This is a genomic window from Caballeronia sp. DA-9, from assembly GCF_051615025.1.
Lineage (GTDB): Bacteria > Pseudomonadota > Gammaproteobacteria > Burkholderiales > Burkholderiaceae > Caballeronia > Caballeronia sordidicola.
Map to the genome: position 1 here is coordinate 342448 of NZ_CP195131.1, position 113953 is coordinate 456400.

At 59.6% G+C, this 113953-nt stretch carries 103 protein-coding genes and 2 pseudogenes (1 of these 105 cut by a window edge); 49 read left to right on the top strand and 56 right to left on the bottom strand.

What is annotated here, in order from left to right:
• From ACRWA7_RS01545 to ACRWA7_RS01565, 5 genes are all read left to right on the top strand, one after another.
• Positions 1 to 764 carry the 3' portion of an FAD-dependent oxidoreductase gene (locus ACRWA7_RS01545; protein WP_438390772.1) on the top strand. It extends 631 nt beyond the left edge of the window, so 764 of the gene's 1395 nt are visible here — the last part of the coding sequence; its start codon lies beyond the left edge, outside the window; its stop codon occupies positions 762 to 764.
• On the top strand, positions 757 to 1908 hold the full coding sequence (locus tag ACRWA7_RS01550) for an NAD(P)/FAD-dependent oxidoreductase (protein ID WP_438390773.1): 1152 nt from the start codon (positions 757 to 759) through the stop codon (positions 1906 to 1908). The genes ACRWA7_RS01545 and ACRWA7_RS01550 overlap by 8 nt, the downstream gene beginning before the upstream one ends.
• Before the next feature lie 42 nt (positions 1909 to 1950).
• Entirely contained in the window at positions 1951 to 2307 is a 357-nt protein-coding gene (locus tag ACRWA7_RS01555) for a RidA family protein (protein ID WP_438390774.1), read from the top strand.
• 112 nt (positions 2308 to 2419) lie between these two features.
• Positions 2420 to 3472 (top strand): phytoene/squalene synthase family protein, encoded by a 1053-nt coding sequence (locus tag ACRWA7_RS01560; RefSeq protein WP_438390775.1) that lies wholly within the window; start codon positions 2420 to 2422, stop codon positions 3470 to 3472.
• A 125-nt stretch (positions 3473 to 3597) separates the two neighbouring features.
• Positions 3598 to 4287, top strand: coding sequence for a YceH family protein (locus ACRWA7_RS01565; RefSeq protein WP_060856435.1), 690 nt, complete (start codon positions 3598 to 3600; stop codon positions 4285 to 4287).
• Between the two features lie 62 nt (positions 4288 to 4349).
• On the opposite strand, the pseudogene ACRWA7_RS01570 reads toward ACRWA7_RS01565, so the two are convergent.
• Together ACRWA7_RS01570 and ACRWA7_RS01575 are read right to left on the bottom strand one after the other, a co-directional pair.
• A pseudogene (locus ACRWA7_RS01570) lies at positions 4350 to 5460 on the bottom strand (ImpA family type VI secretion system protein).
• Between the two features lie 15 nt (positions 5461 to 5475).
• Positions 5476 to 5727 (bottom strand): annotated as a pseudogene (locus ACRWA7_RS01575) (type VI secretion system baseplate subunit TssG); the annotation flags it as partial.
• A gap of 1202 nt (positions 5728 to 6929) precedes the next feature.
• On the opposite strand from ACRWA7_RS01575, the gene ACRWA7_RS01580 reads away from it, so the two are divergent.
• Positions 6930 to 8516, top strand: coding sequence for a hypothetical protein (locus ACRWA7_RS01580; RefSeq protein ID WP_438390776.1), 1587 nt, complete (start codon positions 6930 to 6932; stop codon positions 8514 to 8516).
• 521 nt (positions 8517 to 9037) lie between these two features.
• Here the strand turns inward: ACRWA7_RS01580 and ACRWA7_RS01585 are convergent.
• Together ACRWA7_RS01585 and ACRWA7_RS01590 are read right to left on the bottom strand one after the other, a co-directional pair.
• A complete protein-coding gene (locus tag ACRWA7_RS01585) occupies positions 9038 to 9913 on the bottom strand; it encodes an ATP-grasp fold amidoligase family protein (RefSeq protein WP_438391027.1) in 876 nt (291 codons plus the stop codon).
• A gap of 142 nt (positions 9914 to 10055) precedes the next feature.
• Complete coding sequence (locus tag ACRWA7_RS01590) at positions 10056 to 11132, bottom strand: helix-turn-helix domain-containing protein (protein ID WP_438390777.1); 1077 nt, start codon at positions 11130 to 11132, stop codon at positions 10056 to 10058.
• Positions 11133 to 12052: 920 nt separating this feature from the next.
• Between ACRWA7_RS01590 and ACRWA7_RS01595 the strand changes: the two genes are divergently transcribed.
• The 8 genes from ACRWA7_RS01595 to ACRWA7_RS01630 all read left to right on the top strand — a co-directional run bounded on the left by ACRWA7_RS01595 (position 12053) and on the right by ACRWA7_RS01630 (position 21935).
• Positions 12053 to 12787, top strand: coding sequence for a Crp/Fnr family transcriptional regulator (locus tag ACRWA7_RS01595; RefSeq protein ID WP_438391028.1), 735 nt, complete (start codon positions 12053 to 12055; stop codon positions 12785 to 12787).
• Between the two features lie 130 nt (positions 12788 to 12917).
• The gene (locus ACRWA7_RS01600) at positions 12918 to 13097 is read left to right on the top strand and encodes a hypothetical protein (protein ID WP_438390778.1); all 180 of its coding nucleotides are present in this window, start codon (positions 12918 to 12920) and stop codon (positions 13095 to 13097) included.
• A gap of 152 nt (positions 13098 to 13249) precedes the next feature.
• Positions 13250 to 15568, top strand: a complete 2319-nt coding sequence (locus tag ACRWA7_RS01605) for a polysaccharide biosynthesis tyrosine autokinase (RefSeq protein WP_244164083.1) — start codon at positions 13250 to 13252, stop codon at positions 15566 to 15568.
• Positions 15569 to 15630: 62 nt separating this feature from the next.
• Complete coding sequence (locus tag ACRWA7_RS01610; RefSeq protein ID WP_438390779.1) at positions 15631 to 16755, top strand: glycosyltransferase family 4 protein; 1125 nt, start codon at positions 15631 to 15633, stop codon at positions 16753 to 16755.
• A 30-nt stretch (positions 16756 to 16785) separates the two neighbouring features.
• Positions 16786 to 18219: a hypothetical protein gene (locus ACRWA7_RS01615; protein ID WP_438390780.1), complete on the top strand. Its 1434-nt coding sequence runs from the start codon at positions 16786 to 16788 to the stop codon at positions 18217 to 18219.
• Between the two features lie 38 nt (positions 18220 to 18257).
• Positions 18258 to 19268 (top strand): glycosyltransferase family 2 protein, encoded by a 1011-nt coding sequence (locus tag ACRWA7_RS01620; protein WP_060856428.1) that lies wholly within the window; start codon positions 18258 to 18260, stop codon positions 19266 to 19268.
• Positions 19269 to 19289: 21 nt separating this feature from the next.
• Positions 19290 to 20600, top strand: coding sequence for a lipopolysaccharide biosynthesis protein (locus ACRWA7_RS01625; RefSeq protein ID WP_060856427.1), 1311 nt, complete (start codon positions 19290 to 19292; stop codon positions 20598 to 20600).
• Positions 20601 to 20747: 147 nt separating this feature from the next.
• On the top strand, positions 20748 to 21935 hold the full coding sequence (locus ACRWA7_RS01630) for a glycosyltransferase family 4 protein (protein WP_060856426.1): 1188 nt from the start codon (positions 20748 to 20750) through the stop codon (positions 21933 to 21935).
• A 34-nt stretch (positions 21936 to 21969) separates the two neighbouring features.
• Here ACRWA7_RS01630 and ACRWA7_RS01635 read toward each other — a convergent pair whose 3' ends face one another.
• Positions 21970 to 22524, bottom strand: coding sequence for a phosphatase PAP2 family protein (locus ACRWA7_RS01635; RefSeq protein ID WP_438390781.1), 555 nt, complete (start codon positions 22522 to 22524; stop codon positions 21970 to 21972).
• Positions 22525 to 22664: 140 nt separating this feature from the next.
• A complete protein-coding gene (locus ACRWA7_RS01640; protein ID WP_060856424.1) occupies positions 22665 to 23873 on the bottom strand; it encodes an O-antigen ligase family protein in 1209 nt (402 codons plus the stop codon).
• A gap of 1185 nt (positions 23874 to 25058) precedes the next feature.
• Between ACRWA7_RS01640 and ACRWA7_RS01645 the strand changes: the two genes are divergently transcribed.
• Together ACRWA7_RS01645 and ACRWA7_RS01650 are read left to right on the top strand one after the other, a co-directional pair.
• On the top strand, positions 25059 to 26573 hold the full coding sequence (locus ACRWA7_RS01645; RefSeq protein ID WP_082850513.1) for a mannose-1-phosphate guanylyltransferase/mannose-6-phosphate isomerase: 1515 nt from the start codon (positions 25059 to 25061) through the stop codon (positions 26571 to 26573).
• Positions 26574 to 26604: 31 nt separating this feature from the next.
• A complete protein-coding gene (locus tag ACRWA7_RS01650) occupies positions 26605 to 27981 on the top strand; it encodes an undecaprenyl-phosphate glucose phosphotransferase (protein WP_438390782.1) in 1377 nt (458 codons plus the stop codon).
• A 45-nt stretch (positions 27982 to 28026) separates the two neighbouring features.
• On the opposite strand, the gene ACRWA7_RS01655 is transcribed toward ACRWA7_RS01650, so the two are convergent.
• The 6 genes from ACRWA7_RS01655 to ACRWA7_RS01680 form a co-directional block, all read right to left on the bottom strand.
• Positions 28027 to 29616 (bottom strand): hypothetical protein, encoded by a 1590-nt coding sequence (locus tag ACRWA7_RS01655; protein WP_438390783.1) that lies wholly within the window; start codon positions 29614 to 29616, stop codon positions 28027 to 28029.
• Between the two features lie 78 nt (positions 29617 to 29694).
• The gene (locus ACRWA7_RS01660) at positions 29695 to 32871 is read right to left on the bottom strand and encodes an EAL domain-containing protein (RefSeq protein ID WP_438390784.1); all 3177 of its coding nucleotides are present in this window, start codon (positions 32869 to 32871) and stop codon (positions 29695 to 29697) included.
• A 262-nt stretch (positions 32872 to 33133) separates the two neighbouring features.
• Complete coding sequence (gene speG / locus ACRWA7_RS01665; protein WP_438390785.1) at positions 33134 to 33700, bottom strand: spermidine N1-acetyltransferase; 567 nt, start codon at positions 33698 to 33700, stop codon at positions 33134 to 33136.
• A 66-nt stretch (positions 33701 to 33766) separates the two neighbouring features.
• The gene (locus ACRWA7_RS01670) at positions 33767 to 34321 is read right to left on the bottom strand and encodes a hypothetical protein (protein ID WP_438391029.1); all 555 of its coding nucleotides are present in this window, start codon (positions 34319 to 34321) and stop codon (positions 33767 to 33769) included.
• Between the two features lie 70 nt (positions 34322 to 34391).
• Positions 34392 to 35786 carry a selenium-binding family protein gene (locus ACRWA7_RS01675; RefSeq protein WP_438390786.1) on the bottom strand — a complete coding sequence of 465 codons (1395 nt, stop codon included), beginning with the start codon at positions 35784 to 35786 and terminating at the stop codon, positions 34392 to 34394.
• A 110-nt stretch (positions 35787 to 35896) separates the two neighbouring features.
• Positions 35897 to 36787: a LysR family transcriptional regulator gene (locus ACRWA7_RS01680; RefSeq protein WP_438390787.1), complete on the bottom strand. Its 891-nt coding sequence runs from the start codon at positions 36785 to 36787 to the stop codon at positions 35897 to 35899.
• Positions 36788 to 36911: 124 nt separating this feature from the next.
• Between ACRWA7_RS01680 and ACRWA7_RS01685 the strand changes: the two genes are divergently transcribed.
• Complete coding sequence (locus ACRWA7_RS01685) at positions 36912 to 37655, top strand: SDR family oxidoreductase (protein ID WP_438390788.1); 744 nt, start codon at positions 36912 to 36914, stop codon at positions 37653 to 37655.
• 31 nt (positions 37656 to 37686) lie between these two features.
• Positions 37687 to 38220 (top strand): hypothetical protein, encoded by a 534-nt coding sequence (locus ACRWA7_RS01690; RefSeq protein WP_438390789.1) that lies wholly within the window; start codon positions 37687 to 37689, stop codon positions 38218 to 38220.
• Positions 38221 to 38228: 8 nt separating this feature from the next.
• Here the strand turns inward: ACRWA7_RS01690 and ACRWA7_RS01695 are convergent, their stop codons facing one another.
• Positions 38229 to 39773 (bottom strand): methyl-accepting chemotaxis protein, encoded by a 1545-nt coding sequence (locus ACRWA7_RS01695; protein WP_060856548.1) that lies wholly within the window; start codon positions 39771 to 39773, stop codon positions 38229 to 38231.
• A gap of 459 nt (positions 39774 to 40232) precedes the next feature.
• On the opposite strand from ACRWA7_RS01695, the gene ACRWA7_RS01700 reads away from it, so the two are divergent.
• Together ACRWA7_RS01700 and ACRWA7_RS01705 are read left to right on the top strand one after the other, a co-directional pair.
• Positions 40233 to 41198 carry a DMT family transporter gene (locus tag ACRWA7_RS01700; RefSeq protein ID WP_438390790.1) on the top strand — a complete coding sequence of 322 codons (966 nt, stop codon included), beginning with the start codon at positions 40233 to 40235 and terminating at the stop codon, positions 41196 to 41198.
• A 44-nt stretch (positions 41199 to 41242) separates the two neighbouring features.
• Positions 41243 to 41461, top strand: coding sequence for a hypothetical protein (locus ACRWA7_RS01705; RefSeq protein ID WP_438390791.1), 219 nt, complete (start codon positions 41243 to 41245; stop codon positions 41459 to 41461).
• 9 nt (positions 41462 to 41470) lie between these two features.
• Here the strand turns inward: ACRWA7_RS01705 and ACRWA7_RS01710 are convergent, their stop codons facing one another.
• Genes ACRWA7_RS01710 through ACRWA7_RS01720 form a run of 3 tightly spaced genes read right to left on the bottom strand, consistent with a single transcriptional unit; the run spans position 41471 to position 45685 of the window.
• Positions 41471 to 42937 carry an efflux transporter outer membrane subunit gene (locus ACRWA7_RS01710; protein ID WP_438390792.1) on the bottom strand — a complete coding sequence of 489 codons (1467 nt, stop codon included), beginning with the start codon at positions 42935 to 42937 and terminating at the stop codon, positions 41471 to 41473.
• 23 nt (positions 42938 to 42960) lie between these two features.
• Complete coding sequence (locus ACRWA7_RS01715) at positions 42961 to 44553, bottom strand: MDR family MFS transporter (protein ID WP_438390793.1); 1593 nt, start codon at positions 44551 to 44553, stop codon at positions 42961 to 42963.
• Positions 44546 to 45685: an HlyD family secretion protein gene (locus ACRWA7_RS01720; RefSeq protein ID WP_060856416.1), complete on the bottom strand. Its 1140-nt coding sequence runs from the start codon at positions 45683 to 45685 to the stop codon at positions 44546 to 44548. The genes ACRWA7_RS01715 and ACRWA7_RS01720 overlap by 8 nt, the downstream gene beginning before the upstream one ends.
• A 98-nt stretch (positions 45686 to 45783) precedes the next feature.
• Here ACRWA7_RS01720 and ACRWA7_RS01725 point away from each other — a divergent pair, with 98 nt between their 5' ends.
• On the top strand, positions 45784 to 46632 hold the full coding sequence (locus ACRWA7_RS01725) for a CerR family C-terminal domain-containing protein (protein WP_438390794.1): 849 nt from the start codon (positions 45784 to 45786) through the stop codon (positions 46630 to 46632).
• Between the two features lie 19 nt (positions 46633 to 46651).
• Here the strand turns inward: ACRWA7_RS01725 and ACRWA7_RS01730 are convergent, their stop codons facing one another.
• The 4 genes from ACRWA7_RS01730 to ACRWA7_RS01745 form a co-directional block, all read right to left on the bottom strand.
• Complete coding sequence (locus tag ACRWA7_RS01730; RefSeq protein WP_438390795.1) at positions 46652 to 47707, bottom strand: class I SAM-dependent methyltransferase; 1056 nt, start codon at positions 47705 to 47707, stop codon at positions 46652 to 46654.
• A 45-nt stretch (positions 47708 to 47752) separates the two neighbouring features.
• Entirely contained in the window at positions 47753 to 47965 is a 213-nt protein-coding gene (locus tag ACRWA7_RS01735; RefSeq protein ID WP_060856413.1) for a DUF1059 domain-containing protein, read from the bottom strand.
• A gap of 228 nt (positions 47966 to 48193) precedes the next feature.
• Positions 48194 to 49468 carry an MFS transporter gene (locus tag ACRWA7_RS01740; RefSeq protein WP_438390796.1) on the bottom strand — a complete coding sequence of 425 codons (1275 nt, stop codon included), beginning with the start codon at positions 49466 to 49468 and terminating at the stop codon, positions 48194 to 48196.
• A 23-nt stretch (positions 49469 to 49491) separates the two neighbouring features.
• Positions 49492 to 50676: a M20 aminoacylase family protein gene (locus ACRWA7_RS01745; protein ID WP_438390797.1), complete on the bottom strand. Its 1185-nt coding sequence runs from the start codon at positions 50674 to 50676 to the stop codon at positions 49492 to 49494.
• A 98-nt stretch (positions 50677 to 50774) separates the two neighbouring features.
• Between ACRWA7_RS01745 and ACRWA7_RS01750 the strand changes: the two genes are divergently transcribed.
• Positions 50775 to 51755, top strand: a complete 981-nt coding sequence (locus ACRWA7_RS01750) for a LysR family transcriptional regulator (RefSeq protein ID WP_438390798.1) — start codon at positions 50775 to 50777, stop codon at positions 51753 to 51755.
• A 20-nt stretch (positions 51756 to 51775) separates the two neighbouring features.
• Here ACRWA7_RS01750 and ACRWA7_RS01755 read toward each other — a convergent pair whose 3' ends face one another.
• The 3 genes from ACRWA7_RS01755 to ACRWA7_RS01765 form a co-directional block, all read right to left on the bottom strand.
• On the bottom strand, positions 51776 to 52180 hold the full coding sequence (locus ACRWA7_RS01755) for a carboxymuconolactone decarboxylase family protein (RefSeq protein ID WP_438390799.1): 405 nt from the start codon (positions 52178 to 52180) through the stop codon (positions 51776 to 51778).
• On the bottom strand, positions 52104 to 52550 hold the full coding sequence (locus tag ACRWA7_RS01760; protein ID WP_438390800.1) for a MerR family transcriptional regulator: 447 nt from the start codon (positions 52548 to 52550) through the stop codon (positions 52104 to 52106). The genes ACRWA7_RS01755 and ACRWA7_RS01760 overlap by 77 nt, the downstream gene beginning before the upstream one ends.
• Positions 52551 to 52647: 97 nt before the next feature.
• A complete protein-coding gene (locus ACRWA7_RS01765; RefSeq protein WP_438390801.1) occupies positions 52648 to 53535 on the bottom strand; it encodes a LysR family transcriptional regulator in 888 nt (295 codons plus the stop codon).
• 125 nt (positions 53536 to 53660) lie between these two features.
• Here ACRWA7_RS01765 and ACRWA7_RS01770 point away from each other — a divergent pair, with 125 nt between their 5' ends.
• Positions 53661 to 54731: an NAD(P)H-dependent flavin oxidoreductase gene (locus ACRWA7_RS01770; RefSeq protein WP_438390802.1), complete on the top strand. Its 1071-nt coding sequence runs from the start codon at positions 53661 to 53663 to the stop codon at positions 54729 to 54731.
• Between the two features lie 3 nt (positions 54732 to 54734).
• Here the strand turns inward: ACRWA7_RS01770 and ACRWA7_RS01775 are convergent, their stop codons facing one another.
• A complete protein-coding gene (locus ACRWA7_RS01775; protein WP_438390803.1) occupies positions 54735 to 56132 on the bottom strand; it encodes a PLP-dependent aminotransferase family protein in 1398 nt (465 codons plus the stop codon).
• Between the two features lie 110 nt (positions 56133 to 56242).
• On the opposite strand from ACRWA7_RS01775, the gene ACRWA7_RS01780 reads away from it, so the two are divergent.
• Entirely contained in the window at positions 56243 to 57139 is an 897-nt protein-coding gene (locus ACRWA7_RS01780) for a DMT family transporter (protein WP_438390804.1), read from the top strand.
• 702 nt (positions 57140 to 57841) lie between these two features.
• Complete coding sequence (locus ACRWA7_RS01785; RefSeq protein ID WP_060856403.1) at positions 57842 to 58132, top strand: H-NS histone family protein; 291 nt, start codon at positions 57842 to 57844, stop codon at positions 58130 to 58132.
• Between the two features lie 116 nt (positions 58133 to 58248).
• On the opposite strand, the gene ACRWA7_RS01790 is transcribed toward ACRWA7_RS01785, so the two are convergent.
• A complete protein-coding gene (locus ACRWA7_RS01790; protein ID WP_438390805.1) occupies positions 58249 to 58956 on the bottom strand; it encodes a hypothetical protein in 708 nt (235 codons plus the stop codon).
• Between the two features lie 122 nt (positions 58957 to 59078).
• Positions 59079 to 59672, bottom strand: coding sequence for a nitroreductase family protein (locus ACRWA7_RS01795; protein WP_438390806.1), 594 nt, complete (start codon positions 59670 to 59672; stop codon positions 59079 to 59081).
• Between the two features lie 141 nt (positions 59673 to 59813).
• Between ACRWA7_RS01795 and ACRWA7_RS01800 the strand changes: the two genes are divergently transcribed.
• Together ACRWA7_RS01800 and ACRWA7_RS01805 are read left to right on the top strand one after the other, a co-directional pair.
• A complete protein-coding gene (locus ACRWA7_RS01800; protein WP_438390807.1) occupies positions 59814 to 60470 on the top strand; it encodes a 4'-phosphopantetheinyl transferase family protein in 657 nt (218 codons plus the stop codon).
• A gap of 54 nt (positions 60471 to 60524) precedes the next feature.
• The gene (locus ACRWA7_RS01805) at positions 60525 to 61016 is read left to right on the top strand and encodes a GAF domain-containing protein (protein ID WP_438390808.1); all 492 of its coding nucleotides are present in this window, start codon (positions 60525 to 60527) and stop codon (positions 61014 to 61016) included.
• A gap of 17 nt (positions 61017 to 61033) precedes the next feature.
• Here ACRWA7_RS01805 and ACRWA7_RS01810 read toward each other — a convergent pair whose 3' ends face one another.
• The 10 genes from ACRWA7_RS01810 to ACRWA7_RS01855 all read right to left on the bottom strand — a co-directional run bounded on the left by ACRWA7_RS01810 (position 61034) and on the right by ACRWA7_RS01855 (position 70674).
• Positions 61034 to 62083 (bottom strand): HoxN/HupN/NixA family nickel/cobalt transporter, encoded by a 1050-nt coding sequence (locus ACRWA7_RS01810; protein WP_438390809.1) that lies wholly within the window; start codon positions 62081 to 62083, stop codon positions 61034 to 61036.
• Between the two features lie 148 nt (positions 62084 to 62231).
• Entirely contained in the window at positions 62232 to 63527 is a 1296-nt protein-coding gene (locus ACRWA7_RS01815; protein ID WP_438390810.1) for an L-fuconate dehydratase, read from the bottom strand.
• 168 nt (positions 63528 to 63695) lie between these two features.
• Positions 63696 to 64037: a 4Fe-4S binding protein gene (locus ACRWA7_RS01820; protein ID WP_438390811.1), complete on the bottom strand. Its 342-nt coding sequence runs from the start codon at positions 64035 to 64037 to the stop codon at positions 63696 to 63698.
• Positions 64034 to 64351, bottom strand: coding sequence for a hypothetical protein (locus tag ACRWA7_RS01825; RefSeq protein WP_060856395.1), 318 nt, complete (start codon positions 64349 to 64351; stop codon positions 64034 to 64036). Before ACRWA7_RS01825 ends, ACRWA7_RS01820 begins: the two co-directional genes overlap by 4 nt.
• Before the next feature lie 11 nt (positions 64352 to 64362).
• Positions 64363 to 64938 (bottom strand): RNA polymerase sigma factor, encoded by a 576-nt coding sequence (locus ACRWA7_RS01830; RefSeq protein ID WP_438390812.1) that lies wholly within the window; start codon positions 64936 to 64938, stop codon positions 64363 to 64365.
• 158 nt (positions 64939 to 65096) lie between these two features.
• Positions 65097 to 65462, bottom strand: coding sequence for a response regulator (locus tag ACRWA7_RS01835; RefSeq protein ID WP_060856393.1), 366 nt, complete (start codon positions 65460 to 65462; stop codon positions 65097 to 65099).
• Positions 65463 to 65517: 55 nt separating this feature from the next.
• Entirely contained in the window at positions 65518 to 66060 is a 543-nt protein-coding gene (locus ACRWA7_RS01840; RefSeq protein WP_438390813.1) for a hypothetical protein, read from the bottom strand.
• Positions 66061 to 66075: 15 nt separating this feature from the next.
• Positions 66076 to 66798: a methyl-accepting chemotaxis protein gene (locus ACRWA7_RS01845; protein ID WP_060856391.1), complete on the bottom strand. Its 723-nt coding sequence runs from the start codon at positions 66796 to 66798 to the stop codon at positions 66076 to 66078.
• 22 nt (positions 66799 to 66820) lie between these two features.
• Entirely contained in the window at positions 66821 to 69187 is a 2367-nt protein-coding gene (locus ACRWA7_RS01850) for an ATP-binding protein (RefSeq protein WP_438390814.1), read from the bottom strand.
• Between the two features lie 518 nt (positions 69188 to 69705).
• A complete protein-coding gene (locus tag ACRWA7_RS01855; RefSeq protein ID WP_438390815.1) occupies positions 69706 to 70674 on the bottom strand; it encodes an NAD-dependent epimerase/dehydratase family protein in 969 nt (322 codons plus the stop codon).
• 92 nt (positions 70675 to 70766) lie between these two features.
• On the opposite strand from ACRWA7_RS01855, the gene ACRWA7_RS01860 reads away from it, so the two are divergent.
• On the top strand, positions 70767 to 71663 hold the full coding sequence (locus tag ACRWA7_RS01860; RefSeq protein ID WP_060856388.1) for a LysR family transcriptional regulator: 897 nt from the start codon (positions 70767 to 70769) through the stop codon (positions 71661 to 71663).
• Positions 71664 to 71677: 14 nt separating this feature from the next.
• Here the strand turns inward: ACRWA7_RS01860 and ACRWA7_RS01865 are convergent, their stop codons facing one another.
• The 5 genes from ACRWA7_RS01865 to ACRWA7_RS01885 all read right to left on the bottom strand — a co-directional run bounded on the left by ACRWA7_RS01865 (position 71678) and on the right by ACRWA7_RS01885 (position 77280).
• Positions 71678 to 72436, bottom strand: coding sequence for a hypothetical protein (locus ACRWA7_RS01865; RefSeq protein ID WP_438390816.1), 759 nt, complete (start codon positions 72434 to 72436; stop codon positions 71678 to 71680).
• Between the two features lie 159 nt (positions 72437 to 72595).
• Complete coding sequence (locus ACRWA7_RS01870; protein ID WP_438390817.1) at positions 72596 to 73834, bottom strand: O-antigen ligase family protein; 1239 nt, start codon at positions 73832 to 73834, stop codon at positions 72596 to 72598.
• 557 nt (positions 73835 to 74391) lie between these two features.
• Positions 74392 to 75258 carry a cytochrome c oxidase assembly protein gene (locus ACRWA7_RS01875; RefSeq protein WP_060856385.1) on the bottom strand — a complete coding sequence of 289 codons (867 nt, stop codon included), beginning with the start codon at positions 75256 to 75258 and terminating at the stop codon, positions 74392 to 74394.
• A gap of 331 nt (positions 75259 to 75589) precedes the next feature.
• The gene (gene mctP / locus ACRWA7_RS01880) at positions 75590 to 77077 is read right to left on the bottom strand and encodes a monocarboxylate uptake permease MctP (protein WP_060856384.1); all 1488 of its coding nucleotides are present in this window, start codon (positions 77075 to 77077) and stop codon (positions 75590 to 75592) included.
• A complete protein-coding gene (locus ACRWA7_RS01885; RefSeq protein ID WP_060856383.1) occupies positions 77077 to 77280 on the bottom strand; it encodes a DUF3311 domain-containing protein in 204 nt (67 codons plus the stop codon). Before ACRWA7_RS01885 ends, mctP begins: the two co-directional genes overlap by 1 nt.
• 285 nt (positions 77281 to 77565) lie before the next feature.
• On the opposite strand from ACRWA7_RS01885, the gene ACRWA7_RS01890 reads away from it, so the two are divergent.
• The 6 genes from ACRWA7_RS01890 to ACRWA7_RS01915 all read left to right on the top strand — a co-directional run bounded on the left by ACRWA7_RS01890 (position 77566) and on the right by ACRWA7_RS01915 (position 83329).
• Positions 77566 to 78981, top strand: coding sequence for a cache domain-containing protein (locus ACRWA7_RS01890; RefSeq protein WP_060856382.1), 1416 nt, complete (start codon positions 77566 to 77568; stop codon positions 78979 to 78981).
• Entirely contained in the window at positions 78978 to 79628 is a 651-nt protein-coding gene (locus ACRWA7_RS01895) for a response regulator (RefSeq protein ID WP_438390819.1), read from the top strand. The genes ACRWA7_RS01890 and ACRWA7_RS01895 overlap by 4 nt, the downstream gene beginning before the upstream one ends.
• A gap of 80 nt (positions 79629 to 79708) precedes the next feature.
• A complete protein-coding gene (locus ACRWA7_RS01900; protein ID WP_438390821.1) occupies positions 79709 to 80368 on the top strand; it encodes a M24 family metallopeptidase in 660 nt (219 codons plus the stop codon).
• Positions 80369 to 80431: 63 nt separating this feature from the next.
• Entirely contained in the window at positions 80432 to 81361 is a 930-nt protein-coding gene (locus tag ACRWA7_RS01905; protein WP_438390822.1) for a LysR family transcriptional regulator, read from the top strand.
• A 203-nt stretch (positions 81362 to 81564) separates the two neighbouring features.
• Positions 81565 to 82767 carry an NAD-dependent formate dehydrogenase gene (locus ACRWA7_RS01910; RefSeq protein WP_060856379.1) on the top strand — a complete coding sequence of 401 codons (1203 nt, stop codon included), beginning with the start codon at positions 81565 to 81567 and terminating at the stop codon, positions 82765 to 82767.
• Positions 82768 to 82825: 58 nt separating this feature from the next.
• A complete protein-coding gene (locus ACRWA7_RS01915; RefSeq protein WP_438390823.1) occupies positions 82826 to 83329 on the top strand; it encodes an HPP family protein in 504 nt (167 codons plus the stop codon).
• A gap of 68 nt (positions 83330 to 83397) precedes the next feature.
• Here ACRWA7_RS01915 and ACRWA7_RS01920 read toward each other — a convergent pair whose 3' ends face one another.
• Both ACRWA7_RS01920 and ACRWA7_RS01925 read right to left on the bottom strand, forming a co-directional pair.
• A complete protein-coding gene (locus tag ACRWA7_RS01920) occupies positions 83398 to 84186 on the bottom strand; it encodes an aldolase (RefSeq protein WP_438390824.1) in 789 nt (262 codons plus the stop codon).
• A gap of 90 nt (positions 84187 to 84276) precedes the next feature.
• A complete protein-coding gene (locus tag ACRWA7_RS01925; RefSeq protein WP_438390825.1) occupies positions 84277 to 85194 on the bottom strand; it encodes a LysR family transcriptional regulator in 918 nt (305 codons plus the stop codon).
• A gap of 142 nt (positions 85195 to 85336) precedes the next feature.
• On the opposite strand from ACRWA7_RS01925, the gene ACRWA7_RS01930 reads away from it, so the two are divergent.
• Complete coding sequence (locus tag ACRWA7_RS01930; RefSeq protein ID WP_438390826.1) at positions 85337 to 86257, top strand: DMT family transporter; 921 nt, start codon at positions 85337 to 85339, stop codon at positions 86255 to 86257.
• A gap of 4 nt (positions 86258 to 86261) precedes the next feature.
• Here the strand turns inward: ACRWA7_RS01930 and ACRWA7_RS01935 are convergent, their stop codons facing one another.
• On the bottom strand, positions 86262 to 87146 hold the full coding sequence (locus ACRWA7_RS01935) for a LysR family transcriptional regulator (protein WP_060856374.1): 885 nt from the start codon (positions 87144 to 87146) through the stop codon (positions 86262 to 86264).
• 123 nt (positions 87147 to 87269) lie between these two features.
• Here ACRWA7_RS01935 and ACRWA7_RS01940 point away from each other — a divergent pair, with 123 nt between their 5' ends.
• From ACRWA7_RS01940 to ACRWA7_RS01960, 5 genes are read left to right on the top strand one after another with little or no spacing between them, the layout of a single operon-like run.
• Positions 87270 to 88118, top strand: a complete 849-nt coding sequence (locus ACRWA7_RS01940; protein WP_438390827.1) for a transporter substrate-binding domain-containing protein — start codon at positions 87270 to 87272, stop codon at positions 88116 to 88118.
• A gap of 13 nt (positions 88119 to 88131) precedes the next feature.
• Positions 88132 to 88815, top strand: a complete 684-nt coding sequence (locus tag ACRWA7_RS01945; RefSeq protein ID WP_060856372.1) for an amino acid ABC transporter permease — start codon at positions 88132 to 88134, stop codon at positions 88813 to 88815.
• Positions 88805 to 89467, top strand: coding sequence for an amino acid ABC transporter permease (locus ACRWA7_RS01950; RefSeq protein ID WP_438390828.1), 663 nt, complete (start codon positions 88805 to 88807; stop codon positions 89465 to 89467). The genes ACRWA7_RS01945 and ACRWA7_RS01950 overlap by 11 nt, the downstream gene beginning before the upstream one ends.
• A gap of 52 nt (positions 89468 to 89519) precedes the next feature.
• Complete coding sequence (locus ACRWA7_RS01955; protein ID WP_438390830.1) at positions 89520 to 90485, top strand: agmatinase; 966 nt, start codon at positions 89520 to 89522, stop codon at positions 90483 to 90485.
• A 45-nt stretch (positions 90486 to 90530) separates the two neighbouring features.
• Complete coding sequence (locus ACRWA7_RS01960; protein WP_060856369.1) at positions 90531 to 90938, top strand: RidA family protein; 408 nt, start codon at positions 90531 to 90533, stop codon at positions 90936 to 90938.
• Positions 90939 to 91013: 75 nt separating this feature from the next.
• Here the strand turns inward: ACRWA7_RS01960 and ACRWA7_RS01965 are convergent, their stop codons facing one another.
• The 4 genes from ACRWA7_RS01965 to ACRWA7_RS01980 form a co-directional block, all read right to left on the bottom strand.
• Positions 91014 to 91883: a DMT family transporter gene (locus ACRWA7_RS01965; protein ID WP_438390831.1), complete on the bottom strand. Its 870-nt coding sequence runs from the start codon at positions 91881 to 91883 to the stop codon at positions 91014 to 91016.
• 436 nt (positions 91884 to 92319) lie between these two features.
• Complete coding sequence (locus ACRWA7_RS01970) at positions 92320 to 93573, bottom strand: MFS transporter (protein WP_438390832.1); 1254 nt, start codon at positions 93571 to 93573, stop codon at positions 92320 to 92322.
• 49 nt (positions 93574 to 93622) lie between these two features.
• Positions 93623 to 94438: a siderophore-interacting protein gene (locus ACRWA7_RS01975; RefSeq protein ID WP_438390833.1), complete on the bottom strand. Its 816-nt coding sequence runs from the start codon at positions 94436 to 94438 to the stop codon at positions 93623 to 93625.
• 41 nt (positions 94439 to 94479) lie between these two features.
• Complete coding sequence (locus ACRWA7_RS01980) at positions 94480 to 95184, bottom strand: PadR family transcriptional regulator (RefSeq protein ID WP_438390834.1); 705 nt, start codon at positions 95182 to 95184, stop codon at positions 94480 to 94482.
• A gap of 229 nt (positions 95185 to 95413) precedes the next feature.
• Between ACRWA7_RS01980 and ACRWA7_RS01985 the strand changes: the two genes are divergently transcribed.
• Entirely contained in the window at positions 95414 to 96403 is a 990-nt protein-coding gene (locus ACRWA7_RS01985; RefSeq protein WP_438390835.1) for an ABC transporter substrate-binding protein, read from the top strand.
• Between the two features lie 56 nt (positions 96404 to 96459).
• On the opposite strand, the gene ACRWA7_RS01990 is transcribed toward ACRWA7_RS01985, so the two are convergent.
• The gene (locus tag ACRWA7_RS01990; RefSeq protein ID WP_438390836.1) at positions 96460 to 97269 is read right to left on the bottom strand and encodes a class II aldolase/adducin family protein; all 810 of its coding nucleotides are present in this window, start codon (positions 97267 to 97269) and stop codon (positions 96460 to 96462) included.
• A gap of 525 nt (positions 97270 to 97794) precedes the next feature.
• Between ACRWA7_RS01990 and ACRWA7_RS01995 the strand changes: the two genes are divergently transcribed.
• Positions 97795 to 98145 carry a DOPA 4,5-dioxygenase family protein gene (locus tag ACRWA7_RS01995; RefSeq protein ID WP_060857542.1) on the top strand — a complete coding sequence of 117 codons (351 nt, stop codon included), beginning with the start codon at positions 97795 to 97797 and terminating at the stop codon, positions 98143 to 98145.
• Here the strand turns inward: ACRWA7_RS01995 and ACRWA7_RS02000 are convergent.
• Both ACRWA7_RS02000 and ACRWA7_RS02005 read right to left on the bottom strand, forming a co-directional pair.
• Complete coding sequence (locus tag ACRWA7_RS02000; protein WP_438390837.1) at positions 98142 to 98369, bottom strand: helix-turn-helix domain-containing protein; 228 nt, start codon at positions 98367 to 98369, stop codon at positions 98142 to 98144. The genes ACRWA7_RS01995 and ACRWA7_RS02000 overlap by 4 nt on opposite strands.
• Before the next feature lie 82 nt (positions 98370 to 98451).
• Positions 98452 to 99474 (bottom strand): LacI family DNA-binding transcriptional regulator, encoded by a 1023-nt coding sequence (locus tag ACRWA7_RS02005; RefSeq protein WP_438390838.1) that lies wholly within the window; start codon positions 99472 to 99474, stop codon positions 98452 to 98454.
• Positions 99475 to 99754: 280 nt separating this feature from the next.
• Here ACRWA7_RS02005 and ACRWA7_RS02010 point away from each other — a divergent pair, with 280 nt between their 5' ends.
• From ACRWA7_RS02010 to ACRWA7_RS02035, 6 genes are all read left to right on the top strand, one after another.
• Entirely contained in the window at positions 99755 to 100897 is a 1143-nt protein-coding gene (locus ACRWA7_RS02010) for an ABC transporter ATP-binding protein (RefSeq protein ID WP_060857539.1), read from the top strand.
• A gap of 11 nt (positions 100898 to 100908) precedes the next feature.
• Complete coding sequence (locus tag ACRWA7_RS02015) at positions 100909 to 102852, top strand: beta-galactosidase (protein WP_438390839.1); 1944 nt, start codon at positions 100909 to 100911, stop codon at positions 102850 to 102852.
• 58 nt (positions 102853 to 102910) lie between these two features.
• A complete protein-coding gene (locus ACRWA7_RS02020; protein WP_438390840.1) occupies positions 102911 to 104167 on the top strand; it encodes an ABC transporter substrate-binding protein in 1257 nt (418 codons plus the stop codon).
• Positions 104168 to 104273: 106 nt separating this feature from the next.
• The gene (locus ACRWA7_RS02025; RefSeq protein ID WP_438391030.1) at positions 104274 to 105131 is read left to right on the top strand and encodes a carbohydrate ABC transporter permease; all 858 of its coding nucleotides are present in this window, start codon (positions 104274 to 104276) and stop codon (positions 105129 to 105131) included.
• Positions 105132 to 105157: 26 nt separating this feature from the next.
• On the top strand, positions 105158 to 106009 hold the full coding sequence (locus ACRWA7_RS02030; protein ID WP_060857535.1) for a carbohydrate ABC transporter permease: 852 nt from the start codon (positions 105158 to 105160) through the stop codon (positions 106007 to 106009).
• Positions 106010 to 106248: 239 nt separating this feature from the next.
• Positions 106249 to 106767, top strand: a complete 519-nt coding sequence (locus ACRWA7_RS02035) for a DUF6622 family protein (protein WP_060857534.1) — start codon at positions 106249 to 106251, stop codon at positions 106765 to 106767.
• Positions 106768 to 106794: 27 nt separating this feature from the next.
• Here the strand turns inward: ACRWA7_RS02035 and ACRWA7_RS02040 are convergent, their stop codons facing one another.
• Complete coding sequence (locus ACRWA7_RS02040) at positions 106795 to 106983, bottom strand: hypothetical protein (RefSeq protein ID WP_157766673.1); 189 nt, start codon at positions 106981 to 106983, stop codon at positions 106795 to 106797.
• 384 nt (positions 106984 to 107367) lie between these two features.
• Between ACRWA7_RS02040 and ACRWA7_RS02045 the strand changes: the two genes are divergently transcribed.
• A complete protein-coding gene (locus ACRWA7_RS02045) occupies positions 107368 to 107637 on the top strand; it encodes a hypothetical protein (RefSeq protein ID WP_060857532.1) in 270 nt (89 codons plus the stop codon).
• Positions 107638 to 107719: 82 nt separating this feature from the next.
• Here the strand turns inward: ACRWA7_RS02045 and ACRWA7_RS02050 are convergent, their stop codons facing one another.
• From ACRWA7_RS02050 to ACRWA7_RS02065, 4 genes are all read right to left on the bottom strand, one after another.
• Entirely contained in the window at positions 107720 to 110533 is a 2814-nt protein-coding gene (locus ACRWA7_RS02050) for an Hsp70 family protein (protein ID WP_438390841.1), read from the bottom strand.
• Between the two features lie 6 nt (positions 110534 to 110539).
• Positions 110540 to 112387 carry an Hsp70 family protein gene (locus ACRWA7_RS02055; protein WP_438390842.1) on the bottom strand — a complete coding sequence of 616 codons (1848 nt, stop codon included), beginning with the start codon at positions 112385 to 112387 and terminating at the stop codon, positions 110540 to 110542.
• On the bottom strand, positions 112384 to 112956 hold the full coding sequence (locus tag ACRWA7_RS02060) for a DUF2760 domain-containing protein (RefSeq protein ID WP_438390844.1): 573 nt from the start codon (positions 112954 to 112956) through the stop codon (positions 112384 to 112386). Before ACRWA7_RS02060 ends, ACRWA7_RS02055 begins: the two co-directional genes overlap by 4 nt.
• A gap of 370 nt (positions 112957 to 113326) precedes the next feature.
• Positions 113327 to 113725, bottom strand: coding sequence for a VOC family protein (locus tag ACRWA7_RS02065; RefSeq protein ID WP_438390845.1), 399 nt, complete (start codon positions 113723 to 113725; stop codon positions 113327 to 113329).
• Positions 113726 to 113953: the final 228 nt, after the last annotated feature.

Here is a 113953-nt window from a genome sequence, read left to right on the forward strand (position 1 = left end):
TGATGCGCACGCTGCGCGACGCAGGCGTGCCAATGCACGAAGCCGCCGACGATCTGCGCGTGGAAGGCGTGATTGGCGAAGACGGCGCGGAGCGCGCCAATGCGCTGAGTTTTTCCGTGCGGGGCGTGTCGCATCGGATCGAGGCAAAGGTGATCCTGCTGCATCAGGGCGTGGTGCCCAACACGCAGTTCTCGCTGTCGCTGCGAGCATCGCACAAATGGGACGGCGCGCAACTCTGCTTCACCCCGACAACCGATCAATGGGGCGAACTCGATGTCCCCGGTATCTTCGTGGCGGGCGACGGCGGGGGTATCGGCGGCGCGCAGGCGGCGCAAATGCAGGGGGAACTGACCGCGCTCGCGATTGCCGCGCAACTCGGCGCGATCGATGCAAAGACCCGAGATCAAAGCGCCGCGCCGCGTTTTCGCCGGCTGGCCGAGGTGATGCGGATTCGTCCGTTCCTCGACAGCCTGTATCGTCCCCGCGATGAAAACCGCGTGCCCAAAGACGAAGTGATCGTGTGCCGTTGCGAAGAAGTGACAGCGGGCCAGTTGCGTCAATTCGTGGAACTGGGTTGTCTTGGACCGAACCAGGCCAAGTCGTTCGGCCGATGCGGCATGGGTCCGTGTCAGGGACGCATGTGCGGCCTGACGGTCACCGAAGTCATCGCCGACGCACGCAGTGTCGCGCCGGAAACGGTCGGCTACTACCGCATCCGCCCGCCAATCAAACCGCTCACGCTCGGAGAACTCGCCGGTGAATAAGCCTGCAGCCAACGAGTCGGACGTGCTCGTGATCGGCGGCGGCCTGCACGGATCGAGCAGCGCGTTCCATCTCGCGCGCCGTGGCGTGAGCGTGACCGTACTGGAAGCCGACTACATTGGACGGCATGCGTCCGGTGTGAATGCGGGCGGCGTGCGCACGCTTGGCCGTCCCGTGCCCGAGATCCCGTTGGCGCTGATGTCGCGTGAAATCTGGCACAACATCGTGGAAACTGTTGGCGACGACGCGGGTTTCGTTGCATCGGGGCAATTGAAGATTGCGGAAACCGAAGCCGAACTCGATGAATGCCGCGAACGTGTCGCGCTGCTTGAATCGCACGGTTTCACGCATGAAAAGATCATCGATCGCGAGACCTTGCGTGAACTCGAACCGGCGATCACGCCGCACGTGACCGGGGGTATCTGGGTGGAAGGCGATGGCTACGCGCTGCCGTTTCGCGCCACGACCGCGTTCCGGATTGCAGCGCAGCGTCACGGTGCGGTGTTTCATGAAGGCACGCCCGTTACGCGCATCGAACAGGTTGGCGAACGCTGGATTGCGCATACGCCGCGCGGCGTTTTCTCCGCGGCGCAACTTGTTGTCACCGCAGGCGCGTGGGCGGGCGAGCTTGCGGCGCAAGCCGGCGAGCCGGTTCCGGTTCATCCGGAAGGGCTGATGCTGATGGTCACGCATCGCGTGGCGCCCTTCTGCCGCGCGACGCTCGGCGCAACGGGCAGGCCATTGTCGTTCAAGCAATTCGATAACGGCACGGTCGTGATCGGCGGAAAGCTGATCGGCATCGCGGATTTGCCGGGGCGTCATGGCGAAGTCGATTTCGGACGGCTGGTAAAGAGCGCGAATACCGTGGTGGACCTGTTTCCGCATCTGCGCCACCTCGGCATCAACCGCGCGTGGGCGGGCGTGGAGGCGTTCACCGATGATTTCCTGCCGGTGATCTCGCGCAGCAAACGCGCGTCGAACCTGACTTATTCGTTTGGATATTGCGGCAGCGGGTTCCAGCTTGGACCGGGCTGCGGCAAGCTGGTGTCCGAACTCGTGCTCGATGGCGTGGCGTCGCTGCCGCTCGATGCGTTTGCCATCGACCGGTTCCAGGCGTTGAATGGCGCTCCTGTAGCTGCGAGTTGAACTACGTTAATTGAAGCCATTTTTAATCTCTAAAGGAATCGTATGACCGATATCGTCAGGCTTGAATCGAATCAACGCATGAGCCGTGTTGTGAAAGCAGCGGGGCTGGTGTTTATCGGCGGCCAGACGTCGAACGACCGCGCGCCCGATGTAAAGCTGCAAACGCAGCAGGTGCTGGCGAAGATCGATGGATATCTCGCGCAGGCGGGTATCGACAAGACGCGGTTGATCTCCGCGCAAATCTGGCTTGCCGACATTGCCCGCGACTTCGCCGGCATGAACGAAGTATGGGACGCGTGGGTTGCGCCGGGTTGCGCGCCAACGCGGGCGACAGTCGAGTCGAAGCTGGCCGCGCCCGAGTTGCTGGTCGAGATCACGGTGACCGCGCTCGGCGAATAACGCTTGCAGGACGGACGGTGAAGTCGCCGTGAACGCGCAAGGAAGAGGGCTGCGCGGAACGCGGATACAATTCGGCAGCACGATTTGTCCAACACCGACCAGATTCCATCCAATGCGTAATCCCACCCGGGCCGTACTTCTCGGTCCGCTTCTGAAGGGCGTTTCGCGGTCCTTCTATCTCACGCTGCGCGTGCTGCCTGCCGGCATGCGCGATCCGGTCGGGCTCGCCTATCTGCTGGCCCGGGCGGCGGACACGATTGCGGATACCTCGCTGATTCCCCCGGCGCAGCGGCTCGAATTGCTGCTGTCGCTGCGAAACCTGGTGAACGGCGCACCCGACGACGGCACGTTCACACGCCGTCTCACGCAGGAAGTGGCAGGTCAGCAAAGCCTCTCCGATGAAAAAGTCCTGCTTGAATCGACGGGCGCCGCATTGACCGTGCTGTCCCAGTTGAGTGATCCGGACCGGGACGCGGTGCGCGGGATTGTATCGACGCTCACGCAGGGCATGGAATTCGATCTGCGCACGTTCCCCGATGAATCGTCGGGACGCATCAAGGCGCTGAACACGCTGGAAGAACTCGATACATATACGTACCTGGTCGCGGGATGTGTTGGCGAGTTCTGGACGAGGATGACTTACGCGCACATGCCGGGCACGTTGAAAGGGCCGTCCGAAATCATGCTGTCGCGCGGTGTTCGTTTCGGAAAAGCGTTGCAGATGACCAACGTATTGCGTGACTGCAGCAAGGACTTGCGCATTGGCAGGTGTTATCTACCGTTGCCCATGCTGGGTCAATATGGTCTGACGCCACAAGACCTGCTTGAACCGGGCAGCTCGCGTCGTGCGCAGCCGCTTCTGTTCGAGCTTTTGCGCCTGACGCTGAATCACTATCGCGCGGCCGTCGACTATGCGCTCGCCATTCCTGCATTGTCGATCCGGCTGAGGCTTTCGTGCTTGTGGCCGGTGCTGATCGGACTCGAAACGCTGGTGCTGCTCGTCAACAACGACGACTGGCTCGATCCGGCCAGGATCTCCAAGATCACACGCAACAAGGTGTACAGGATCGTTGCAGGTTCGACGCTGCTCGTGCCATCGGATCGATTGCTGCGTGTGTGGATAAATCGGCTGGTCGCGCGTATTGAAACGCGGTTGAACGCCTGAGGGCGGCCGGTATTCTCGTGATCCGGCGGGGCGGATATCATAGGGGTTGTCGTTTATACACGGCGATCCTCTGCCCGGTCCGCGCCGGGTCCGAATTCAAGTAGTCGCACCTGGTTCCGTCACGCATGAACTCCACTCCCGATGCCCCTTCGCGTCCCGCGATGCGTTCCCTGACACCTCTGGAGGCGCGCGTGCTGGGCGTGCTTGTCGAGAAGCAGCACACGGTGCCGGATGCTTATCCGCTGTCGGTGAACGCGCTGACGCTTGGTTGCAACCAGAAAACCGCGCGGTCGCCGGTGATGAACGTTACCGAAGCCGATGTGCTGACGGCCATTGATGAACTCAAGCGCCTGAGCCTCGTGTTCGAAGGCAGCAGCAGCCGCGTGCCGCGTTTCGAGCACAACATCACGCGTTCGTTGGGCATTCCGAGCCAGGCGGCCGCGTTGCTTACCACATTGATTCTGCGCGGGCCGCAGACGCCGGCTGAATTGCGTTTGAACGCTGCGCGCCTGCACAGTTTCGCGGATATTTCGTCGGTCGAGGCGTTTCTCGATGAACTCGCGGGGCGCGAACCGCCGCGCGTGATCAAGCTGCCGCGTACGCCGGGCGAACGTGAAAGCCGCTGGGCGCATTTGCTGTGCGGTGAGGTTACGGTCAGCGAGGTATCGACGAGCGCAATGGTCGACGATCCCGTTTCTTATAACGACTTCGAACTGCTGAAGGCGGAACAGAAGCGGTTAAGCGATGAAGTGGCAAGGTTGCGGGTGCTGGTTGAACGGATGGCGGGGGAGCTTGGGATTGAGGTGGGGGAGTGAGATTGGTTGGGGCTTCTCGGACGGCTGCTTTTTGCATGTAAGCGCGACATGTTCATCGATATCTACAATTGCGTCTCGGCTTCGCTATCCCATTGCGCGAGTAGATCAGCCGGGATAGCCCGGACAGTTTGTGCATACCGCGCGCCCACAAACTGTTCCGCGCGCTTGAGCAAAACCGGAATCGGGCTACTGGGTTCGTTGACTTCAAACCACGCCCGCGCCTGGCGAATGCTCTCCAGCGCCATTTGTCGATTGGTCATTGAGGTGCGCGAGACCCGCATGGACGGCGCAACTTCAACGCTCTCCGCTTGCGATGCAACTGCATCGCTGACCGGAGGGTTTTCGAGCGTTGCTACCAAAGGCTCAGTCAAGGACATTTCTTGATCGATGGTGTCCAGTTCGATGTCGCTATCGTCAATTCCAACATTCGCCGGACCCGCAAAAAGCCCCAATACCTTGCTCAGCGCCGATAAATCCGGCGAGAACGTGCCGAGGTTGTTCTCGCACCATGCGGTGATTGCAGCAAGACTGGAGCAAGCCTGGTCGAACCCAACAAGACTCGACGGATCGCGTTCACGCAGCGCCTCAAGCTGTTGCGTAACCGAATCCTGAGACAAGGCATCGACCGGACGCGGTCTTGCAAACGCGCGCTCGACATCGCGCACTTGCAGCCGAGCCACCGACGCCTTTCCAAACGTCACTTCCCGAAGGTCCGATAACAAGCCATCGGTATCGGTCAACGCCTGTAGCGCGTTTGCGCGAATCTCCAGCGCGGCCTCGCGATCCGAATCCACCGCCAGTTGCGGGTGAACCGTATCGGGATACGTTTCAAGCAAGCGCGCAAGTAGTCCTACCTTCGCGAAAGCCCATGGCGCCGGCCAGTCGTGTGCGGCATCGCGTGAACAACACGGCTATTCGTATGTCCTTCGTGCGAAGCATCAGTCTGCGGCAATCGCGATCGATATCACCCCAGTTGACGGTTTCAGCCGAGCCCACGAAATTGCCGTACTGCGCATCGGGCTGCGCCGTCGATTTCGCTGACATGACCACATACTCAGGGTCGTACTCAAGATCGGGACCACACGGGGCGTCAGTGGAGATGGGCGCGAGCCAGTCGTGACTCACCGCCTCGTTCGGCCGCGCCTTGGCGGTCGCTTGTTTCTTCGCGTTCATATCGAGATCCGTTTGCTAGTGTGTCGTCGCGGAATGCTGCTCGGGCTCGAAGCGCATGCCGGTAATCGGATCGCCCGTTGGAGAGCGTCCGAGCCATCCAGACCAGCCCAGCCGTTCAGGGCCGCCAATAGTCGCGGGCGTCGCGCTCAGCGATTTAATGCGCAACTCAAGCTCCCAGACAAATTCGTAGCCGATAAACGCGCGCACCCATTCGACCAGCAACGGCAAATCTGCACCTTGCGGCGTGAAGCGCAAGTACTCGTTTAGCCGTGACCACGAGGGTAACGATCAACTGTTTCCGGAGTCTTTTCAGGATGGATTTTTCGTGACTGGAATTATTGTTCTGCATGGCGAATGAATCACGACTGATGGATGAACGGAATCAGAAATTAGCACGAAGGTCGAGCGTAGCTAAGTCAGATTAAAGCTATGGTTTCGAGCATTGGCGTGGGAAGCAAATGCATGCACGAGCAATTGCTCGCGCTCATGGACCGCCGAATGCGGTATCGATCGGATAACGAGGCTGGGAATTCAATAAAAAGAGGACAAAAATTGAATTGGAAAGCAGCGAATTGACGGAAAGCGGGATGTAAAAGCAGCGCAAGGTGAAGGTGGCGGAGTAACAGTGAATTCGGAAATTAATTCGCTATGAGTAGTTCGGAAAATCGGTTTAAATTACCGAAACGATTACGCCTTATCCAGATCTGGTAAGACTTAACTGTTCCCGCGTGTTTCTTTTGGGAAACGGATCGCAAGCCAAGTGCGCGCGTCGCGCTATTTGTCTGTTTAATATCCGACAGATATAAACATCATACGAATAATTTTTTACCGAATTCGGCGGATAAATCGTATTTGTTTATTTGTCGGCCTAGTAGTTAATTCCGAAAACATTGATAAGGGTCGGATAAGTATAAATTTTTCCGAAATCATCTTATTTTATGTTGCGGTTCTTGAGCAAATACTTTTGCGCCGCAACAAGCCATAGGAAAAATTTCGCTATTTAACTGAATATTACTTATTCGTTTGTGTGCTACCGCACATTCCGGGTACTATTTACCCTAGTGGTCAGGTGAGAAGGTAGACTTTGCCGAATCGCTCAAGTTAGCGGCATTCTCGGTCAAACGTTTGCGTGATGGACGATAAAGCGACTGCTTTGACAGCCGCGATACAGGGTCGGGGTTCGCGTCAGCGTTTCCTAATATACGTCGAAGGCGAGTGGTTGCGTCGGCAACCGCCGGGAAGGGTGTGCCTTCGTAGTCGTGTCCCCAAGTCGCAAGTTGTCCAAATCGTTTAGAGCGCCATTCGGTACTGAGCACGGAATGGGTCAAATGAGTCTCGGGTTAGTTAGACATACGAAGTAAGTAAAGCGCCTTGGTTGCTTGGTCTCCCAAAAGCGTTTCGTGTGTCAAAAACTAAAAAATATCTGCTTATTTTCTGTCGGGCTTTTCTCGACAGTGGACAAACTCGCCATGATAAAACGACGTCAATTTCTCGGTTGCCTCACCGCTTTCGGCGGTAGCTATCTTCTGACCGCCTGCGGCGGTGGTTCGAGCGACGGGATCGGCAGTGCTGCCGGTGCTGTTGCGAACAACGCTACGAACGGTGCCGCAGTTGGAAACGCAGTTGCCAATGCCGCGAGCCCGGCATCCGCCAACGGCACGAGCCTGCCTTCCGCTTCTTCGATCATCGACAACTCGGGCAATGTCTGGACCCTCTCGGGAGGTGTGGTGTACAGGAACGGTGCGGTTGCAGGCGTCAACTACAACGTTGCCCTGGCGCTCTGGTATAGCGGCACCGTTTATCACGAGAACACCGCGGGCCAGTTCTATTCGTGGAACGGATCGGGATGGTCGGCATGTCTTGATCCGCGCACGGCCGGCATCTCGGCCGATGGCGCAACCATCCCCTCGGGCTCGGTCCTCATCGATAAACTGGGCCGCAAGTGGACAGTCTCCGGTGGAGTCATCTACAGGGATGGCGCTGTCGTTGGTATCAACTACAACGTAGCCTTGCTTCTCTGGTACGGCGGCATAATGTGGCACAAGAACACCAGCGGCCAGTTCTATGCGTGGACCGACGCGGCTGGCTGGCTTGCATCTACCGATCCGCGCACCCCTGTTGCCGCTACCGCTGGCAGCTTCTTCGGTGTGAACGGCCACTGGGACTTCACCTATACCCCGGCCCAGATCGTCTCGATTCTGACCAGCATGGGATGCAAGAGCTACCGAGTCGGGTGCACCAATGATCCGCAGCAACTCGCCGCCGTGACCAAACTGGCGGCAGCGTTTCAGGCGGCTGGTATGACACTGTTGGTGCTGATCAATCAGGGTATGACGGACGCCAACGGCAACGTTCTGAGCAGCGAGAGTGTTGCCTACAACCAGGGTTACATGGTCGCATCGGCGGTTGCGAATGCACTCAAGCAGTACGGCGTCACCATGTACGAATGCGGCAACGAACTGACCCGCCAGAATTCCACCATCATGAACTTCACGGAAGCGGGGACCAAGGCCGTCGACTTCAACAATGCCAACTGGCCTTCCATGCGTGGCGTGATGCGCGGCATGATCGACGGTGTCAAGTCGGTCCAGCCGAACGCGAAGTGTGGCATCAACTTTTGCGTGGCGGACGTGGGTGCGTCGGATGCGTTATGGGAAGGCATGCAACCCGACGGAAGCCGTGGTTATCCGCAGGTTCGCTGGGACATCACTACGTGGCACAACTACGAAGTGTATGGCGACATCTTCAATATCGGCACGGACGGCGCAGGGCCTGGCATCGATCTGCCCACGTACTGCAAGGCGCGTTACGGCGTTCCGTTCATGATCACCGAGTGGAACACAGGCCCTGAGCAAACCCAGGCTTATCGGGCGAACTACATCACGACGCAATTGGGCAATTTCTATAACGCCAGAAAGACGCACAACATTCAGTCCGTGATGTACTACGTGCTCGATAGCGGGAACAGCACCTATGGGATCATGATCAACGGTGCACCGCTTAGCGCGCCTTACGCCGCGTTCACCGGCTTTACGGCGTCGCATGCCGACGTATAGAAATAGTCCACAAGGTTGGTGATCGTTAGGTCCACGAGAGCCGGGATAGCGCAGCGCTATCCCGGCTCTTGCCGTTATGAATGGTCAAGACGCCGTGTGCAATCGGTTGCATAGATGTGCGAACTATATTGACGCAATACCATCTAATTTTGGCTCACACGCTTTTATCTGACTGTCCTGGCCTCTGGGCCAGGCCTGGATTGCGAGAGCATCAAACCCCAATCATCCGATGTTCCGCAGTAAAGTAGCAGCTTGTGAATCGCGCCGGAATTGCGACCTCCTGCATTCCATTTCGTGCGCGCGGCCACTTGCACTATCCATTACGCAATGAGCACGCAGATGAAGCCGATCAAATTCGTCGATGCCAAATCGTTGTTCGGCATGACCGTCATGATTTTCTTGCTGGTCATAACGGCTGTGTGGCTCAGTCTAGGCGGGATTTTGACCAGGAAAGGCAGGGAGTGTTTCAGGAAGATTTTTGGCGAAAGATAACCGGCGCGGAACGCTGAGCGTCCCCTCGCTTAGGCCAGCAGCCGTCCCCATTCATAGTCGATGCCGTCCGGGGTAAACGGTAGAACACCTGCGCCCGGAGTGAACGTCAGTTCACCAAAGTAGATCTCGTTGTCTGGTGCGTACAGATCCACGCGAACGTAGTCGAAGTCTTCCGCCAGAACGGCGGCGGTATCCAGTATCGCCTTGAGATTCTCGGGCGCGGGCGCCGGTGTTTCGCTACGTTTGTAATAGCCGATGGCGATATCGAGGTGGTTCCAGTGAATGTCATACACGTCACCGTGCGTGTTGTTCCCGAACCGGTCCGAGATCACCAGAATGTACATGACCGGCCGTCCGGTGTTTCCGCCGAAACAATGCAATTTGTAGTCGGCGGGGATCTGGCCATTCTTGTCGAGCAGGAGTTTTTCAAAGAAGATCCGCCGCTCGATCTTCCGGTAATGCCGCTCGCGGCCAACATGATAAAAATCGGTGGCGAGCCATCGTTCGGCAAGCGCCTGCAATTTCTCGAACGATGTTTGCGACTTGTCCCGCACCACTTCCACGAAGCTGCTGCCATGATTCGCCTTCATGACGAACGAGGTCGGCAGGGCATCGAAGACAGCTGGGGTAAAGCTGTCCGGCGCCGCTATCAGTGGAACCAGATGCGCCTCGCCGAGCTTGTTCTTCACATAGTCGCGAACGGTCAGTTTGTCGGTCAGTCCTGCATAGCGCGGATCAGGTGCAAGACTACGTTGCAGTATCTTCTCGTTGAATGTGGCCGGCTGAAGCAGCCTTGGAAAGCGGCCCATGAATTTCCGGTGCATCAGAGTCAGAAACAGGACGTCGGGCAACATCGACTTCGCGCCTTCCTTGATCTTCCTCCCAAACGAGGCTGACGCTTGCATTGCTGCGGGCTTCCTGAGCGGCTGCTCCGCCGCCGCCTTGAAGGCCGCTGAATTCGGAGCGGCAATCTCCTTTAGCGGTAGCGCTGAAGAACTGCCCGGGTTCGGAGCGGCATGCCACTCGCCGAGCTGCCCTGTCCTGGTTTTACGCATGTTTTCCATCCACGCTCAACGCGACTGGCCTGCGTTCCAATGATGCAGCGTCCCGCTGAGGGAAATTGACTATTGGCTCTTTGGCCCCAGTCGCATCGATCGACTGCGCGCCTGTCCGGATCTGCCCGCGCGTCCGGAAATGCATGGGCGAAACACCGAAACGTTGTCTGAATAGTCGTCCTAACCGGTTGCCGTCACCCATGCCACACCGTCTTGCGATCTTGTCGATAGGAAGATCGGTATCCATCAGCAACGTGCACACGATTTCAAAGCGTGTCCGTATCAGGTATTCCAGTGGCGTTACTCCGAACTCAGACTTGAAGCGCCGAAGATAATTGCGTTTGCTCATGGCGGCCGATTCGGCCGCCTGCGCAACTGAAATCGGCTTGCTGTAGTTTTCCTTGATCCAGCGGGCTGATTCGTGAATCTTCTCTGTTGTCGTGCGCGCGTTCAGATCGTCGAGGTCTGGTTTCGTGCGCTGTATGGCATGAGGTTGCAGCACGCGGGCAATCCTTCGCGCGGTGTCGGCGCTCAGGTCACGTTCAATTTGCGCAAGCGCCATATCCGCGGGTGTCGTAGCGGTAGACCAGTCTGCGACCGGTGCGTCCTTGAACCAAAAGATCGGCACCGGGGATCGTGCCAGGTTCTTTGGATCAAAGACGGAGTTGGCGCCCGGCTGACTGCGCAGGGATGCGTCGTGGGTGGGGCGTGACATCCATGACAGAAGGCGGTCGTCAGGACCTCCTGAGGTGTCTGCGTCGCGGCAGGCCACGAAAAATGCATGGAAATCGATCAATGCATACGTCTCGAGCTTCTGCGTCCAGATCGAGATGCTGGACGAGCTTGTGACGAAGCCGCCCGTGTCCGACAGTACTGACAGACGATAGGGAGGTTCTCCGCCACCGGCCTGTTCGAACTCGTTAGCCAGCCGAAAAGCCTCGCCGATCGCTCCGGCGTTCGCCACGGAGCATTCGTTCGAAACCAGCAGTCCGATGTGCCGCTTATTAACTTTGGATTCATCCCGGTGATGTAGGTCGCCAGGCCGATAAAAGTCCGTCAGAGTGTCCACTATTTAATCCTCCAAAGCTGCATGCGTGACTTTGTGCAGCACAGCGTAGGTCTCCGCAATAACCAATTGACGAATTGGCGGAGTCGACCTAATGAATGGCGCATACGTCGGCATGATTAAGAAATAATTACTCTTGATCAAAGGCAACTGCTTAAACATTAACCATATGTGGAAATAATTTCCGGTCCATATTATTAATATAAAAACAGAAACAGACAGGGGAAAAGCGTCAAAGGCTTTTGTTTAAACCTATACAGAACAATGCCTTAGATGATTTCGTTCCTGCATGACATGATGTGTCCGGCTTCTATAGAATGTAGTAGAAGACCAGAAAAAGAGGAAAGTTTCGATAGATATAATATCTGTTACACATATTGCAGATCGCAACAATTCTTTCTTTCCCTAGGATTCCCGTAAAGGGTTCAACATAATCGGCCAATAGTTCTTGATTTTAAGCCTTGACCGATTTCATTCGATTTCCCCGGTCTATGCTTCAACGCAACATGAAAAGGAAATCGGGTTTTCATTCCTCAGAAGATTACGGGAAGTTAAACGCTGCTTTTTCGAAACACGCTTGCGGCGCCTGGAACAGCCTCCAGCATGCAGTGCGCCGCGGCGAGTCCATAAATCCAACCTGATACACGTCGAGAGCTGCGAGAAAACCAGGCAGTAATTTTGACGATTCGGGGTCTGCGTTTTTATCAATCGGAACTGTTGTCCGCGATCCGGGTTTAGCCGCTCGCCGCGTATGACGTATTCATCCCGATGCCTTCATGAGCAACGTGTCGCATTGGCGCAGAACCTGCGAAAGCATGAAAACGTGAGCTGGCAGTAAGCAGTTCTCCATGTTCTCAGGCGCAGCGATGGACGGCTTGCTTGCGGGCTGCGCACCGTTGACGGGAAACAACAGGGCACTCTACATGCTAAGAGCCGAGGACGAAGGGCACACGAACCATCTGCTTGACGCGTTGCCTGTTCATGAATGGCAGGCACTGCAGCCGCTTCTTGAGGCCGTTCAACTTCGAGAAGGCCAGGTGCTGTGCGAGAGCGGGCAGGCAATCGAGCACGTCTACTTTCCCGTGACGGCGGTCGTGTCGTTGATCCACCGCATGGTGGAAGGATCGTCGAATGAAATTGCCGCGGTCGGTGCAGAAGGAATGATAGGCGTACCCGTTCTGACTGGCGGAAAGACGATGCCGATGTGTGTCCAGGTGCAGTTCGAAGGGACGGCGTACCGGATGAAAGCAGCGGTCCTGCAGCAGCGGTTCGCCACTTCAGACGAACTGCGGCGATTGTTGTTGCTATACATGCAGGCATTGCTCGTACAGGTTGCACAAACGGTGATCTGCAACCGGTACCACTCGGTCTACGAACAATTGTGCCGATGGCTGTTGATCGAGACAGACCGTATGCCGGGAAACGAAGTACAGGTGAGCCATCAATTGATCGCCGAGATGCTCGGTGTGCGGCGCGAAGGCGTAAGCGCGGCGGTAAGCAAGCTGCAGGATGCGGGCGTGATCCATACCGGCCGGTGCTGCATTACGGTTCGCGACCGCGAAGCATTGCGAGCCGAAGCGTGCGTGTGCTACGGCATCGTGGCACGCGAGTTCAGCAGGCTGCTACCGCGCGTGCCGGCGAGAGAGATGGTTGCTTGAGGGTGGCTCGTTTTAGCGTGCGGCCAGCGTCGAGTTGCGAAAGGCCGGGAATGCTTTGTGCAGGCTGCAATATCTCTCGAATTTCGATCAGGTTATTGAACATTTTGGAGTACATATCGTGGAAGGGTCTATGAAATGTCTCGAAAATATCCGGATGTCGATCACGAGAGCGGATGCGCGCGTGGTGCAGGCGCCGGCTGTGATCGTGGCCGATCGCGAGGTACTGCTCGCCACTTCAGACACCGTTCTGGGACACTCGCCTAAGCCGCTCCGGGAGAGCCATCGGGATACACGCTCAGCGTTTCCCTAGGCAATTACTTTTGTGGATAAAGCCGGCTGGCCGCTGGAAATCGTCAGCCGTTCACCACCATTCAGCGGGCCGCGAAGTCGTGCGGCAATATCCGGCAGCGGCACCCTCGCCGCACGGTCGCGACATACATTGAACATCGAAGGAATACGCCGGTGGATTACTACCCTTCAAATTCGCTATCACCGTCCGCAGATCACGAGCGCGGGCAGCTCAGCGCCAAGGACATGATCAACCTGATGCGGGATCACATCTGGGAGATCCTGGTCGCGACGGTTGTTGTCGTCGCGTTGGCGGTGGCCTACATCTTCATTGCGCCTCCGATCTACTCTGCCGACGTGCTCATCCGTGTGGACCCGCCAGAGCAGAACCAGTTGGGTATCGCGCTGCAGAATCAGGAAACGTTGCCGCCGCCCGCGCCCGCTCCGAGCGAAGAAATGGCCGTGATGCGCAGCCGCTCCGTGCTTGAGCCCGTGATCGAAAAATACCGGTTCGACGTCTCGGTCACGCCGCACATGTTCCCGCTTCTCGGCGACATCGCGGAAAAATTTGCGACGCCGGGCGAACCGTCGAAGCCGTGGCTCGGGCTCAAGTCCTTTGCCTGGGGTGGCGAGCGTGTGCAGGTGGGCAGCCTCGATGTTCCGCAGAACCTGGAAGAAGAGAAGCTCAAGCTCATCGCGCTCGATGGCGGCCGGTATGAACTGCGCGGCCCATCGAATGAACTGCTGGTCAGCGGCATGGTGGGAGTTCCCGCAAGCGCGAACGGCGTCTCGATCGTGTTGAAGCAACTGGATGCGCGTCCCGGTACGTCGTTTGAAGTGATTCGCTGGAATGACCTCGACGCCGTCAAGCGCTTCGCCAATACCGTGAAAGTCAGCGACAAGGTCAAGGACTCCGGCCTGATAGAAATCGAATACACGGACAAGAGCCCCGCAAAGGCGACCGAGGTCACCAACGCGCTTGCCGAGCAATATCTCGCAACGGCGATTGCGAGCCGGCAATCCAACGACACAAAGACGCTCGCGTTCATCAATGGAGAACTCCCGCGTCTGCTGGCCGACTTGCGCAAGGCTGAAGAGGCGTTGAAGAGCTACCGGTCGACATCCAACTCGATGCAACCTACGGCAGAAGCGCAGTCGTTCCTTCAGGGCGGTATCGATTTCGATCGCCAGATCGCTTCGCTTCAATTGCAACGCACGCAATTATTGGAGCGCTTCACGCCGACTAGCCGCTGGGTGCAGAACATCGATACGCAACTCGCCCAACTGAACAAGGCAAAGGGTGAATTCGACGGACGTTTTCGCAGCATGCCGACCTCCGAGCGCGAAAGCGTCGACCTGATCCGCGCGCAGAAGGTCGCTGAAACAATCTACCTTGGCATGGTCCAGAAGGCCGAACAACTGACCGTGCGGCGCGCGAGTACCTCGGGCGGCGCGCATGTGGTCGACTCCGCCGTGCGGCCGCATCGTCCGGTCAAGCCGAATCGCCCCGTGGTACTCGGCGGCGGCGTGGTGCTCGGATTGCTCACCGGCGTGTTCCTCGTCTTCATGCGCCGCCACGTGATGATCGGCGTGACGGACCCTCGCTATGTTGAGCGCCGTCTGAGTGTGCCGGTCCTCGGCGAGGTCCTGTTCAGCCAGCAACAGATGCGGCTCGATCCCAGCAGTGCGGGCGTGCCCAAGAAGGCGCTGCCACCTGTCCTGAAACCTGGGCTGCCGTTTCCGCGTGCTGAGCCGGTAGGAGACTTCAGCGACGCCGGCACGCTGGATGGCGTTGGCAGCAGGGTGCTTGCCGCGCGCTTTCCGCACGACCCGTCTGTCGAGGCGCTGCGTGCAGTGCGCACCGCGCTGACGCGCGATCTCGCTCATGCACCGAACAACATCGTGATGGTCACCGGTCCCACGCCATCGGCGGGAAAGAGCTTCGTCGCGGCGAATCTCGCGGTGCTGCATGCTGAGACCGGCGCACGGGTTCTTCTCATCGACGCAGACATGCGCCGTGGCCACCTTGCGTCGTTCTTCAAGCAGCGCAACCGGGGCGGCCTGTCGGAAGTCCTGTCCAACCGCATGCCGGTGCGTAATGCGCTGCGCCACGTGGGCGTGGAAGGTGTGTCGTTCATTTCATGCGGCACGCGTCCGGCCAACCCGGCAGCCCTGCTCATGCAGCAGGGGTTCAGGGACCTGCTGGACCGGCTCGGCAAGCAGTTCGATCTCGTGATCGTGGACACGCCCCCGTTCCTCGCGGTGACCGATGCCTCGATCATTGCCAGCGAAGCGGGTTCGTCGCTGCTGGTGCTGCGCTCGGGCATGCAAAGCGAGGAAGAGATCGCCGATACGGTCAGGAAGCTCGCGCGTGCCGAAGGGCGGATCGCGGGTGCGGTTTTCAACGGAATACCGCTTCGCCGAAGCAACCGCGGCTATGGCTATGCCACGAACTATGCGAGCGACCACGGTGACGTAGAGACGGTTCACTGAGTTCGCTGCTTCATCAGCGCGCCCACGCCGGGAGCGCGCTACATCGTTCAAGGGAAAGTGCAATGGCCATAGCAATCAATGGGAAGTTCACGTCGCAAAGAATCACCGGCGTACAGCGTGTTGCTTTTGAATTGACACGGGCAATGCAGATGCGTGGAACGCCGGGCAAGGAGCTTGAAGTGTTCGTGCCGCAGGACGCAGTGGCCCCTGGCTCGCTGCTCAAGCGCCAGCGGCGTTTTCCATGGTTCCGCGGGAATCTCTGGGAACAGATCACGCTGCCAATCGCATCGAGAAGAACAACGCTCGTCAACCTGTGCAATACGAATCCGCTCTTCAAGCGCAGGCAGATCGTGATGGTTCACGACATGGCCGTCTTCGACGTGCCCGAAGCGTTCTCCAAGAAATTCCTGCTCTGGTACAAGCTGCGGTTTTCGATACTGCCGCGCCTCGAACCGCTGATCCTGACCATCTCGACCTTCTCGCAAGAGCGGATCTGTCATCACATGAAGATCGACAAGTCGCGTGTGGTCGTCCTGCCTCCCGGCGCGGATCATCTCGACCGCATTGCTTCCGACCCGGCGGTCATCGACCGTTTGCGGTTAACGAAGGATTCGTATTGCGTGATCGTGGGCAGCCTCGACCCGCGCAAGAACCTTCAGCGCGCGCTCGAAGCCATCAAGCAGCTTGGGCATTTGCCGAACCTGAAGTTCGTGATTGCCGGCGGCAAGAACTCGCGCGTGTTCAAGGCGGCGAGCAGCGCCGCGCTCGACGCGGCGGCCGAGGACCAGCGGATCATATGGGCTGGCTTCGTATCCGACGGCGAATTGAAGGCGCTTTATGAAAGCGCCGCATGCCTGATTTTTCCATCGCTGTACGAAGGATTCGGATTGCCGCCGCTCGAGGCCATGTATTGCGGTTGTCCGGTGATTGCGTCCACGCATGCGTCGATTCCCGAAGCCTGCGGGCAAGCGGTCATGTATTGCGATGCAACCTCCGCCGACGACATTGCGCAGAAGGTGTCGCTCATGATGAGCGACAGCCAGTTGCGCCAGCATTATCGCGAGATTGGCTTGCTGCACGCGCGCGAATTCCGCTGGGATCGCGCGGCGCGTGACTTGCTTGCGATCCTGCAGGACGAAGCTAACCGGCGTCCGTTCAACCTCTCGCCGCGTACGTCCGCAGGCTAAGCCCAATGAGTCCGTCTCCGGAGTGGGCCCATGTTTAAGCAGCGCCACAGCCATGCAAGGCGACGTGCGTTGCAGACGCTCGCGGCGCTGGCGAGCGTGCCCTTCCACGCGGTGGCTGCGACGGCCGTTGCTGTTCCCCGTTCGGGCGATACCGGCACGCGCCGCATGACGCAGTTGATCGGAAGCAATGGCTGGGCGGGCGCGCCGGCGGACATCGCCATGTGGCATCAGATGGGCATCTCCTGGGGGCGCGATGTAGCGGGTCCGGGTCAGCCCGATTCGCCCCGCGATGCAATGCGCATCGACAGAACCGGTCCGAGTTACGACAGCAACCTGCCGCCGGTGCTGCTCAGCAACAACCGCAACGGCTTTCGCTCGCTGTTGCTGCTCGCTTATACGCCGGGGTGGAACGCCACGGTTGCAGACGATTCCAAATCCGCACCGGTCGATGTCAACGCGTGGACGCAGTACGTCGATGCGGTGGTCCGGAAGTATTCGGCACCGCCTTACAACGTGCGCTATTTCCAGATCTGGAACGAGGCGGCGGGGCGCTTGTCGGGCGGTCTGCAACAGGCGACGTTCTGGCATGGTCCGGCAGCGGGCGGGAAGGATGGCGTGTATGACCGCGCCATGCAGGACTACGTCGAGCGTATTCATATTCCCGCGGCGCGGATCATACGCAAGTACCGCTGCTACATCGTGTATGGCGGCTGGCCGGATCAGGGCGGTGTAGATACCTACATCAAGTGGCTTGAATACAGGAGCCCCGTAGTCAATGCACGCATGATCGACTGGGTCGATTATCTAGACATTCATTACATGAAAGTTGCGGAGCTCGATCCTTTATACGAGCGATACGTGCGAAACGGCCCCGCGCGCGGAATCTGGCAGACCGAGATCGGCGACCGCTACATGGAAGACCCGCACTATCTGGCGCGGTACTTCTTTGACTTCGCGGTATGGGCGCTCGACCGAAACTGGGATGACCCGGACAAGTACGTATCGATGGTCTTTCACTGGGATGGCGTCGAGGCTTTCCGTCTGACGCAACGCGGAAACCCACGGAAATACACGGTCTCGGGGCGGGCATTGGTTGTGTTGAACCGGATCGTGCCGGGTGCGCTTGCGCCTGTACCCGTGCCGCTGAAGTTTGGCCCGGATGTTGCCGGCGGCGCGCTGTATTCAGACAAGGACCTCGTCTTTCAGGTGGCCGCGCCGGCGGGTTGGCGCACGGTGTCGGTGCCGGGGCTCAAGGCGCCGGTGGCGCGCCAGCCGGACGTAAGGTTTATCGATGCCCTGACTGGGCAAGCCGCACCTGCAAGCGACGTCGCCCTCGACTGGGACGGCGGCGCTCTGAATATCCGTTTCAAGGTTCCCGCAAACGTCAATGGAGCACCAAGGAAGCCGCCGGAAGTGCCGGTACATCTGGCGTATATCGTCGTCAGTTCGAGACAGGCAGCATGACTTTGCCCATCGAAATAAATAGCCCGTACAGAGGCATCATGAAACAAGTGACCGTTGTCATCTGCAATTACAACTACGAGCGCTTTCTTGCACAGGCGATCGGGTCGGCGCTGGGCCAGGACTATCCGGCAACACGCGTGGTGGTCATCGACGACGGCTCGACCGATGGATCGCGCGCGCTCATCGAAAGTTATGGATCGCGCGTCGAGGCGGTGTTCAAGGAGAACGGCGGTCAGGTCTCCGCTTATAACTGCGCGGTCGAAATCATCGATACCGACTACGCCATCCTGCTCGATTCCGACGACCTGCTCTATCCGTCGGCGGTGTCGGAAGTTGTGCGCGCTTTCAATGAGGGCGAGTACACGAAGGTGCAATTCCGCCTGGATGTGATCGGTTCCGAAGGGGAGCTCACGGGTACGCACGTGCCGCACTCGGAGCCGCCTGCGGACTGCGGCAGCTTGCTTAGGCGCGGCTGGTTGTATCCGTCGCCGCCGGCGTCGGGCAATGCTTATCGGGTCAGCGCGCTGCGCAAGATATTTCCCGTTCCGCAATCGAGCGTCAACCGCTATGGCGCGGACTTCTATGCCATCTATGGCGTGGCGTTGCTTGGACCGGTCGCGACGATTTCCAGATCATTAGGCGCTTACCGCGTGCATAACACGAGCGCGCCTAGCGTGTCGTTCGCAAATTCTGAAAGCCTGACCAAGGCGCCCAAGGCACTCAACATGCGCTGGATGACGCTCAAGGAAATCGCGCGCTCGCGTCTTGATGTGGAATTGCCGAGCTCCTTTCATGACTTCTCTCACGAGAAGGCGCATTTCTGTTCGGGCGTATACCACGCACCGTTAGCTGCGCGCTGGCATTGGATGACGCGCGAGTCCCACAGCTACCTGCATTCGATCGTCGCGAACCCGTTTTGGGGCGTCAAGAAAAAAGTTGGCACGCTGGTGTTGTCGAGCCTCTGCCTTTTACCGTATGCGCCTTTGTCGGACTACGCGGTGCGATATATCGCGAACCCGCTGGCCCGCCGTCGCGTGGCTGCACGCTAACGCAGCTTAAGAGAGAGCGGAATGGACAAGAAAGAAAACGCCAAGATTCTAGTGTTTGTCTACGGCGGATACGTGATGAGGTATCTGTACCTCATTGTGGTCATCCCCTTTTATGGACGGGTGCTCGGCGTAACCGAATATGGCCGCGTGCTGGCGGCCATGTCGCTCATGAATGTGATCTGGATGCTTTCGAGCTACGGATTCACGATTGTCGGCATGCGCGATGTTGCAAAGTCGCATGAAGCAAGTCACCACAATGACGTCTTCTCGCTGCATTCGAGCGCGCGCGTCTTCACATGTGCAATAGGCATTGTCATTGGCGTGGTCGCCACGCTGTGTTCTCCAACCCTGTCCGAGCGTCCCGCGATGGGACTGCTGGCAACGGCGCTTGGCATAGTGTCCGCGCTTAATTTGGGCTGGCTGTTCCAGGGACGCCAGCGCTTTCGTACACCGATCATTCTCGAGGTTGTCGGCTTTGCGCTGAGCCTCGTGCTGATTCTCTCAATAGTGAGAGGTCCCGCGGATTCGGTTTGGGTTGTTGCAAGTCTGCTGATCGCCGGCGCGATCTCCGCAGCAATCTCGTATGCCTTGACGTTTGCGCATATCGGGTTGCCGAGGTTCCGGCTCAACGGCATTGTGCCGCTCATTCGCGGCTCGACCATGTTGTTTTGCTACTCCACGGGTTCAGCGGTGCTGACGGCTTCGTCGACCTATTTGCTTACGCTGCTGTCCACGCCGCCCCAGGTCGGTTACTTCGGCGCGGCCGAACGCTTCGCCACGATCGGCCTGAGCCTGATGGGTCCCGCCGCGCAAGTCTTTATTCCGACCATCTCGCGGCAACTCTCACAAGGCGACAACGACGGCGCTCGCATCACCAGCCGCCGTGGCGCAACCCTGCTGATGGGATACGGGCTGCTTGCAATGTGCGGCGCGCTCACCTTGTCGCCTTTCATCCTGCCCTTGATCCTCGGCGCGGCGTTCACTCCCAGCGCGCACGTGCTGCAGTGTCTCGCAGTCATGTTTCCTTTCGCGGCCTTCAACCAGTTCGTCGCGTTCTATGTATTCGTGCCGCGCAAGAAGGATCACCTGCTTGCAATCGCAGGATTGGCTTCCGGACTTGCCAACCTTGCGGCCGCGCTGTTTCTCGCACCGCATTACGGCGCTATCGGTATGGCGTTTGCGCGCGTGATTGGAGAAGCCACGCTTTCCGCAATGCTCATGGGCCTGATGGTTCGTTCGGACATGACGGCGCTGCTGCCGGGTTCGGCCCGCGCGCTTTCAGCGTTCCGAACCGCCTTTGGTCCGCGCACGCAGGTCAGCGGCAAGGAATGAGTCACAGGTTCGAATCCGTCGTCGTCGCGTTTCGGTTTGCGCCCGGCGTAAAGCTCCACAGGGCGCCTTCTTCGTCACGCTTTGCATGACCCGGAAACAACGGCGCATCCAGAGGCGCTTGCGGCCTTAAACGTACAGGAGGTAGAAGTGAAAGTTGCTATTGTTCACGACTGGCTGGTGGTGTCGGGTGGCGCTGAAAAAGTGCTCCAGCACATCATTGAATGCTATCCGCAAGCCGATGTTTTTGCGCTTGTCGATTTCCTGGAGGACCGCGCCTGCCTGAGAGGCAAGACGGTCAAGACATCGTTTATCCAGAAGCTGCCATTTGCCAAAAAGCGGTATCGCGGATATCTGCCGCTGATGCCGCTTGCCATCGAGCAACTCGACCTGTCCGGCTACGACCTCGTTATTTCGAGTTCGCACGCCGTGGCCAAAGGGGTGCTGACCGGTCCGGACCAGATGCATGTCAGCTATGTGCATTCGCCCATTCGCTATGCATGGGATTTGCAGCATCAGTACTTGCGCGAATCAGGCTTGGCCAATGGCATGAAGTCGGTGATGGCGCGCGTGCTGCTGCATTACATTCGCGGTTGGGACGCGCGTTCGGCCAATGGCGTGGACTATCTCCTGGCGAACTCGCAGTTCATTGCACGACGCATCAAGAAGGCTTATCAGCGTGATGCAACGGTGCTTTATCCACCTGTCGATTTCAAGGGCATGACCTTGTGCACGGAGAAAGACGACTTCTACGTGACAGCGTCCCGCATGGTGCCTTATAAGCGCATCGACTTGATCGTGAAAGCGTTCTCGCAGACGCCCGAGCGCAAGCTGGTCGTGATTGGCGACGGTCCCGAGATGAAACGCATTCGGGCCATCGCGGGGGAGAATGTCACGATCCTCGGCTATCAGTCGTTCGAAGTCCTGCTCGACCACTTGCGCCGTGCACGTGCGTTTGTGTTTGCCGCGGAAGAAGACTTTGGTATTTCGATTGTCGAGGCGCAAGCGTGCGGCACGCCGGTCATTGCATTCGGCAAGGGCGGGGCGCTTGAATCCGTCATTGGTCTTCCGCGGGAGCGGCCAACCGGCGTGTTCTTCCGTGAACAGACAACGGAGTCCCTGTTGGCCGCCGTCAGCCAGTTCGAAACCCATGCGAGTCTGTTCGATCCGCGGCAATGCAGAAGGAATGCGGAGCAATTCTCGGCGGAGAACTTCAAGGCGAAGCTCGTGGATTTTATCGATGCGAAGCTGCCGCGTGCCCGTCCCGACGTGCCGTTCCTCTATCCGGTAAAAGACATCGAGCCGGTCGAAGAACATTCGCTGGCGGACTACGGATAGACCGGCGTTCGCGCTTGTTGGTCAAGTCGCGCGATCAGAAAAACCGCGCGATGTTGGCTGCAAAGCGATTATGAAGTCCGGCCGAGTGAGCATCGATCAGGCGTTCGAAAGGCGCCGTATGTCCGTAGGTCAACATTGAGACGAACAACAGGATTGCCGTCGCGCCGACGGGACTAAAGCGCTGCGTTTGCATGCGCCACGCGCTTCGCAAGACCACTGTCGCCACCACCGCGCCGAGCGCCCAGCCGATCACGACTTCCGATAACGAATGCGATTGGTCATGAACTCGCGCGAGTCCGGTGAATACGCCGAGCAGCAAGCCCGCGACAATGCCAAGAACGGGCGGCAGACGCCAGCTTCTTAGCAGCAAGGCGAAGGTCACGGTCCATACGGACGTTGACAGCATTGCGTGTCCGCTGATGACGCGAAAATCCGCAGCGGGAAACGAGACGTCCCAACCCGCGTACAGTATCTTGGTTACGCCAACCAGCGCCATGCCGAGTGCGAGCGCCAGCGCCCAGCGAAAGGCCAGCCGCATGTCCGACTTCGCGATCCACACTGCACAGATGAATGCAGCGGGCAGCGTCATGGCGGCATCGCCGATGTTAGTGAACACAGGCCACATAAAATCAAATCGTCCTTGTATTTGCCGGCGTCAAGCCGAAGCAAAGGTAGCTGCTTCCGGCCGTCTTTTACAGTGGAGACGGCCGGCAACCGGATAGTGCGCAATTACATTGAATATCGTGCTGGCGGACGCCAGGCCAGCAGCAACGACACCACGAGCGAAAGGATCAGCACGTTCGACGGCGACACCAGCCGGTGCTCCGTCGCGGCCATGACGAGCAAACAAATAGCCGACAACTCGACGAATCTGAAGCCGGTGAAATTCACGCCTCGCGCAGCAATGGCCGAAGCCGCAGCGCCGTCCTTGGCCCATTGGATGAGTCGCCAGTAGAACGCCAGCATGAGCGTAAGCCCGACTATGCCAGTTTCCGCGAGGAAATTCAGATACGAGTTGTGAGCATGTGAATCACTATGTTCGACTGTGATTCCCGACGGAATGCCGAACAGTCCGAAGTACGAGGTCACGGTGTGAATCTGGTCGTCGAACGAACCAAAACCCAGGCCGATGATCGGGCTCTGCTCGAAATACTTGAGGGCGCGTGGCCACAGCCATTCATAGCGGATGTTGAGGTTCGCGACCTTGGCGTCGGCATTTGCGATAGTGAATGTGTAGCCCATGTAATTGACCGTGGGATCGGTGTTATGGATCGCCATGGCAATCGAACCGGCCAGAAGGCCCACCATAAGCGTGGCGAGACACCAGCGCTTGCGCCCGAAAAACAGATACGGCAGAACCGCCACGGCGCCCAGCAACGACCCCCGGCTATATGTGGAAAACAGCATCAGCAGGTTGAACCCAAGCATTGCCAGAAGCAGCTTGCTGCGTTGTTGCAGGTAGCAGGCGAGGCCAAGGCAAAACAACATGGCAAGGAATCCCCCCGCCGCATTGCGAGCAATGAAGTAACTGCCAAAGCTCAGGTCCGGGTTTGTGAAAATGCCCAGCAGGCCGCTTTGCGCGATGTAGTACAGGTAGAGCGGAATATTCAGCACTATCGCGAACGTGTAGAACGTGCGCAAGACCTTGTTCAGATCCCAGCGATGAACATACAGGCAGCCCGCGAGGATGGGTGCATAGGAAATAAAGAAGTTGCCATCCCGCCGGTAGAACTCGAATGTGACGAGAGAGCCTGGGTCGTACAGCATTGTCGAGATCACGGCGAGCGCCGTGAACGCGAGCAGCGGCGTCATGAACCGCGGATAGCTCCTGCCAAAAAAGCGCCAGCCGCACAGGAATATGGGCAGCAACCCCACCGCGCTGATTGGCACGAGGTTGGTGACGGTAAGAAATAACGCCAGCAGCGTTATGTAAGCCATTGCGGGTCCCTTTGTGTAGACGGCGCACGGCCGTTCATTGACGGCCGTTCAAGCCAAGGTCGTCAAGCGATGTGAAGAACACGCGATGCAAGTCGTGCGCTCGTGCTGAATTTTACTGGTGCCAGGTGCCGTGTGGGGCAGATCAATTTAAACGTGGGGTCTTGGCGGACTCTGTTTGAGACGCCAGGCGCGCATACGTTCGATTCATCGGCGCGCGGCGGCGTATTAAACAGATGTTTTGGCGAAGGAGAGCGATTGTCGCCTGCGCGAATGATATACGCACGCATTGCTCGCGGTTTTCAGTCCGGCGATTTTTAGCAATAGATTCGCGTGGTGAAAATAGAAACTTTGCTGTTTCGACTTTATATAATGCTACTAAACGTAATATTCGACAGGTAAATCAGAGAGTATTCCATTAACACCCTGTCACATTATCAGCAATGCTGACGTGTTCGCGCTGCCTGGCAAAAACAGGCTTGAAGATGCGCTAAGCAAGACCATGGATCCCGCGCCAAAATCTCATCGCTTTGCGCCAGGAAAACCCTAATGCCATTTAGTCTGCATATGATCCTGTTCATCGAGCACGCTTTTTCAAACGCTGTTTTCTTAGGCTAGCCGATGCGAGAGGATGGTTGATGTCTGGTCCCGCCAACCTTTACGTTCTACTCTGTCCTGTTTTGCAAACTCAGTCGTCCCGGTTTTCTTCTTCTCTGCAGGGCTTTATTGCGCAACGCCAGGGGCTGCCAGCTAGCCGTTTTGCATCGCAGTCTTCGAGCAACGTCTTGGTCAACTGTCAGGAAAGTCTGAGCGAGCGAATGGACTTGGGAATGACGCCCGGCCTCGCGCTCCTTCTTTAAACCTTAAGCGCGGCCTTGGTTGGTCAATCCGCGCTGCCAAAAATTCGGGCGCAGCCGGCGCATTGTCAGGTGCTGGTTCGCGTACCTTTCGCGCTCCTTTAGACATTAGAGCGAGCGCGTCCAGTCGACAACAACGGCACGATCCAACTTGATCAAGCCAGGAGACGCATGACCTGCCGATTCGCATTTTCCAATGCGCGACGGCAAGTCTCCGCACCGCAGCGAATTCGCGGATCACGCGGAAATTATTTACGCATTTTCATCGCGCCGAAATAGTTGGCACGCAGAGAAACGCCCATCAACGGGCTCAAGCACGAGGAATCTGAAAATGGACAAGCTGAAGTTGGGTATCGACGATGCCGCTGGCGCAACGGTTGTCGAAGGCACGGCAATGGATTGCCGCCGTCTCATACAAGTGATTCTTGCGGGCGGTTCGGGCACGCGTTTGTGGCCTGTGTCGCGTGAACATTTTCCGAAGCAACTGATTGGCGTAGTTGGCGACGAGTCGTTGTTGCAAGCCACCGTGACGCGTATGAAAGGCTTCCCGGCAGGTTGGGAAGTCGCGGCCGATCCGGTTATCGTGTGTGGCGAGGATCACCGGTTTGCGACCGCCGAGCAGGTTCGTTCCATTGGCGTGACGGCGCGAATCGTTGTTGAGCCCGCACGCCGCGACACAGCGCCAGCGCTTACGCTTGCCGCGCTGGCGGCGTGTGCCGACGGCGAGGATGCAATCCTCGTCGCAATGCCGGCGGATCACGCCATAGCGGACCTTGCAGCGCTTCACAGCGCTATCGATATTGCCGCACGTCACGCGCAAGCGGGCGAGATCGCAACGCTCGGCATTCCGCCAACACGCCCTGACACCGGCTTCGGTTACATCCGCCTTGGCGCGCCGCTCGATCACGGTGCGCACATGATCGAGCGCTTTGTCGAGAAGCCCGCCGCCGAGCTTGCCGGGCAATATGTTGCATCGGGCAACTACTGGTGGAACAGCGGCATCTTCATCGTGCGTGCGTCGGTGTGGCTCGCGGCACTCGAACAGCTTCAGCCGGAAATGCATGCCGCATGCGCGGCGTCGTTCAAGCAGGCAACCCGTTCCGACGAATACTTCCGCCCCAACGCAAGCGCGTTCGCCACGTCGCCGTCGGACTCCATCGACTATGCCGTGATGGAGCATCTTGGCAAGCCGGGCTCGCCGTTCAAGGGCGTGGTCGTGCCGCTCGAAGCGGGCTGGTCCGATCTCGGTTCGTGGGACGCCGTGTGCGACGCGATGGAGAAGGACGAAGACGGCAACGTGGGAAGCGGCCGCGTGCTGTTCGAAGGTGCGACTGCAAGTTATGCGCGTTCGGAAGGCGGCAGGCTGGTGGCATGCGTGGGCACCAACAACCTGATCGTGGTCGAAACCGACGACGCCGTGCTCGTGGCTGATCGCTCGCGCGTGCAGGACATCAAAGGCCTTGTGTCGCGCATCAAGCTGGCGAAGTCGCCGGAAGCCGACATGCACAGGAAGGTGCGCCGTCCGTGGGGCTTCTACGATTCCATCGACAATGGTCCGCGTTTTCAGGTCAAACGCATCGTGGTGAATCCGGGCGCGCGCCTGTCGCTGCAGATGCATCATCATCGCGCCGAGCATTGGGTCGTAGTGAGCGGAACCGCGCTCGTAACGCGTGGCGAAGAAGAAATTCTCCTGAGCGAAAACGAATCGGTCTATATCCCGCTGGGCGTGAAGCACCGGCTTGAAAACCCGGGCCGCGTGCCGCTCGAAATCATTGAAGTGCAATCGGGCACTTACCTTGGCGAAGACGACATCGTCAGATTTGACGACAAGTATGGCCGTAGTTAAGCCAGAAACAGATTCGTTCGGGGAGAAGAACATGCGCGGAATAAGCAAGCTACTGGCGAGGCTGTTCGACGTTTCGATGATCGTCGGCGGTGCGCTCGTCGCGTCGCAGATTCGTTTCGACGACGTCTCGCAACGTAGTTTCTATCTGGCATTCGTGGCTTTCGCCGCCGCGTTTTCGCTTGCCGTGTTTCCGGCGTTTGGCGTGTACGAGTCATGGCGGGGGCGCTCGAAGAGCGCGCTTGCCGGACAGGTCGCACTGAGCTGGCTGATCGTGCAGGTGTGTGCAATGGCCCTGATGTTCTCGCTGCATCGCATCGACTTTGTCTCGCGGCTCTGGTTCGCTTACTGGACCGAGATAGCGGGTGCCGCAATGATCGCGGGGCGCATGGTGACGCATACCGTGCTGGGACGGGTTCGCCATGCCGGGTTGAACCTGTCGCAGGTCGCGGTCGCCGGTATTGGCGATCATTGCGATGCGATCATTCGGAAGATCGATACGGCACCGGCCGCCGGGTTTCGCGCAACGGCCGCATACAACGTGCAGGCAGCCACGAAGACGAACACCCGCGTGCCGGTGTTCGAAGACCACGAAGCGTTCGCCAATTATGTCCGCACGCAGAACGTGGCGGAGGTCTGGCTCGCGTTGCCGCTCACCGAAGAGCGCACGATACTGAAGCTTGTCGATGAGTTTCGCAACGACCTCGTCAACATCCGTTTCATGCCCGACGTGCGCGCGCTTTCGTTATTCGAAGGCAGCGTGACGAGTCTTCTAGGTGTGCCGACGATCAACCTTGCTGCCTCGCCGCTGCCGCCGAATGCGCTGATGCAAAAGGAAATCTTCGACCGGATCTTCGCAGCGGGGGCTTTGCTCGCTGTGTCGCCGATCATGATTGCGTGCGCTATCGCCGTGAAGCTCAGTTCGCCCGGTCCGGTGTTCTTCACGCAACGCCGCAAGGGCGCCGATGGCCAGGTCTTCAACATCTACAAGTTCCGCTCCATGCGCCAGCATGTGCAGAAAGAAGGTGTTCTGGAGCAGGCCACGCGCGGCGATCCGCGCATTACGCGCGTCGGTGCTTTCCTGCGGCGCACGAGCCTGGATGAGCTGCCGCAGTTCTTCAACGTGCTGCGCGGCGACATGTCGGTGGTGGGACCGCGGCCGCATGCGCTCGAGCACGACGATCTCTATCAGAAAGTCGTGTCGGGTTATATCCATCGCTACCGGATCAAGCCGGGCATCACAGGCTGGGCTCAGGTCAACGGCTTTCGCGGCGAAACGGATCGCATCGAAAAGATGGAAGGACGCGTGGCGCACGATCTGTATTACCTCGGGAACTGGTCTTTCGGCCTCGACATGAAGATCATCGCGGCAACGGTGTTCAAGGGCCTGCGCCACTCGAACGCTTATTGACGGACATGCTTGAAAGAGGGGCCGCGCGGCGGTCCCTCTTTCTCTTCAGGACCAGGGCCGGACTACCATGCGCAGCGCGCCTTTGATTCCTGGCGTGCCGACGCTGGCGAACGGAATAGTAATATCCGGCGGCGTTCCCTGCGTGAAGTCGATTGCGGTTGTCTGGGTCGTGCTGTTGGCCCAGCCATACTCGACCGTCCACGGACCGGCGGGCGCACCGGCGGGCGGCGGCGTGACTCGCACGATTGCGTTCCCCTGAAACAGGTCCGCACCTTCGAAATGTCCGTCGGGCCAGAAGCGCTTGTTGATTTCATAGTCGGGGACCTTGGCGGCGAAGATCATCGCGTACGAAAGTGTTGACGAACTACGGTCAACCCGCGACTTCTTTGCAAGAAATACGCTTCCCAGATAGACCTTTTTTGCGTTCGCGTTGGGGCCGGTCAATTGCGCATGCGACCGAACGGCGGGCGAGTCTTCCACGGACTTTCGCCGCGTGAGGAACCAGCGCTTGCCTTTTGGCGACGCGCAGATTTCGAACTGATACAGCGCGGTGACATCGGACGCCTGTGACACGAGCGCATCCGGCAGGGTGACACTGTCTATGTCGGCCCAGATATCGACACGGACGTCGCCGAACAAGAACCTCACCAGATTCTGGTAAGCCTCCTCCGAATTGACAATGCCAAAATATCCGGAGTGCGAACGAAATGCATAGTTGGTTGCGACTTGCTTCGTTGCCATGTTGTCGTCGACACCCCAAAGGGATGCATTGTCGACGCGCACGAGTCCGTCGCTGCCGTCGCCAACAAACGCGCGGACAACGCCTTGCAACACCTCGTAGTCGCCGCGATTCGTCCCGACCATGCAAAAGATCCGGTCCGAAGGCATGGCGCTTTGCGGAATAAGGTCGACGCGGCCGTTGAACTGGGGCGATATCTGCTGCAGGTTCAGGTAGGTCGTCATCTCCGCGCGGTTGAACGTGTTCTGCTGTTCAAGGGTCAGCCATGACGGGACGTTGATGCCGAGGACGTCAATGCCGTTGTGCGGCGTGGCGAAGGTAAAGAACTTGTCCGCGGCTTCGCGCATCTCTTGGAACCCGCTGCTTGTGTTGTGCAGGAACGCGCGCGCCACGAGGCCGCCCATGGAGTGGGCGACAAGGTAATACTTGAAGTCCTTGTCCGTCATGGGCGGGCTGCCGTCGGCCGGCCGATGCTGCAGCACAAGCGCCTTCACCCTCAGTAGCAGGTCGTTCAGGCCTTGGGCATAGACCTCGACCTTTCGGGACTTGCCGTCGCCCAGCAGCGCCGAGCCGTCGTCGTAATAGCGGTAGATGATGATCGATGAAGCCGGGATTCCGGGGATCGTATTCCCCGCGTCGTCACGCGGCGGCGACCAGTCGGGGTCCATGATGTCGTATCCGTCCTGATAGACATGCTGGTATTGATACTCAGACGCAAGCCTGACAAGTGGCGACTCGAACACGAATTTCGCGGGATGCCTGTCCGTCGAGCCTGTGGCGCGGTATAGCGTGGACCCTACGTTGAAGCCGCAGAAAGGGTCCGCGGCCGTATCGTTTCGTTCCGACACGGTCATGGCGTAACCGCGAATGTAGATGATGGGATATCGATTGGGCATGACGTCTCCGTGTTCGTTTTCACGTGTAAGACGGTCGACGTAGTGCCTTTTTAAAATCGTCAAGCGCAGAAGGATGCGTCAGGCAAGCGCCTGTTCGTTGGCCCATGCCGAAAGGAGCGACGGCGCCATGGGTTGCGCAAACAGGAATCCCTGGAGTTCGTCGCAGCCTATGCCGCGCAGGATCTGCGCCTCGCGTTCGGTCTCCACACCTTCCGCCACGACCTTCAATCCAAGCTCATGACCCAGTTCTATGATCGATTTGATCACCGCGAGGTCGCCAGCGGTATCGAGCATGTCATGCACGAACGCACGGTCTATCTTGATCCGGTCAAGCGGGAAACGATTCAGATAGCTCAGGCTCGAATAGCCCGTGCCGAAGTCGTCGAGCGAGAGTTTTACGCCCAGCGCGCGGAGCCCGGTAATGGCGTCGAGATAGTTTTCAGCGCTGTCCATCAGCACCGTTTCCGTGATCTCCAGTTCGAGCAGCCCGGGGTCCACGCGGTGCGCAGCGAGCGCGTGACGCACGGTTTCGACCACGTTGGTATCGCGTAACTGGATGGCCGAGAGATTGATCGACACTTTCACGTTCATCGATTCTTCGTCGCGCCATTGCGCGATCTGGCGGCACGCTTCGCCAATCACCCACGCGCCAATGGGGATGATCAATCCCGTTTCCTCGGCAATGTGAATGAACTGCGCCGGCTCAACCAGTCCAAGCTCGGGACTGGTCCATCGCAGCAATCCTTCTACACCTGCAAGCGCGCCGGTCTGCGCGTCGAGACAAGGCTGGAACGCGAGCCGCAATTCATGAAGCTCGATAGCCGAGCGCAGGCACGTCTCGATCGACAGGCGCAGCCGCGTGCGCTCTGCCATGTCGGGCGAGAAGAACCGCACGAGATTGCGGCCGTCGGCCTTGGCTTGATACATGGCGGCGTCGGCGTTCTGCATGAGCGTGCTGATGTCGTGTCCGTCGGCGGGGTACATCGCCACGCCGATACTGCTCGACACCTGCAGCGTCAGTCCGCCGATCTGATGGGGCTCGCGCAAAAGCGGAATGAGCCTTTCGTCGATGATCTGCGCGGCTTCCGCCGTGCTGCATACGCCGCTGAGCGCAACGGTGAACTCGTCGCCGCCCAGCCGGCTGACTATGTCGCCGGAGCGGACCGCGGCCAGCAGCCGGCGTGACACGGAGCGCAGCAAGCCGTCGCCAACATGATGGCCGAGCGAATCGTTGATGTTCTTGAAGCGGTCAAGATCGATAAACAGCACCGCCGCGCAATCGCCGCTGCGCTCGGACTTGTGCAGTTCGTTATCGAGCCGCTTTGAGAAAAGCGCGCGGTTCGGCAGTTCGGTAAGCACGTCGTGTTCGGCGAGAAACTGGATGCGTGCTTCGCTGCGCTTGCGCTCGGTGACGTCGATCAGCGTGCAGATGTAATGCGAGACGTTGCCGCGTTTGTCGCGCACGGCGCTCACGATCAGCCACGCCGGATATTCACCGCCATGCGGGCGGCGGACCTGCGCCTCGCCATGCCAGTTGCTTGCGCGGCCGACCGCCGCGGCGACGCTCGATACTTCATTCACGCTTGCCAGGCCAATTGAAATGAAATCGGGCTGTTTGCGCAGTACATCGTCGGCGCCGTAGCCTGTCGCGCGATAAAACGAGGGATTCGCCGTGAGCAGCCGGTAGTCGGCGTCGAGGATAAGAATGGCTTCCGACGACGCCTCGAATACCTTCGCCCACAGCTCCAGGCGCTGCTCCATGAGCTTGATCTGGTCGATCGGCGTGAAGGCCGTGAGGACCGCGTCCTGTCCCTGAAAGACCAGCCGACGCGCCGACAGCATGGCCCATGTAGGTTCATCGGTTGCGCGCCAGCGGACTTCGAACTGGTCGACAGCGCCGCGATCGGACAATTGCTGGAAAAAGCGCGCGCGTACTGCGGAATCCAGTCCCCGCGCCCACGGGTCGGTGCCCCCGTGATTCAGCCAGAAAAGCGCGGGCTTGTTGGCGTGAAGAATCTCGTGGCCGGGAATCGCGGTCACGACCATGGGCACCGGCGTGGCTTCGACCAGTGCGTGCTGCGCTTCCGACGCACGCGCGGTCGCGGCCAGTTCCTTTTGTATGTCGCGTTCGTGATCGAGTTGTTCGAGCATCTCGTTGAAACCGATCACGAGTTGGCCGATTTCATCCTGACTGGGCCAGCTTGCGCGCAACGAGTGGTCGCCAGTGCGGCGAACGGTGTCCATGACGCGTGCGAGCTGGCGCAGCGGCCGCGAGATCTGTTGCGCGACGAAAAAGACCATCACCAGAATGCCGCACAGGAGAAACAGCGCGGTGCCCAGATGCAGCCACATGCGCGAAAACAGGCCGCTTACACGGGCGCGCAAGAGGCTGGTGAGTTCCGCGCCTGTCTCGCGCCACGAGTCGCGCGCGCTCTCCACCACGGCCTGCTGCGCCTCGTCAGCGGTCTTCAGGAGCGCCGGGTCAACGGATGCCCCAAGGTCCACGGTTGCACGCGCGACTTCGCGATAGGCCTCGATCGCTTCCAGCATCTTGCCGGCCGAAGGCGCGAGCAATACTTTCAGTCCATGGTTGGCGGCGGTTGCTTCGGCGAAATCCGATTTGAGTCCTTGCAGCACGGCGTCTAGCTGGCCTTCGAGCACGAGATAGCGCGTGCGCATCTGCTCGGCTTTCAGCGGCGTTGCGGGCGTGTCGCGCAACTGCACGCCAATGCCATTGATGGATTCGAGCAGCGCGGGATAACGCAGTACCGAGAGCGACATCGCGTAATAGCTGTCGAGGTCGGGGTCCAGAATGAGGTTCGACTGGTTGCCCACGCGGGTAATGAGTTCGCGGCAGGCGGTGAGGGCGTCGGTGACGGCTACGGACGTGGGCCGAGCCTCTCCGGCAAGCGCTTTCAGCGTGTCGCGCACGTGGTCGTTGAGCGCGGCGCTCTGCATGTTCGCGCCGTATTGCTGCTCGGCGGCCGCGAGACGTTCGGCGTCCTGTTGCAGCGTGGCCGGCGGCACGTGCTTGCCCGCGCCGATCAGGGTGACATCGATCAGCGCGTCGCGCACGGTATGAAGGTAGGCATTGCCGACGATCTCCTTGTCGGAGAAATCGATGGCGATGTACTTCTCGTGAATCAGGATGCCGCTGATGAAAACGACCGCGCTCAAGTCGAGCAGGTAGATAAGCAGGAGTTTTCGGCCGACTCGCAGGCGAGCCAGCATCCGGAAGAACAGGTTCCGCTTCATGGTGTGCAGCCGTGTCGGATCATGGATCATGCAACGTGAGGCAACGCGCCATGATCAACAGACGTTGAAGGCCTGGTTGCCGCTAGACGACAGCTCGAACAGAAGCGCGTCTGGACGTGATAATGCCACGCCTGTTAAAGGCGATATCGGCCTTTGAAGCAGTTACTTTAGCGTTTGCTTAAAATTCACTTTCGCGGTGCACAAATTCTTTGCGATGGTGCGTCGCGCGTTGCTTAAACGCTATTGCGGCTTGATTCCCAGTTTATTTCCCGGCCAGTGTTTCAGCCTGCTTTTCAGGCTCTCCCTGCTTGAGAAACTCGTGCTGGAAAATGCACATCCGGTAAGCGTTGTGATACTTGCCGTTGCCAAAAAATTCCTCGATCAGTTCCGCCTCCCGCCTGAACCCGCATTTCTCATAGACATGAATGGCGGCCGTATTCGAAACATCCACGATCAGATACAGTTTGCGCATGTTGAGCACGGAAAAGGCGTAGTCGGTTGCGAGCAGCGTGGCGCTTGTTGCATATCCCTGGCCTTGCGCGCTGGGTGCAATGATGATCTGAAATTCACCGCGCCTGTGGATGTAGTCGAGTTCGATCAATTCGGCGAGGCCGATGGGTTCGCCGGTCTTATTGACGGCAACAAAGCGGCGTTCGCGCAGGTCATGCACGTGACGATCATAAAGCTGCGAGAGTTCCGAGAAGGTTTCGTAAGGCTCCTCAAACCAGTAGCGCATGATCTTGGCGTTGTTGTTCAGTCCGTGTACGAAGTGGAGGTCGGTGCGCTCGAGCGGCCGCAGCATGAGCTGATTGTTTTCTTCGATAATCATGATGCACTCCTTGAACAGTGGGTCTTCAAAAGCACGGTGAATATAACCCGCCCGTCCAATGCCTTATCACGCGGTCGCGATCAGCAACAGGCCCGTGCCGGCCAGTCCTGCGGTCCAGAGCGAGTCGAAGTTGATCCAGCCGCGTCGCAACACGCCCACGCCGAGCCAGTCATACACAAGCAGCGCTATCGCGCCGGTCACGAGCAACGTGGCCAGCGTATGCAGGCCGACCGCGGCAAGTGAAACGAGCACGGGTCCGGAGGAATGAGCCGGCATTGCGCCGCATAGCGGAATCAGGACGGGAACCAGCATCAGTCCCGCGCCGTGCGCGGTCGCCATCAGGAACGACCATAGAACGAGCCCGGCGAACCCCGTGGTCATGCCGACACGCACGCGGTGCCGGTGGCCGTATCGAAGATGATAGGCGGCCCACGCAATCAGCAGCCCACCGCTGACAATGCGGATCGCATGACCGTTGAAGACGAAGCCTGTGGCGAGCACCAGACCCGCCACGACCGCAATCGACAGCGCATGCCCGAGCGCCATGGGCGCAACTGCCCACAGCACCGCGCGCCGGCTACGCCTGTGCAGTCCGAGCGCCACCGCGAACAGCCATCCCATGGCCGGATTGATGCCGTGGAAAATCCCAAGCCCGGCGATGGCGACCCATTCCCACGCCACGTCCGGGCGCTCAGGGGTAGCAGTAGGAGTCCGACGAACAATCCCCGCCCTCTAGCCTCACCTGATGCGGCCGATGTGTCGCCGGCCACTCCACCAGAAAGCGCGGATCGAATTCGATGCCGCCATCGGGCGCCGCGTCGAGCTTGACCATCCAGCCCTTCAGGCCTTCGGGATAAAACTGCTCATCGATCACGCCGTACAGCGAATTGGTGAAATACACGCGCCGTCCGTCGCGGCTCACTTCGACCATTTGCGGGCCGCCGTTGAGCGCGCGGCCATCTGCTTTCGGATGCGATTCGCGCGAGACAATGCCGCCTATTCGCACCGTTCCCGTGAGCCTGGGCGCGAACGGATCGGATACATCGTATTGGCGCAGGTCGCCCGTACCCCAGCAGGCCACGTAGAGAAAACGATCGTCCATCGACAGGTCGATATCCGTCACCAGCGGCGGCACCGCGCCGAAGCCTTTGAGCATGGGCGGCAGCAGATCGGCGTCGGCAGCCTCGGCGGGAATCTCGATGATCTTTTTCACCGCCCACTTGTCCCCGTCTCGATACCACGTCCAGATTGACGACGACAGATCCTTCAGGCTGATCACCGAATTGACGAAGCCGTATGCCCGGGTCGGATCGTGCGCTGGACGCAGTTCGAACACGAGCTGGTTCTCCTCGCCGAAATCGATTTCCTGCTTGTGCTTGCGCGTATGCAGGTCCCAGAAATGCAGCTTGTGGCCATACTTGCCGCCCAGCAGGATTTCCGGCACGAGACCATTTTCAAACGTGGCGGGCAGGCCCCATTCGCTCGTGACGAGCGTGTCGTGTCCGAGATGCCACCATGCGTCGTAAGCGAGCTGTTGCGGACCGCGATCGATTTCCCATTGGCCGCGTATGTCGAAGGTTTCGTGATCCATCAGGAAGATGCCGCCCGGCGCTTCGCCATGCGCATTGCCGAGCGCCGCGACATAGATTCCTTCAGGTCCGCAATGGACCGTATGCGGGCGCGTATAACCCGCTTTCTCGGCGACTTCGGCCGGTTCCAGCACGCGCACGATTTTTGGATTGCGCGGGTCCGCCTTGGTGTCGAGGATATGGATTCTCGATGACCGCAAGCCCGGCACCACGAGATAACGGCGCTCGGCGTGTGCATGGGGCGCGTTCGGGCACAGGCACGAACTGCATGCATTCCAGCCGAAATGATGTAACTCGTCGCCCGTATTGGGCATGGCGACGTTGTTGAGCAACTGCGAATACGTGGAGGATGCGGGGTCCACGTCGATTACCGCGATGGCGTCCGGAACCTGTCGCGTGGGATCGAAACTGGCGACATAGGCGAGCGTCTCGGGCGGGGCTTTCATCGCCATGCGCGGGGAAGGGTAGAAGCTCGGATCCGGTGTCCAGTTCGCCATGGTATTTCTCCAGGAATCGCTACGCCGTGTTTATCCGCAGACTCGGGGGATCAACTCAGGGAACCAAATATACGCCCGTTTTCGGGGCAGGCGAGCGGCGTCATGCCGGTTCAAAAAGCCGCTTCGAATATCTCCCTGAGCCATTGGGCAAAAACCCGCACGCGCGACGACAACTGCCGGTTCTGCGGATAAAGCACGCTAACCGGCATGGGCGGCGGCGCAAACTCGGCGAGCACGATCTCGAGCTTTCCCTCCGACAATTCCTCTTTCACCCGATACCGCGGCACCTGAACCATCCCCAGTCCCGCCATTGCCGCGCCCGTATACAAATCCGCGCCGGTCACCGACACCGCCGCAGGCAAGCGCATCTCGACCACGCGGTCATCGACGGTGAATTCCAGCGGATAAATCCGCCCCGATCCGCTCGAAATATAGTTCACCGCCCGATGCGCGCTCAAACTTTCGAGCGTCCCGGGCACGCCGTACTGCGCGAGATAGGCGGGGCTCGCGACCGTCACTTGCTCCATCAGCGCGACGCGGCGTCCGACCATTGATGAATCCTGCAGCGTGCCTGCACGCAGCACGCAATCGATTCCCTCGCGCACCAGGTCGACCAGCCGGTCGTCCTCGCCGATCTGCAATTCGATCTCCGGAAATTGCGCGATAAACCCAGGCAGCGCCGGCACCACGAAATGTTTGGCGAGCGTTCCTTGCACGTTCACGCGCAAAAGGCCCTTCGGCGCGACGTTGCGAAACGAGCCTTCGGCTTCCTCCAGGTCGGCAATCAGGCGCACGCAGCGCCGGTAGAACGCCTCGCCGTCGTGCGTGAGGCGCACGGTGCGCGTGGTGCGTTCGAGCAGCCGCGTGCCGAGGCGCTCCTCCATGCGCTTGAGCAGGTTCGTCACGGTGGCGCGCGGGATCAGCAAGTCGTCGGCGGCTTGCGTGAAGCTGTTGCGCTCGGCGATACGGACAAACACCTGCATTTCCTGAAACCGGTCCATGGTTTGGGCGCTCGTTTTATTGTTGAAGTGAATGGAACGATATTACCGAAATCCGGCTAATTATCCGCGAACGCGAATGATCAATACTTCATTACGCCTATCACACACCGTCAAGGAGCAGATCATGAATGCAGGCAGGAACAGTCAGGTTGCCATTGTCACGGGCGCATCGCGCGGTATCGGCGCTGAAGTGGCGCGGCGTCTCGCAGATGATGGTTTTGCCGTCGCCATCAACTATGCATCGAGCTCGAAAGAAGCCGACGCGCTCGTCGCGGAACTGGCGGCGAAAGGCACGAAGGCCGTGGCGATCAAGGCGGATGTATCGAACGCGGCCGATGTCCGCGCCCTGTTCGACGCCACGGAGCAGCAGCTTGGCAAGATCGACGTGCTGGTGAACAACGCCGGCGTGCTCAAGACCGTGCCGCTCGCCGAAACCTCCGACGCGCTTTACGACCAGACCTTCGGCATCAACGTTCGCGGCACGTTCAACACGCTGCGCGAAGCGGCGGCGCGCATGAACGACGGCGGGCGCATCGTGAATTTTTCCAGCACCACGCTCGCGCTGAACATGCCCGGCTACGCCATCTATAACGCGACGAAAGCTGCGGTAGAAGCCTTCACGCATGTGTTCGCGAAGGAGTTGCGCGGCCGCGGCATTCGTGTGAATGCAGTCGCGCCGGGTCCGATCGCGACCTCGCTTTTTCTCGATGGCAAGACCGAAGAACAGATCAAGACCTTCGCCAACATGCCGCCGCTGCAACGCCTTGGTCAACCAGGGGACATTGCATCGATTGTCTCGTTCCTGGCGGGCGCGGATTCGGGCTGGGTCAACGGACAGGTTCTGCGCGGCAATGGCGGTCTCGCCTGACGGTATCCGCATGTCGCTCGGGAGATCACATGTGGACGCCGGGCGTCTGGTTCGCCGCGCCGGGGTTTGCCTTCTGTTGCTGCTGACCGTTGCACGCGGTCAGCAGCATTTCGCTGGCGAGGGAGACAGGACGGCCATGAAGGCATCGACGACGTACTTGTATCTGCTCAGGAAGACTCCGTTTTTTACGGGGTTGAACCACGAGCAGTTACGCTGGACCATCGACCATTCGCGTGAATGGGAAGCGCAGGCGGGGACGGTCGTGGCGGAGTGCGCGTCAACGCCGAAAGACGACGCGTACTGGATCCTGCTCGACGGCCGATGGCAAGTCGAACACGACGGCCGCGCTTTTCCGGCGGGACATGCGGACGCGGGGAAATGGTTCAGTGCGTCGGAAACGCAGGGAAGTTGCCGGCTGATGACCACCGAGCACAGTTACGTGATGAAGATTACTCGCGCCGACATGAACGAGATGCTGGCGCGCGGGTTCGCGTTCAGCGCGCATCTGAGCCAGGGGCGCGAGTATTACGGGGCGATGTTTGCGGGGAGGGTGATAGGTCCATAAGCAAAGATTCAAACCCGAAACACCGCCACCGCCACATCCAGCTTCCCGGCCTGTTGCTCGAGCGAAGCCGCCGCTGCGGCCGCTTCTTCCACCAGCGCGGCGTTCTGCTGCGTGACTTCATCCATTTGCGCGACGGCGCGATTGATCAGCTCGATCCCGCCTGTCTGCTCCGACGAAGCCGCGCTGATCTCGCCAATGATGTCCGACACGCGCTTCACCGCCGCGACGACTTCGCCCATTGTTTGCCCGGCCTGACCCGCGAGAGCGTTGCCCGTCTGAACCTTGTCCGCCGATGCATTGATCAGTTCCTTGATCTCCTTCGCCGCCGCCGCGCTGCGTTGCGCGAGACTGCGGACTTCGCCGGCCACCACGGCGAAACCGCGTCCTTCCTCGCCCGCGCGCGCCGCTTCCACCGCCGCATTCAGCGCCAGGATATTCGTCTGGAACGCGATCCCTTCAATCACGCCGATGATGTCCGCAATCCGCGTCGAACTCGTCGCGATATCGTCCATGGTGTGAACGAACTTGCCAACCACCGTGCCACCGCGCACCGCCGTGGTCGATGCATCCACGGCCAGCTCGCTCGCCTGCCGCGCGTTGTCGGCGTTCTGCCTCACGGTCGCCGTCAATTGCTCCATGCTCGACGCCGTCTGCTGCAATGAAGCGGCCTGTTCTTCAGTGCGCTGCGACAAGTCGATGTTGCCCGCCGCGATTTCCCGCGCGCCGTGAGAGATCGCGCCGGTGCCGCCGCGCACCTGCGTGACGGTCCCGACAAGCCCTTGCTGCATACGTTTGAGCGCCGCGAACAGACGGCCCATTTCGTTGTTGCGCGATGCATCGATCGTCGCCGTCAAATCCCCCGCCGCGATTTGCTCGAAGTGGTGAATCGCGGATTCAATCGGCTTCATCACGGCCGCGCTCAGCGCACGCCGCGCGATAAACCCGAGTACCAGCGCAAGCGCCGCGACCACTACGGCGCCGGTCGCCATGGCGTGAAACTGCTCTTGCGCCTGTGCAAAGCGCGCTTGCTGACGCGCGATCTGAAACGCTTCGAGCGCGGACATCGCACGGTCGTAGGTTGCATATAAACCGTCCGCCGTCTGGACCTGCAGCGTGCGGAACGTGGTGAAGTCGTTTTGCGCGAGGGCATCGAATTCCAGATTCAGCGCCTTCGCAATCAACGCCGCGCGCGCGGTCCTGGCGGCTTGCGCGAGCGGCTCTTCCTGCGTATCGCGCGGCTTCGCGAGATAGGCGTCGAACTCGGCGTCGCTGATCTTGAGCGTCTTGCGCGCGTTCGGCAGCAAGTCGTCGCCGGCCTTGCCAAGCATGAACAGCGTCTCGTAGCTGCCAAGCGCAAGCCGCACCTGCAGGAGCCGCTGCGAACTCGTCTTGAGATGCGTGATCGCGGCGGTATCGGTGGCGACCATCTGTTCGAGCGACTGGTTGCTCTGGCGCAGGCAAAGCGCGGCGGCGAGCAGTACGGCGACCAGCGCAAGCGTGTATCCGGCGATGGTGATCGTAAGACCGCGACGAATCGTGAAGTTATTGAACATGGCGATGAACGCGCAGGGCATCGGCGAGAAGCGCCGCGCGCGTGTTTTCCTCGGATATCGTTTAGTTTTCTTGAATAAACAGTAGGCGCTGGTTTGATCGCTTCTGCTTGAGCCGCACTACGGCCCGTAGCGCGATTCTTGCGGATTGCGCGCATTGGGGACATCGGGATATGTGCGCCTTCAGATTTGCACGCTCGTGCCGATAACCGGAGATGCTCTCGCGAAAGACATGGCAGCAACACGAATGAGACCGCAAGAAGTGATAGCAATTTTTCTCACATACCGGTGAGAATTGCTCGTTTGAAGCCCATCGCGCGCGCGCCTACGATGACAGCTTGATTCGCAGATTCGCCGCCTGACGCCGGCCGGTGACATTTCGCTTCAGCGTGAAACATCGTGCTTCCGGGCATCGTTATGATGGCTTCGCCTTCCGGCTCAATTTACGCGACGGCCCTCGCCATGAACCCGACCAACATCGTTCAACTGCTCATTCTCGCGGCCCTTTGGGGCGGATCGTTTCTCTTTATCCGCGTGGGCGTGACAGACCTTGGCGTCGCGCCGCTGATGGCGTTGCGCGTGGGCATTGGCGCGTTGTTCCTGCTCGCGCTGCTCTTCACACGCCGGCCCGCGCGCGAAGCCTTGAACACCGTGCGCAAGCATGCGGGTTCGCTGCTGGTGGTGGGCATCCTGAACTCCGCCGCGCCGTTCTGTCTGTTCGCGTTCGCGGAGCTTACGCTGTCGGCGGGCGTGACGTCGGTGATCAACGCGACCACGCCGCTTTGGGGCGCGATTGTTGCGTTCCTGTGGCTGAAGGATCGCTTGAGCACGCTGCGCGTCGCGGGCCTTGCAATAGGTTTTGCGGGCGTGCTCGCGCTGGTCTGGAATCAGATCGCAACGCCGGCAAACGCGGGCGTATCGGCTTCGACAACTGCCCTTGCCGCTGCCGCCGCATTGGGCGCGACACTGCTCTATGGCATGGCGGCGAGCTATACGAAGCGGCGTCTTACCGGCGTCGATTCACTGACGGTGGCAGCCGGAACCATGACGGGCGCGAGTATCGTACTGTTGCCCTTCGCAATTTTCTGGTGGCCTGCCGCGCCGGTTTCCACGCTCGCGTGGGGATCGGTGATCGCGCTCGGCGTTGCGTGCACGGGCGTCGCCTATATGGTGTTCTTCCACCTGATTTCTGTGGTCGGCCCGGCGCGCACGATCACCGTGACGTTCGTGATCCCGGTCTTCGGCATTCTCTGGGGCGCCATGTTTCTTGGCGAGCAGGTATCGGCGGGAATGGTGGGCGCGTGCCTGATCATCCTGGCGGGCACGGCGCTCGCCACAGGTGTTGTAAAGACCTTGCCCTTCATTCGCGCCCGAGGCGTCGCGGGTGCGAAACCCGCGGAAGTCATCACGCTTCGCGATAAAACCTGAGCATCGCAGCAGTACTTTTCACACTACTCGGAGGAGGTGATTATATGAACCCGATCTGGTATGAGATTCCCGCAGTGATCGTGATCCTGGCATTCGTCTGCGTCGTGGTGATACGGGCGTTTACCGCGCCCGTATCACCGGATGAGGATCATACAGATATCTTCATGCGCCGTCAGTTGCCGGGCGCGTCCACTCGCAATGACATGTTGACGGAGCGCGCGCAACGAAAGACATCGGCCAATGGCGGCGTGTATAGAACCTGAGGCGGTCCGTCAGCCGTTCAAGCGCCAGCCGAGTCCAAGACTTTTTTGCAGCGAGACGAAATCCTTCAGCAATTCCGCTTGCCCCGCGACCACGTTCTGCTGGGCGCTGAACTGGGTGCGCTGCGTATCGAGCAAGTCGATAAGACTCGACGCCCCCGCGCGATACCGCTGCCGCGTGAGCGTAGCCGACCTGTCCGCCGATGCCTGCACGTTCTGCAGCGTAACCAGATGTTCACGCTGATGCCCGTATCGCGACAATGACGTATTGGCGTCCTGCAACGCGCCGAGCACGGCTTTCGTGTACTTGGCGTCGGCTTCATCACGCGAAGCCTCCGCGCTGTGAACGTTCGACAACGTGCGTCCGAAGTCGAGGATGTTCCATTGCAGATACGGCACGCCAAGCCAGGAGAAGCTGTTCTTGCGCACGAGATGGCCGGGATCGGCGGCGCTGAAACCGAGGTCGCCGAGCAAGGTCACCTTCGGAAAGAAGCTGGCGGTCTGTTCGCCGATCTGCGCATTGCTCGATGCCAGCCGCCGTTCGGCGGCGCGAATATCGGGCCGCTGCTGCAGCATTGAAGCCGGATCGCCGACGGGTATTGAAGCGGGCAGCGCCGGCATTTCACGTAGCGCCGACAACTCTTGATCCAGCGCGCCCGGCGCCTGGCCCGTCAGCATCGCTAGCTGGTCGAGCGACTCGGTCACTTGCTGGTCGAGCGGCGTCAGCGTGGCGCGGGTGTTTTCAACCTGTGTGGTCAGACGTTCCACATCGACGTCCGCCGCCGTGCCGCCCGCCCGGCGCTGCTGCGTCAACGTGAGCATCTGCTGCTCGAGCTCGGCGCTTTGCTGCGCCAGTTGCAGCCGATGTTGCTCGTCGCGCAAATCGATATACGCCTGCGCAACTTCGGCGGTGAGCGAAACCTGGGTATCGGCGAGATCGGCATTCACGGCGTCCGCTTGCGCCGACGCCGCTTCGACCGCGCGCCGCGTGCCGCCGAACAGGTCGATTTCCCACGATGCATCGAAGCCCGCGGTATAGAGCTGCAGCGGACCACGGCCAGACGAACCCGACGAACCATCTTGAGACGCCGACAACGAATTGAGGTCGGGCGAGCGCGTGCGCAGCGCGGCGGCGTCGAATGACGCGGTCGGCATGCCGTTCACCTTCGAGTGCTGCAACTGCGCCCGCGCTTCGCGCAAGCGCGCCTGCGCGGCATGCACGTCGGGGTTATGGGCGAGCGCGGCGTCGATCAGCGCGTTCAGTTGCGGATCGTCGAGCGCGAGCCACCATTGGCTCGGCGCGCGCGTGTTCGCCATGCCGGCTGCGGGCGTGCGCACGAAACCGGGCGCGTGCGCGGCATCCGGCGCGACTTGCGGTGCGCCGGCGTAGTCGGGACCGACGGTGCAGGCGGAAAGCACGGACGTGGCCACAACTGCAAGCAGCGTGAGAACGAAAGGAGGCGTAGAGCGAGAAAACATCGTCGATATCATTTTTTTAGCCGTCAATGGCCGGCGGAGGACGACACGGGTCCGCTGGGCGTTTTGAGCAACAGCGCGAGCGGTATGCAGGCAAGCAGCGCGAGACCGAGCAGGTAGAACGTCTCCGAATAGGTGATCACCGTGGCCTGCATGTGGATTTGGGCGGCTATCTGGCCGATCGCGCGCATCTTCGCGTAGGCCATGTCGCCGGTTTGCGCGAACCAGCTGGCGGCGCTGGACGCAACGCGGTCCTGGCCGATCACCGAATTCGCCGTCAGCGACTCGCGGATCATGGCGGTATGGAACGTCGTGCGCCGGTCGATGACCGTGCCGATGATCGCCAGTCCCACCGAGCCGCCGAGATTGCGCGCCATGTTGTAGAGGCCGGCTGCATCGCCTGAGTCTTCGCGCGAGACGGCGGCCATGGACGCCTGGTTCAGCGGCATCAGTGCGAGGATCTGCGCGCAGCCGCGAATCAGTTGCGACCAGAAGAAATCGTGGCCCACGCTTTGCGCTGTCAAATCGATGTCCAGCATGCAGCTCCACGCGAACAGCACGAGCCCCGCGATCACCAGCACGCGAAAGTCGAGCTTGCCGAGAATGCGCGGGAGGAACGGCATGATGAGGAACGCCGGCACGCCGGATATCAGCATGATCGCGCCCGATTGCTGCGCGTTGTATCCAGACACGATGCCAAGAAACTGCGGCAGCAGATACGACACGCCATACAGACCCGCGCCGACCGCGAACACAATGATGATGACGCTTGCATAACGCGGGTTCTGCAGCAGGCTCAGCCGCATGATGGGTTTTTTCGCGACAAACTGCGAGATGGCGATAAGCAGGAAACCCGCGAGCGTCACGCAACTCAGCGTCACGATCATGCTGGATTCGAACCAGCGCTCGCGCTGGCCTTCCTCAAGCACCACGGTCAACGAACTCAGGCCAATGGTGAGCCCCACAATGCCGATCCAGTCAGCCTTCAGGAAGGTGCTCCAGTTCGGCCGGTCCGACGGCAGCCCCACAATCAGCAACGTGATCAGCGCAATGCACACGGGCAGGTTGATGAAGAAGCACCACGACCAGCTAATGTTTTCCGCAAGCCAGCCGCCAAGCACCGGACCCAGCAACGGACCCAGCAGCACGATCAGGCCGAACATGGTCATGCCAACGGGCATCTGCGCGCGCGGCAGCCGCGTGCGGATGATGGTCTGCGCCGTCGGGATCATCGCGCCGCCTGCGAAACCCTGGCCAATGCGCCCGGCGATCATCATCGGCAAGCTGTGGGACCAGCCGCACATCATGGAAAACAGGATGAACAGCGTCGCATTGGCGAGCAGGAAATTGCGCAAGCCGAACACGCGGGTCAGCCACGCGGCAAGCGGGATCATGACGATCTCGGACATTAGGTAGCCCGTCGAGATCCACGTGCCTTCCGTGCCCGTCGCGCCGATCTCACCCTGGATCTGCGGCAGCGCCGAGTTCGTGATCGAGATGTCCAGCGTCGCCATCAGCGCGCCCAGCGAACCGGCGGCAACGGCAAGCCAGTCCGCAGCGCTCGCGCGCTCGGCTTCCGGCGCGGGCGCGGCGGGCGCCGTGCTGGTCGCCTCAGCCATGATTGTTCTCGGCTTCTATGCGCTTGTCGCCTTCGCGGGACGAGCGGGTATCGACGTCGGCGGTCACCGACAAACCCGGCAGCAGCACGCTGCGCGTTTCCGGACCGGTATTGATACGAATGCGCACCGGCACGCGCTGGACGATCTTCGTGAAGTTGCCGGTCGCGTTTTCCGGCGGCAGCAGCGCGAACTGCGCGCCCGTGCCCGGCGCGAAGCTGTCCACCACGCCGTGCAGGTCGGTGCCCGACAGCGCATCCACGTGCAGCGTCACCGGCTGGCCAATACGCATGTGGCCGACCTGCGTTTCCTTGAAGTTGGCGACCAGATACGTGCTCTGTATGGGGACCACGCTCATCATCCGCGTTCCGGGCTGCACGTATTGGCCGACCCGCACCGAGCGGTCGCCGACCTTGCCGGGCAAGGCGCTGCGCACGATGGTGTCCTGCATGTCGAGTTGGGCCTGCTTGGCGCTGGCCTGCGCGGCTTCCAGTTGGGCGCGCGCCTGGGCGATTTGCGCCGTGGTGGAAGCGATCTGGGTTTCGGCCGACTTCACCGCCGCCGCATTGGCCGCGAGCGTTGCGTTGGCCTGATCGCGGGTGTTGACAAGCTGCGCGAGGCGCTCGCTGGTCTCCGCGCCCGTGGCGGTGAGCGGCGCGTAACGCTGGACTTCATCGCGCGCATGCTGGGCGCTGAAACGGGCGACCTGCTCCTGTGCCTTGGACTGATCGATATTCGCCCGCTGCTGCAAGATATCGGCCTGCGCCTTCTGGATATCCGCCGTGCGCGCCGCAATGGTCGCCTCGGCCTGGTCGAGCGAAGCCTGGTACTGGCGCGTATCGAGCCGCACGAGCGGGTCGCCCGCCTTGACGGTCGCGTTGTCGCCCACGTACACGTCGGTCACGTAGCCGCTGACTTTTGGCGCGACCGTGACGCTGTCGGCCTGGAGATAGGCGTCGTCCGTGCTTTCAATGAAGCGCCCGACCGTCCACCAGCGTGCGAGCCAGATTCCGCCAGCCACAATGGCCACGAGTCCGACGCCGAGCAGGATCAGGCGCCTTCGCGAGCGCGGGGCGGGAGCGGCAGTGTCTTGCGGCAGGCGATCCTGCCCCGGTGAATCAACTGTTGTTGACATCGTTTATCGATCCAATTTATTCCAATCGGAAGAATTATTCCAGTTGGTAAAAATGTGTCAAGTGATATATTTTTGCACCTGGACGCTGGGAGGCTGGAATGAACGACACAAAGCGGCTGCGCCGTCCGCCAGAAGGCGGGTACGTACGTGGAGACGAAACACGCCTGCGGATTATTGTGGCGGCGATCGAATCTTTTGGAGAACACGGTTTCGACGGTGCATCCACGCGCGAAATCGCGGCGCGTGCGGGCGTCAATGCACCGGCGCTGCAGTATTACTTCGAGAACAAAGAGGGTGTGTATCGCGCGTGCGCCGAATATATGGCGGACGAAGCCGTGGTCAATTTCGGGCCTGTCATAGCGCATGCAACGCACGTGCTGGAAAGCGGCGAAGCCATGCCAGTGCTGATCGATGCTTTCATTCGCATTCAGGAGGCCATTGCCGACCGGATGTTTGCAAAAGGCTGCGGGACGACGAATCACCGGCTGTTCTTCGCGCGCGAACAGGTGGGCCATGAGCCAATGATCGCAACCGAAATCCTGACGCGCCGCGTGCGCCAGCCGCTGAACGACGTCAGTGCTCGGCTGATGGCGCGCATCACAGGCACGCAGCCCGATGACCCCGGCACCTTGATCCGGATGATCAGCATGCACGGCCAACTGCTCATGTTCCACGTCGCGCCGCGCACGACGCTCGCGTTGCTCGGCTGGAAGGAAATCGATGTGGAGAAGGGCGAATTCCTGAAGGGAATCGTGCGCGAGCAGACGCGTACGCTGCTTGAAAAATGGGCGCGCGAGACCGCGGCGAGCGAAAGCAAAAGCAGCTCGAAAGTAGCGGCCAGGGCCGCCGTCAAGTCTGCAGCCAAGCTGCCCAAGCCCGCCGCGCCGGCCGCGAGAAAGCGTTTGACAACGGCCGGCGCCGCGAGGAAAACCAGGAAGTCAGCATAAGGCGGTTTGCCGAACCCGATCAGCGGCGCGCTTCAAAGACAAGATTGAACGGCGTAGCGGTTGCGCGGCGAAACTGCTGGAATCCTCCTCCCGTCACGACTTCCCTGATGCGCCGCTCCCCGGCCTGAGCACCGAGGCACATTGCGCCGGGCTGCGCTTTCGAAGCCGGTGTGCATATCAGCGTGGAAGCCGAATAAAAGATCCGTCCTACCGGATTCAGGTTGCCTTCGAGTTCGTCGTTGGCGAACGGCTCCACGATCATCCAGGTGCCGTCGTTTCGGAGGGTCTCGAACACGTGGCGCGATGCCGCAAGCGGATCGCCCATGTCGTGCAGGCAATCGAACATGGTGACGAAGTCGTAATCGCGGCCGGGATAGTCCGCAGCGGAAGCGACCTCGAAACTCACACGGTCACCCACACCCGCGCTTGCCGCCGCTTCTTTTGCATATGCAATGGACGGCTCGTGATAGTCGTAACCCACGAAGGTGGATTCCGGAAAAGCCTGCGCCATGATGACCGTGGACGCTCCGTGCCCGCAGCCAATATCCGCCACGAGCACGCCTTCGTCGAGCTTCGCCTTCACACCATCCAGCGATGGAATCCAGTCGTTCACGAGATATGCGGCATATCCCGGGCGAAAGAAGCGCTCGGTGCCGTGAAAGAGCGACACGTCGTGCTCGTGCCAACCCACGCCGAGTCCTGTCTTGAAGGACTTGAGCATCTTTGGAATGATCTTGAACTGCGCGACGGCGATTTGGAATGCGCCCGGAATAAAGGCGGGGCTGCCTTCCTGCGCAAGCGCGAACGACTGTTCTTCGCTCAGGCTGAAGCGGCCGGACGTGGGATCGTAATTGACATAGCCGCTCGCTGCCTGAGCGCTCAGCCACTCGCGTACATATCGTGCGTCGGTTTCGGTTTCGCGTGCGAGTTCTTCCGGGAGTAAAGGTTTTGCAGCAAGCGCTTTATAAAGTCCAAGCTGATCGCCCACGACCACCGTGGCCGCGTGCATCACAGCCCCGAGGTCGTGCACGAATCCACCCATGAATGCATCGAGTCTTGCCTGATCGACTGCCATGATGCGCTCCTTTAAAAGCACGTCGGTCAATCACGCGGGCGTTTCCTAGGCGGCGCGAGGCGACTCTACCGGCGGAGTCCCCTGACGAAAAAGCGCGCTCAGTTGTGAGCGCAGTTCAGGCGAGTCGGTGTGCTTGTGAACGGTCACTGCATGCTGTACCGCTGCGTCGAGAAGCTCTTCGTCAGAGTCTGCAGACAGCGCGATACTGCAGTTCATTTCGCTGGGAAATTCCCGGCAATCTATGTATTTGCGGGTCATGGCGTCCTCCTCATTGCGTGGTTAGACGAAAAGCGCGGCGCGTTGAGTGGATGTCATGACGCTTTGCCAACGAACAGCGCTTGGCAAAAGTATAGGTCGCTGACAGTGCGCTTGCGGTCTTAATGGTTGTTCGATTGCTGTTCACCGCACTCAAGCTTTTATTTCGCCGGCGACATAAAATGCTTGGGCGGCCGGCTTTTTTTCGATAACGACTCCGGCAACGATTGGTCAGGTCAGTTCGCGGCCTCCGGTTTCGTCGAGCATGGAGACGGCGATCAGCGAGATGACCACGCACACGATCATGTACCACGCGGGCGCCATGGTATTGCCCGTCACCTTGATCAACCAGGCAACCACCAGTTGCGCACTCCCGCCGAATACCGATACCGCCACCGCATAGGCGCTCGCCAGATATCCCGCGCGTAGATGCTTGGGAAAATTCTCCGGCATCAGCGAATAGGCGGGCGCGGAACCCATCGTATAGAACAGCATCAGCAACACGATCAGACTCATCACCACGGGCAGCGAGGGAAACTGGTTCATCAGCCAGAAGCATGGATAAAGCAGCGCGATCAGCGCAACACGCCCAACCAGGATCAACGGTTTGCGCCGCTGCATCCTGTCCGATAACGCACCCCACACCGGGCACAGCGCCAATGAGGAAATAGCCGCGCTGATCGAGACCAGCATGGAGAGCTTCGCCGGCACCTTGAGATACTGGATCATGTAGGTGGGAATAAAATACATCAGCACATAGGTCGCGACCGTCATGCCCATGATCGCGAACACGGTCAGGATCCACTTGCGGACCATCCCTGGTTCGAACGCATATGCCTGGGTTTTCGCCGCCTTCGGCGGCTCTTCCACAATGTGGCGGCGCAGATAAACGCCCACGGGCATGATCGCCGTGCCGATCAGGAACGGCACGCGCCATCCCCAGGCGAGCAGTTGCTCGGGACTCAATTGATACGTGAGCAATGCCGCGATCCCGGAGCCCATCAACGCAGCCGCGCCCTGGCTTGCGAGTTGCCAGCTTGCGCGAAATCCCCGTCCTTTCGCCGATCCCGTTTCAAGCAGCGTGGCCGTCGCCGCGCCGAACTCGCCGCCTTGCGCGAAGCCTTGCAACAGGCGCGCGAAGATGATGAGCGCGGGCGCGGCGAGTCCTATGCTTGCGTAAGTCGGCGCGAGGCCGATCATTGCCGAGCCGAGCGCCATCAGGAAGATGGTGAGCGTGAGGGCGGCGCGGCGGCCGCGTTTGTCGGCGTAATGTCCGAGCACGAAACCGCCGACCGGACGCGCGACGAAGCCAATCGCGAACGCGGACAACGCAAGCAGTGTCGACACCACCGGATCGTGCGCCGGGAAAAACAGCTTGGCTATCGTCAGCGCGAAAAAGCTGTAGACGGTGAAGTCGAAGAACTCGAGCAAGTTGCCGATGATCGCCGCAATCACGATCTTGCTTTGCGATACGGCTTTGGCAGGTTGAACTGTGGTGGTCGCCATGGGGAACCCGTAGATGGTTTTTCTTATCGCGCGAGGAACCGTTCGACCAGACGCGTCCAGTACGCTGCGCCGACGGTCAGGTTGTCGTCGTTGAAATCGTAGGACGCGTTGTGAAGCATCGGCGCGCCTTCGCCGTTGCCGAGGCGCAAGAAGCATCCCGGCTTTTGCTGCAGGTAATAAGCGAAGTCCTCGCTTCCGGCGATAGGGCCGAAGTTATTCACGACACGTTCCTCGCCCACCAGTTCGCGCGCTACTTCGAGCGCCAGTTCCGTTTCCGCAACGCTGTTGATCACGACCGGATAACCCGGCACGTAGTCGATATCGATCTTCGCGCCGTAGCCGCTTGCGTGTGCTTCGGCGAGTGCGCGAATGCGTGTTTCAAGCTGCTGGCGCACGGTGGCGTCGAAGGAGCGAACGCTGATCTGCAGGCGCGCCGATTCCGGAATGACGTTCGCCGCGTGCCCCGCATTGAATGCGCCGACGGTGACAACGGCCGTTTGCATCGGGTCGATACTGCGCGCGACGACCGTCTGCAATGCGCCCACGAGCGCCGCGCCGATCACCACGGGGTCGACCGCCAGATGCGGGCGCGCCGCATGGCCGCCGCGGCCATGGACGGTGATGTTGACCGTATCCGACGCCGCCATGAACGGCCCGCTGCGGAACATGAACGTGCCGGTGGGATAGCCGGGATGGTTGTGCAGCCCGAAGATCGCTTCGCATGGGAAGCGCTCGAAGAGGCCGTCTTCAATCATGCGTTTCGCGCCGCTGTCCGCGCCGATTTCCTCGGCGGGCTGGAATACGAGGTGAACCGTGCCGTTGAATGCGCGCGTGCGGGCGAGATGGCGCGCCGCCCCAAGGACCATGGCGGTGTGGCCGTCGTGCCCGCAGGCGTGCATCAGGCCGGCGTTGCAGCTTGCATATGGCAGCCCCGTTTCCTCCGCGATAGGCAATGCGTCCATATCGGCTCGGACGGCGACCGCGCGCGTTCCCGTGCCCGCCGTGAGCGACGCGACCATGCCCGTTCCGCCCAAACCGCGCGTGAGCTTGTAGCCCCACGCTTCAAGTTTCTGCGCCACGAAGTCGGAGGTCTGGAATTCCTTGTACGCGAGCTCTGGATTCTGGTGGAGATGATGGCGGATGACGCTCAGTTCATCGCGCAGATCGCTCGTGTCTTCGAGTAAGCAGAAACCCTTGGTATTTTCCATGGTCGGCAAGGCCTGTATTTGGGGAAACGGAATGGGGCAGTATTCCGCTGCAAAAACCACCAATCAATGACGCGACCTGGCCGATAATGTTGACTTGAATGTCAACATACAACGTCATGTCCATCAATCTTTCCGCTTCGCGTGAAAACGGCTTCACCGCTCGAAGCCTGCGTTACCTGCATGAAGTCGAGTTGCACGGCGGCGTGCGGGCCGCGGCGGATGCACTGGGTATCAATCCCTCCGTAATCAGCCGGCAGATCGGGCAACTCGAAAGCGAATACGGCGTTGTCCTGCTCGAACGAAGCGGGCGGCGTGCGGTGTTGACCGAAATCGGCATGAGTCTCGTGGAACATTTTCGCGAGAGCACGCGCCGCGACGCCGACATGCTTGCCCAACTGGAAGACTTCAAGAGCCTGCGGCGCGGGCGGCTTGGAATTGGCGTGGGCGAGGGGTTTATCGAAAATTTGCTTGCGACCGTTCTGGAGCGGTTCAGCTTGCAGTTTCCTGACATCGTGGTGGAATTTCGTAGCGGTGCGACCTCCGAAATCATTGCGATGGTGCGTAACGACGACGTCGACCTGGGCTTGTGCGCGGGCGGCGGCAGCGATCCCGCGATTCGCGCGCGGATCTTTCGCGCGGCGCCGTTTTGCGCGCTTGTCAGTCCGCGTCACGCGCTTGCCGGCGAGCGCCGGATTCGCTTCGAACAGTTGCGCGACCAGCGGCTGATCTTCATGCCGGAGCGCTTTGGCGTGCAGCAGTATCTCGACGCCATCATCCGTGCAGAACGGCTTAGCGTGACGCCTTCGTACCGGTGCGACCTGTTTTCCGCCGCTCAGGCAATTGCAGCGGCAGGCCTGGGCGTGGCCTTCATGTCCACTGATGCAGCGCGCCAGTATCTGGATGCGGGGCGTCTGGTCGCGCTCGAACTCGAGCATCCGATAGCGCGCGAATTCAGCAGCCAGGTGATCCGCCGGGTAGGGCGGCGCTTGTCGCCGGCCGCCGAATTTCTATGGCGGCAACTCGTGGAAGCAATGCAGCGCAGATGGTCAACGTCGGCGCGAGGAGCAGGCGTCGCCTGAGCAATGCCCGAAGAACCTCCTCAATCCACATGCGCCTGGAAGACTTCCTTCGCGGCAAACAAGCCGTTCAGCGCTGCCGGAAAACCCGCATAGACTGCCATCTGCATGATGATCTCGACAATCTCATCGCGCGTGATTCCGACGTTCAGGCCTGCGGCAATATGCACCTTCAACTGAGGCGTCGCTGTGCCCATTGCGGTCAGTGCGGCGATGGTCGCGATTTCCCGCGCCCGTACATCGAGACCGGGTCTTGAGTAGATATCGCCGAATGGAAACTCAAGCAGATATTGAGCGAAATCCGGCGCGATATCGGCGAGCGAACTAACGACCTTTTCGCCCGCCGTGCCGTCAATCTCCGACAACACTCGTTTGCCGCGTTCCAGCCGGCTTTCCTGATTTGCTACGTGTGCGCTCGTGCTTTGCATGTTTCGTCCCGGGAAGAATGGGTTCAGTATTGGCGTAGCCTGCTATCTTGGTGTCGAGAACGGCGAGGCAGGCCTGAAGTTCAGCCACTCGAATGCGGACGTTGTCGCGATGCGCGGCCAGCAACGCGCTGCGTTCTTTCCCGGTCGCCGCGCCCTGCGCGCGAAGCTGCGCATAACGCAGCATTTCCTGGATCGTCATGCCGGTCGTCTTGAGGCGGCCGAGGAATTCGATCCACGTCAGCACCGACGCGTCGTAGACACGTTGGCCCGCGCGGTCACGCGGTGCGAACGGCAGCAATCCGATTCGCTCGTAATAGCGGATCGTGTGCGCTGTCAGTCCCGTATGTTTCGCGATATCACCGATTTTCATGGCTATTTCTCGTTACTACGTCATGCATGGTAGGACTTAGAGCGCACTCTAAGTCAAGCATGTTTTATCGATAAAACCAGCGGCCCCGCAGCATGTTTCAAGCGGGCAAAAGCGCAGGAGCCGTCACCGGCCGCGCGATGGCGAGAAAGGCATTCAAGGCGGTGCTTGCGTACACGTCCCGACGGCGCACGAAAACGGTCTCCACTAAGGCGTCTTCAGGCGCGAGCGCATGCAACGCGACGCGCCCTTCACGCAGCGCCGCCATGACCACGCCCTTGGGCAGGAGCGTGACGCCCACGCCCGCCGCGACGCATCCAAGCATGGCGTCGAGCGAGCCGAATTCGAGCGGCGTGCTGACCTGCAAGCCAAGCCGCGTGAGCACGCTGTCGAGCCGCACGCGATACGAGCATCCCTGCCGGAACACGATGGTCTTCACCCTGCCCAGTTGCGCGAGGTCTTTGACGGATCGAACCCCGCGCGCGGTCACGAGCGCCATTTCCTCGCGGAAAATGGTTTCGGCATGCAGATCGTCGTGGTCGATGGGACCGGCGACAAACGCGCCATCGAGCCGATACTGCAAGACCTCTTCCAGCAGACTCGCCGTGGTGCCCGCGCGCACCACGAGTTCGACCTTCGGATAGGCTAGCGTGAACTTGGCAAGCACATTCGGCATGCGTAACGCGGCGGTGGTTTCGAGCGTGCCTAGCGCAAGCGGACCGCTCGCTACGCCTTCGTCTTTCACTGCGGTGCGGGCATCGTCAAGCAGGCGCGCCATTTGCCTCGCGAAAGGCAGAAGCCTGCGTCCCGCCGCCGTCAATTCAACGCCCCGATGATGCCGGTGAAAGAGCGGTGCGCGGAGTTCTTCTTCAAGCAACCGAATGCGGGCAGTCACGTTCGATTGCACGGTATGCAACTCGAATGCCGCGCGATTCATACTGCCATTTCGTGCGACCGACTCGAAGATGCGCAGATCGGCGGCGTCCATGTCGACTCCCGGTATCGGAACAAGTGATAGCGATTATCACATCAAAGCGCCGCTCTCCTGCGTCAAAGCTTGCTAAGCTTGGCGAGGACTTTGCCTTAAGCCACATCATGAAGAAAGGAAGCAACATGGCCACCTGGCGCGATCGTCGAATCATCGATTTATTTGGCATTGACGCACCTATCATTCTTGCGCCCATGGCGGGACCGGGCACACCGGAACTTGCCATCGCGGTGGGCGAAGCGGGCGGTCTGGCTTCTTTGCCCTGCGCCCTGTTGAGCGTTGAGCAGGCGCGGGAAGCGCTGACGTTGATCCGCTCGAAAACGCACGCGCCGGTCAACCTCAATTCCTTTTGCCACACGCCGCCAGAAGCCGATGCCGCGCGCAACCTCGCATGGCGCGCGCGGCTTGCCGCGTATTACGTCGAACACGGGATCGATCCGGAACTGACGCCGGCAGGCGCGGTCCGTCGTCCCTTCGATAGCGACTTTTGCGAAGTCGTCGAAGCGTTCAAGCCGGAGGTCGTGAGCTTTCATTTCGGACTGCCAGAGAAAGCGCTGTTCGATCGCGTCAAGGCGACGGGGGCAAAAATCATCGCGTCGGCAACGACGGTGGCGGAAGCACGCTGGCTCGAAGCACATGGCTGCGACGCGATCATTGCAATGGGGCTTGAAGCAGGCGGGCATCGCGGCACGTTCCTGAATCACGACATGGCGACGCAGGTCGGCACCTTTGCGCTGGTGCCGCAGGTCGCCGACGCTGTATCGGTGCCGGTAATCGCGGCGGGCGGCATTGCCGACGCACGCGGAATTGTTGCCGCGCTTGCGCTGGGTGCGTCGGCGGTGCAGATTGGCACGGCTTATCTGTTCTGTCCGGAAGCCCGGGTGCCGGAGGTGCATCGCGTTGCGCTGCGCGAATCGAGCGATGATTCCACGGCCGTGACCAACGTGTTCACAGGACGGCCGGCTCGCGGGATCATGAACCGGGTGATGCGGGAAGTCGGGCCGCTGTCAGAAGCGGCGCCTGCGTTTCCGCTTGCATCGGCTGCGCTCGCGCCGTTGAAGGCGAAAGCCGAGGAGGCGGGCAAGGGCGATTTCACGAGCCTGTGGTCCGGGCAGGCGGCACGCCTCGCGCGGGAAATGCCCGCAGGCGAATTCACGCGCGTGCTGATAGCCGAGACGCTGGCGCGACTGTCCTGAGCACTACCCGCGCATGGCGCGCTCAAGCACCCTGAAGACGCGCGGGTCGCCGCATTGCGCCACGTTAAACCGCAGAAAACGGCTGGCGGATTGCGCCACGCTGAATGCATTGCCCGGCGCAAGCACCACGTTCTCGACCAGCGCGCGCCGGGCGACGTCCGCCGCGTCTATTCCCGCCGGCAATGCGCACCAGAGAAACATGCCGCCACGCGGCTCAATCCACGGCTTGATACCAAGCGCATCCAGCCTGGCGCTCACCGGTCCCATGGAACGGGACAGGCGTTCGCGCACCCCTTCCATATGCTTGCGATATGCGCCGTCTTTCAGCACGCTCAACACGAGTTCCGACGAAAGCCGTCCACTGCTGAACGACGTACCGATCTTCAGGTCGACCAAGCCTTCAATCCAGTCGTGGCGCGCCGCGATAAACCCGCAACGCATCGCAGCCGAAAGGCTCTTGGAAAAGCTGCCGATATGGACGACCCGGTCGAGGCCGTCGAACGCCGCGAGCCGGGGAGACGGCTCATGCTCGAAGTCGCCGAAAATATCGTCTTCGATAATCGTCAGCCCGGCCTGATCGGCGAGCTTGAGCAGGCGATGCGCGACTACAGGCGAAAGTGTCGCCCCTGTCGGGTTGTGCAGCGCCGAGTTCGTGATGTAAAGACGCGGCCGATGCTCGGCCAGCGCTTGTGCGAACAGGGTTACGTCGGGTCCTGCGGGCGTGTAGGGCACGCTGACGATTTTCACCCGATGTGCCCGCAGCAGCGCGAGGAAGTTGAAATAACAAGGGTCGTCGACGAGTACCATATCGCCTGGTTCCAGCAGGAAGCGGCAGAGCAGATCGATCGCCTGCGTGCCGGATTCGGTGAGCATGATCTGGTCGGGCGCGGCTTCTATCCCGCGCTCCGCCATGCGCCGCGCGAGCAGGTGCCGAAGCGCCGGAAGCCCGAGCGACGTGGCGTAATCGGCAAGCATGGCGACGTCCGCGCGTGCGGCGGTTCGCAAGGCGCGGCGGATTCCGGTCTCCGGCAGCCACGATCCGGGCAGCCAGCCGCAGCCGGCTTTCAGGGTGTCATCGGCGGCATCCAGCGACTGGCGCGACACCCAGAACGGATCGACCGCGCGATCCAGAAGCGGACCGAGTTCTGTCAGCGAAAGCGGCGGCAAATGGCTCGTGACGTAAAAGCCCGAACCGCGACGCGACTGGATGACCCCGTCGGCCGCAAGCCGGTCATACGCCTCGACCACCGTGGATTTCGATACCCGCAGCGTCTCCGCCAGACCGCGAATGGACGGCAGGCGTGCGCCCGCTGCGAGCGTGCGGCCGGAGATCCGCTGCTGAATCGCCTGCATCACCCGTTCAACGAGCGTGCCGGCTTCGGCTTGTGTAGTGTCTTCCATGTGTACTGGTTTGCGATCAGGACAGTTTGGGTGAACTGTAATGCACTGTCTCTGGAAAAGCCACGCATCTTCGCCCGATACTGCTGGCTTGAATCCAGAAAGGTACGGGAATGAACAAGACGGACAAGGCAGCAAGCGGCTGGACGAACGGCTTCCTCGGCATGCTGATCTTCAGCGGATCGCTTCCCGCTACGCGTCTTGCGATTGCGGGCTTCGACCCGCTGTTTTTGACCGTGGCGCGTGCGTGCATAGCGGGCGCGCTTGGGCTTGCGCTCTTGCTGGTATTTCGCGAAAAGCGGCCGGAGCGCCATGACCTGATACCGCTGGCTGTCGTGGCGTCCGGCGTGGTCATCGGTTTTCCGTTGCTGACCGCGCTCGCGCTCAAGCACATCACGGCGGCGCATTCGGTGGTCTTCGTGGCAGTGTTGCCGCTCACCACCGCGATCTTCGGCGTCGTGCGCGGCGGCGAGCGGCCGCGCCCGGCGTTCTGGCTTTTTTCAGGTCTGGGCGCGGCGCTTGTTGCAGGTTTTGCGCTGATGCAGGGCCAAGGGGCGTCGTCTATTGGCGACGGATTGATGATCGGCGCCGTGATCGTCTGCGGCCTTGGCTACGCGGAAGGTGCGCGGCTCTCGCGCAAGCTCGGCGGCTGGCAGGTCATATCGTGGGCGTTGGTCATGTCGCTGCCCGTGATGGTCCCGGCCGCCCTGGCGACCTTGCCCGTATCGTGGGCCGGAATCAGCGAATCCGCGTGGTGGGGGCTCGCCTACGTGTCTTTGTTCAGCATGCTGATCGGCTTTGTGTTCTGGTATCGCGGGCTCGCTCAGGGCGGCATTGCCGCTGTCGGCCAGCTTCAATTGCTTCAACCCTTTTTCGGGCTGTTGCTCGCGGCAACCCTGCTTCATGAACCGGTTGGCTGGTCGATGGTGGCCGTCGCCACCGCCGTGGTTTTGTGCGTTGTCGGAGCGAAGCGGTTTGCGCGGCCGGTCGCGCTTGTGGCGGCGCGCTGAGCGAAAATGTGCGCGCAAGGCGCCGGGCTCACCGTGCTGCCGTGTCCGCCTGGAGACACCACGCAGGGTATTCGCGGCATCGAACTGAGTGAAACGCCGCCGGGACGCGACGTGTGGTTTGAATATCATCCGACTTGCGCCGGCCTGCAAGATTGCGGGCGTTGCTCGATCTGATTACCCGCAGGCTGGCGAATCTGTGACCGTGATTGTGAGCCGGTTATGCACGCCAATTATCCCGGCATTGATGCGGAACATTACGATAAGTCCTCAGTCCCAGCGTTAATGAAGCATTTTCAACGTAGCGCTGATTTCCGATTATCGGAACACCGGTTCTTATGCTTTAATGGCGGCAATGCGGCGCTGTTGATGCGCGTCGCCGAATAAACGCGTACACTTGGCTCCGCTGCCACGAAGAGGCGAGAAGTCGTCCTGCGGCTTTCCTGGTCTTTTCCTCTGCTGACATTTCCCGGCACGCACCTCATCTCAGGTTCGCGGCCAAATCGGGGCAGGATACTGAATCAACGCTGTTGAAGCCCAAACTGGATTTCCTGTTTATCCGATTGCATTGGCTCATTGTATCGGCTCATTGCAGCGGAGCAGTCCGGCTATCCTCGATGGTGGTTATGCAATCGCATTCGGGAATGCTGCACCCAAAGAACATCAACGCGCTTTTGAAGACTCACTTTTATAATGCAAACTGAAATGCCCACTCTCAAAGAACTGCTTGCGCAGCGCGAAGCGCTGCAGAATCAATTGGAAGTTGCGCGGCAACGTCAGGCGGAAATCGTCCTCGCGGAAATAGTCGCGAAAATGGGCGAATACAAGATTTCGCTGTCCGAGTTGATGGGACACAACGTTCCGGCAAAGGCGCAAGTCTCGGCGGCCGTGCCTAAATATCGCGATGCCGTTACTGGCGCGACGTGGTCAGGACGCGGGCGTGCGCCGCACTGGATTGCCGACAAGAACCGCGCGGATTACCTGGTAAGCGCGTAAGAGCGTTTCCTGGCTGAACGTGATTGCTCGCTTCATTGCGAGCAGACGGTCATCGGCTCCATGAATGAGACTTGCCAGCGATGGCGATTACATAGCGGCAAAGCGTCCGAATCCGGCTATCGTCCATTTTCATTGCGTTTGCTCCATCCAAACGCATGGATGATATTCAACGGCGCAGCACTGCAAATCGATGCACAGAGTTGTCCGGGCATGGGCAAATCGAATACGTACCACGGCTCGCGCGCGGCCAGTTCATGGGTATGTCTTTCAACAAATAGCGATACCCGCGCACTGTCTATGGAAGAGCGATATCCCGCGGCGCTCAACATGCTGTTGTCGCGCGCGCGTTGTCTTCCGAACGCTACGGCACTGAAGCCATTGGAGCCATTGGAGCCATCGGAAATCGGCGGATTAGTGTCGTCGGAGTCCGACCGGAACGACGGCAGCGATGTACCCAGTCCAACATGCGTCGCGCTGATGCCGAGCATGATCCACACGCCCGCATAGCCAATATCCGCGCAAAGAACTGCGTCGCTTCCCGTGGCCTGCGCAAGCAAGCGGCCTTTCGTGTCGTCACGCAGATCGACGGTATCCGGCGCGCAGTCCAGTAGCCGCGCCACCGCAAGCCTGAGCACGGCACGACTCGATATATAGCGGTAGCGCAGTGCCGGACTTGGCAGCAAGGCCGCCCGGCGTGTCTCGTCCTGAGTCAGCCAGGTTGCGGCATCGTGCGCGCTGATGCGCTGCCATTGACTTCGAAACCGGAATACGAAGACCTCGCCGCGCGCAGGCACGCATGGATCGATCGACAATGTTTCGTTCATGCGCAATGGCACGAACTGTGGCGGCGGACTGTGATCGGCTCGCTTTATCGGCGCGGTGTCATCACGGCTTCGCTCCGCGCACGGTGTGTCACTTGGAACAGGGCTTGCCATATGGGTACCGGTTATGCGCTCGCCTCGAACCACTCGGTGACATAGGCTTCGCTGGGAGGGCGCTCGACTGCGCGCACGCCTTGGGGCGGCGTGCCGACAAACAGGAATCCGAGCAAGCGGTCGTTGTCGGCAAGGCCTAGCGCGCGATGCATTCCCAGCTCGTAACTGTCCGCGCCGGTCGCCCAGAAGCCGCCGAAACCCATCGCGTGGACGGCGTTCAGCATGTTCATGGCAGCCGCGCCGACTGCCAGCAGTTGCTCGACTTCAGGCACCTTGGTCCGGGTCGTGACCGATGCCACCATCGCGATCACCACGGGCGCGGCCAGTGCCCGGCTGCGGCGGTGTTCGTGCGCTGAACGGGGCTCGCCGGGTGAGCGGGAGGACGCCAGATCCACCAGCACTTCGCCGAGTTTCAGCCGGGCGTCGCCACGAATCAGGACGAACCGCCACGGACGCAAACCGCCATGGTCGGGCGCGCGCAGGGCGGTATCGAAGATCTGCCCGAGCTGTGTGTCGTCAGGCGCGGGTTCGCTGAGCGGCCAGTGAGACTGGCGCGTCATCAATACACGCAACGCATCGGCGCCAGCCGGAATCATGGTTTCCATAGGAATGTCCAGATTTTCCAAAGGCATCCATGATCGCTAAATTCGCCGCTAATTGCAAATGATTCTCAATACCATGAATTTGTCGTGACAAGCCTTTATACTTCCCGTTTCCTTTTTGCCTCCTTTTAATTGCTCTGGCCGATGCTTATTTCGCCGATTCCGATTGCCAACCAGGGACGCTGGCCCTCGGATGTCGAGTTGTGGCGCTTGGATGTGGACCTGAGGCAAGACACGGACGCCATCAGCCGCTTTCTCAGCCCAAGCGAGCGCGAGCGGATGGGGCGTTACAAGCGGATCGAGGACCGTTTGCGGTTTGCGGCCGCGCGTTCGGGCTTGCGCGAAATTCTCGGCACACACGTGCGCCGCGATCCTGCGCAGCTTGAGTTCAGGGCGGGCGCTTATGGCCGGCCATCGCTCGTCGCGTATCCGCACGTCTCCTTCAACGTGTCGCACTCGGGCGAGCGCGTCCTGATTGCTGTATCGATGCAACGGGCCGTCGGCGTTGATATTGAAGAAGCGAATCAGGCGCTCGACTGGCGAGCGCTATTGGGGATCGTATGCGTGAAAGAAGAAGCGCTGAAAATAAGGAATGTGCGCGATTTTTACCAGTGCTGGACCGCTAAGGAAGCATTGCTGAAAGCAACCGGCGCGGGCATTGGCAGCGGCGACGGATTGAAGTCCATCGATTTGGCGAACAGCCGGATTCCGGAAGGATTAGGTTTCGCGTGGCTCGATGATTTCGATGGTTATGCCGCCGCCGTAGCGTTCAGCGTTCGAGCCGATTCCAATGCGCTGTGATATGTTGAAGCACCGGTTGAGCCGTCAACCTCTTTATAGCCAACACGCATTTCTATGTCGCTAGCAATCCAGCGCAGTACCGCCCCAAAAGCCGCGCAATACGAAGAACTGCTTGCGCAGGCCCGCTCGCTTCTAAGCGATGAAACCGATCGCATTGCCAACGCCGCGAATTTTTCGGCGCTCGTTTATCACACGTTGCCGGACTTGAACTGGAGCGGCTTTTATTTCTTCGACGGCGTCGAACTTGTCGTGGGTCCATTCCAGGGAAAACCGGCCTGCGTTCGCATAGCGCTTGGCAAAGGCGTCTGCGGAACAGCAGCACAAACGCGCGAGACGCAGGTCGTTCGCGACGTCCACGACTTTCCCGGACACATTGCGTGCGACTCGGCATCGCAATCGGAAATCGTGGTGCCGTTGATCGCAAAGGACGGAACGCTCGCCGGCGTGTGGGACGTTGACAGCCCCATTGTGAATCGCTTCGATGCCGACGACGCCCGTGGCATGGAAGCGCTTTGCCGTGTGTTCATGGAGCTCGCATGGGCTTGATTGCCCCCGTGCGCTGATTACGTTTCGAGTTCGTCGAACCGTTTCCACCGGTACACGGCGGCCGAGATAAGCCAGCTCGCTGCAAACACGGCAATGATCACGTAGCCGATCATGCCGAAGTTATCGTTGAGACTGCCGATCGCGTTCCAGAACCACCCGCTGAGTTGCAGCTTGTCCGCAAGCAGTCCCAGCCCCTCGATACTTCCCACCAGCAGCGCGACGACCACGGAGATCGTGGTAATGGTGATGTTGTAATAGAGCTTGCGGATAGGCTTGACGAAAGCCCAGCCGTACGCGCCGAGCATCAGGATACTGTCGGTTGTATCGATCAGCGTCATGCCTGCGGTGAACAGCACGGGAAACACGACGATCGACCAGATCGGCAGGCCTTGCGACGCACCTGCGGCGGAAATGCCAAGCAGGCCGACTTCGGTGGCGGTATCAAACCCGAGGCCGAAAAGAAAGCCAAGCAGGTACATATGGCGGCTTTTCGTAATCAGGCGAAAGAGCGGCCTGAAAATACGGGCGAGAAAACCGCGGTTCGCGAGCAGCAAGTCGAAGTCTTCTTCCGCATAAGGTTCGCCACGGCGCACGCGACGAAATGCGCCGATCACCGCGCGCAAAATAACCAGATTCATGATCGCGATGGCGAACAGGAAGAACGTGGAAACCAGCGTGCCGATCAGCCCGCCAATCTCCTTGAATTCCGTCATTCGCGTTTGCAGCGCCATGGCGGTTGCTGCAATTGCCACCGACGCCAGCACCACAACAGTCGAATGTCCCAGCGAGAACATCAAGCCTACGGTGATAGGGCGCTTGCCGTCCTGCATGAGCTTGCGCGTGACATTGTCGATGGCCGCAATATGGTCGGCGTCAACCGCATGACGCAAGCCGAAAGAGTATGCAAGCAGGCTCGTTCCGAGCAGCAGGGGATAGTTGTGGAATGCGATGAAGGCCCAAATCCAGGCACTTACGTTGAAGGCAATCAGTAAGGCATAAATGCTGATGATCTTTTGGCGCATGGGGCCTTGTTCGTCGCCGAAGACTGCCTTTATCAGGGCTTGCATTGATTTTCCGTCGTTGATTTTTTTGAATGCTGGATCGAATGTAGACCTGACTGACCACGATCGCGTTCAAATGATAGCGTGCCAAAATTCTATCGCCTGAATAGTGGATAGCGGCCGCTTCGATGAGACTTTTGACCCGCGTAAGACGTTAAGCCCAGCCTTCACCATCGGGGAAATGAAAACGCTCGAGCGAATCCGCGTGCATTTCAATGCTGTAGCCAGCCGATGCCGGCGGCATATATCGGCCGTTGCGAATCACGACCGGACTGACGAAATGTTCATGCAGATGATCGACGTATTCGAGCACGCGATTCTCGAGAGACGCCGAGACGCAGACATAGTCGAATATAGAAATATGCTGGACGTACTCGCATAAGCCCACGCCGCCCGCATGCGGGCATACTGGCACGCCGAACTTCGCCGCCATGAGCAATACCACGATCACTTCGTTCAGGCCGCCCAGCCGGCAACTGTCGATCTGACAAAAATCGATGGCCCCTGCCTGCAGCAATTGCTTGAACATCACGCGGTTCTGGCAATGCTCGCCGGTGGCAACGCCAATGGGTGCAATCCGGCGGCGGATGGTGGCGTGGCCGAGGATATCGTCAGGGCTCGTGGGCTCTTCGATCCACCACGGATCGAACTCGGCCAGGCGGCGCATGTTCGCAACGGCTTGATCGACATCCCATACCTGATTGGCGTCCATCATCAGTTTGCGATCGGCGCCGATCTCGTCGCGAAGAATGCGTGCACGACGAATATCTTCTTCTATGTCGCCGCCCACCTTCTGCTTGAAATGTGTCCATCCCTGCGCCACGCCTTCGCGCGCGAGCCGGCGGATCTTGTCGTCGTCATAGCCAAGCCAGCCCGCCGATGTGGTGTAAGCCGGATAGCCCTGAGCCAGCATTTCCTGCTCGCGTTCGGCACGTGTTGCCGCGTGGCGGCGCAGGATTGCGAGCGCTTCCTCGGGCGTGAGCGCGTCCGTGACGTAACGGAAGTCGAGGCAGCGCACCAGTTCCTCGGGGTTCATGTCAACGAGCAATTTCCATACAGGTTTCTGCGCGGATTTCGCCCACAGGTCCCAGACTGCATTGACGACCGCGGCCGTCGCGAGATGGATTGCGCCTTTGTCCGGGCCGATCCATCGCAATTGACTGTCCGACGTAAAGGCGCGCCAGAACGCGCCCATGTTTGCGGTGATGTCCTCGATCTTCTTGCCGATGATCAGCGGCGCAAGCGCATTGACCGCGGCTACGCAGATTTCATTGCCACGTCCGATGGTGAACGTGAGGCCATGGCCCGACAGATGCGCGGGCGAGTCGGTTTCGAGGATGACGTAGGTGGCGGAATAGTCCGGCGCGGCGTTCATTGCGTCGGAGCCGTCGAGCGATCGCGAGGTCGGAAAGCGAATGTCCCTGACAGACAGATTCGTGATCGTGGTCATCTGAACACCTCCGTGCAATGGCAAGTTAGGCTCAGTAGAAACCCGGGCACGACGCTTGAACGTTGCAAGGCTTTTTGCAGCGCCTCGATCAAGCGCACCCGCTGAGTCTGGTTGCTGGCATGCTAGCACGCGATGCGCCGGTGGTATCGAAGGCCAATGGGTGTTGCCTCAAGCTTCCTGGATAGCCCTCGCTAAAGTAATCGCGCGCTCAGGACATGCGGTGACGCACAAGCCGCATGCGCGGCACGCGTTTGCGTTGGGCGTATAGGCGACTTTCATTCCATGTACGCGCAGCTTGAGTTTATTCAACGGCCCCATGCGGGCATAGTCCGCTGTGTCGATGCGGCGAATCAGGAACACGTCTTCCGGGCAGACCACGGCACAGTCGGCCTTGCCTTCGCAACGCTTCAGGTTCACCACCGGTACGATAACGCCGGGCGCCTGCTTGCAGGCAGCGGGGGACCCTAATCCGGCCCCGGCCCCGGATGTGGACGCGTGTTCGACGCTCATACACTGTCAGCCTGACGCGGCTTGCGAACTGAACACCGGTTGTTCTTGAATTGCTCGCGCTCTTCAGGCGTCATTCGTTCCCAGCGCCGCCATTCCCGCCGTCCACGCCAGCCTCCGCCGTGTCCCCGGAAACCGCCGAACAATATCCGGCTCAATACCAGAAGGCCCAGTGCATGCGGAAAATCAATCAGACGGCCGCCAACGAATAACGCCGGAACGACCCAGTTCCACAAGGTCATGACCAGCCATCCCAAAGCAGCGACGGCGATCAATGCCAAAACTATCTTGGCCAATATCTTCAATCGGAAATTCATCTGTTTTCTCCTTAAATATCCAGGTCGTCATACACAGGCTGCAAGCGCGTGCGCAAATGCAGCACCGCATAACGCTTGCGAGCAAGCAAGGTGTTGATGCTCACGCCGGTTTCCGACGCAAGCTCTTTAAAGCCGCGCCCTTCCAGTTCGTGGGCGATGAAAATGTCGCGTTGATTTGGCGGAAGCTCGTCGATGGCTTCCTGCAACGCCGCGAGCAGCACGGATCGCGCATAGGCCGCTTCGGGACCGCCGTCCTGCGCCGGGAGCACGAGATCCAGCCGGTATTCGTCGTCGGCTTCGTCGCCGGTCTCACTCAGCGGCTGCTCTCTTTTCTTGCGAAAACGGTCGATGATGCGATTGCGCGCCACCCGGAACAGCCACGCGCTGACCTGTTCTATAGGCTCGGGCAGCCGGTACGCCTGGACGAATTCATGCAGCACATCCTGCAGGATGTCTTCGGCGTCGCTGGGATCGCGCACACGGCGCCGGATAAAATTTCCGAGCTTCGAGCGCTCACGCAAGACGGTTGCGGTGATCTCGTTGTCGCTTTCGATGATGTTCGGGCCCAGAGGCTTCGGCGGTTCCATACGCCTGGTGACGATCCACAAACGGGAATATTGTGGCGGAACGAAAAAAAGCGGCGGCGCGGCCGCTTTACAGGAAAGAGTAGACGGTTTGCGAGCGAAGCGGGGAGAGGGAATTTGAAACGGCCGCGCGCCTCGATGGCGCGCGCCGTAAAGTCTGACTAACTCGCGAGTTTCCTGAAGGTTTCCAGCACCGCGTCGCCCTTGAAGGGCTTGACGATCCAGCCCTTGACTCCGGCGGCCTTCCCGCGTTCCTTCATGGCGGGGCTGCTTTCGGTTGTCAGCATGATGACGTTCACCGTCTTGTTTGCAAGCTCGCCGCGGATTTTTTCGACCATTGTCAGGCCGTCCATGTTCGGCATGTTGACGTCGCTGATCACGAGCTTGATGCCGGGGCTCGACTTCAGTTTAGCGAGTCCGTCGCGACCGTCGACAGCGGTATCGACATCGAGGCCATTCTTTCGCAAGAAACCGGCGACCTCGTCGCGCACGGTGCTCGAGTCATCCACTACGAGAATTTTCGACATGATATTTTCCTTTCTTTCCTCTAATGCAAATCGGAGCGGACTTGCTCGCTGGCCCTTAGAACAATTCGAGCTCGCCGCTGGTTTCCTCGGCCATGTTCACATCGGCGATAAAGTCGACAGGCGCATGCGCGCAAACACAAACGGTTGCCCCAAGCTTTACCGATCCGTCGATGGTGATGGCGTAAGACGCAAGATAGTCAGGCTTTAACTCCTCAAGATAAGAGAGGCAGCGGGCGCTCAATACATAGGGTGTGGACATGCCGAGATCCGGGAAGTATCGAAGCAGCTCCTGGTTCATCGCGCCACAGCAGAGATTGCAGGTTTCGAGCAATGCGTCGCGTAGCGACCCTTCCTCTACGTCCTTGACGAAATAGCCGCGTGTGGGTTCATCTTCGTCGAAATGAAATACCAGCAAGATTCGAAACTGGATGGATGAAATAGTAAGGAAAACGACATTTGAATCCCGCACGTTCATTGAGTTCTCGTCTCGCGCGAGCAGGACGATGTCGCAGGTATCCTCCGCTTCCTGAGGCAGCCTTGACCGGACCGCCTTCATGAAAAGACCTTCAATGCTCGCCTGTGCGTTGCTGCTGATCATGTTGCTGCCTGATGCCTAGTGAAGCCTTGATTGAAATTGATCCGCGAGCACTTCCACGCTGCTCAGCGACGCCGTGATCATCTTTCCGCCCGCCTGGATATCCTGGAACGTCGCGGTGGTGGTCAGGTCGTTGCGATGCAGGCTGTCGCGGTAGCTGCGCGACAACTCTTCCGAGCGCGCCGCGAGCGTGCGCACTTCGCCTGCCACGACGGCGAAACCGCGTCCCGCCGCGCCCGCGCGAGCCGCTTCTATTGAAGCGTTGAGCGAGACGATCACTACATGCTTGACGATGGATGACAGCTCGTGATTCTTCGCGTGCATGTCCTGGTTCTGCGCCATGAGCGAGATCATCTGTTCGTGCCATCGCTCGAAAGTGGAGGCGAGCGCCTTGAGCCTCGACGCTTCGTCGGCTATTCGCTTTGCGTGATCGAGCCACTGATCCTTGTCGTCGATGGCCGCCGCGAGCGCTGCACGGTGTTCTTCCGAAATCGCGGATTGTCGTGCGAGATCATCGCGCAGTTGCGCAAGCTCCGCTTCGAGCACGCGGCATTCTTCATCGCGCTGGTCAGCCGATGCGCTCAGGCGCGCGAGCTCTTCCATTTGCGACTTGACCCGGGCCGCGTCTCCGGATTGAAGACGCGCAGCCTGCTTGACGATGTACAACTTGTGCAAGGACCAGGCACCGGCGGCGGTTACCGCACAACCTGCCAGTGCGGCCAGGAGATACTGTTCAATCACGATTCATCCTTCAGGGTGCGGTTCAGGCGGTGACAGCGTCGCTTTCGTGGTGAGCGCGTGACAAGGCGCTGCGCACCAGAATGCTGTCCGGCAGGCTCACGACTGTCTGGAACTGGCGGAATGCGGCGCCCGTGCGACTATCGGTGAAGCGCAGTTCGATACTGCCGTTCTCGCGCTTGAGAAAATCGCGCACGGCGTCCATGCCCATACCGCGACCCGATACTTCCGTCACCTTCTCGGCGGTGGAAAAGCCTGGACGGAAAATCAGATCGGCAATCGCTTCGTCGCTGGGTGTTTCGTCCGCGCCGATCCAGCCGCGCTCCACTGCAATGTTGCGAATGTGGCCAAGGGCGAGTCCGCGGCCGTCATCGCTCAACGTGATTTGAAGCGTATCCGTGTCGACGCTCATTTCAATTTCTATGGTGCCGCTGGATGCCTTGCCTTGCGACGTACGAACGTCCGGCGTTTCGAGCCCATGGTCCACCGAATTGCGCAGCAGATGCATGAATACGTTCTTCAGTGCGCCGCTGGCCTGACTGCGCAGCCTATGATCGTTGTCGCGAATGCGAACTACCGGTGCATCCTTGCCAAGTTCCTTTGCAAGTGACGGCAATGAATCCAGCACGCCTGCGAGCACCTCGCCAATGCTTTCAGTGCCGAGCAAACGCAGCGTCTGATGCATCGCGTCGCGCATGGCGATCAGGTCGGCGGGGTTGCCGAGATTAACGGCCTCGAGTTGACGCAGGCTTGCCTGGATATGCTCGATATCCACCGTCAGATAGCGCTCCGCATTGCTGCCGCGCCCCGGCCCCTTGCGGCCTAGACTCACCTCGTTGATATGCGCGTAGCGCTCGATCACATCGCGCACGCGTGCAAGCTCCTGAGCCAGGCCTTCCTGATCCCATTCCTGCGCGGCGTCGTCGCGGCGCAGCGCATCGTAGCTCTGCTCCGTCTCGTGCACGACGTCGGTCAGGTACTGAAGGCTATAAGTCCGCGCGTTACCCTTGATGGTGTGCATGTTGCGGAACAGTTCGGCGATTGCCGCGCCATTGGCCTGACGATGTTCGCGGATGATCCGCTCGTTCTCGCTCACGAAGCCCGCTGAACTCTCGATGAACTGATGGAACTTCTCCTGATTGACCGCGAGAATCTCGCCGATCATTTCGAGCTGGCGCTTTTGTTCGCTTGTTTCAGCCGCGAGTTGACGCAGTTCGGTTACGTCGCGCACGCACAACATGAGGCGCACTATGATGTCTGTCTCGTCCGTGATGGCCGACCAGCTCAAATCGAGAATCTTGACGCGGCCATCGGCCATGCGCTTAGCGGTCTCGCGCACGAGCAGATGCTGGTTGAATTCGAAGTTGATGCTGTCTTCTCCGAGGCAGGCGTTGATTGCCGCATCGACTTGCGATCGTGCATCCACGCCAAGATCGGTATTGGTGAACACCAGGTCCATCAACTCTCGTCCGGCGATCTCGTTGGTCTCGAAGATGGCTTCGAGATGCGCCGAATATTCCGCATGAACGGTCGCGCCTTCCACCACGGTCAGTATGCCTTGCTGCATGTTTTGCAGCATTGCCTGGATATCCGCGGTCTTCTGCTTGAGCAACGCGGAGTTCTGCTGGATCTTTTCGATCATGCCGTTGAACGCCACGATGGAATGGCCCACCTCGTCCATGCGTCCCACCGGCACGCGGCGCGTAAAGTCCTGGCTAGAGGCAATCTCGCTCATCATGGCCTGCATGCTGCTGAGCGGTCGCGTGATCTGCCGGTACAGCAATGAACCGATGGTTGTCAGCAGCAAGACTGCTATGCCCGTGACTATGGCTATAGCGGTCGCCGTTGTTGCAAGCGTCTGGTTCAGCGCGGAGATCGCGTCATCTTTCTCGCGGTTCTTCTCCACGCGAAGTGTTTCGACTATGCCTTCGAGCTCGTCCCTGTACTGGGCGACGTTGGCGAACAAGTAGGCTTGAGCAAGCTCGGCCTTTCCTTCAGCCTTCATCTTGGCTGTATCGGCGATTGCCGAGAAATAGTTCTCGAGGCTGTCATTCGCTTGCGAGACCAGACCCACTTGCGCGTGGCTTGCAGCATCTCTTCCCTGCAAGGCAAGCGCCTGTTGCAGCGCGAGCTTCTTCGCCTTCAATTCTTCTTGCGCCTGCGCCACCATGTTGCCGTCGGGCGAATAGACGAGGGTCATGGTTGCCAGTTGCACGTCCTTAACTTGCGAGACCAGATCGGCCGATGCAAGCGCACTGGGAACGACGCCTTCCGTTACCTTCCTGACCTCGGCGGCGCCGGCGCGTGTCTGGTACACGGCATAGCCGCCTATGGCGGATAGCGCGACAAACATCAGGACCACCAATAGCGTGATGCGATGACGAATAGTCATTTGAGAACCCCCGGTCCAAACAGTCTTATCAGGCCTTCACTAAAGACAGGTTGTCTTTGTGAGCGATATGGTTATCTGAAGAGACTCGCATGGTGTGTCTCGAATGTTACCAAGCAGTGACTAAATAGAAGAAAAGCCGGGGTTTGATGAAAAGACTTTTTAGTCAGGGATTATTTTTTGTTTTAAATGGAGAAAATTGGGAGGGCGGTCTAAAGTTTTACGAATGACGGCCGTTAACCACGCGCCGGCTATGGGCCTAAAGGCCGCCGGGATGATTGAGAAAGATGAAACTCATAATAAAGCTTTGAAATCGAAATAGCCAACGTTTGCTTTTAACCACGGAAAATTAGTGACCAATCATCTCGCAATATGCGCGCGATGCATTTAGTGCATGGCTTATAACCTGGATCTAATAATTACCGAAGAAATAGTTGCCCGGATCACGTGTGCAATCCGGCGCTTTACTCTCTGTGATTTGTAATGGTTTATCTTGAACGAATTGAATTGAGGTTTAGCGCTCAACGTGTTTCAAGGCAATGCAGCGCGTTCAAAGTGGTCTTTACCGCTTCGTTCCAGGGTGTGTGCGGTTCTTCACCCAGCACACTCAGCAGCGAAGCATTGTCCATGCGAACGGGCTCTCTCCACAGATATCGCATTTCGCGAAGCTCTCGAAATGTTTCCGAAAATGGAGCGATGACAGGTAAAGCCCACCACGGAAAAGCATAGACCTTGGCATGCGGCCGATCGACGGCGTGTTTGATCGCGCTGATCATGCGGGTGCCGTCGCTGTCCCAATGTCCCTGCATGTGATAAGTGGCGAACGCAGGAAGCGTGTGTTCTCGTTCTACCAGCCGCACCATTGTTTGCGCTACGTCCGGCACGTAGGCCCACTGATGTCCAGTGCCGCGTTTGCCCGGATAGAACAGGGTTCGCACCGGCTTACCCGGCTTCACCAGTCCGCTTGAGAACCAGCTATTGCCCGTACTGCCCGGTCCAAAGAAATCGCCTGCACGGACGACAAGACTGCGCACGCCATTTTCCGTCGCGTCCTTTAAGCGTCGCTCTAGTTCAACACGGATTGCACCCTTGCGCGTGACCGGATTCTGAGGCGACGTTTCGGTGAGCAATGGCAGCGCGTCGGGTCCGTAGTTATAGAGTGTGCCAGGCAGAAGAATTCTCGCACCTGAGGCTTGCGCCGCCGCGATGGTGTTGTCGATCATGGGCAATACCAGCGCCGCCCAGTTGCGATATCCGGGCGGATTGACCGCATGAACGATGAGCTTTGCGCCGCTCGCGGCCGCGATGACATCGTCGCGATTCATTGCGTCGCCTTGTCGCCATTCGAAACGTTCATCCCGCTGGGTCAAGTGCGCGGGTTCGCGATGCAGCGCGCGCACTTGCCAGCCATGCCTGGAAAGTTGACGCGCCACTTCTCCGCCAATTCCACCCGTGGCGCCCAGCACCAATGCGATCCGTTCGTTGCTCATCTTTGCCCCCTGGTTTTCAATAGCGACAATTCTTGCGCGAATCGTGATTAAATGAAATTGTCGAAATCGATAGATCAGGTATACATTTTTGTATGAACGAATCCGGACTGAGCTGGGATTTTTATCGTACGTTTCTGGACGTGCTGCGAGAAGGTTCGTTGTCCGGCGCGGCGCGCTCGCTAGGGCTTACGCAGCCGACAGTCGGGCGCCACGTGGACGCTCTTGAGGAGGCCCTCGGCTATGCACTTTTTATTCGCACGCAACAGGGTTTAAGTCCGACGCAGGAAGCGCTCGCGTTGCGTCCGTATGCACAGGCACTGGAATCGACTAGCACGGCGTTGCTGCGCGCCGCATCGAGTCAGGGAGCAGGGGTGTGCGGCACCATTCGCATCACGGCGAGCGAGGTGATCACCGTCGAGGTCTTGCCGGCTATCGTGACGGAGTTGCACGCCGCTTATCCTGAACTGACGATCGAGTTGATGTCGTCCAATCGCATCGAGGATTTGCTGCAGCGTGACGCGGATATTGCGGTGCGTATGCAGCGGCCCAGTCAGGGCGTGTTGATCGCACGACGTATGGGAGACGTGGAGCTGGGCATGTACGCACGTAAGGACTACCTGGCGCGGCGTGGCAGACCCTTGCGGATCGGCGAACTGGAAAACCATGCGCTGATCGGTTTCGATAAGGAAACCGCGTTTATCCGTGGTATGAAGACGCAAATGCCGGAATGGCGCCGCGAGCTGCTCGCATTGCGTACGGACAGTGACCTTGCTTCGCTTGCAATGTTGAGGGCAGGATTTGGTATCGGCATTTGTCAGGTTGGTCTTGCCCGGCGCGATCCTGAGCTTGTGCGGCTTTTCCCCAAGCGGGTATCGCTCAAGCTCGATACATGGCTCGCCATGCACAAGGACCTGCGCGATAACCCCAGTTGCAAGATTGCTTTTGCGATCTTGGCTAAGGGACTGGAAAAGTATGTGCGTGGGGCTTAGCGCCCCTTGCGCACTTACTTCGACCCGGCCAGAACGAAGGCGTCGCTGCGGTCGGCAAGCGGCGCAATGGCGAGCAGCGCGTTGTTATTGACGGCGAGTATGCCCGTCAGCGTCCTGTTTGCATAAATGCAAGGCAAACCGCCAAACGTGACCGTGACGTCGTAGACATTCTTCGAACCGTGCGGCGTTGCGGTTCCGGTGAATACGCATCCGCTCGTACCGCGACCCGATACCGCGCCTGAGGCGGCGATCGTGACCGACACGGATTCACCGCCCTTGATCGATCCTGCCTCGGCAGTGTAGGTGCCCGCGATGGCGGCGAGGTTCGGAGCCAGATCGTAGGCCGCGCTGTATTGGGTCGTGAAATTGACTGGCGTGCTGCCTGAAGCGACGGGCGTAATCGTCCCGTTCAAGCTGCTTTGCGCCACGAACGAAAACGCGATGTTCTCAGGCGTCACTATATTTTGAGCAATGACATAGTTGCGCGCATCCGTCGACGTCAACGGGCCATTCGCGCGGCTTGCCGTACCCTGCACAAGACCCAGCGTGTTGGACGTCTGATTTGCGTACACAAAGTAGAACACGCCCGTATCGAGCGCCACGCCGTTCACCACATCGCCCGCCGTGTCGGCGCCTTCATAAAAACCTTGCGCCACGCCGCCGGATGTATCGGGCTGGGCAAAGCTCACCGCTCCGCTGTTGTCGCTGCCACCGCCGCCGCATGCCGAAAGTGTGAGGGCCGTTAGTGCGCAGCAAAATAATCTTGTTTTCATTTGTGAGTGTTCTCGGATAGGTGCGCTAACAACCGGTTGTAAATCTTCTGTATTTTTCGGTCGCTACATTTACCATAAATCGACCGCGATTTCCTCGCTTGTTCGAAGCAAATCACTTGGCGGTTGCACCCGCGGGCGTACCCGTTTTTGGACGGCTTTTTAGCTGCTCGCGGGCTCCAGCGGCCGCTCCACGAGCGTGATTTCACGGGCGCTTCGCGGTGCCTGATAGAAAGGCGTCGTTGCCTTGAGCGCGTTCAGGCGAACTGCGGTTTGACCCAGCAGCCAGCCGGAATATGACCAGAACATCAGCATGGTCGATTGCCACATGAAGTCGTCGGTCAGGTTCTTGGCGAGCATGCCCAGGATCAGCGCGAACCCCGCGCGGAACAGCTGAGGATAAGCGTGGCGTATGGCGAAGAATTGATTGGCAAGGCACGTGAACACGGCAAGCTGGATAAGCAGTCCTATAGCGCCGACCTGTAGCAGCGTATTGAGGAAGATGTTATGCGCATGAGTTCGCACATTGCCATCCAGTTTGACAAGATCGTCCGGAATGACGCTTTCATATGCAAGCGATGGCAACGGCTTGCCAAAGCCAACACCCAACCACGGATGCGCCGGCACCTGACTCAAATAAAACGCCCATATTCTTGGCCGCGCGTCAGATGACATGGCGCGATTTACGCTGCTGGCAATACTTGACCCGGCGAAAACATGCGCTGCGTGCGGCAAGGAGGTTGGGCGGTCGGACGTGCTGGCAGTCACGCGCAAGGCGCTCACCGGAGGAACTGACAACGCCTGCGCCGAATTGGCCGTTGCTGCGTTCGCAGGCAGATCCATGAGCCGCAGCTTGTTGCTGAAGCCGACAGCGGCCAGCGTTGCCACGAGCAGTGTGCCGAGCGCGGTCCATGCGCGCAAGCGGTCGTGCGACGAACGTGGCCAGAGCAGTACCACGGCCACCACGGCGAGCGCGATCCAAAAAAAGCGGTTCAATGTTGCGCCACCAATGACCACGCAAAATGCAATGCCCGTAAGCCCTCGAAATCTCGTATTGGGATCGGAGATCATCGAGGCGAAAAGCGGAATGGCCATGAGCGCAAGCGTGCTCGTATGTCCAACGCGAGCATAAAAGTGCAGGAGACCCGGTTTCGGAATAGCGGGATCCAGGTCGTTGAAGAAGACAACGCTGGCGATCGCCAATATCAGGCAGGCTACCCACACCACTGTTTGTAATCGCCGTTTGTTAAGCGCTTCCTTTCCAATGAACCAGAAGCCGAAGAACCCGGCAAGCGGATAAAAGACTTCGTCGAGCCATGCGCCAAGGGACAATGCATGATCGAAAGACCACGCCGCCGACATTAAAGTCCACAGCGCCCAGGCGCTTAAGGCGATCAACAAGGGTTGCGCGGGCAGCAAGCGCCTGCTTGCTTTGTCTCGCAAAGAGTTAAAGGCGAGCAAAGCGAGAATTGCGATGAGAACGCCCAGGCCAATGTATTTAACTGCGGTCATATGGTCGAACATGACCACGAAAAGCAGCACGGCACACACCGTGGACAGGGCATCCCCGGCCCAAGACTTCAATCTCAGGTTAACCATTGCGATGCCGGATATTTATAAATTAGGGGGAGGCGGCGCGAAATTGTACGACGCGTGTTGACGTTTTGGGTGGTTTGGCAGCGAGATATAGGGATATTTTTACCGGATTACAATTGTCGATCATAAGATCCGGGTTTTCTTACATCTCTTGAGCGAAGTACGGCTTGACCAGATCTTAGAGACCCTAATTAGACGCGCTTTCGCATGTATTTTTGATGAAGCGCGGATTGGCAATGTGTGTCGAACGCCCATGCTGGACGCTCGAGGCGCTGAACCGGTGTTAATTTCGCGGCTGGCCACCAAATGAATTCGTTAGCCTGCGGAATTTGACCAGCGTCGGGATTGGAGGCGCCTCGTGCTTACTTTGCAAGAATGGGCTTCGTTGCCTGGTTTTTCCCGGCTTTCGATTTTGGCGCCGCACGCTGCGGCAATTCTGAAAGCCGCATGAGATGACGCAGCGCCATCATTGCGCCAATTGCTTCCAGCACGGCAGCGGGCACCCACATGATGAGTCCGCCAAGGCTTTGGTCGAGTGCTGCCGGAACCGACGTGAATGCGCGGCCGCACAGCGTGAAAATTGGGTACAGGTCGTGACTTGAGAAAGTGATGACCGCGCCGACCAGAATCTGGGGTGTCATGGTGATGACGGGGGACAGCACACGCAAGCCCGGCCGTGTACGGCTGGGCGGATGCGGACGATGATCGAGCAGCATCCACCAATAGAGCAATCCGCTTATGGCCACTGACCAGTTCATGAACGTATAGATGCGCCAGTCGAGCATTGCAACGAATTGGACCGATGGAATCAGCCAGAACACCACCGATACGACAAAGGCTACCGAAATGAAGGTAGGGTTCAGCACAAAGGCTGCAAAGAGACGCGCAGGACGGCGGTATTGCCAGCGCCGCAGCGCGCTGCGGCAACGCAAGGGCATTCCGGCCCTAAGCGCGCTGCCAGGGTAGGCGGCCATCAGGATCAGCGGCGCCAGGTGATGCAAAACGAGATGCTGGAGCCTGTGCACAAAGAATTCGTGCTCGGCGTAGTAATCGAGCCGCGTATGCAGCGCGATATAAAACATTACAAGGCCAGTCCAGAAAGCACCCTGACGGGTACGGCTGATCCGAATGCGGCGCGACCCGCGGGCAAAAAGCGCTGCCGTCACTGCGAACACGGCCACGAGCCCAAAAGAGGGTTCCCACGGCACGAGCAGATCGAATAGAGACATGGCAGCTTGAATTAAGTAAGGAAATCCGGGCGCGCCTGGATGCCTGTCCAGGCGACTCGCATGTTAGCAGTTGCGCGGATGGGGCGCTGGCGGCCGGGAATCTGAACTTGGACTCGCGGTACGCGTGGAGAAATGCGATTCAGATCGAGCACGAACGACTCGGCCTGGAAGCGCGGCCGGCTAGTCCATCGCCAAGGAAAGACGAGCCGGGGAGCGCATTGAAGTAATCGACGCAAGATTTGCTTTTGCTTAAGCGCGTCGATTTGCCGCTTGGTTTGGACGTTACCTTTCAAAATGGCTTCGGCATGTTACCGAAGCCAAATGAGCTTACTCAAGCTGTCGAGCGCGTTGCTGAAGCAATCCGCGCAGGGAATACGGCAGACAGCACAAGCGTCACAATAATATTGACCGCCAGCGCAAGCACGCCGATATAGACCGGATACGTAGTAGCGCCCAGGTGCAAAGCATAAATTGGCTTGAGGCCTTGCATGAATACCAGTGTGGTGCCAAGACCTATACCCGCCAGCCAGCCGATAAACAAGGCGGGCAGCTTGAGCCAGCGCGTATAGAGCGAAAATACGACCGCCGGGAACGTCTGCAGGATCCACACGCCGCCAAGCAATTGCAGGTCGATCGCAAACTGGGTCGGCAGAAAAATGATGAATATCAGCGCGCCCAGTTTGACCGCCAGCGACACAATCTTCGCATTGGTCGCTTCCTGCGCAGGCGTAATGTTCGGCTGTACCAGTGGCTTCCACAAATTACGCGTGAACAAATTGGCCGAACCAATCGACATGATCGCGGCAGGCACCAGCGCACTGATCGCGATTGCGGCTGCTGCAAAGCCCACGAACCACGACGGGAACAGCTTGAGGAACAGCGCCGGGACCACGTCTGTTGGTGAAGTGACTTTCACGCCGGCGGCAATCGCCATGTAGCCGAGGAGCGCAATCAGGCCGAGCAGCAGCGTATAGGCAGGCAAGGCGATCGCATTCTGCTTGATCGTTTTGGCGCTCTTGGAACTGAGCACGCCGGTGAGCGTGTGCGGATACATGAAGGCGGCCATTGCAGATCCAAACGCAAGCGACGCGTAAGCGGTGAACTGGCTTGCCTTGAGTGTGATGCCGGTCGTTCCACCCTTGGCCGTGAAGAAATGATCGGCCGCGTCGAATACGGATGCATAGCCTCCAAGCTTGCTTGGAATGAGCCAGATCGCTGCGATTACCACGATATAAATCATGATGTCCTTGACGAAGGCGATCATGGCGGGTGCGCGCAGGCCGCTTGCATACGTGTACACCGCGAGGATGATGAACGCGATCACCAGCGGCGTTTCGCCGGTCACGCCAAGGCTCTTGATCACCACTTGCATGCCGACCAGTTGCAACGCTATGTATGGCATTGTCGCAATGATGCCGGTCAGTGCAATGGCCGCGGCAAACCAGCGCCCGCCATAGATGCCCTGCACGAAGTCGGCGGCGGTAATGTGATTGTTCTTGTGGCAAGCCGCCCAGAGCCTGGGCATGACCGCGAACACGAACGGATACACGATGATCGTGTAGGGCAGCGCGAAGAAGCCATATGCGCCGACTGCGTAGACGAGCGCGGGCACCGCGATCACCGTGTACGCAGTGTAGAAGTCGCCGCCCACCAGGAACCATGAAATGACAGCGCCGAACTGGCGGCCGCCGAGGCCCCATTCGTGCAATTGAGTCAGGTCGCCTGCTTTCCAGCGTGCCGCAAAAAAGCCCAGCACCGTGACCAGTGCAAAGAATCCCAGGAATACAAGACCGGAGGTCCAGTCGAATGTCGTCGGCATTATCGGACCCACCTGTAAATGACGTACAAGATCAGCGACGTCAGCGGCACCCAGAGCAACTGGTACCAATAGAAAAAGGGAAATCCGGCGAATGACGGGCGCGCGTCGTTATAAAAGGGCAGCCACAATAGGGCGACGTAAGGAATCAACAGCAACAGCCTGCCGGCCGCGCGTTTTCCGGGGGAAGCGCTCTCTGAACTCATATCTATCTCCTGGGACCCGCTTCTTTTCGAACTGGAGCCGGAGTATTGGCGTAATTTCGCTCGCCGCCTTCCGTAGTAATACGTAGAGGCGCTAGCGACGCTAAAACCTGGGCTTGCAAGGCATATGCTAAGCCGATCTCCTAGACGTCAAGAGCGGAATCACCCTACGTAATACTACGCAGGCCGTGGGCATGCCAAAAGCCCTTGTCGTGGCGAAATGGCACAATTCGGGGCTGGACGGCGCCGTACGCCCAAACAAGTCCAGCATTCAGGCAGGAAAAATCAATGCGACTCTCTCTGCACGGGATGAAGCGAAAATGGCTGATTCTCGCCCTTTTGCCATTCATCGGAGCAATGGCCACGATTGCTATTGCCGTGGCTTTCCAGGCTCGCGCGCTGTCGAATTCGGAGCAGCGCGAAATTGCTGCGGCTTACCGCAGCAGCAAGGAAGTCGAACTCAAGAATTACGTTGCGCTTGCGGAAAGCGCGGTTGCGCCGCTCTACAATTCGGGCCGCGACGACGAAGCCACGCGCGCCCAGGCGCTGGCTATCCTGTCGAAGCTGGAGTTTGGCAGCGACGGCTATTTTTTCGTCTACGACCTGCAAGGCAATTTGCTGATGCATCCCCGGCTCGCGCAACTCGTTGGCACCAACCTGTGGTCAATGCACGATCCTCATGGGGCGCTTACCATTCAGTCGCTATTGGCCAAGGCGCGTAGCGGCGGCGGTCTTGTCGAATATCTGTGGGAGCGTCCTTCAACTCACAAAATGGAATCGAAGCTCGGTTACGTGGTTACGTTCGACCGATGGGGATGGATGGTCGGCACCGGAATCTATCTGGACGATGTCAATATGGCGCTGTCGCAAACCGGTCGTCAGGCTTCGTCGAATATTCGTCACACGCTGTTCCTGATCGGGTTGATCGGTGCGCTGGGAATGGGGTTTATTGGCGCGTGCGGCATAGCAATGAACGTCACCGATCACCGCAGCTCGGACGCGCAACTGAAGCTCATGGCGCGTCAGGTCGTGCAGTCGCAAGAGGCTGAACGGGGGCGCCTTTCTCGCGAACTGCATGACGGTATCAGCCAGATGCTCGTGTCCATCAAGTTGCTGCTTGAGTCCGCACTTGCGCTAAGGCCGGCCGACGCTGGCCGGGACGATCCAAGCGGACCGCCCATACAGAATGCATTGGCGCAGACTAACCGGACTCTTGCCGAAATCCGGCAGATCTCCCACGATCTGCGTCCGGCGATGCTCGATGATTTCGGCTTGGGCGCGGCGCTGCGGCAGCTAGCGCTCGAATTCAACGAAATGGGCAAGACACCGCATACGAACATCACGGTCAACGCGACGCAGAACGACGCGCATCCTTTACCCGATGCGGTGAACACAGCGCTATTTCGTGTCGCGCAGGAAGCGCTGACGAATATCCAGCGCCATGCGAACGCGGCCAACGCCCGGGTCACGCTGACCTGTACACCGGGGCAAGTGATCCTGACGATCGTGGATGACGGTATCGGCTTCGGTTCGGGCGCGGTCCAGTCGGACCCGCGGCAGGGTATTGGATTACGCAATATGCGCGAACGTGTCGAGTCTCTCAGCGGTACCTTCATGATCGAATCCAGACCCGGGTGGACTGGCGTGACAGCCGCGATCCCGGTGGAACTCACTTCAATCGCATTGAGCCACGCGAGCACATGACAGGCACTATCGACATCCTGCTGGTAGACGACCATCAACTCGTGCGCGACGGGTTGAGGCTGCGTCTCGATTCCATCGGCGGCTTCAGGGTGGTGGGCGAGGCGAGCAACATGCCGGACGCGCTCAGGGTGATCGAGCGTCTTGCGCCGCGTCTGGTGCTGACGGATCTCAGCATGAAAGGCGGCAGCGGCGTGGCGCTTGCGCGTGAAATAAGGCAACGCCATCCTGCAATGCATGTACTGGTTTTATCGATGCACAACAACGCCGAGTACATGGCCGAAGCGCGTGCGGCGGGCGCGAGCGGATACGTGCTCAAGGATGCACCGGCGACGGAAATCATCGCGGCCATCCATACCATTCTCAGCGGCGGAACCTATTTCAATGATCATCTCAAGCAGGTTGCCGCAGCGCCCGTCAAAGGACACGTGACGGATCGCGGACGCTATAGGCAGATCGAGAAACTCACGCCGCGCGAGCAGGAATTGCTGCGCGATCTTGCAAACGGCTTATCCAACAAGCAGATTGCGGTTCTGCACGGGCTTTCCGTCAGGACGGTCGAGACGCACCGAATGTCGATCAGGCGAAAACTTGACATTGAGGGTCAGGCGGAATTGATCAAGTTCGCAGTCGAATTCTTCAACGCCTGACCCGGCGGCTTTCGTCACGAAGGTAGACTTTCCCGGTCGCCGTCGATATATTTGCAAGGATATAACGGTGGAGCGTTCAGGTGTTGAATAGCGCACAAGAAGCTGTCGGCGAAAAATTCGTTCTCGAATCCATGCGTCATGCCCGCGACAGGACGTGGGATGTGGTGGAGCGCGTTGCCTCGAAAATCCAGCCCGGTATGCTCGAGTCGGAAGCGGTAGTCGAATGCAAGCGCGTTCTCCAGGACATGGAAATGGAGCGGATCTGGCATCCCATCCTGATCCGTTTTGGGGAAAACACGCTGCGAACATTCAAGCAGCCCTCCGAAGGCGATCCACGGCTTAAGAACGACGACATCTTCTTCATCGACCTTGGCGTGGTCTGGCAGGGCCATGAAGGGGATTCAGGGGCTACATTCGTTGTAGGCGCGGACGCCGAGATGCGCGCGTGCGCACAAGCAGCAAAGACTGTTTTCGACGAAGTCGAACACCATTGGCGTACAACCGGCGCGGGCGGCAAGGCGTTGTACGACTACGCGGCCGAACGCGCGCACGCGCTGGGATGGAAACTGAATCTGGATATCAAGGGACATCGCGTGAGCGATTTTCCGCACGCCATTTATAAGGCGGGCAAGCTCGGCGATTTCCAGCCGCACCCGGACGCCGGGCTGTGGATTCTCGAGATTCAGATTGCGCATCCAACGCGGCCTTTCGGCGCTTTCTACGAAGATCTGCTTGTCTAGCACGCGCGGGCGCAAAGGCGTGCGATGGATCTCGACGGATAAACAGCAAACCCAAGGAAAGCGATGTTCATTCGCCAGCTCGAGTATCTCGTCACGTTGGCAAGGGAGAAACATTTTGCGCGTGCGGCCGAGGCTTGCCACGTGTCCCAGCCCGCGCTGTCCTCGGCCATTCGCACCCTGGAAGCAGAGCTTGGCCTGGTGATTGTCGAGCGAACGCGGCGGTTCGTCGGGTTTACCGAAGACGGCGAACGGGTGCTCGGATGGGCAAAACAAACACTGGCGTCGCTTCAGAACATGCGGCACGACGCGTCCGCCGCGCAGGTGAAACTCATCGGCACACTGCGCATCGGGGCGATTCCGACCATCATGCCGGTGACCGCGCGCATGCTTGCGCCTTGCATGCGCGAGCATCCGGACATGCGCTTCGAGGTTCGCTCGTTAAGCTCCGACGCCATACTTCGCCAGCTTGACGAATATGAACTCGATGTCGGCCTGACCTATCTCGACGATCAGGTGCAAGCCGGTTTTAGCGTCCTGCCGCTTTATCTCGAACGCTATATGCTGCTGTCCCCTTCGCATGCCGGAAAGAATTCAAGCGCGCCTACGCAGCCGTGGAGCGATGTCAGCGAGTTGCCGCTTGGGCTGCTTACTTCGACAATGCAGAATCGTCAGGTGATCAATGCTGCGTTCCGGCGGGGAAACGTACAGCCTCGCGTCGTGCTCGAGACGGATTCACTGCTCTCTCTCTATGCTCATATCCAGCACGCCGGTTTATACAGCATATTTCCTCACAGTTTGCTAAGCGTGCTTCCCGTGGGTAACGCCGTGCGTGCGTCGCTCTTGCTGCCCGAACTGACCCGAGGCATTGGCCTGATTGCGCGCAACCGCAATACGCTGCCGCCCCTGGTCGCTGCCATGTGGCGCTCGGTCGAGCAACTCGACCTTCAGCGCGACTTCGACGCGCTAGTGCCGACTACTGTTCAAACAACCTGAGCCAAGCCTTTAAAGGCCTGCAGCGCACGTTTCGCGCGCGTTGATAACACGTGCTTATCACTTGATCCATCCAAACGATTGGACCAGCCCACGCGACTTCGCGACACTGCTCTTCGTCGACGTACCAACCTCATGTTCGACGAGGCGGCGCCTTACGCCAGAGGCGCCGGTGTTAATCAAATCAAAGTGGAGTGGAGACAATCATGGCCAAGGTTCTATGCGTTTTATACGATGATCCCGTTGACGGAATGCCGAAGAAGTACGCGCGGGATGACGTTCCCAATATCACGAAGTATCACGACGGCCAAACCGCACCCACGCCCAAGGCAATTGATTTCAAGCCGGGCGAATTGCTGGGCAGCGTGTCGGGCGAACTGGGCCTGCGCAAGTTCCTGGAATCGCAAGGTCACACACTCGTTGTCACGTCAGATAAAGACGGCCCGAATTCCACGTTCGAGCGTGAACTCGCCGACGCCGAAATCGTTATTTCACAACCGTTCTGGCCCGCATACCTGACGGCTGAGCGCATTGCAAAAGCGCCCAAGCTGAAGCTTGCACTGACCGCAGGCATTGGTTCGGATCACGTCGACCTGCAGGCTGCAATCGACCGTGGCATTACCGTTGCCGAAGTCACGTTCTGCAACAGCATCAGCGTGGCTGAGCACGTTGTAATGATGATCCTCTCGCAGGTTCGCAACTATCTGCCCTCGCATGAGTGGGTCAAGAAGGGCGGCTGGAACATCGCGGATTGCGTGTCGCGTGCATACGACCTGGAAGGCATGAACGTGGGTACAGTAGCGGCCGGGCGCATTGGTGCGGCTGTGTTGCGCCGCCTCAAGCCGTTCGACGTCAAGCTGCATTACACCGATCGCCATCGCTTGCCGGAGAACGTCGAGCGCGAGTTGGGCGCGACGTGGCATCCGACTGTCGAGTCCCTTGCTAAAGTCTGCGATATCGTCACCATCAACTGCCCGCTGCATCCGGAAACCGAGCATCTCTTCAACGAAGCGATGATCAACAAGATGAAGCGTGGTGCCTACATCATCAACACGGCACGCGGCAAGATCGTGGATCGGGACGCCATTGTTCGTGCGCTGGAAAGCGGTCAACTGGCGGGTTATGCGGGCGACGTCTGGTTCCCGCAACCGGCGCCGAGCGATCATCCGTGGCGCACCATGCCGCATCAGGGCATGACGCCGCATACGTCGGGCACGACGCTTTCCGCACAGGCGCGTTATGCGGCTGGTACGCGCGAGATTCTCGAATGCTGGTTCGCCAACGAGCCGATTCGCGACGAATATCTGATCGTCGATGGCGGCCGTCTCGCCGGCGTGGGCGCCCACTCGTACAGCGCAGGCAATGCGACGAAGGGCTCTGAAGAAGCGGCCCGTTACAAGAAGGCATAACGTTACCGGCACGCCGGCCTCCATGGCGGCGTGCCAGATTGCAAGGACGTTAGACCTTATGAACGAGCGGATTGCAAGAGCGGCGCCAGCCGTCGCTCCAACTCACTTCAAACAGGCACTATTTGGTTTTCTGGGCGGGACGTGCGCAATAGGATTGCTTGCATGGCTGGGGCATGTAACGAGCAGTCCTTTGGTGATCGCGCCATTCGGTGCGTCGAGCGTGCTGCTTTTTGGCGCGCCCGATAGCGCCTTTGCCCAGCCGCGCAATCTCGTCTTCGGCCATTTGCTTTCCGCCGCGGTCGGGCTTGCCATGTTCTGGCTGGCGGGACCGGGGATCTGGCAGATGGCGCTGGCTGTTGGACTCGCTATCGGGCTCATGCAGCTTGGACGCTGCATCCATCCTCCAGCCGGAGCTGATCCGCTTGTGATCATGTTGAGCGGCAATGCATCGGCGGGATTTTTTTTCGTGCCGGTGTTGGCGGGGGTTTGCGTGCTGCTGGTCATTGCGCTGGTCTTCAATAACTTCGTGCGCGGCCACCGATGGCCTCATAAGTGGTCGTAACTCAACCGAGTTGTATTTGATCAATGACGGCAGCGGCGCTGCCGTCATTCCAGAACATTCGAAGTAATCTATTCCTCGAACCTGTTTCCCTGATTGCGCAATATGCGCAGCGCGCTGTCCAGATGTGCGCGTGCGCTTTCCGCGTCGCTCAGGCGCATCTGCTCGTAGGCATGCTGCGCCACTTCATGCGGTATGGGTTTGAGCGGGCGATTGCTTGCCATGGCCTTTAGTTGTACCTCCGCCGCGCGCTCCAGATAATAGAGATCGTCCCATGCTTCTGCGATGCTCGCGCCGCCCACCATCACGCCATGATTCTTGAGGAAAAGCACATCGGCATCACCCATTGCAGAAGCAATGCGGTCCCCTTCCGACGTGTCCAATGCCAGACCGTTGTAATGCTCGTCGACGGCGGTACGGCCATAGAACTTGAGCGCGGTTTGACCGAGCCAAAGCAGCGGCGGCCCTTCCAGCAAACACAGTGCAGTCGCGTTCGGCATATGGGTATGGAATGCCGCCTTCAGACGCGGTTTTGATCGATGCAGGCGCGCGTGGATAAAAAACGCCGTTGCTTCGGGCTTGCCTTCGCCGTCGATCACATGTCCTTCGAAATCACAAACGAGAAGGCGCGACGCCGTCATTTCCGCGAACGCATAACCGTAGGGATTGACGAAGAACAGGTCGTCGTGTCCTGGTACGCCCGCCGAAAAATGATTGCAGACGCCCTCCTCGAATCCACGCTGAGCGGCGAGCTGGAAACATGCCGCCAGTTCGATGCGCGCCCGCATGATCGCGTCGGAATCGAGCCGTATTGGTTTGGACGATTCGCTTGATGCACCGACTGAAAGCGTGTGAGCCATGATGGTTGCCGTGGAGTTTCAGTGTATTGAGTATAGCGAAGAGAAACGGATGGCTTAGGGCACTAATGCTCGCGCATGGTGTTCAACCATTTACGCCCCAACGCCTTTCTCAACCAGATAATCGATCAACACCCGCACCTTGGGCGGCAAAAACCTGTTCGGCGGATAAAGCAACCAGACCGCGCCCACATAGGCCTGCGCCGCCAGCGTCCAGTCATCGAGCACCTGCACCAGTTCACCCCGCGACAACGAATCCTCAGCAGTAAACTCAGGCAGGTTTGCAATGCCAAAGTCTTGCAGCGCAGCCTCAAGCCTCGCCCCCGCGTGATTCGCTATATAACGCCCGTGGACCTCCACGGTCGCTGCCTCCGAACCGCGGCGGAATCGCCAGCGATTGTCATCGGCGGTTTCGCCCAGGTACAGGCAGTCATGCTGCGCCAGATCGCGAGGATGCAGCGGTTTGCCACGAGCCTTCAAGTAAGCCGGCGATGCACATAACACCCAGCGAACCGAGCCCAGCCGCCGTCCCGCCAAACCCGGCGGCGGATGTTCCGTCAACCGGATAACAAGGTCGATGTCGTCATGAAGCGGATCGACCTCATGATCCGCGTAAAGCAACTGCAGATCGACATCTGCATACGTGTGCAAAAATTCGGGCACTAACGGATGCATCACGGTCTTTGCAAAAGCGGTCGGCGCACTAAGACTGACCTTGCCTTGCGGCCGCCCGGCAAGTGAGCCCGCCGCATCCACTGCGCCCGAAGCAGCGCTCAGCATGTCGCGGCAGTATCGAACCACCTGTTCGCCTGACTCGGTGACCCGCACCTTGCGCGTAGAGCGCTCCAGTAGTCGCGTTGCCAATGCTTCTTCGAGGCGCTTGATCTGGCGGCTCACGGTCGAAGGCGTACTGCCAAGCTGGCGCGCCGCCACCGAAAAATTACCGGAATCGACAACGCGCGCAAATACAGCCATATCCGGAAGCAACGCAAAGAGTTCTGTAGGGTTCATCGGTGGTCGCCAGTGGCGTTGTGAAACGCGCGGAGTTGGACGCCTGATTAATGCATGTACGACACAAAAGCTGTGCGTCCGGACCCGATTATCGCCTTAAGCGCAACGCTCGACAATACGGACTCTTTCATAGAGGTCCGCCATGCCTAAGCAAGACCGCTTGTTATTGCTATCCGATTTGATGCTGCTATTGGTCGCCGTGGTATGGGGCACGAGCTACGGCGTCGTCAAGAATGCACTCGTGTTTTATCCGGTGTTGGGCTTGCTGACATTGCGGTTTGGCATGACGTTTGTCGTGTTGTCGCCGGCATTGCGCCATTTGCGTCACGCTAATGCGCGGACTTTGCGCGGCGTGTTGATAGCGGGCATGTTGTTGCTCGGAATTTTTCTTTGTGAAACTTTTGGCGTGCTGCTTACGCGCGCGGCTAACGCCGCGTTCCTGATCAGCCTGTGCGTCGTGCTGACACCGCTGGTGGAGTGGTTCCTGCTCAAGCGCAAGCCGGGTCGCGTGGAATGGGGCGCGGTTGCGCTCTCGCTATTGGGCGCGTGGTTGCTGGCGGATGACGGCAAGTTCGTCTTCAATCCCGGCGACGCGCTGATACTGGCGGCCGCGTTCCTGCGTGCACTCAATGTGTGCGTGACCAAGCGTGTCATGGGCGATTCCGCGTTGCCGCCATTGTCCGTGACAGCCGTGCAATCTGGCGTGGTCGCATTTGGTAGCGCCGCCGTGGCCCTCGTTTTCGCGCCAGGGCAATGGCAACACATCCCTGCTTTGGCGGACCATATACCGTTCTGGATCAGCGTGTTTTATCTGGTGCTTGCGTGCACGCTATTCGCGTTCTTCGCCCAGAACTATGCGATCAAGCGCAGCAGTCCCACCCGCGTTGCATTGTTGATGGGCAGCGAGCCCGCATTCGGCGCGTTGTTCGCGTGGCTCTGGCTTGGCGAAAGAATTTCAGTCATGGCGTGGGTTGGCGGTGGCTTGATCGTCGTGGCGTCAATGCTCGCGACAGTACGCTGGGGCAAGACCGCACCTGTCGAGCTATCCGTGGGAAGCGCTTGATCGCTTAACGATGCACCTCCAGCAAAAGATTCAGGAACGCTTCCGCGCTGCGCGTGAGAGGCCGCGCTTCTTCCACGATGGCGCAAAAGGGCATGGAATAAAACGGTGATCCGGGCAGGACCGCGAACTCATAACGGGGAGAAAGCTGCGCTGCATAGTGCTCGGGCAACAAGCCAACGTAGCGGCCGGTAGCGACCATCATGGCAACGGCCTCCAGCCCGCTCACTTCGAGTCCCTGTGTGAATCCCTGTGTCGCGAGCGCATCCTCGACGAACGGATGAGGCCTGTAAACAAGGGGTAAAACGCGCGTGTCTTCATTTGCACGAATTTCACCCGCAGCCGCCGGCCGATAAAACACGCGATGCGTCTCGGTAAAAAGCGGGTAATGCCGAAACGCCCGGATTCGTTTGTAAGCGCCACGAATGGCTATCTGCACGCGGCGTTCGGTAAGCGCCACGCCCAGGTCGCTGAACGTCATCACCGACAACGTCGGCCTGACCAATGGCGCAATCCGGTGCAACTCGCCCAGCGCTTCCGAAATGCGGCACCCCTCATGCGTAAGCACATGCTCCGACGTTCCCAGCAATAACGGCCCGGACAGGATTCCGCGTACGGCATCGACTTCCGGCTTGATGCGCTCCAGCGCTTCAAGTGCCTGCAACGCTACCCGTAGCGCAACTTCGCCGCCCTCCGTCAGTTGGAATCCTCCGGGACCACGCTCGCATAGCTTGAGCCCGAGATGCGTTTCGACCTCGTTGATATGCCTGCTGATCGATGCCTTGGACATTGACAAGGCGCGCTCCGCCGCCGCGAATCCGCTTGCTTGCGCCGCCGCGCAAAATACGCGCAGCGAACGCAAGTCGCGCTCGGTCAGATCCATTTTTTTCATCGACGCAGGCCCAAGAAGGTTTTGATTTCCGGAACCATAACAACGAAAAAATGGTTTTTCAAAACTTTTTTGACTACCTACATTTCTCCCCATCCATGCTTTTCAACGTTTCCGGGGAATCACATGATCAAGCTCGACCGCCGCAAATTCATCACCATGGCCGGCGGCGTTTCGCTCGCGATGGCCTTGCCTACTTTCGCTTTCGCGGAAGGCGGAACGCTCGCGGACATTCGCAAGCGAGGCAAACTTACAGTTGGAACCGAGGCAGCTTACGAGCCCTTTGAATTCGTGGAAAACGGCAAAGTGGTGGGCTACGGTCACGACATTCTGGAATACATGGCGAGCAAGCTTGGCGTGACGCTCAACCAGGTCAACCTGCCGTTTCAGGGATTGCTGCCCGGCCTGATGACACACAAGTTCGACTTCGTTGCGACGAGCGTGGGCATCAACCCGGAACGCGCGAAGCGCTTTGCTTTCTCGGAACCGGTAGGCGTTGTCGATACGGTGCTGGTCGTGCGCTCCAGCGACAATGCCATTGCCAAGGCCGAAGACGCGGCGGGCCATGTGGTTGGCACGCAGATGGGTTCGTCGTCGCAGCCTATTGCGCAGGCTTTTGATACACAGCTGAAAAGCAAGGGCGCGGGCTACGCTGACATCAAGTTGTTCCAGGCATATCCGGATGTCATGGTCGCGTTGACAAACAAGACGCTCGATATTGGCATCATGCCGTCGAACATTGTTGCTGTGCTGATGAAGAAAGAGCCGGGGCAATTCCGCGTGATCGGCAAGATTGGCGAACCAAAAGTGCTTGCATGGGTCGCGAATCCGCAGGATCTGGAAATTCGCACGTTCATCAACACGTCGCTTACGGAACTGACAAAAAGCGGTCAGCTCGCGCAGATGCAAAAGAAGTGGTTCGGTTACACAATGAACCTGCCAACCAGCGGCTATCTGCCCGAAGGCGCGGTCTGAGGCGGAGCGCTGCATGTTTGCTTTTCTAGGCAGCCACCTTGCCGTGCTCGCGCCGTTTTTCCACGATGTTATCGCGGGTGCGGTTACGACGGTTTTGTCGAGCGTGGCCGCGTTTGCGCTCGGCATCCTGATTGGTGCGGCGCTGCTGCTCATACGCCAGCATGGCGGCCGCGCGCTCGCGTGGCTCGTGATTCTCTACGTCAGCGTGATACGCGGCACGCCCGCGCTGATCCAGATGCTGGTGGCGTACTACGTGTTGCCCGCGGTGCTCAACCTGAATATCTCGCCGCTACAGGCAGGCATTCTTGCGCTTGCATTGAACACGGCGGCGTATGTCTCCGAGATCCTGCGCGGCGCATTGAATTCGCTCGGCCGTGGACAGATTCCGGCGGCGCGCGCGCTCGGCATGCCCGCGTTTCAAGTGTGGAGGTACATTGTTTTCCCGCAGCTTTTTTATCGTTCCATACCGCCGCTGACCAACGAATTCACGATGCTGTTGAAAGCCTCCTCGCTCATGTCGATCATCGCGGTGCACGATCTCGCAACGGTCGCGCGAGATGCCACGCTGCAAACCAATTTGCCGCTGCAGGTGTTCTCCGCGACGGCGGCAGTCTACTTTGCCATTCTGTTTGTCGCGTCGTCAGCGTCGCGCGGACTCGAACGCCGTGTGGCGAAAGTGCTGCCCAATGTCCATTGATCTGGCTATTGTTCAATCGTCCATTCTTCCGCTTTTAAAGGGACTGAAGGTCACGGCTCAAGTTTGCGTCCTCGGTATTCCACTTGGCATCGTGGCCGGCACCATTGCCGCGTATTTCCGGGCGTCCGCGTGGCGTGTGCTGCGCGCAGTGGCGCTCTCCTACGTGGAGATCGTGCGTAACGTCCCTTTCCTGATACTCGTCTACCTGAGTTTTTTCGGATTGCCGAAGCTGGGCGTCTCCATGCCCGCGTTTGCCATCGGCGTGGCCGCGACGGCTTTTTATACGGGAGGTTACTTCTGCGAAATCCTGCGCGCCGCATTCGGTAGTCTGGCGCATGGACAGGTGCAGGCGGCGCGCTCGCTTGGGTTATCAGGTATTCAAGTGCAGCGTTACGTGGTGTTGCCGCAGATCTTCGGTGTTCTCGCGCCGGCTACCACCGGCCTCACGATCATGATGTTCAAGGACTCGTCCATATTCTCGGTCATGAGCCTGACCGAGCTGACCTATCAAAGTAACCTGCTTACCGCCGACACGTTTGCTTACGTTGAAGTTCTAGGCACCACCGCGCTCATCTACTGGCTGTGCAGCGTTCTGCTCGACGTGGCCGGGCAATGGTCGGAGCGTTACGCAACCCGCTACCGGCGCGTCTGATACTGCGTCCGTCCTGGCGTAGTCAAAACTCATCAATAAAGGATTCCTTATCATGGCAAAACCACTGACAGTTGCTCCGAAGACGGGCCACAAGACGCTGCTCTATTCCGAGCTGGCGATGGACCTCGACAATCTCGAAGCCGACATTGCCGTGCTTGGCATGCCCTACGGCTCCGCGTATTCTGCCGCCGATTTCACCAACGATCAGACCAACGCGCCAACAGCCATTCGCCAGGCCACCGACCGCGTGGTGCGCTCGCCGGGTCACTATGATTTCGATATCGACGGGCCGCTGTTGCAGGAACGCACGGATATCCGCTTTGTCGATTGTGGCGATGTGATCGCAGACCTCGCCGCTCCGGGCAGCCACTATGAGCGCGTTGAACAGGTCGTGCGCAAGATTCTGGCGGCGGGCGCATTGCCTATCGTAATGGGTGGCGATCACGGCATTACTACGCCCGTATTGCGCGCGTTCGACAGTCTCGGCCCGATCACGCTGGTTCATGTCGATGCTCACCTCGACTGGCGCGATGAAGTGAACGGTGTGCGCGACGGTCTCTCCAGCCCGATTCGCCGGGCTTCCGAAATGAAGCATGTCGCAAAGATCGTGCAGATTGGATTGCGTGCGCAAGGCAGCGGCCGTCCGGAAGAATTCCGCGCAGCCAAGGCGTACGGCTCTGAATTAATCACCGCCTATGAGCTTCATGATATTGGCATGGACGCGGTACTCGCGCGCATTCCCGATGGCGGCAACTACTACCTGACCATCGACGCCGATGGTCTCGATCCTTCCGTCATGCCGGCCGTTGCGGGTCCTGCGCCGGGCGGCGTGACGTTCCTGCAAGCGCGCAAGCTGATTCACGGTCTCGTGAAGAAGGGACGTGTGGTGGGCATGGATATCGTCGAGATTCAGCCTGAGAAGGATGTGAACCAGATCTCGTGCATGACGGCCGGGCGCCTGATCCTGAACCTGATTGGCACGGCTATCCGTGCTGGCTATTTCGACAATCGCCGTTAATTCCGTCAACGGCCCCTAACCGAGATTCATCTACTGAGAGACATCATGGAACACACTCGCATTCGCCCGTTCAACACGAAGGTCACGTACCCTGAACAGTCGCTCGATAATGACCTTGCACAGGCCGTTGTGGCCGGCAATATGATCTTCCTGCGCGGACAAATTGGGCAGGATCTGGAGACGTACGAGTCGGTTGGTATTGGCGACGCGGCAGCGCAGGCTGAGAAGGCCATGGCCAATGTGAAGATGCTGCTGGAAGAAGCTGGCAGCAAGGTCGAGGATATCTGCAAGGTGACAATCTACCTGACCGATGTTCGGTATCGCGAGGCGGTGTATCGCGTGGTTGGACGCTGGTTGAAGGGTGTGCATGCGGTATCGACGGGTCTGACCGTGACCGCGCTTGCGCGTCCTGAATGGCTGGTGGAGGTCGATGTGATCGCGGTGAAGTCCTAAGCATTGCATGGACCGCAATTGCCCGGAGACGTTTTTTTAAAGCCATCTCCGGGCAATTTAGCCGCCTACGTGGATTTAGCGCCTTTGCGCAGGTGTTGCACGAAAGACAAGGACGAGTCCGGCGAGGATCGACGCCATTCCGGCTACGCCATCGGGCGCTAGGCGATTACCCAGAAACGCGTAATCCATGATCGCCGTAAATACCGGTACGAGATAGAACAGGCTTGTTACGTCGACCAGATTCCCGGCACGCACGAGGCGGTAGAACAACAACTGCGCGAATACCGATATCACAATGCCGAGCCAGAGCAACGGCAGGAGCAGTCCTGTATTCAACGCGATGCTCGACGGTTGCAACGGCAGCAACATTACGCAAAGCATCAGGCTAACCGCGTTCTGCAAGGGCAGTACATCGATGGGTTGTTGTTTCACGCGCTTTTGCAAAATGGCGCCAAACGTCATGCAACCCAGCGATGCGGACGCGAACAGCAGTCCCACGATTGGAAAGGATCCGACTTTTCCCGCCCCGAGCATCACCAGGCATAGGCCACTCAACGCAAGCAAGAGCCCGCTCACACGAGAGGTCGTCCAGCGCCGTTCCACAAGCAACAGCGTCAATACGGGCTGAACGCCAAGAATGGTGGCAAGCACACCAGGCGTTATTCCGTGGTCGAGCGCGAGCAAATAGCAGGTGGAATAACCACCGGTCAGCAGGCCACCACTGAACGCAACTTGAAGCCTTGTTCCTCGCGCGGGCAACCATTGCCCACGCCATGCGCCCAGAGCCGCGAGCACGGCTGAAGCGAGCGCGAAGCGCAAGACGAGAAAGGGAAGGGCACTGGCATGCTGGAGTCCCGTTTCCGAAACGATCGCCCCGCTACTCCAGAGCAACACGAAGAGCGCCGTCGAGCCATAGGCGGCGAGGGCTGTTTTTATAAAGACCATGATTCATTCACCTGTCGAGGGAATAGATAACAACGGCGAACACAGTCACGCCGCCACGGCACGCAAGGTGCGGCGGTCGAGCCGGTTACCGCGGATTCAGTAGCTGATAAATCAGCCGCAAACGCGCGTACGCGGAGGCGCTACCGCGCCTGGGGTAACAGCGTTCGGAGGCGAATTGGGAGGATTTGCAGCAGACGCGACAGGTGGAGAAACAGAGGCGGCAAACGGACGGGCAGTGCGCACGCTGCCGGACATCGAGTTGAACTCGATTCCAGCAAAGCAGATGTGCGCGGGCCTGGTCACGAAATTCAATGAAGATTTTGTTATTGCGTAAATGCAAGATTACCGGTTAGCAATGCATTGTGCAATGCCTGGGTTATGACGAAATAAGGTTTGTCCTGTGGCAGATCACTGAACAAAGCTGATCTGCACGAGCTCATGCTTCGCTGACCGCTTCCGCGGAAACGGCGCTAGACACAGGCTTCTCCGACGAAGATTTCACGCGGTTGATCCACGCTGCGGCAAGCACGACAAGAACAGTCGCAAGCCAACCATTGGTCCCGTAGCCTTGAATACTTCCATTGGCATTGCTCGACAGCAACAAGCCTCCGAGCCACGCACCGCAGCCGCTGCCAAGCGCCTGAAGTGCACTGTTCGTGCTGAGGAATGCGCCACGGTTGGCGGGTGCGGGAACAGTCGTAAGCAGCGCCTGCATGGGAACCATGCGGCCCGAAACTGTCACCATGAATACTGGGAAAAACAGTAACAACGCAACGTACGGCAGACTCGGCAAATGCGTGACAAACAAGATTGGCAGCAGCGAGACAGCGACCATCACGCGAAACATCTTGCGGCTGCCGTAGCGATCGGAAAGTCGGCCGATAAAACGCGATGTGAAAAACGTCGCCGCGCCGCCGCCCATGTAAAGCCATGACAACTGCGCCGGCTGGACGCCGTGATTGGCGACCAGTATGGGCGATATGAACGGAATCACCAGCATCTGCGAACCCATGACAACAAAGGTCATCGCAAATGCGCTCATGTGACGTGGATTCGACAGAAGCCTCCATAGCCCCGGCAACACGCTTCGCAACGCAGGCTGTTGCCGTCCCAGATGTTCGGACAGCGCGGGCACAATGCGCATGCTGCCAAGCCAGATCAATACCGAAAGCGCCGTCAGCAGGATGAATGGCGTGTACCACCCGAACCGCGCGCCAAGCAGGATGCCCGCAGGGACGCCGGCTACCGCCGCGAGCGAAAAGGCCGTCATGATGGTGCCGGTCGCGGCGCCTCGCCTTGCAACGGGAATGACGTCGCTGACAATGGCCATTACGACCGACCCCAGCATGCCACCCGTAATGCCCGCGAACGCGCGCGCGAAAAGCAGGATGGAGAAGCTTGGTGCAAGAGCGCAAGCAAGGTTCGACAAAGCAAACAATGCATATACGCCCAGCAGTAATCGACGACGATCGAAGCGATCTATATACGTCGCGCCCAACAGGCCAGAAAGACCCGAACACCATGAGTACGCCGAAACCGCGGTCGCAAACGCGGCAGGGGAAATCTGAAAACTCCGCATGATTTGCGGGCCAAGCGGCATCATGACCATGAAGTCCATGATGATGGTAAATTGCGTCAGCGCGAGCAGCCATAGCAGACGCCGCTCCCGAGTTGTATCCAGACTATACATAGCCATCCTGATTATTGTTTATTGCGGACCCGGCGCTGTTTATTCCTGTCTAGTCGTCGATTGACTCATGAACCGCCACCGCTCCGCGTTTCCAGTAGCTGGAAGCACGAACGCGGGTTTTATCAATACCGCGTTCCGTGCACAGATGCTGGCGGACCGCGCGAATGACGCTCGATTCACCCGCCGCCCACACATAACCTTCGCCATTGGGCAAATACATTTCGCGCAGCGCGAGCAACAGCGCGCCGCCTGGGAAATCGTATTCGCTCCGGTAGCGCCACTCCGCGTACAAGTCCGTTCTTGTATCGAACTCGATGCGCGCGGAAGGGTCCTCGACTTCTATCAACGCTGCAACCCGCGTTCCCGCAGGCAACTCTTCCAGGCGACGTGCGATGGCGGGCAGCGCGGTTTCGTCGCCAATGAGAAAATGCCAGTCGAAGCCCGTGGGAATGGTGAACGAACCACGGGGACCTCCAATGCCAAGATACTGTCCAACCTGTGCCTGGCTCGCCCAGGTCGCCGCGGGCCCTGCTTCATGCAACGCGAACTCGATATCCAGTTCGCGTGCTTCCCGATCAAAACGGCGCGGTGTGAAATCTCGCGCGACGGGTCGCGGCTGGTCTTCCGCGAACACAGGACCGTTCGGACCGGCGCTGGGCAACGCGGGTTTGTCGTCGCCGGGAGACGGAAAGAAGACCTTGATATGGTCGTCGAACGATGCAGATTCGAAGTCGTGAAGATCTTCGCCGCCGAGCGTGACGCGCACAAGATGGGGCGTCACCGGATGAACCCGCTTGACCTGAAGCAAGCGGAATTTGAGTGCGTGGCGAACGCGAGCGACCGCCAGATCAGGTCTGTTTTGCATGCTGTCTTTCCTTGAAAAGTGCGGGTTGGTACAAGGCTCAATCAAGCTGGATCGCTCGCCGCCTTGCCTTCTATTTCAGCCGTGGCGCGCATGAGAATGGCCGCGATCCGGCGTTGCTCGTCGGGGCTTGCTTCTGTTCGCATCAGCAGCGCATGTTTCAGTGCGCGGCGAGCCTGGATGAATTCTGGCAGCCACGTGTTGCTGTCGTTGCCTTCGCCGTTTTCATCGGGCGCCTGGCCTGCAAACGCGCGGCGCACCGAATCCATCTTGCGGGCAAAGTGGCTTAGCTTGGCGAACATGATGTCGACGCGCTCGCGGTTGGCCGCCAGATGCTCACGGCCCGGTTCCGCGAGTGCATAACGCTTGCGGTTGCCTTCCAGTTCGACGGTCGCGTAGCCAAGTTCTTCCAGATAGGTCAGCGCCGGATAGACCATGCCCGGACTCGGCGTGTAAAAACCGTTCGAGCGGACTTCGAGCGCCTTGATCAACTCGTAGCCGTGGCGCGGCTGCTCGGCGAGCAGGGCGAGCAGAAGCAGTTGCAGGTCGTCGGATGTGAATTTTCGGCCGCGCGGCATGCCGTCCTCGCCGCCGCCGAATCCGCCACCACCGGGGCCGCCACGGCCACCGAAGCGGTCGTCGTCATGATGGCGATGATGGTGGCGGCCAATCGCGTGCCAGAGCGAATGCAGGGCGGAGTGGCCTTCAAAAATCGAGGAATCGTATGCGCGTATGTGATGGCGTCTCATCGTGGAACTCCGTGGATTATCGTAAAACAGATCTTAAGATATATATCTTAAGATAGCGTGTCAACGGGTTTTTTGATTTTTTGGTAGTCCGGTCGTCCTTCCAACGCGCTCGAAGAACATGCATTGCTTAGGCCATAAAGCCTCATAACCATATGGGAATTGAATAATTCTCAAGGCGCACGCGCATCGATACTCTGGGCGCTGGTTTTGTCCATGAGGGTCGATGCATATGGCTGGTTTCGAAGCTTTCGCCGCGAGGCGCCGCGCGTTGCGCTTGTTGGGAGCCGCCCCGGCGATGGCGGCAGTCGGTGTATTGGCGCCGTTGTCAGTAAGCGCCGCTGCGCTATCCTCCGTCACGCTAGTCCTAGGCGATCAGGCGGGCGGCACACGCGCGCTGGCCGAGGCTGCGAAAGTGCTCGATGGCACGCCGTACGCGTTCAAATGGGCCAATTTTCAAGGTGCGGCGCCGCTTTTCGAAGCGCAGCGCGCTGGCGCGGTCGATATCGCTCCGGCAGGCGACTTGCCCGTGCTGGCGGCGGCTGTCGGCGATCCCACGCTCAAGATCGTCGCGACGCGGGTGGGCTCCGGGGCGCAACTGGGCATTCTCGTGCCTGCGAATTCGAAGCTGCGCAGCGTCGCGGATCTCAAGGGACACACGGTGTTCGTATCGTCGGCGCGGGGCAGCATTTCGCAATTCCAGCTCTATGGGGCGCTCGCCGAGGCAGGGCTTTCGCGTGACGATGTATCGGTGCGATTCGTGTTGCCGGTCGATGCGTTCACTGCGTTTGCTTCGGGGAGTATCGAGGTATGGGCGACCTTCGATCCGTATTTCGGCACTGCCGTGCAGCACGGCGCGCGAGTGCTGCGCGACGGGACCGGGATAAATAGTGGATTGGGGTTTATTACGGCGTCGGGCGAGGCGGCAGCAAATCCATTGAAGCGGCTTGCGATAGCGGACGTGCTGCAGCGCTTCCAGCGCGCGGGTGACTGGGCGATTGCCAATCCCGATGAATACGCGCGTGTGTATGCATCGCTCACGCGCCTCTCGCTCGATGCCGCTAAAACGATTACCGCGCGCTCCGCGCTGAAGCAGCGCTTCGTCGCCGATGGCGATATCGTCGCGCTGCAAAAGGTGGCGGATAGTGCGTTTCGCGATGCCATCCTGCCAAGGCGGATCGATGTCCGGGCGATATCGGATACGCAGATAGCGAAGGCCTGAAACAGATTGCGAGGCGTGGACGGTTGGAGGGTTGGCGGTCCACGCTCAGGGTTTTGTCAGTCCAGCAAGTCCGGTTCGGCTTCCACCAGCCCTTCGTACAAGCTCTGGAATGAAAACAGCGCGCCGCCGGGACGTCCCACGCGCTCGTGCGTGAGTGCGGCGACTTCGTGTGGAATGGGTTGAGGCTTGCCCGCAGCCTCCGCCAACAGTTGGGTGTGACATGCGTTATCGAGCGCGAGATACCACCATGCGGCGGCTTCCACTGTCGGGCCTGCGGTCAGGATGCCGTGGTTTTTCAGTATCACGGCCTTGCTCGAACCGAGTGCGTTGGCAATGCGGGCGCCTTCTTTCGTGTCGAGAACGACCCCCTGGAAATCATCGAATAGTTCGTGATCCTCATAGGATGAGCACGAGTCCTGCGTCAGCGGATCGAGCTTGCGGCCGAGTGTCGACCATGCCTTGCCATATAGCGAATGGGTGTGCGCCGCCGCGACAATGTCCGGGCGTGCTTCATGAATCGCGGCATGAATGGCAAATGCGGCCTGATTGACCGGTCCCTTTCCCACTACGATCTCGCCTTCACTATTCACGAGCAGCAAGTCGGAAACGCGCATGCGTGAAAAGTGCCGCCCTAAAGGGTTGACCCAGAAGTGATCGGTCCATTCAGGGTCGCGCGCCGTGATGTGACCGGCGAGGCCCTGGTCGAAACCATATCGGGCGAACAGGCGGAATGCGCCCGCTAGACGCTCGAGACGATGCCGGCGTTCTGCCGCGAGTGATGCCGGGGGAGGGGCTTCCTCGAACCAGAATTTGCGGATGGGTTTGGTGTGGAGCGCGAGGTTGGGCGTGGCAGGTAGAGTGCTCATGGGTGGATGTCCTTGGGCGTTTGAGCCGGGGGCGGCTGTCCGGCAGATCGACTCAAAGGCTAACATTCACTTATTCTTCGGTTAAATATTGATTGCAGATAACCATATCGGATGTGCATGATTGAGGGTGTATTTGAGGGGCGCTTCCTGTCGGTCGGAGCTTTCGCTCGGTTTGGTTTGGCTGATTTATTTAGCGCTGTTAGCCACTATCCGTGGCGGGACTTCATTTCTTTTTCCAACGGCGAAAAAGAAACGAAGCAAAGAAAACGCCTTCCAACCGCTAATTCTTAAAGAGACTAAGCGTGCAATTACATCTGCTTGGGACTTCAAAAGATCCCTTGCCGCCATAACCACCAACACCTGAAACCCTCCCCCTCCGAACTCCTACATCCACACGCTTCGCCACCAGTGCTCTCGGGCAAGTTCAAGCATCTCCGGTCCGTTTTGGCTACACTCAGGAATCGACGCGTTTGTTCAGAATCAACACCCGGTCGCGACACTCCTTTCTTTTGTTACTGGCCATCCATGCATACAACCGCCTCTTCCCCCGTCACGTCATGGCATGCACACGTCTATTTCAACGCGTCTACACGCGATATCGCGTGGAAACTGCGCGAGGAAATCGCCAGCCGTCTCGGCAACACGCTTCAGATCGGACGCTTTCACGAAAAAACCGTCGGTCCACATCCACAATGGTCTTATCAACTCGCATTCGAACCCGGACAGTTCGCCGCCATCGTTGAATGGCTCACGCTAAATCACGGTTCACTCGATATTTTCATTCATCCAAATACCGGCGACGCCCTTCGCGATCATCGCGATGCCGCCATCTGGATCGGACACTCTCACGAACTGGTACTCAACAACCTGCTCTAAACAATCAACCATCCGCGCCCCGCCTGCCGGACCGCACCCGGACCCACGCCGTACGTCTCCTTAAACTTCCTGCTATACGTCGCTTCCGATCTGTACCCCACGTCGTCAGCTATTTCCCCGATACTCTTCGTCGTGCGCATCGGCAACGTTACCGCAAGCTGCATGTGGATGGGCTCAAGCAGCATCATCGGCGAGTCGTCGGTCAACTCGGCAAAGGTTCTCATATCCGACTATCGCGGAAGGAGTCGATCCGCTGTTTGCAAAGGTGCCGGAAAGGGTTTGAAACCGCGTGATTCAAACACTGCGTCAGACACCGCGCACGCGCCCCGTCGATGCGCGTTGCACCAGCACCGGGTCGGGCGCAACGCGCATGGGCGCTTCTTTTTCCCGGCCGCCGTTCTCGATCAGCGCTTCGAGTAATTCGACGGCCATTGCCGCGGCGGCATCGGTGGGGACCGCGATAGTCGACAAACCCGGCCGCGATTCGCGTGCAAGCTGAATGTCGGTAATACCGATCACGGACAGGTCCTCTGGAATGCGCATGCCGCGATCGGCCGCTGCGTGCATCGCGCCGAGTGCGGGAAGGTCATTGGTCGCGAAGATGGCGGTGAGGTCCGGGCACGCGCTCAACAACTCGCACGCGGCGTCGTAGCCGCGCTGTACTTCATCGCGCGTAAAGCGCACGTCCTGCTCCGCATGCGCGACGCCGGCCGCCCGCAAGGTGTGGCAGAAGCCCTCGTATCGCGCGGCCTGCACGCCGTCGCGCTGGCTTGCGACAATCGCGCCGATGCGCGTATGCCCAAGCTCCAGTAAATGCCGCGCGGCAAGCGTTCCGGCCGCGAAAAAATCGACGGCCACGCACGGCAGTCCCGGCGATACATCCGGACGTTCCCACATGCACAGCACGATCGGCGTGCCGCGCGCGAGCGTTTTGTCGAGGTCATCGAAGTCAAGCCGGGCGTTCATCACGAGCACGCCTTCCGACAATGTTCCCGCAATCTGATCGAGATACGCACGCGCAATCGCAGGATCTTCGTTAGTATTGCAGACAATCAGGAACCGGCCGTTCTTGCGTGCGGCGCGCTCGGCCGCGAGCGCAAACTCCGGATAGAACGGATTCGCGATGCTGGACACCATCAGCGCAAGCGTCGGCGCGCTGCCCTCGGCAAGCGCGCGCGCGGTCAAATGCGGCCGATACCCCAGCGCGTCGACCGCATCGAGCACGCGTTGCCGCGTCGCCTCGCCGACCTTGCCGCGTTTGCGCAGCACATTGGAGACGGTGGCGGGCGTCACGCCGGCGCGCGCGGCAACTTCAGCCAAGGTGGTCATCGAATCTCGGGAAAGGGTTAACGCCTAAGCGGAACGTCGCCTAAGTTCGGCGAACGCACGCGTATATGCAAGTATCAACACGCGGTCTCAGATTTTGGGATGGTTTCCCGGCATTTGTATAAATCCGCAGAGACCGCTAGATTTGCGTCCAGGGAAGTTCAAAAACACAAAGACGGAGACAACCGGAGCAAGGCGATCCATCAATGGATCGTTTTTCACCGGCAAAAGGTTAAGCGCTTAACCTGCGTCTGTCTCCTCGGTAAAACACGGAGACGTTGGCATGGCGAGTATCTCTTTGCGGTCGGTTCAAAAGGCGTATGGAGATCACGCGCCGGTGATCCGCGACGTCGATCTGGAAATCGGCGAGCATGAGTTCTGCGTGTTCCTCGGACCGTCGGGATGCGGGAAATCGACGCTCTTGCGCATGATCGCGGGCCTGGAGGACATCACCGACGGCGATCTGTATATCGATGGAAAACTCGTCAACGAGGTGCCCGCCGCGCAACGCGGCGTGGCGATGGTGTTCCAAAGCTACGCGCTGTTTCCTCACATGACGGTGTACCAGAACATGGCGTTCGGGCTCACGCTCGCGAAGACGCCGAAAGCCGTCATCGATAAAAAGGTGAGGGAAGCCGCGCGCGTCCTGCAACTCGAGGCGTTGCTGGAAAGGAGACCGAAGGAATTGTCGGGCGGCCAGCGCCAGCGCGTCGCGATCGGACGTGCGATCGTGCGCAGCCCGGGAGTGTTTCTCTTCGATGAACCGCTTTCCAATCTCGACGCCACGCTGCGCGGACAAACGCGTGTCGAGATTGCGCGTCTGCACAAACAGTTCGATAAGGCCAGTGTGGTCTACGTGACGCACGATCAGATAGAAGCCATGACGCTCGCCGACAAGATCGTGCTGCTGCACGCTGGCGCCGATACCGCGAAATACGGCAGCATTGCGCAAGTGGGCGCGCCGCTCGATTTGTATCACCGGCCGAAAAGCCGTTTCGTGGCGGGGTTCATCGGCTCGCCGCGAATGAATTTCATGCCCGCTCGCGTGATGTCGGCCAATGCGCAAAGCGTGCTGATCGCGCTCGACGGAACCGGCGAACAAATCGAAGTGCACGCGAACGGCGACGCGCTGATGCCGAGCCAGGCCGTCACCCTCGGCATCCGGCCCGAGCATCTTGAACCCATCGCAGGCAATGCGTCACAGCAGCAAATCAGGCGCACGGTGTCGCTTGTCGAGCAGCTTGGCGAGCACAGTTACCTGCACCTGGAGCAGGCGGGCGGTGCGGTTCTTATCGCCAAGGCGCCCGGCGACAGGACTCCGAAACAAGGCGAGAACGTCGCATTCAGTGTGCCGACCGCCTCCTGCCATCTATTTACCGAAGACGGTTTCGCCGTCACGTCGGCTGCCATTCCTCACTTTGCGTAGGAGCGCTTCGTATGCGTCTTGGAGTTTGCTATTACCCGGAACACTGGCCGGAATCGATGTGGAAGGACGATGCAGCGCGCATGAAGGCGCTTGGCATCGGCCGGGTCCGGATCGCCGAATTCGCGTGGAGCCGGATCGAACCGTCGCCGGGCGCGTATCAATGGGACTGGCTTGACCGCGCAATCGACACGCTCGCGGGCGCTGGCCTGAAGGTCGTCATGTGTACGCCGACCGCCACGCCGCCGAAGTGGTTGATTGACCGTCATCCAGACATACTGCCCGTGGGCGCGGACGGCCGTCCGCGCGCGTTCGGCTCGCGCCGGCATTACGATTTTTCGTCGCCTTCGTACTTCGAGGCGTCGCAGAAGATCTGCACGGCCGTCGCCGCGCGATACGGCCGGCATCCCGCCGTCGCGTTCTGGCAAACGGACAACGAGTTCGGATGTCACAACACGGTGGTCAGTTATTCGCCAGCCGCGTTGCAGCGCTTTCGGGCGTGGCTCAAGCAGCGCTACGGGAGCATCGACGCGCTCAACACGGCGTGGGGCACGGTCTTCTGGAGCATGGAGTATCGCGACTTCGACGAGATCGACCTGCCGGTCGCGACCGTGACCGAAGCGCATCCGTCGCATCGGCTGGATTACCGCCGTTTCGCCTCCGACGAAGTGGTGCGCTACAACCGCATGCAGGCGGGCATCATCCGTGCGCATTCACCCGAACGTCCGGTCGCGCACAACTTCATGCAGCTTTTCACCGAGTTCGATCACTACAAGGTGGCGGCGGATCTGGATATTGCGACGTGGGACAGCTATCCGCTTGGTGCGCTTGAAGAACAATGGTTCGGTCCATCGATCAAGGCGAAGTGGCTGCGTACCGGTCATCCGGACTTTGCCTCGTTCAATCACGATGTGTATCGCGGCATGTCGAAGCTGCCGTTCTGGGTCATGGAGCAGCAGCCGGGTCCCGTGAACTGGGCGCACTGGAATCCCGCGCCGCTGCCAGGCATGGTGAAGCTCTGGAGCTGGGAAGCGTTTGCGCACGGCGCGGGATGTGTCTCGTACTTCCGCTGGCGGCAAGCGCCGTTCGCACAAGAGCAGATGCATGCGGGCTTGAACACGCCGGATAATCGGCTCGATCTGGGCGGCAAGGAAGCGTCGCAAGTTGCCAAGGAAATCGATCTTGTGACGATGGAAGACGGCGATCTGCCCGTCGCTGCGAAGGTGGCGCTTGTGTGGGACTACGAAGCAAAGTGGCTGTTCGAGATTCATCCGCAAGGCGCCGACTTTTACTATCCGCGTTTTGCATTTGAATACTACAGTGCACTGCGCAGCCTTGGGCTTGACGTCGATGTCATTCCCGCCAGCGCGTCCATGGAAAAGTACAAACTGATCGTGGTACCGCCGCTTCCAATCGTGCCGGATGACTTTGCGGCAAGGCTTGCAGCAAGCGAAGCGCAAGTCGTGCTTGGGCCGCGCACAGGATCGAAGACGGGCAACCTCACCATTCCCGCTGCGTTGCCGCCGGGTATCGATATCGCGCAGTTGATTCCCATGCGTGTGTGGCGCGTCGAATCCATGCGCCCGAACGTGACCGAAAACGTGGACCAACGCGGCGAAGCGCGTCATTGGCGCGACCTTGTTGAAGCGGAGGAAGGCGTGCAGGTAGAAGCCCGATTCGCGGATGGTCATCCCGCCATCTTGCGTCGCGGATCGATCCGCTATCTTGCGAGTCTTTTCGACGATGCGTTGACGCAAGCCATCTTCCAGGACGCCGCGAACGCCGCGGGACTCGATGCGCAACCGCTGCCCGACGGCATCCGTATCAGCCGGCGTGGCCCGCTGACTTATGTCTTCAACTACACATCGAGCGTTTATAAAGTCCCGAACGCAGGCAGCTTCATAGTGGGACAGGAGGACGTGGAACCGCAAGGCGTCGCGATCTACAAGACAGCTTAGAGCCCAGGCAGGCTAAGGCAAGGTAAGGCAAACAACACTCATCGATGAGGAGACACGCATGAAATTTTCCATTCGCAACGGATTGCGCAACGGCTTGACGAGCATTGCGTTCGCCGCTGTCCTGGCAAGCGCGGGCATGGCGCAAGCCGGGACGCTGACGGTGAACATCGCGTTCAAGGGAGCAAGTCAGCGCGCGGTCTGGCAACAGACTTTCGATGCTTTCAAAAAGGCGCATCCGGATATTGACGTGAAGGTGTCGTTCGTCGATGAAGAAGCCTACAAGGTCCAGTTGCCCGGCTGGCTCTCGACTGTTGCGCCGGATATCGTGAACTGGCACAACGGCGAGCGCATGGCGTATTACGCGAAGCGCGGCCTGTTCGAAGACCTGACGCCGGATTGGCAGAAGAACAACTGGGATGCCATGTACGCGTCCACCAAGGAATCGTCCACTTACAACGGCAAGCAGTACGCCGCGCCGACCGTCTATTATTCGTGGGGTATGTTCTATAGAAAGGACTTGTTCCAGAAGGCCGGCATTTCAGCCGAGCCCAAGACGTGGCCTGAATTCCTCGATGCATGCAAGAAGCTCCAGGCCGCAGGCATCGCACCGGTTGCAGTCGCGGGCCGCGATGCATGGACACTCGCTGGCTGGTTCGATTACCTCGACCTGCGCATCAACGGCAACGCGTTTCATCAAAAGCTGATGGCGGGCGACGTGCCTTATACCGATCCGCGCGTGAAGAAGGTCTACACCGCCTGGAAGGAACTGATCGACAACAAGGTCTTCATCGACAATTCGCTTTCCTACGATCTCGACGCCGTGCAGCCTTTCCTGTTCCAGGGCAAGGCTGCAATGATGCTGATGGGCACGTTCATTACCGCCGGCTTCCCGCAGAACATCAAGCCGCAAATGGGCTTCTTCCAGTTTCCGATTATCGACAGCAAGGTGCCTACCGCTGAAGATGGCCCGGTGGAGTCGCTGCATATTCCGTCGAAGGCGAAGAACAAGGCGGACGCGCATACGTTCCTCGCGTTCGTGGAGACGCCCGAGATGAGCGCGCAGCTTGCAAAGGGTCTTGGATCGCTGCCGGCCAACAGCAAGTCGCCGGAACCGGATGATCCAATTTCGAAGATCGGCTTCCAGATCCTGTCGCAGACGAAGGGCGGTATCGCTCAGTTCTATGATCGCGACATGACCAAGGAGATGGCGGATGAAGGCATGAAGGGCATGCAGCAGTTCGTATCCGATCCGACGAAACTGGATGGGGTTTTGGCGCAACTCGAAGCCACGCGCAAGCGCATTTACAAGAAGTGATCCGCGACGGCGGCTCTTCGCGCGAAGGGCCGCCTTTTGAAGGACAGGAGCATGTATGTCTGAAACCTTAAGCGTTGCGGCGGTCAAACCGAAGCACCACAAGCGAATGTCCGCGAAAGCCCGGCAGCAGCGGCTGGCCGCGTTCCTGTTTCTCGCGCCCGCCTGCATCATGGTCGCTGTCTACGTGATCTGGCCGATCATTTCCAGCGTCACGCTCAGTTTCTACAACTGGGACGGAATGACGGAAAAGACCTTCGCGGGTTTCGATAACTACATCGAATTGTTCCAGGCTCCGACGTTCTATACGGCGCTCAAGAACAACGTTCTGTGGCTGATCTTGTTCCTTCTTGCACCGCCGATGGGTCTCGCCGTTGCGTTGTATCTCAATCAGGCGGTGCGCGGCATTCGCGTGGTGAAGTCCCTGTTTTTCGCGCCATTTGTGCTGTCGGGCGTGGTCGTCGGACTGATGTTCAGCTGGTTCTACGATCCGACTTTCGGCTTGCTCAAAGTCATTCTGGGGCATGGCGTGCCCGTGCTCGGCGACGCACGCTATGTCACCTTCGGCATCATCTTCGCGGCGCTCTGGCCGCAAACCGCCTATTGCATGATCCTGTATCTGACCGGGCTGACGTCGCTCAACGCCGAGCAGATCGAGGCGGCGCGCATGGAGGGTGCGAAGGGCTGGACCATGTTGTGGCACGTCGTCTTGCCGCAACTCCGGCCGACCACGTTCATGGCGATCGTGGTGACTGTCATCGGCGCGTTGCGCAGCTTTGACCTGATCTCCGTGATGAGCGGCGGCGGCCCGTACGAGAGTTCTACCGTGCTGGCCTATTACATGTACGACCAGGCAATCAAGTATTACCGCATCGGTTATTCGGCGGCGATCGCCGTCGTGCTGTTCGCGATCATGATGGTGTACATCGTCTATCACCTGCGCAGAATGCTGCGGACCGAACGCTGAGTTGCTGAATCAGACAGGAGCACACCATGTTTCCCACGCCCGTCGCCAAATGGAAGCCCGTCAACCGGGCGCTTTACAAATCGTCGCTGCCGGTCGCGCTGGTAATCTGGCTCTTGCCGCTGATCGCGGTGATGGTCACTTCCATTCGTTCGTCCGACGAACTTGTCGAAGGCAATTACTGGGGCTGGCCCCGGCACTTTTCGTTGATCGCGAACTACAGCGACGCGCTGACGACATCGCCCATGCTTCACTACTTGTGGAACAGCGTGCTGATCACCGTGCCCGCCGTGATTGGATCGATCGTGCTTGCGTCCATGGCCGGATTCGCGTTGGCGATCTACAGCTTTCGCGGCAACACGGCGTTGTTCGCGACGTTCGTTGCGGGCAATTTCGTGCCGATCCAGATCCTGATGATTCCCGTGCGCGATTTGTCCCTGCAACTCGGCATCTTCAATACGGTCAGCGCGCTGATCCTGTTTCATATCGCTTTCCAGACCGGTTTTTGCGCGCTCTTCCTGCGCAACTTCATCAAGCAATTGCCGTTCGAACTGGTCGAGGCGGCGCGCATTGAAGGCGCAAACGAGTGGACGGTTTTCTTTCGAATCGTATTGCCGTTGATTCGCCCCGCGTTGGCGGCGCTCGCCATTCTTGTCTTCACGTTTGTCTGGAACGATTATTTCTGGGCGTTGTGCCTTACGCAAGGCGACGAAGCTGCACCGATTACAGTCGGCGTGGCCGCGTTGAAAGGGCAGTGGGTGACCGCGTGGAATCTGGTGTCGGCGGGGTCGATTCTTGCCGCGTTGCCCTCCGTCATGATGTTTTTTGCCATGCAGCGGCATTTCGTGGCCGGCCTGACATTCGGCGCAACCAAGGGCTGATGTTGTCGGGCTCGGCAGTCCGATTTGTCGTGTTTGCGCCGCATTCCGGTTCCGCATAGGAATCGGAGTTTCCATTTCAATTAATTTTTACAATGGAAAGATATGTTGACGCGTTCCTCGTGTAGCGTCAAAATATTTCCAATGTAAAGATTGTGCGTAAATCCACGTTCACAAGACGCTGCGCCTGTCTGTTTTTATTCATGCGGTCCCCAAGGGTCCGCGACTCAAGGGAGAGATCCATGTCTATCGAAGCCATCTTGCGCGGTACGCCCGTCTGGGTCTGGGTATTGTTGGTGTATCTGCTTTCGCGAGGCGTCAAGGCCATGAAAGGCGGCACGGCGCCGCTCTCCAGACTGGCGATAGTGCCTGCGGTGTTTGCCGGCTGGGGTCTGCTGCATCTGGTCAAGGAGCCGGCCGCGGGATGGAATACCGGCCTCGCATGGGTCGGCGGCGCGGTGCTTGGAATTGCAATCGGCGTTCTGCTCGCGCGCCGGTCGCGGCTGACAGTGGATCGCGCACAGAAGACGGTCACGCTGCCCGGATCTATCGTGCCGTTGGTTTTGATTCTGCTGACGTTCGCGTCGAAGTTCTGGCTGGGCGTGGAGCTTGCGATCACGCACGCAGGAGTCGATTCGCTTTACCCGGTGCTCGATGGTCTCGTCTCGGGACTTGTTGCCGGAATCTTTGCCGGGCGTTTTCTGGTGTATTGCCTGGCGTTCCGGCCAGGGTCCCCGGCTTCTTTCGGCGAGCGGGTGTGAGTGGACATCTTGACTACGGTGGCAAGCCTACCGCCGAATCACATGCGGCATGCCATGCTTTAGTGGCACGCTGGCGCCCGTGCCGGTGAATATGGCCTGGGCCGCGGACGCGCGGTTCAGTTCGTCGGATGCCGAATTCGGCAGGGCGAGCGAAATGAAGAAAACGGCCAGCATGGCAATCAGTATGGATGCCAGCCACGTGGTGACGTACATCATGATGTTCTCCGAAGACTTCCATGGGACGGGCTGCTGCAGCAACTACGGCAATCGCCATGCCACGGCGATCACGCCAACGCGCGGTGTTTCGTAAGCAATCTGCATGCTGAAACGTTGCTGAGCACCATGACCTCAGCTTAGATGGGGGCGGCTCTTTGCACAGCCCTACTTTCGCGGGGTCCCGAAGGAGGGTGCGCAAGCGCGGACCAGGCGCAAATCCCGCTGTGAAAACAGTCATGCGCGGCCTATAACTCAGTAAGCAGGGCGGCCGTATTGCTTCGCTCGAGTTCGGCTTTGCCGTGTGTTTGCGAAGCACATACAGAATATGGCGCGTCGCTGGCGGCAGTTTTCGCGTGACGTGCCTGGATTTGCAGGAGTATCGAAATGAAAACCCGTGCGTTGGTTGTAGGTGGCGCATTTCTGCTCGCCATGGCGAGCGGCGCTACAGGACAGGAAAGTCAGCAGCAGCCAGTCCAGCAGGACGCGCGTCCGACCGGGCAAGCGGCCGTCGTGCACGATGCGAACACCTCAGCACAAGCTACTTCCGATACATCGTATGGCGGGACGCAAGATACGCGCAGCGCGCGAAGCAGCATGTCGCGCCCGCGGCAGTGCATTGGTGGGACGCAATGCGATGTGTTCTTTGGTCACTGACGGCGTTGCGTTGGGCCGGAATCAGGCGCGCGACATGGCTTGATCCACTGTCCTGATCATCCACGCGCGCATTCGTTGAACGTCATACGCCCGCGATAAGCTTCAGCCCCGGCGGCAGCGATTCGCCGAACACGCGGCCTTCGTCTGCCTTGTCGAGTTCCACGGTTTCGCGCACCATCTCGATCCAGCTTTTGGACGCACCCGCATTTTCCAGCCGATGAACCACGCGCGCGCGAACGTCATCGGGCAAGTCTCGCGATCGGTCGCCCGTCATGCGCGCAATTTGCGCAGCGGCGAACGCGGCCGGTTCCACCTTCTTCCAGTCGAGCGCAAAAATCCTTTCTAGCCATTGCGCCGCGATATCCCGGGGCACCACGCCATGCGCACTGCCATAGAACGGCCGGCGCGCGCCGATGCGCCCGATCGCCCACCAGCCCTGATGGTTTTCCGAGGGCTTTTCGAGCCGCGCGAACAGCTTCTGCGCGACATCGATCTTGCGCTCGACAGGCACGCGTTCAAGCGACGCCACCAGCCGCACCATATCGGCGTGACCGGTCTTGGATGCATCGAAGGGCGCTTTGGTTTTCGTCCGCGCGGCGGCGATGGACTGCACATAATCCACGGCGTCGAGCACGGCGACTTGTTGAGCTTCGTTCAGACCGCCCGCGGCGCGGCGCCACAAGGTCCACCATTCCGACCAGACCTGGGCGTCGTTGAGATACTGGATGCCGTCGTCGAAGAGCGTCCATAGTTGTTCGACGCGCCATTCATCGAGCGGATAACCGAAGCCCGGGCGCAGGCAATAACCGGCAAGGTTCAACCACAGGCGCTCGTGATCCGGCGAGCGCCGCCGCCGTCGCGCGCGTTCCCACAGCGCGCCGAAGAGTTCACGAAGCAACGCGCTGTCCCATGTATCGCGTGGGCCGAGCACATGTTCGAGTTGCCCGCGCAAGCGCTTGATTTCCTTTCTATCAACGTCGTGCGCACGCGCGCCGAACGAACGATCGATCTGTTCGATCGCCCTGTCATACGATGGATGAAGTATTTCGCCAACCGTTGTATTGGCTGAAGCTTCGCGGCGTAACTGGAATTCGAGCTGCCAGCGCTTCAATGGATCGCCTTGATCGATGCAATGCACTTCCAGCGTCCCGACTTCTGTCAGCGACGCCGAAAGTTGCACCGGCGTTTCGCGCGGGCCTTTGGCGAAGCGTGGCTGCACAACGGTGGCAATGGGCGGCAAGCGAACGAAATCGCCCGTGGACAGATCGACCAGTTCGCCCGGTGCATAGACCCTGTCTCCCGTCGATGAAACCAGATGGAATCGCGCCGGTGAGCCGAGCAAGAGCGTGAACACGCGGTCTTGCAGGAACACTTCGCGGCCTTCTTCCGTGCCGCGCGGCAAGAGGCAGATGCCTTGCTGGATTGCGCCTTTCTCCTGGCCTTCGTCTTCGAGCACGAGGAAATAACTGCGCGCCGCGCCGCCGCCAATGCGTGGCCCAACGCCGCCGCGCGCAAGGCCATACGCGACCGCGCCGCGTGCGACGGCGACATCGGGGTTGTCGTTGTGAAGCGCGTGCAGCGGTTTTCCGCGCCATGAACCGAGGGTGTCGGCGAGACGTGCGGCCAGTGCTTCTGCACGGAACACGCCGCCGTTGAGCAGCAAGGTATCGGGGACCGGCAACGTGTCGCGGTCGGCTTCGGGTGAATCCAGAGCCTCGCGCGACTGCGCCGCGTGCTGGCTCAGGAACGCCGCGATATGGCGCGTGATTCCGGCATCGCTTGCGTAGGGCAAGCCGAATTCGACAATCGCACTGCGCGAGCGTCGCGGGCGTTCGCTCAATGCAACTGCGGGAAAAAAACCATCGACGATGATCTGCTCGACTTCCTGCCGCGATACTTCGACCGAACGCGCGCCGCCGATCATGCGCGAGCCCGCACCGAGCAGCGTGATCGACATGGCTTCCGGCGCGTTTGCGCCGAGCAACTGTTCCTTGGCCGCGCGACACCGCTCGACCAGTTGCGACAAACTCGCCGCCGATAACCGCGCGGACGTCGTCGCCATTCGCGCTTCGACTAGATGCGCGAGCGCCAGATCCATGTTGTCGCCGCCGAGCATCAGATGATTGCCAACGCCTATTCGCGTGAGTTGCGGTTCGCCGGCAGGCTCGCCATTTTTCAGCTCGACCTTGATCAACGTGAGATCGGTCGTGCCGCCGCCGACGTCGCATATGAGTACGAGGCGCGTTTGCGCGAGTTCGGAATCAAGCGTCGCCCGGTGCTGGAACAGCCAGTCATAGAACGCCGCTTGCGGTTCTTCAAGCAAGCGCAATTGCGGCAAGCCGGCCATGCGGGCGGCTTCCAGCGTGAGGGCGCGGGCGCCGTCGTCGAAGGAAGCGGGCACGGTCAGCACCACGTCCTGCGTTTCCATTCGCGCATCTGGGAAATGCGCGTTCCACGCCGCGCGCACATGCGCCAGATAACTCGCGCTCGCCGCAACAGGCGACACCTTGCCAACGTCATCCGGCGCGCCCCACGGCAAGATGGGCGCGACCCGGTCCACCGACGCATGCGACAACCAGCTTTTAGCGCTCGCCACAAGCCGTCCCGGCACTTGCGCGCCAAGCGTGCGGGCAAGGCGGCCGATCACCGCTTGCGGTTCTTCGGCGGGATTGGCATCGCGCCAGGGCAACTGCAGGTCGCCGGGATTCAGTTCGCCCGGAGCCGGGTGATATCGCGCGGACGGCAGCAGCGGCCGTCCCGCAACTTCGCCGAGACTGACGAGCTGATCGATATCGAAGACACGAATCTCCTTCGATCCGTTCCTGGCGCGAGCGTCGGCATACGCCACGACCGTATTGCTCGTACCAAGATCGATCCCGACGATGTATTGCTTCATGAGCGCCTAGCTATTTGCGTTGGCGCGTACATCGAACGCGACTTTCCAGCGCTCGCCGGAATCGCGCGGCAAGGCTTCCAGTTCGAGCGTGCCGGCTTCGGTAATGCGTGCATGCAGCTTCACGGGCACGACTTCGCCGGGCGTGCGCCCTTCGGTCGGCAGCGTCGCCTGGATTTCCTCGAGTTCCTGCAATTCATCGGGTCCCCAGAAGTCGAGCAGCGTGCCGACTTGATCCTGCCGCCGCACCGAAGAACCGAAGAACCGGAAGTGCACCGGTTCGCCGACGACCAGCCCGAATTCCTGCGGCGGCAACGCGGCCTCGGTGCCTTCTTCCATGCCGAAAGGCGCGAGACACAGCGCCTGCACGGGCGGTTCGATGCCGGGCACAGCGGGCATCGCCGACTCGACTGCAACGTAATACGAACGGGCCGTGCCGCCGCGAATCCGCACGCCTTTGCCGCGCCGAACATAGCCGTAGTAGGCCGCGCCGCGCGCGACCGCGCGATCGAGGTCGCCGCCCGCGAGCAAGCGGGCCGGCGGCGCGCCTTCGGCGCCGAGCCAGCCGTTGACGGTATCGAGAATGCGGCCCGCCAAGAGTTCAGACTTGAACACGCCGCCGTTGAACAGCACGGCGGTCGGATGCAGGAAGCTGGCGCCTTCGGGAAGTGTGTTCCGCAAGCCCTCGATCTCGTTCAGCGCGTTCACCTGGCGGCCCAGGAACGCCGCGAGATGACGCGGAATGGCCGCGTCCTGCGCATACGGCAGGCCGAGTTGTGTCAGACCGACACGCGCACGGCTGACCGGACGGTCAGCACGGTCGGCTTGCGGGAAAAAGCCGTCGAGAATGGTCTGCGTGAGTTCATCGCGCGTGAGTTCGGTGCGGATCGAACCGCCGATCAGCCTGGAGCCGCGGCTAGGCACCACAAGCGGCACGGTTTGCGTGGCGGGATCGGTGAGAAGCGTTTCCTTGGCCGACCGGCACGCGTAGGTGAGCGCGCGAAGCTGCCACGCGTCCGCCTGCGTGCCTTGTGCCGCGAGCTTGCGCGCGACCACGTAGGCGAGCGCCAGGTCCATGTTGTCGCCGCCGAGCAGGATGTGTTCGCCGACCGCAATTCGATGCAGTTCGAGATTGCCCTCGCGTTCGATCACGGCGATCAGCGAGAAGTCGGTGGTGCCGCCGCCGACATCGACGACGAGGATCACATCGCCCACTTGAACCTGCTTGCGCCAGAGGCCATTGCTCATCTCGATCCAGCTATACAGCGCGGCCTGCGGTTCTTCGAGCAAGGTCATGCGGCCATAGCCCGCTGCTTCGGCGGCTTCTGCCGTGAGGTCGCGGGCGGCGGGATCGAAGGAGGCCGGAATCGTGACGGTGATTTCCTGCTCGCCGAACAGCGCGTCGGGGTGCGCGTGGTTCCACGCTTCGCGCAGATGCGTGAGATAGCGCACCGAGCTTTCGAGCGGCGAGACGCGCGTGACTTCGGGCGGCGCGTCGTTTGGGAGGATGGCCGCGCGCCGGTCGACGCCCGGATGGCAAAGCCAGCTCTTGGCGCTCGATACCAGCCGGATAGGCGTGGCCGCGCCCCGGTTTCGCGCCAGTTCGCCGACTGCGAAATCGCGCTCGGCGCTCCACGGCAGGCTCAGGTCGCCGGGACTGAATTCGCTCGGATGCGGCAGGTAGAGAAACGAGGGCAGCAGTTCCAGTTCCTCGATCGCGCCCGGTCCAGTGAGTTGGGTGATCGGCAGCACGCGTTGCGCGGTTTTCTCGCCGTCGCTCGCGGTGAGATCGACGTATGAAAGGGCGCAATGCGTCGTGCCCAGGTCGATGCCGATGGAATATCGCGCGCCGCTCATAGTTCCACCTCGGCTGGCGCGATCACTGATGCGTCGTGGCTTTCGGTCAGCTTCGGCAGACGCACTTGCTCGACTTTCCAGCCGCGATGGCTCAGGTTGCCGCTGAACGGCGCCTGGCCGACCACGTTGCCGGTGAGACGAATGGCGCTTGCGTCGAAACCCTCGGGCAGTGTCACGCGGCTGCCTTCCGCCTCCGCGCGCACCGGCCGGATGGTGAAATGCTCCCGCAAGGTCGTGCGGCAGCCATCGTGGACGAGCCGTGCGGCCGCGCCGATCTCGGCGTCGGAATAGGCGGCCACGTCTTCCTCGATGAAATCGATAAAGCGTGCATCGCGCTGCAGCAGGCCCAGCAGTTGGAGCGCGGCGTCGGGGGTGGCTTCTTTTATCGTCCGGACGATCGGGGCCGATGCTGGCGCGGGTGCTGGCGTTGGTGGCGGTTCCGGGGCCACGGCTTCGCCGCTACGCACACGGCGTACGCCGGCTGCGACTTCACGGTCGCCCAGTATGGCGAAGAACGTTCCCACGGCCAGAGAAAACCGGCTGAGGAACGACGCATTCAAATCACTCATAAACGACTCCTGATGTGCTCTTTGAGGGACGAGCCGGGTCGGGCTGTCCTTGGCGCCAGCGGGACACGGTCTGAAGCTGGCCCATGATCCGGCGGCATTTTCTGATCGGCAAATGCGCTGCAAGCCGCGCGCCTCCGGCGAAAACGCTGGCGCGCGCAATGGTTGCGAAACCCGTATTTTGCCTTGATGTGAGCATCGGCCGTTCGAGCGGGCGAAAGCCGCGAGAAGGGAGACTGTGATTCCGTGCTTTTACGAAGCGGTTAAAGGCTGGAGCGCGTCGAAATTCTCTGAATGCAAGCCATTGCAGCGCGGGGCCGCAACGGCTCGGATTCAAGTTTTGTTTTGATTGCGGCGAATCTGCGGAGGCTTGTTAAAAAAGCTTCTGCCACTGATCCTTTTGCATGTCCTCGCGCGTATTGACTTCAATCAGCACGCCACCCGGAGCACGGCAAAAGAATCGCGAGCCTCGCATATTGTTGAACACTTCCGTTTCCATCTGAACGCCACCTTCCCGGAATTCGCGATAAAGCGAATGGACGTCTTCGAGCGTCTCGACTTCCAGGCCGAAGTGAAAATTTTTCGGCCAGACGGGTTCGATATCGTTGACTTGTTCGAGGACGATATCGAATCCGCTGCGCTTGAGCAGGCAATGCTGGCCGGTGGCCACAACCTCGCAGCCGAGAAATTTCTCGAAGAATTCGGCTGTCTCGGCTACGTTGGCAGAGGGAAAGCTCAGATGATTGAGTTTGGCTTGCTGATTAAGTTCCATTGCTCGATCTCACAAAATGTAGTTGATGTGCAGGCTTATTCGCCGATGCGACCCTGCCGGGCAGCGTCTTCAGGGCGATGCGCCATGACGTTCATTTTGCGAGCAATTACTCGATTTTTAAACTCGCTTTAGCTGTGCTGGTTTATTCGGTATTGGAACTAGCAGGGGCGTGGGTTTTTGTGCTGAGCCGCGCAAGGCGCTGAATGTTTGCTCGCTTTTTGGCATGGC

What these genes read in the sequence shown, in the direction of transcription:
- ACRWA7_RS01680 (WP_438390787.1), bottom strand. Translation starts at nt 36,787, where the DNA reads ATGGACCGGTTTCAGGAAATGCAGGTGTTTGTCCGTATCGCCGAGCGC.
- ACRWA7_RS01765 (WP_438390801.1), bottom strand. Translation starts at nt 53,535, where the DNA reads ATGGACGCCGCCGATCTGCGCATCTTCGAGTCGGTCGCACGAAATGGC.
- ACRWA7_RS01620 (WP_060856428.1), top strand. Translation starts at nt 18,258, where the DNA reads ATGAAACAAGTGACCGTTGTCATCTGCAATTACAACTACGAGCGCTTT.
- ACRWA7_RS01750 (WP_438390798.1), top strand. Translation starts at nt 50,775, where the DNA reads ATGTCAACATACAACGTCATGTCCATCAATCTTTCCGCTTCGCGTGAA.
- ACRWA7_RS01835 (WP_060856393.1), bottom strand. Translation starts at nt 65,462, where the DNA reads ATGTCGAAAATTCTCGTAGTGGATGACTCGAGCACCGTGCGCGACGAG.
- ACRWA7_RS01640 (WP_060856424.1), bottom strand. Translation starts at nt 23,873, where the DNA reads ATGGCTTACATAACGCTGCTGGCGTTATTTCTTACCGTCACCAACCTC.
- ACRWA7_RS02005 (WP_438390838.1), bottom strand. Translation starts at nt 99,474, where the DNA reads ATGACCACCTTGGCTGAAGTTGCCGCGCGCGCCGGCGTGACGCCCGCC.
- ACRWA7_RS02035 (WP_060857534.1), top strand. Translation starts at nt 106,249, where the DNA reads ATGTCTATCGAAGCCATCTTGCGCGGTACGCCCGTCTGGGTCTGGGTA.
- ACRWA7_RS01990 (WP_438390836.1), bottom strand. Translation starts at nt 97,269, where the DNA reads ATGAGCACTCTACCTGCCACGCCCAACCTCGCGCTCCACACCAAACCC.
- ACRWA7_RS02060 (WP_438390844.1), bottom strand. Translation starts at nt 112,956, where the DNA reads ATGAGTGATTTGAATGCGTCGTTCCTCAGCCGGTTTTCTCTGGCCGTG.
- ACRWA7_RS01815 (WP_438390810.1), bottom strand. Translation starts at nt 63,527, where the DNA reads ATGACCACGATCACGAATCTGTCTGTCAGGGACATTCGCTTTCCGACC.
- ACRWA7_RS01920 (WP_438390824.1), bottom strand. Translation starts at nt 84,186, where the DNA reads ATGGCTCACACGCTTTCAGTCGGTGCATCAAGCGAATCGTCCAAACCA.
- ACRWA7_RS01915 (WP_438390823.1), top strand. Translation starts at nt 82,826, where the DNA reads ATGAACGAGCGGATTGCAAGAGCGGCGCCAGCCGTCGCTCCAACTCAC.
- ACRWA7_RS01760 (WP_438390800.1), bottom strand. Translation starts at nt 52,550, where the DNA reads ATGAAAATCGGTGATATCGCGAAACATACGGGACTGACAGCGCACACG.
- ACRWA7_RS01555 (WP_438390774.1), top strand. Translation starts at nt 1,951, where the DNA reads ATGACCGATATCGTCAGGCTTGAATCGAATCAACGCATGAGCCGTGTT.
- ACRWA7_RS01600 (WP_438390778.1), top strand. Translation starts at nt 12,918, where the DNA reads ATGAAATGTCTCGAAAATATCCGGATGTCGATCACGAGAGCGGATGCG.
- ACRWA7_RS01950 (WP_438390828.1), top strand. Translation starts at nt 88,805, where the DNA reads ATGTCCATTGATCTGGCTATTGTTCAATCGTCCATTCTTCCGCTTTTA.
- ACRWA7_RS01700 (WP_438390790.1), top strand. Translation starts at nt 40,233, where the DNA reads ATGAACCCGACCAACATCGTTCAACTGCTCATTCTCGCGGCCCTTTGG.
- ACRWA7_RS01675 (WP_438390786.1), bottom strand. Translation starts at nt 35,786, where the DNA reads ATGGCGAACTGGACACCGGATCCGAGCTTCTACCCTTCCCCGCGCATG.
- ACRWA7_RS02020 (WP_438390840.1), top strand. Translation starts at nt 102,911, where the DNA reads ATGAAATTTTCCATTCGCAACGGATTGCGCAACGGCTTGACGAGCATT.
- ACRWA7_RS01720 (WP_060856416.1), bottom strand. Translation starts at nt 45,685, where the DNA reads ATGTCAACAACAGTTGATTCACCGGGGCAGGATCGCCTGCCGCAAGAC.
- ACRWA7_RS01560 (WP_438390775.1), top strand. Translation starts at nt 2,420, where the DNA reads ATGCGTAATCCCACCCGGGCCGTACTTCTCGGTCCGCTTCTGAAGGGC.
- ACRWA7_RS01850 (WP_438390814.1), bottom strand. Translation starts at nt 69,187, where the DNA reads ATGACTATTCGTCATCGCATCACGCTATTGGTGGTCCTGATGTTTGTC.
- ACRWA7_RS01895 (WP_438390819.1), top strand. Translation starts at nt 78,978, where the DNA reads ATGACAGGCACTATCGACATCCTGCTGGTAGACGACCATCAACTCGTG.
- ACRWA7_RS01945 (WP_060856372.1), top strand. Translation starts at nt 88,132, where the DNA reads ATGTTTGCTTTTCTAGGCAGCCACCTTGCCGTGCTCGCGCCGTTTTTC.
- ACRWA7_RS01770 (WP_438390802.1), top strand. Translation starts at nt 53,661, where the DNA reads ATGGCCACCTGGCGCGATCGTCGAATCATCGATTTATTTGGCATTGAC.
- ACRWA7_RS01580 (WP_438390776.1), top strand. Translation starts at nt 6,930, where the DNA reads ATGATAAAACGACGTCAATTTCTCGGTTGCCTCACCGCTTTCGGCGGT.
- ACRWA7_RS01885 (WP_060856383.1), bottom strand. Translation starts at nt 77,280, where the DNA reads ATGAGTTCAGAGAGCGCTTCCCCCGGAAAACGCGCGGCCGGCAGGCTG.
- ACRWA7_RS01660 (WP_438390784.1), bottom strand. Translation starts at nt 32,871, where the DNA reads ATGAAGCGGAACCTGTTCTTCCGGATGCTGGCTCGCCTGCGAGTCGGC.
- ACRWA7_RS01925 (WP_438390825.1), bottom strand. Translation starts at nt 85,194, where the DNA reads ATGAACCCTACAGAACTCTTTGCGTTGCTTCCGGATATGGCTGTATTT.
- ACRWA7_RS01820 (WP_438390811.1), bottom strand. Translation starts at nt 64,037, where the DNA reads ATGAGCGTCGAACACGCGTCCACATCCGGGGCCGGGGCCGGATTAGGG.
- ACRWA7_RS01645 (WP_082850513.1), top strand. Translation starts at nt 25,059, where the DNA reads ATGGACAAGCTGAAGTTGGGTATCGACGATGCCGCTGGCGCAACGGTT.
- speG (WP_438390785.1), bottom strand. Translation starts at nt 33,700, where the DNA reads ATGATTATCGAAGAAAACAATCAGCTCATGCTGCGGCCGCTCGAGCGC.
- ACRWA7_RS01615 (WP_438390780.1), top strand. Translation starts at nt 16,786, where the DNA reads ATGTTTAAGCAGCGCCACAGCCATGCAAGGCGACGTGCGTTGCAGACG.
- ACRWA7_RS01725 (WP_438390794.1), top strand. Translation starts at nt 45,784, where the DNA reads ATGAACGACACAAAGCGGCTGCGCCGTCCGCCAGAAGGCGGGTACGTA.
- ACRWA7_RS01780 (WP_438390804.1), top strand. Translation starts at nt 56,243, where the DNA reads ATGAACAAGACGGACAAGGCAGCAAGCGGCTGGACGAACGGCTTCCTC.
- ACRWA7_RS01610 (WP_438390779.1), top strand. Translation starts at nt 15,631, where the DNA reads ATGGCCATAGCAATCAATGGGAAGTTCACGTCGCAAAGAATCACCGGC.
- ACRWA7_RS02065 (WP_438390845.1), bottom strand. Translation starts at nt 113,725, where the DNA reads ATGGAACTTAATCAGCAAGCCAAACTCAATCATCTGAGCTTTCCCTCT.
- ACRWA7_RS01840 (WP_438390813.1), bottom strand. Translation starts at nt 66,060, where the DNA reads ATGATCAGCAGCAACGCACAGGCGAGCATTGAAGGTCTTTTCATGAAG.
- ACRWA7_RS02010 (WP_060857539.1), top strand. Translation starts at nt 99,755, where the DNA reads ATGGCGAGTATCTCTTTGCGGTCGGTTCAAAAGGCGTATGGAGATCAC.
- ACRWA7_RS01855 (WP_438390815.1), bottom strand. Translation starts at nt 70,674, where the DNA reads ATGAGCAACGAACGGATCGCATTGGTGCTGGGCGCCACGGGTGGAATT.
- ACRWA7_RS01955 (WP_438390830.1), top strand. Translation starts at nt 89,520, where the DNA reads ATGGCAAAACCACTGACAGTTGCTCCGAAGACGGGCCACAAGACGCTG.
- ACRWA7_RS01730 (WP_438390795.1), bottom strand. Translation starts at nt 47,707, where the DNA reads ATGGCAGTCGATCAGGCAAGACTCGATGCATTCATGGGTGGATTCGTG.
- ACRWA7_RS02050 (WP_438390841.1), bottom strand. Translation starts at nt 110,533, where the DNA reads ATGAAGCAATACATCGTCGGGATCGATCTTGGTACGAGCAATACGGTC.
- ACRWA7_RS01795 (WP_438390806.1), bottom strand. Translation starts at nt 59,672, where the DNA reads ATGGAAACCATGATTCCGGCTGGCGCCGATGCGTTGCGTGTATTGATG.
- ACRWA7_RS01740 (WP_438390796.1), bottom strand. Translation starts at nt 49,468, where the DNA reads ATGGCGACCACCACAGTTCAACCTGCCAAAGCCGTATCGCAAAGCAAG.
- ACRWA7_RS02040 (WP_157766673.1), bottom strand. Translation starts at nt 106,983, where the DNA reads ATGATGTACGTCACCACGTGGCTGGCATCCATACTGATTGCCATGCTG.
- ACRWA7_RS01830 (WP_438390812.1), bottom strand. Translation starts at nt 64,938, where the DNA reads ATGGAACCGCCGAAGCCTCTGGGCCCGAACATCATCGAAAGCGACAAC.
- ACRWA7_RS01775 (WP_438390803.1), bottom strand. Translation starts at nt 56,132, where the DNA reads ATGGAAGACACTACACAAGCCGAAGCCGGCACGCTCGTTGAACGGGTG.
- ACRWA7_RS01670 (WP_438391029.1), bottom strand. Translation starts at nt 34,321, where the DNA reads ATGGGATGGCTGTTCGCGGTGGCGCTCGGACTGCACAGGCGTAGCCGG.
- ACRWA7_RS01995 (WP_060857542.1), top strand. Translation starts at nt 97,795, where the DNA reads ATGCATACAACCGCCTCTTCCCCCGTCACGTCATGGCATGCACACGTC.
- ACRWA7_RS02045 (WP_060857532.1), top strand. Translation starts at nt 107,368, where the DNA reads ATGAAAACCCGTGCGTTGGTTGTAGGTGGCGCATTTCTGCTCGCCATG.
- ACRWA7_RS01930 (WP_438390826.1), top strand. Translation starts at nt 85,337, where the DNA reads ATGCCTAAGCAAGACCGCTTGTTATTGCTATCCGATTTGATGCTGCTA.
- ACRWA7_RS01940 (WP_438390827.1), top strand. Translation starts at nt 87,270, where the DNA reads ATGATCAAGCTCGACCGCCGCAAATTCATCACCATGGCCGGCGGCGTT.
- ACRWA7_RS01985 (WP_438390835.1), top strand. Translation starts at nt 95,414, where the DNA reads ATGGCTGGTTTCGAAGCTTTCGCCGCGAGGCGCCGCGCGTTGCGCTTG.
- ACRWA7_RS01715 (WP_438390793.1), bottom strand. Translation starts at nt 44,553, where the DNA reads ATGGCTGAGGCGACCAGCACGGCGCCCGCCGCGCCCGCGCCGGAAGCC.
- ACRWA7_RS02055 (WP_438390842.1), bottom strand. Translation starts at nt 112,387, where the DNA reads ATGAGCGGCGCGCGATATTCCATCGGCATCGACCTGGGCACGACGCAT.
- ACRWA7_RS01585 (WP_438391027.1), bottom strand. Translation starts at nt 9,913, where the DNA reads ATGCAAGCGTCAGCCTCGTTTGGGAGGAAGATCAAGGAAGGCGCGAAG.
- ACRWA7_RS01905 (WP_438390822.1), top strand. Translation starts at nt 80,432, where the DNA reads ATGTTCATTCGCCAGCTCGAGTATCTCGTCACGTTGGCAAGGGAGAAA.
- ACRWA7_RS01650 (WP_438390782.1), top strand. Translation starts at nt 26,605, where the DNA reads ATGCGCGGAATAAGCAAGCTACTGGCGAGGCTGTTCGACGTTTCGATG.
- ACRWA7_RS01935 (WP_060856374.1), bottom strand. Translation starts at nt 87,146, where the DNA reads ATGAAAAAAATGGATCTGACCGAGCGCGACTTGCGTTCGCTGCGCGTA.
- ACRWA7_RS01785 (WP_060856403.1), top strand. Translation starts at nt 57,842, where the DNA reads ATGCCCACTCTCAAAGAACTGCTTGCGCAGCGCGAAGCGCTGCAGAAT.
- ACRWA7_RS01755 (WP_438390799.1), bottom strand. Translation starts at nt 52,180, where the DNA reads ATGCAAAGCACGAGCGCACACGTAGCAAATCAGGAAAGCCGGCTGGAA.
- mctP (WP_060856384.1), bottom strand. Translation starts at nt 77,077, where the DNA reads ATGCCGACGACATTCGACTGGACCTCCGGTCTTGTATTCCTGGGATTC.
- ACRWA7_RS01865 (WP_438390816.1), bottom strand. Translation starts at nt 72,436, where the DNA reads ATGAAAACAAGATTATTTTGCTGCGCACTAACGGCCCTCACACTTTCG.
- ACRWA7_RS01635 (WP_438390781.1), bottom strand. Translation starts at nt 22,524, where the DNA reads ATGACGCTGCCCGCTGCATTCATCTGTGCAGTGTGGATCGCGAAGTCG.
- ACRWA7_RS02025 (WP_438391030.1), top strand. Translation starts at nt 104,274, where the DNA reads ATGTCCGCGAAAGCCCGGCAGCAGCGGCTGGCCGCGTTCCTGTTTCTC.
- ACRWA7_RS01960 (WP_060856369.1), top strand. Translation starts at nt 90,531, where the DNA reads ATGGAACACACTCGCATTCGCCCGTTCAACACGAAGGTCACGTACCCT.
- ACRWA7_RS01805 (WP_438390808.1), top strand. Translation starts at nt 60,525, where the DNA reads ATGTCGCTAGCAATCCAGCGCAGTACCGCCCCAAAAGCCGCGCAATAC.
- ACRWA7_RS01745 (WP_438390797.1), bottom strand. Translation starts at nt 50,676, where the DNA reads ATGGAAAATACCAAGGGTTTCTGCTTACTCGAAGACACGAGCGATCTG.
- ACRWA7_RS01705 (WP_438390791.1), top strand. Translation starts at nt 41,243, where the DNA reads ATGAACCCGATCTGGTATGAGATTCCCGCAGTGATCGTGATCCTGGCA.
- ACRWA7_RS01695 (WP_060856548.1), bottom strand. Translation starts at nt 39,773, where the DNA reads ATGTTCAATAACTTCACGATTCGTCGCGGTCTTACGATCACCATCGCC.
- ACRWA7_RS01625 (WP_060856427.1), top strand. Translation starts at nt 19,290, where the DNA reads ATGGACAAGAAAGAAAACGCCAAGATTCTAGTGTTTGTCTACGGCGGA.
- ACRWA7_RS01595 (WP_438391028.1), top strand. Translation starts at nt 12,053, where the DNA reads ATGCTAAGAGCCGAGGACGAAGGGCACACGAACCATCTGCTTGACGCG.
- ACRWA7_RS01875 (WP_060856385.1), bottom strand. Translation starts at nt 75,258, where the DNA reads ATGTCTCTATTCGATCTGCTCGTGCCGTGGGAACCCTCTTTTGGGCTC.
- ACRWA7_RS01655 (WP_438390783.1), bottom strand. Translation starts at nt 29,616, where the DNA reads ATGCCCAATCGATATCCCATCATCTACATTCGCGGTTACGCCATGACC.
- ACRWA7_RS01975 (WP_438390833.1), bottom strand. Translation starts at nt 94,438, where the DNA reads ATGCAAAACAGACCTGATCTGGCGGTCGCTCGCGTTCGCCACGCACTC.
- ACRWA7_RS01735 (WP_060856413.1), bottom strand. Translation starts at nt 47,965, where the DNA reads ATGACCCGCAAATACATAGATTGCCGGGAATTTCCCAGCGAAATGAAC.
- ACRWA7_RS02030 (WP_060857535.1), top strand. Translation starts at nt 105,158, where the DNA reads ATGTTTCCCACGCCCGTCGCCAAATGGAAGCCCGTCAACCGGGCGCTT.
- ACRWA7_RS01710 (WP_438390792.1), bottom strand. Translation starts at nt 42,937, where the DNA reads ATGTTTTCTCGCTCTACGCCTCCTTTCGTTCTCACGCTGCTTGCAGTT.
- ACRWA7_RS01980 (WP_438390834.1), bottom strand. Translation starts at nt 95,184, where the DNA reads ATGAGACGCCATCACATACGCGCATACGATTCCTCGATTTTTGAAGGC.
- ACRWA7_RS01965 (WP_438390831.1), bottom strand. Translation starts at nt 91,883, where the DNA reads ATGGTCTTTATAAAAACAGCCCTCGCCGCCTATGGCTCGACGGCGCTC.
- ACRWA7_RS01800 (WP_438390807.1), top strand. Translation starts at nt 59,814, where the DNA reads ATGCTTATTTCGCCGATTCCGATTGCCAACCAGGGACGCTGGCCCTCG.
- ACRWA7_RS01565 (WP_060856435.1), top strand. Translation starts at nt 3,598, where the DNA reads ATGAACTCCACTCCCGATGCCCCTTCGCGTCCCGCGATGCGTTCCCTG.
- ACRWA7_RS01790 (WP_438390805.1), bottom strand. Translation starts at nt 58,956, where the DNA reads ATGAACGAAACATTGTCGATCGATCCATGCGTGCCTGCGCGCGGCGAG.
- ACRWA7_RS01685 (WP_438390788.1), top strand. Translation starts at nt 36,912, where the DNA reads ATGAATGCAGGCAGGAACAGTCAGGTTGCCATTGTCACGGGCGCATCG.
- ACRWA7_RS02000 (WP_438390837.1), bottom strand. Translation starts at nt 98,369, where the DNA reads ATGAGAACCTTTGCCGAGTTGACCGACGACTCGCCGATGATGCTGCTT.
- ACRWA7_RS01810 (WP_438390809.1), bottom strand. Translation starts at nt 62,083, where the DNA reads ATGCAAGCCCTGATAAAGGCAGTCTTCGGCGACGAACAAGGCCCCATG.
- ACRWA7_RS01825 (WP_060856395.1), bottom strand. Translation starts at nt 64,351, where the DNA reads ATGAATTTCCGATTGAAGATATTGGCCAAGATAGTTTTGGCATTGATC.
- ACRWA7_RS02015 (WP_438390839.1), top strand. Translation starts at nt 100,909, where the DNA reads ATGCGTCTTGGAGTTTGCTATTACCCGGAACACTGGCCGGAATCGATG.
- ACRWA7_RS01910 (WP_060856379.1), top strand. Translation starts at nt 81,565, where the DNA reads ATGGCCAAGGTTCTATGCGTTTTATACGATGATCCCGTTGACGGAATG.
- ACRWA7_RS01860 (WP_060856388.1), top strand. Translation starts at nt 70,767, where the DNA reads ATGAACGAATCCGGACTGAGCTGGGATTTTTATCGTACGTTTCTGGAC.
- ACRWA7_RS01890 (WP_060856382.1), top strand. Translation starts at nt 77,566, where the DNA reads ATGCGACTCTCTCTGCACGGGATGAAGCGAAAATGGCTGATTCTCGCC.
- ACRWA7_RS01970 (WP_438390832.1), bottom strand. Translation starts at nt 93,573, where the DNA reads ATGTATAGTCTGGATACAACTCGGGAGCGGCGTCTGCTATGGCTGCTC.